The organism is Nocardia sp. NPDC056000, assembly GCF_042269265.1.
Classification (GTDB): Bacteria; Actinomycetota; Actinomycetes; order Mycobacteriales; family Mycobacteriaceae; genus Nocardia.
Genome location: NZ_JBHJXS010000018.1, coordinates 1 through 112,200, shown reverse-complemented (window position 1 = coordinate 112,200; position 112,200 = coordinate 1). Strand labels below are relative to the sequence as shown.

Genomic DNA, 112,200 nt, shown 5'->3' with positions numbered 1-112,200 from the left:
GCCGGGGGCCGGGCCGCCGGAACCGGTCATGCGGGTGATCGTCACGATCGTCGCGGCGGCGATCACAGCCACTGTCGCCGCGATCGCGATGAGCAGGCGCGGGCGGCGGCGCCGGGGCGGTGCGGACGCGTGCCCGTGCAGCGCCGCCACCGCCGCCTCGGCCAATTCACCGCAACTGCGGTAGCGGTCCTCCGGTTCGTACGACATGGCGCGCGCGACAACGGAATCCAGTGCCTTGGGAATACCCGGGACGACGGTGCTCGGCGCGGGACGCGGCGCCGTCAAATGCGCGTGCATGACCGCGGCGGCCGTCTCGCGCGGGAAAGGCACGGTCCCCGTGAGCAATTGGTGCAGCGTCCCGCCCAGCGCGTACACATCGGTGCGCTCGTCGAGTCGCCCGCCGCCGATCTGCTCGGGCGCGGCGAAGGCCAGCGTGGCCAGCACCCGGCCCACCGCCGTGAGCGCCACGGATTCCGTTATCGCGCGGGCGATTCCGAAATCGGTGACCAGCACCCGATCCGCGTCCGTGCCCGGCTCGATGAGGATATTGGCGGGTTTCACGTCCCGATGCAGCAGTCCGGCGCGATGCGCGGCGTCCAGGCCCCGGGCGGCTCCGGTGATGATGGCCACCGCGCGTTCGGCGGGCAGCCCGCCCTGCTGTCTCACCAACTGCGCGGCATCGCATCCGTTGACGAATTGCATGGCGATCCAGAGCATGTCGCCCGCATCGCCGCAATCGTAGATCGACACGATATTCGGATGATCCAGCCGCCCGGCCAGTTCTGCCTCGCGCAGGAATCTGGCCCGGAATTCGGCATCGGCCCCGTCCGACAGGATCTTCAGCGCGTCCTGGCGCGGCAGCCGCGGATGCCGGGCCAGGTACACGCTGCCCATACCGCCCGCGCCGATCCGCCGTTCGATTCGATACCCGGCCACCACCGCACCCGGCTCCAAGGCGCGCACCCGCGACCCCTACCGGTTCCGCACCAGTAGCGCGTACTGCGCGGCGGCCCGCTGGTGCACCGATTTCTCATCGGTCGCGTTCACGATCGCCACGTAGCGGCCGTCCTGGACGACGCAGTAGTAGACCGGCACGATCTGTTCGTGCCGAAGACATTTCGCGTCCGGCACGGGCGGATTCGCCAGGGGGGTCTGCATCTGCCCGTACCCGGACTCCTCTTTCGCCAGGCGGCGGGCGGCGGTCGCGTCGCGCAGCCGGAACAGCCAGCCGCGATCGATCAGGGCGATGCTCTCGATGGCGTCCTCGGCGATACCCGCCGCCGTGCTCGCCGCCGGCAGGGCCAGCCGGGAACCATTGGGGCCGTAAACGACTCCGCTCGGTTCGAGGTAGCTGCCCTTGCCCGCGATATTGGACCCCTGAATCTTGGTGATGTACGGGTATGACCATTCGCCACGCGTGGTCGGCACCATGCGCCGCAGCATGCCGTCCGCATCGAACCGCAGTTTGGGCAGGTCCGGCACCGGGGTGGGCTGGAATCGGTCCAGGCGCGGCAGTTCGACGGCGATCGCCTTGGACGCGAGCCTGGTCAGCTCACCCAGATCGGGGTTCGGATACCGCACGAAAATCGCCACCACGTAGGTCCCGTGCGCGAGCACGAATCCGATCGTCGGCACCGTGGGCCGCCAATGTCCGCGCGCCGCAGGGTATTCCGGCAGGGTGACCGGTGCGTTCTCGGGATTCACCGCGAAATCCGCCGCCTCGATCTCGGCGGCCGCGGACTGCGCCGCCGTGGCGTCGGGCAGCCGCAGCACGGTGATGCCCACCGACCAGGGCGGATCATTCGCCGGGCAATTCTTCGGTGGGCAGCCGTTCACCGAATACCCGGCCAGCATCCCGTATTTGGTCAGGATCGGCACCGCGACATCGGCCAGAATGCCCATCGTGTCGGCCGGGCGCGGCAGCGGCAGCGGGAAGGACGGGCTCAGCGACGGGTCCACCTCGCGCGGATCGGTCACCGCTTCGGCCATGCGCGCCGATTCGATGAGGCGACCGTATTTGTCCTTGGAATTGCTCGGTTCGGAGAGCGTCTCCGCACCGAATTCACCGAAATCCAGTGTGCTCAGGTCGATATCGGCGGTGGTCGCGGATCCGGGCACCGTGCGGGCGCCCCACAGCAGCACCGCGATCAGCATTGCGACCACGATGAAAGCGAGCGCGCCGAGCGCCGCGCGGTTAGAGCGGAGCATCGGGCCACCAGGTGTCGAGCAGAGTCTGACCGGTCACCGTGATGCTCCAGAGGTCGATGACGCAGAAATTGCGGGCCGGATCGTCGAACGCGATGCGCACATTGCCCTGTGGTACGCCGCCGCCATTGCTGTCGCCCCAGGCGATGCGCCCCGCGCCACTGTCGCGGGTCCACAGCTTGCTACCGGCGACGGCGATCGGCGATCCGATATCCGGCATGGACAGGCGGCTCGATAGACAGTGCACCCAGATCATGTCCACCGGATCGCCGTCACCGCTGCACACCAGCCAGATCTGCTGCCGCCGCACATCCAGCGCCGCCGCCGCGCCCTGCTCATCCTTGGTCTCGCACCACAGACCGCCGTAGCCGCTGGTCGTCGGAGTGCGCGGCAGCAGCTTCGGGAAGGCCGCGACGGCGAATCCGGCCACGCCCCACGGGCCGCTGTCATCGGTGATCGGGGCCGCGGAAATGGTTGCGGGGGAGGACTTCTCGGGATGGTTGGTGCCGAGCACGAATGCGGTGGCCGCGATGGCGAGTACCAGGGCGACGGCGGCGACCGCGCCCGACAGCAGGCGTTTGCGGTATCCCGCCGGGTGCGGGACGGGCGCGACCGCCTCACCCCGCAGCGCCGCGCCCGCGGCCTCGGCGAGCGCACCGCAGCTCCGATAGCGCTGATCCTGTTCCTTCGCCATCGCCCGCGCGATCACCCGATCGAACTGTTTGGGCAGACCGGGCACGACTTCGCTGGGGCGCGGCGGCGGCTCCATCAGATGCGCCTGCATCACCGCGACGGCCGTCTCGTGCGGGAAAGGCTTGGCGCCGGTGAGCAATTGATACAGTGTCGCGCCGAGGGCGTAGACATCGACGCGATGGTCGAGGGTTTCGCCGCGCAGCTGTTCGGGGGCCGCGTACGCGACGGTCGCGAGCACTTCACCGGCGGCGGTCAGCTCGGTGGATTCGCCTATGGCGCGGGCGATTCCGAAATCGGTGACCAGCACCCGATCCGGGCCGTCCGGATCGGGGGAGACGAGGATATTGGCGGGCTTGACATCGCGATGCAGCAGTCCCGCCGCATGCGCGGCGTCCAGACCGCTCGCCGCCTCGGTGACCACGTGCACCGCGCGTTCGGGCGGCAGTCCCGCCGGGAACTCGCGCAGCAGGTCGGCGGCGTCCGCGCCCTCGACGAACTGCATTGCGATCCAGAGGGATTCGTCCTCCACACCGCGATCGAGGATCGCCACCACATTCGGATGCGCCAGCCGGGCGGCGAGTTCGGCCTCGCGCAGGAAGCGCGCCCGGAACTCGTCATCCGAACTGCTGGTGTCGGAAAGCACTTTGAGCGCGATCTGGCGGGGTAGTCGCGGATGGCGCGCCAAGTACACCGAACCCATACCGCCCGCGCCGAGCTTGCGTTCGATCCGAAAGCCCGCGAACACTTCTCCCGCCCGCACGGACAGAGTGTCCGTTTACCGACCGGTCTCGTCAATACCCTGCGATAAATATCGGCTAATGCCAGTGGTATTCGGCGCACAGGCGATGCGCGACGCGGTCGAAGATCTTGCGCGGCACGATCGCACCCTCGCGCCGGATACCGTCCTCCGGCACATCGAGCACCCGATCCAAGCGCACCCAGCTGGAGCGTCCCGCGTGGTCCCACGCGCCCGGCCCGATACCGACCCAGTTGGGGTGATGCTCATGATCCTCATTGGAGGACAGCATCAATCCCAGCAGCGTGCCGCGCTCGCGCCCGACCACCAGCACCGGCCGGTCCTTCCCATTATTGGGGTCTTCCTCGTAAGGCACCCAGGTCCACACGATCTCGCCCGGATCGGCCCGCCCGTCCAACTGCGGGCTGTACACGATCTGCCGCGCCCGCTCCCGCGACGGCACACCCGCCGACGACGTCGGCCGCACCTTCACCGGCGCGGGCTTCGGCGAGATCGCACGCGCCGCCCGCCCCCACACCGAAGACCCGGCCACCCGCTCGATCAACTTCGGTCCCTGCTGCTTGACCAGATGAGAACCCTGCTCCTTAGCCACGATCCCCAACTGCTTCCCCAGCGCGTTCCACCTGCCAGCCATGCGGGGAGCATAGTGGCGTCGCGCCCGGTTCTCATCCGGGCCGGATTCGCCTGTGCGTACGGGGATTTCGCGGTACCGTCCGACGATTCGAAAACGACATGTTTCACATAAGGGGAATTGCGTGATGACCAAACGATTCGCGAGCCTGTGTGGGGTGGTGGCCGCAACCGTGTCAGTACTCGCGCTGGCCGCGCCGAACGCCTCGGCGACCGTGAACAACCTCACGATCAATCATGAGAGCTACCAGACTCCGGGCACTTTCGTGCTGGACGCGTTCACCGATGACCTGGGCCCGGTGTGGTTCCTCGACAACGGCACGGTCATCTCGGGGAGTCCGATGACGCCCAAGCGCATCATCGACGAGACCGCGCCGTGCCCTGGCTCGTGCTGGGTCGGAATCACTTGGTATCCGAAAACGCTGGGGACCCACCACATCGTGGCCCAACAGCGCGCCGCCGACGGTTCGGTGCTCACCTCCCGGGCGGCCGACGTCAATGTCACCACGCTGCCGAGCAGCGGCAGCTCCGATCTGCTCACCGGCAGCGCCGGGTAGGCAACGGTCGAGCCGGGGCGCGGTGCACCCCGGCACGCACCGTAGACTTCGGGGTTGACATGCCGCTGGTTTGCCATGCCGAGGAGTGACTCCGATTAGCAGTTTCGCCGATACGACGTTCACTGATCCGTCCAAGATCAGGAACTTTTGCATCATCGCCCACATCGACCACGGGAAATCGACCCTGGCCGATCGCATGCTGCAACTCACCGGTGTGGTCGAGGAGCGGGCCATGCGCGCGCAGTACCTGGACCGGATGGATATCGAGCGGGAACGCGGTATCACCATCAAGGCGCAGAACGTGCGGCTGCCGTGGCAGGTCGACGGTGAGGACTATGTCCTGCACCTGATCGATACGCCGGGGCACGTCGACTTCACCTACGAGGTGTCGCGTGCGCTGGAAGCCTGTGAAGGCGCGATCCTGCTGGTCGATGCCGCACAGGGGATCGAGGCGCAGACGCTCGCCAATCTGTATCTGGCGATGGACAAGGACCTCACGGTCATTCCGGTGCTGAACAAGATCGACCTGCCGGCCGCGGATCCCGATCGGTACGCCGCCGAGATCGCGCACATCGTGGGCTGTGAGCCCGAGGATGTGCTGCGGGTCTCCGGTAAGACCGGCGTCGGCGTGGCCGAACTGCTGAATGAGGCCGTGCGCGTGGTGCCGCCGCCCGTCGGGCAGGCCGACGCTCCGGCGCGCGCCATGATCTTCGACTCGGTGTACGACACCTACCGCGGTGTCGTCACCTATGTGCGTGTGGTGGACGGCAAGCTCACCCCGCGCCAGAAGATCAAGATGATGTCCACCGGGGCCACGCACGAACTGCTCGAAATCGGCATCGTGTCACCCGAACCCAAGCCCACCCAGGGGCTGGGCGTCGGCGAGGTGGGTTACCTCATCACCGGTGTGAAGGACGTCCGCCAGTCCAAGGTCGGTGACACCATCACCAGCGCCCGCGACGGCGCGACCGAGGCGCTGACCGGATACCGCGAACCGCGGCCCATGGTCTACTCCGGGCTCTACCCGGTCGACGGCTCGGACTACCCGAACCTGCGTGACGCGCTCGACAAGCTCCAGCTCAACGACGCCGCGCTCACCTATGTGCCGGAAACCTCGGTGGCCCTGGGCTTCGGCTTCCGCTGCGGCTTCCTCGGACTTTTGCACATGGAGATCACCCGCGAGCGCCTCGAACGCGAATTCGGGCTCGACCTGATCTCCACCGCGCCCAACGTGATCTACCGCGTGGTCATGGAGGACGGCACCGAACATGTCGTCACCAATCCCTCATACTGGCCCGAGGGCAAGGTGAAGGAGATCTACGAACCCATCACCAAATGCACCGTGATCGCGCCGAGCGAATTCATCGGCACCATCATGGAGCTGTGCCAGGCGCGGCGCGGTGAGCTGCTCGGCATGGACTATCTGTCCGAGACCCGCGTCGAGATGCGGTACACGCTGCCCATGGCGGAGATCATCTTCGACTTCTTCGACTCGCTGAAATCCCGCACCCGCGGCTACGCCTCGCTCGATTACGAGGAGGCGGGCGAGCAGGCCGCCGCGCTGGTCAAGGTCGACATCCTGTTGCAGGGTGAGGCCGTGGACGCGTTCTCGGCGATCGTGCACAAGGATGCCGCGCAGGCGTACGGGCACAAGATGACCACCAAACTGCGCGAGCTCATTCCGCGTCAGCAGTTCGAGGTGCCGATTCAGGCCGCCATCGGATCCAAGGTCATCGCGCGCGAGAACATCCGCGCCATCCGCAAGGACGTGCTGGCCAAGTGCTACGGCGGTGACATCAGCCGTAAGCGCAAACTGCTGGAGAAGCAGAAGGAAGGCAAGAAGCGGATGAAGACCATCGGCCGCGTCGAGGTCCCGCAGGAAGCCTTCGTGGCAGCGCTGTCCACCGATTCGGCCTCGGACGGCAAGGCCAAGAAGTAACTCTCGGAGTCGAGAGAAACAATCAGTGCCCCGCTGCCTGACGGCAGCGGGGCACTGTTGTAGATGGAGTGGGGGTGGGCCGCCTGACGGCCGCGAAGCCACCGTGGGGCGGCGGCTCGACTGGCGAAAGCTTCGCGGTGCAAGGCTTGCCATGCGAGGTTTGCGAAGTTCGGGTTGGGCTGTGGGCGTGCGATTTCCGAGGTGATTTGCCGGTCGGGCACACGGTTGGCTTTGCAGCCAGATTCTGGGGCTTCCGTACTGATATGCAGGGTGACAAGCTATGTGTCGCACGGCTGTACACACCGGCTCCTACCTGGTGGATGTGACAGACCGGGTATCCGGAAATAGGGTGTGAAACGAGTTTGAAGACGGCGGTCCGCCAGCGGCGGACCGCCGATCCTTGAGAGCGGGAGCCTGTATGACGCGTGAGCGGCCTATCGACGACGACGCATCCGGGACGGGCGACGATTACGCGGGCGATACCGCGTACCAGATCGCCAACGGTGTGGCGCGCACGGCGAGGGCTGGCGCGTATGTGACGGGTGGAGCGCTCATCGCCTCCGCGGGGACGCGCAGCGGCGACGGTCCGGCTCCGGCCATCGACCATGACAGCCGCAATGTGAGCTGGCAGCAGGCCAACGATCCGCAGCCGGACGTGCCGAGCCCGACCCTCACCTTCCCGGACCTGACCGCCGACCAGCTCCCGCCCGCGCAGCTGCCCACCGGCATGCTGCCGGTCGCCGCGCAGGACAATCAGCACTACGGCACCGATGCCGGACTGCTCCCGGCCGATTACGGCTCACAGCCTTCCGCCGATACGAGCATGTCCGGATTCAACGGCGTCGGCATTCCGGACACCGATCTGCCGCTGTCCTTCCGGCTGCCGGACTATCAGCAGCAGCCCGGATACGAACTGCCCAACGGCGGCGGACCGGTCGACTCGAATCAGCCGTGGGAGCCGCAGCAACCGGGCAACGGCGATTCGGAATGGCAGCTGCCCGATACCGGCGGCTCCGATGGCGGCTGGCATCTTCCCGATACCGATGGCTCCGGTGGTGGTTGGCAGATCCCCGGCGCCGATGGTTCGGGCTGGCAGTTGCCCGGCGCGGATGGTTCGGGCTGGCATATCCCGGGCGCGGACGGCGGCGGCGGTTTCGGCTGGCAGATGCCGGGCGGCGACGGTGGCCACGGCTGGCAGATTCCGGGCGGCTTCAAGCTACCCGGCGCGGACGGACACCTACCCGGGATGGGGAACCTGCCCGGAGCGAGCGATCCCATCGGAAGTGGTTCGCACGGCGGCATTTTCGACGGTATCGGCGACGGCCCCATCGGCATCGCGATCGATACCAACTGGGCCGTGAACATGCATGTCGGCCTGGACGGCGTGCATTTCGAATCGAACCTGCAGGTAAATATCGGCGTCGGCAATGTCGGCCATCAGCTCGATCAGTTCACCCAGGATATGGGTCAGGGCATCGGGCACATCCCGAACGGCATCGACCCGAACGGCAATCCGCTGCCCGCCGGTTCCGCGCCCTGGGGCAGCGATGCGGTGAACCCGAGCACGCAGACCACCGGCGCGAATCCGCCCGGCCAGCAACCCAATTCGCAGACCGCGTCGGCCACCGACCCGCACGGCGCGACCCCCGGACCGCACAGCGGTGTGCCGGGCGCGCAGGTGCCGGGCGTCGACCCGCACGGTCCCGGAGCCGGTGCGCCGGGTGCGGGTATCGGTGCGCCGGGTGCGCACGGTGCCGGAACCGGTTCGCACGGCACGGGTTACGGCTCACACGGCGCGGGAAGCGGTGCGCCGCTGGGTGGTTCGACCGGTGCACCCGGTACGGCTCCCGGCTCCTCCTTCGGCCTGCCCGCCGGCGGGACGGGTGCGCCCGCACCCGCCTATGTGGCCCCGGCCGCACCCGCGCCGATCGCGACCCCGGTCGCTCCGGCCGCGCCCATCGTGGTCGCCCCGGTGGTGCCCGCCGCCGTCGCCCCCGTCGTGGTGGCTCCGGTCGCGGTGGCGCAGCCGGTGGTCGCGACCCCGTTGCAGACCACCATTCAGCCCGATGCCGCACAGCATCCCATCGCGAATCTGCTCACCCCGCCCGGTCAGTCGCCGCTGTACGCCTCGGCGGCCCAGGCGCCCGCGCTCTTCGAACACCACGGCAATCATCCGGTGCTGCTGGCCAATGGCGGCCATCCGGACGTGAGCGCGATCGCCAAGCCCACACCGGTGACCACCGAACCGGGCACCACCGTGCCCAAGATCAGCGTGCCGCCCAAGACCGATCCCGCGCTCACCACGGTGCCCCCGGTACCGGTGACCACCAAGATCCCGGGCATCACCGATCCGACCACGACCAAGCTGCCCGGTATCACCCTGCCGACCACCACCGCGCCGCACACCACGGCACCGCACACCACGGTTCCGCCGGTCACCACGGATCCGGATACCGGCACCACGCGTCCGAACACCGGCGGTGACACCGACGGCCACAGCACCGCGCCGACCATCACCCCGCCGAGCGATACCGTTCCCACGCATCAGCCGCCGGTCACCAACCCGTCCCATCCGAGCTCGGACGGGACGGTGCCGACGGTAGCGCCGACCGTACCCCCGGTGACGCTGGATCCGCCGGCGGCCACCGTGCCCGCGGTGCCGACCGGACAGCCGCAGACCAATCCGCCCAAGCCGCAGGACGCGCCCAAACCGGCGAAACCCATTGCCGAGGTGAATGATTCGGGTCAGCACCTGATGCCGATCGCGGACGATTCCGCACTGCATCCGGTCTACCTGATGCATGACGGCGGCCTCGGCAGCCACCTCATCACGGACGGCAGTCTCACCGACAGCCACTTCCCGGTGCATGCCGCGTTCGACCATACGCTGCTGTGAGCGGTGTCGAACGCCTTGTCGCAGTGAAGAATCCGGACACGATGGGCCCGTTGCTCGGGCTGCTCGACGAGCTGCTGGAGCCGGTGCACGCCGCGGGCCGCGCGGATCTGGCCGGACGGCTGGGCATCGCGCGTGCCCGGCTGTCCGATCCCCGGGTGCGCCTGGTCGTGGTCGGTGAGTCCAAGAGCGGAATGAGCACGCTGGTCAACAGTCTGATCGGCGCGCCGGTGAGCGCGACCGACAGCCCGTCCAGCGTGCCGGTGATCGCCGAGTACGGACCGCATTCCAGCGCCACCCTGGTGCGCGCCGGTAGCAGCGGCGGTGTGGCCGAACGGCAGTCCGTCGATCCGCGGCAGGCGGTCGCCGAATCGGCCGCCGGTGGTGTGCTGCGGGCCGAATTCACCGAGCCCAGTGCGCTTTTGGCGGAGGGCTTCGTGCTGCTGGACGCACCGGGTTCGCCCGCGGACACCCCGGCCACCTGGTCGCTGCTGGCCGTCGCCGACGCCGTGCTCTACGTCGCCGATGCCGTGCGGCCGTTCACCGCCGGGCAGATCGGGCAGCTGCAACGCATTCAGCAGGTGTGCCCGACGGTCGTCTGCGTGCTCAACAAGATCGATCAGTATCCGCAGTGGCCCGAGGTACAGCAGCATGATCGGCGGCTGCTCGACGCCGCCGGACTGGCCTTCGCCGTCGCGCCCGCCTCGGCGCGGCTGCACGAGCACGCCCGCTCCACCGGCGATCAGCAGATGGATCTGGAATCCGGTGTGCCGCAACTGCTCGACCATCTGCGCGACTATGTGCTCGGCAATGCCGACGCCGTCGCCGCCGATGCCGCGGTGCGCGATATCGGGCTCATCAGCGATCATCTCGCGCTCGCGCTGCGCACCGAGGCCGAGACGCTGCGCGATCCGCGCCGCTACGGCGTCATCACCGAACAACTGCGCCGCACCCGCGAGGAGGCCGAACAGCTGCGTCAGCGCACCGCGAACTGGCAGGTCACCCTCGCCGACGGCGCGGGCGAATTGATGGCGGACACCGAACATGATCTGCGCCACCGGCTGCGGAGCCTGATCCGCGATGCCGAGGCCGACATCATGAAGCGCGATCCGGCCCGGCGCTGGGCCGAGTTCGGCGCGGACCTCGATGCCAAGATCTGCGAGGCGGTGGAGGAGAACTTCGTCATCGCGCACTACCGCTCGGTGGAGCTGGCCGAGCAGGTGGCGGCCAAGTTCCCGGACCGCGGTATCCCGACACCCGAACTGCGCCTGGACAATCCGGGCGAGGTCGGCGAGGTGCTGGAACCGGTCACCTCGCTGGATAAACTGGACAGTGCCAAACCCGCTGTGGCGCAACAGTTCCTGAATATGCTGCGCGGCTCCTACGGTGGCGTCCTGATGGTCGGCCTGGCCACCAGCCTGCTCGGCATGTCCCTGGTGAACTGGTACTCCGCCGGTGCGGGCGTACTGCTCGGCGTCAATGCCCTGTGGGACGACCGCAAATCGCGCAAACAGCGCCGCCAGGCCGAGGCCAAGGTCGCCGTCGCCCGCCTCATGGACGATGTGATCTTCCAGGTCAGCAAGGAATCGCGCTACCGCCTGCGCGCGGTGCAGCGCAATCTGCGCGACCACTTCACCGAAATCGCCAATGAGACACTGCGTTCGGTGGACGCCTCACTGCGCGCCGCCGAGGAGGCCGCCGCCGTGCATTCGGGCGCGCGCCGCGAACAGCGCCTCACCGAAATCGAGTCATCGCTGGTGCGCCTGCACGATCTGCGTGAGCGCGCCGACGCCCAGGGCGGCGGAAACCCTTCGTACTGAAGGGTTTCCGCGCCGGTCAGGACCGGCCGGGGTGGGCCGGGTTGAACTGGCCGGAGTGATGCGATTCCTCGGCGCGAATGACGTGCATGACCGCGTTGATCAGCGCCAGGTGCGTGAACGCCTGCGGGAAATTGCCGAGGTGGCGGCCGGTGCGGGTATCGATCTCCTCGGCGTAGAGCTTGAGCGGGCTGGCGTAGCCGAGCAGTCGTTCGCACAGCTGGCGGCCGCGCGCCAACTCGCCGATCTCCACCAGCGCGGACACCAGCCAGAACGAGCAGATGGTGAAAGAGCCCTCCTCGCCGGACAATCCGTCATCGGTGGTGTCGGTGCGGTAGCGCAGCACCAGCCCGTTCTCGGTGAGTTCATCGGCGATGGCGAGCACGGTGGCGCGCACCCGATGATCGGTGGGCGGCAGGAAGCGCAGCAGCCCCACCAGCAGCAGCGAGGCGTCCAGATTGTCGCTGCCGTAGGTCTGGGTGAAGACCCCGGCCTCGTTCACGCCATTGTCGAGCACGTCCTGCCGGATCTCGTCGGCGATGTCATGCCACTTCTTGGCGTAGTCGAATTCCCCGTGCCACTCCGCGAGTTTCGCGCCGCGATCCAGCGCCACCCAGCACATCACCTTGGAACAGGTGAAATGCTGCGGCTCCCCGCGCACCTCCCAGATGCCACGATCGGGATTGCGCCAGTTCTCGATCGCCGCCTGCACCTGCCGTTCCAGCATGGGCCACAACGTCTCCGGGACCTGCTGCCGCGATTTCACGTGCAGGTACACCGAATCCAGGATGGTGCCCCAGATATCGTGCTGTTCCTGGTTGTACGCGCCATTGCCGATGCGCACCGGCCGTGCGCCGTCATATCCGGACAGGTGCGACAGCTCGGATTCGGTGATCTCGCGCTCGCCGCCGATACCGTAAAGCACCTGTAGCGGAAGGGCTTTGCCGTTCCCCTCGGTGGTGACATCGTGCAGGAACGCGAAGAAATCATCCGCCTCGCGATCCAGGCCGAGCGTGTACAGACCCCACAGCGCGAACGTCGAATCGCGCACCCAGGTGTAGCGGTAGTCCCAATTGCGTTCCCCGCCGGGGGTTTCCGGCAGTGAGGTGGTGGCCGCCGCCATCAGCGCGCCCGTCGGCGCGTAGGTGAGCCCCTTGAGGGTCAACGCGCTGCGCTGCAGATACCCGCGCCACGGATGATCCGGGAAGCGCCCCAGCGTGATCCACTGCCGCCACGCCTCGGTGGTGGTCCACATCTTCTCGGCGGCTTCCTCGAAGGTCTTGGGCGGCTCCAGATCCGACCAGGACAGCGCCACGAAGACCTGATCGCCCTCCTTCATGCGGGTCCTGGCACGGGCCTCGCGTCCCTCCAGCCCGAGCCGCAGATCGGTGGTCAGGGTCAGCGACGGGCAGCCCTCGCGCTCGCTCGAGGCGGTGGCCTGCTCGTACACGTCACCGCTGTACTCCCAATTGGCCGCGCCCAGGTGATAGTCGAAGGCGGGTTCACAGCTCATCTCCAGCTCGACCACGCCGTTCACGCATTTCACCGTGCGCAGCAGCATGTGCTCGGCGTCCCAGTCCATCGGGGTGCGCTTATGCGAGCGGCTGCGCGAGCGATTGTTGTGCCACGGCCCGAGCACCAGGGCATCGCGCACGATGAGCCAGCCGGTCTCGGTCTGCCAGGTGGTCTCCACGATCAGCCCGCCGGGCAGATAGCGCCGTGCGGCGGGCACATTGCGCCCGTACGGCCCGATCCGGAAGTGTCCGGCGCTGCGGTCCAGCATGGACCCGAAAATGCTGGGGGAGTCCGGTCGCGGCACGCACATCCACTCCACCGAACCGTTGCGGGCGATGAGGCAGTTGGTCTCGCAATCGGACAGGAACGCGTAATCGTCGATGGGCGGGAACGGCGAATAATGGCCGGTCCCGGTCGCCGAGGGCAGGAATCCGTCATTGAGCGGGGCATCCGGCCTATCGGTCGAATCCCGCGGCGGGTCGAATGAATCGCCGCCGAGCGGGCCGGTCTCGCTGCCCAGTGGCCGGGTGTCGGACTCCGGTTCGTCGTAGGACTCCATGTACATATCTTCTGTCCAATCAGCCCGAATCGTCCACCATCACGTCTTCGGCCTAGGCTGATGTCGTGCATCGGATCGCAGGATGGTGGGACGGCGTCGAACTATGGGTGGCCGGCCTGCCGTTCGTCCCCCAGTTCGCCGTGGTGCTGGCCGCCATGGTGCCGGTTTGTTTCGCCATCGCCTACGTGCTCGATCGCGTGCTGCGGGTTGCGCTGCGCGCGCTGGGCCGGGATCGGGTGGCTGCACAGGAGGCCGCGGCGCCCGCCGCGCAGCCCCGTCGTATGCGTAAGGAAGCCGCCTGATGCCCCGCTCTCGTGTGCAGCTCGCTTTGATCGCGCTGCTCGTACTGGTCGTCGTCGCTTGGCTTTTCGCGCGCTGAGTTGGTCGGTTGTTCATCGGCTGAATCGCCACTAGTGGCCCACATTGTCGGATGCTGCGCGTACGCTCCTGCACCATGTCAACCGATGAAGGCTTGGAACTGGAGACGTTGCTGTCCGAGGAGGATTTCGAGGAGGAGCCGCGTCTGATCGCGACTCACCTCGCGGGCCCGGACGAGGTCATCGAAATGGTGAAGGCGGCGCAGCTGCTCGGCCTGGGCGTCCGCCTCGTCAATCGCATCCGCCCCGATGAGGAGGATGCCGAGAGTGCCACCGAAGAGTGGATTCTCGACATCCTGGAAGCCCCGCCCGTTGTCGAAGGCGACGAGTAACCCCGTCAGTTCCTCGTTTCCCCGTCCCGCCATTCGCTGAAACGCTTCCCGATCTTCGAAACCGTTTCGCCCACTTCCTGACCCACCGTGCCGACCGCGGATCCGACATCGCGTCCGAGGTTGCGCACGGTGCGGATCAGCGGATCCTCGGATTGATCGAAGTTCTGCCGGTACGCCCGCGCCGCCTCCTTGACCTGATCGCTGATCTTCACGTTCCGGTCATGCTCGCGCAGCGGGTACTGCCCGGACAGAATCCGGTCGTAGTCACCGCTGGTGATCCAGCGCCGCAGTTCGGCCGCGCGCAGCACCGAGAACGGGTGCGTCTGCAATTCCAGATTCAGCAGTTTCAGCACGCCGTCGCGCAGATCGCCGGTGCGGTCGTAGTCATCGGCCTGTGCCAGGAACGCCGCATGGCTCATCTGATCCACGCGCGAGCCGCCCGCCAGCTTCATATGCACCCGCACGGACGCGTCGACGTCCTGTCCGCACAGCAGTCCCGCGCGGTCCCCGGACAGTTCGGATTTGCGGCTCCACTCCATCAGCGCGGCCACGATCGCGCGTAAAGCCCAGCCGCCCACCGGAACCCAGCCGATGCCCGCGGCCAGATTCATCAGATGCATGAGCATGGTCCGGTACACCGCGTGTCCGGACAGTGCGTGCCCGAGCTCATGCCCGACCGCGAAGCGCAGCTCCTCGGGATCGAGCAGATCCAGCAGTCCGGTGGTGAGCACGATGAACGGCCGGTCCATACCGATGGTGAAGGCATTGGCCGTGGGGTCCTGGAGCACGAACAGCTCCGGGGTGGTCTTGGCGTCCAGGATGCGCACCGCGTCCGCGCGCAGATGGTGAATGTTCTTGAATTGCCGCTCGTCCACCCGCACCGCGGAGGCCAGGTACAGCAGCCGGTGCTGGCGTTCGGCGAGCAGTCCGGACAGCGTGCGCAGCAGTACATCGAAACCCGAGAGCGAGCGCAGCGTGACCAGCGCGGTGCGGTCGGCCGGATGCTCCCAGGCGCGGGTCGAAATGCCGGGGAACTCCCGGCGAACTCGATCAGGACTTGTCATAGGTAGATCCCCCGTGTGCATACTCACAGTGATTCGCGGCCTTACCGGCCGCTCTGCTACAGTCTGCCGCGTGTCGTCGAGTGTTGTGCCCCAGGTCCGCCATGAATTGGCGTTGATCGCTGTGGGCTGCCTCGTGGTCGCGGACATTCACTGTCGCTGATTGCCGACCGGGCACCGCTGCATGTCTGAAGTAGACTGGCGCGCGCACCTTTCGCAGTAGTTCCCGGATCCCAGACGGTCCCGATTCCTCATCTCGGACCGCAGCGCCACCGTCGCTTCGTAACGACGGGTCTACGGCATCACCTCATTACCCGCCTCCCCGGTATGCACCCGGCGGGTTTCTCGAAAGGTCCACCCCGATGTCTCGCAACTCCCGGCTTTCTCGCCGATCTATCGCCGTCGCCCTGACCGCGGTCGCAGCCACCGTGCTCACCGCGTGCGGTGGCGGCGCGAGCGATACCTCCGACAAGGGCGCAGCCGACGGTAGCGGCGGCACCCTGAACCTCTACGCCTACGCGGTCCCGAAGCCGGGCTTCGACAAGGTGATCCCGGAGTTCAACAAGACCGATGCCGGTAAGGGCGTGCAGTTCCAGGCCTCCTACGGCGCCTCGGGCGATCAGTCCCGCAAGGTGAAGGACGGCGCGGAAGCGGACGTCGTGAACTTCTCCGTCGAACCGGACATCACCCGCCTGGTGGATGCCGGTCTGGTCGACGCGAGCTGGAATGCGGACGCCAACAAGGGAATTCCCTTCGGCTCGGTCGTGGTCATCGCGGTCCGCAAGGGCAACCCCAAGGGCATCAAGGATTGGGACGACCTGCTCAAGCCGGGTGTCGAGGTCGTGACCCCCAACCCGTTCTCCTCGGGTTCGGCCAAGTGGAACCTGCTCGCGCCGTACGCGGCCAAGAGCGAGGGCGGTAAGAACCCGCAGGCCGGTCTGGACTACCTGTCGCAGCTGATCACCCGCGATCACGTGAAGGTGCAGCCGAAGTCGGGTCGTGAGGCCACCGAGACGTTCCTGCAGGGCACCGGTGACGTGCTGCTGAGCTATGAGAACGAGGCCATCTTCTCCGAGCGCAACGGCGATCCCATCGAGCATGTGATCCCGCCGACGACCTTCAAGATCGAGAACCCGGTCGCGGTCCTCAAGAACAGCAAGAACGCCGCCAAGGCCACCGCCTTCCGCGACTTCCTGTACACCCCGGCGGGCCAGAAGGCCTGGGCCTCGGCCGGTTTCCGTCCGGTCGACCCGAAGGTCGCGGCCGACTTCGCCAAGGACTTCCCGACCCCGCAGAAGCTGTGGACCATCGCCGACCTCGGCGGCTGGAAGGCCGTGGACAAGGATCTGTTCACCGCGAACACCGGAACCGTGGCGCAGATCTACGACAAGGCCACCAAGTAGTCGAGTGACCTGGCACACAAGCGATACTCGATACCGTGAGTGACAGCAGCACGAGCGCCGGGACCGATCAGGGTCCCGGCGTTTCGGTAGACAAGAAACCCAAGCCGGGCCGGTCCTGGCTGCGGGTGACCGGGTCGGTCGGCCCGATCGGCATCGCCACGTCGGTGCTGTGGCTCAGCATCATCGTGTTGCTGCCGCTGGCGGCGCTGACCTACACCTCCTTCGATGACGGCTGGTCCGGCTTCTGGGATGCGGTCACCGCGCCGTCGGCGATCGATTCGCTGAAGGTGACGATCTTCGTTTCGGTGATCGTCGCGGTCGTGAACGTCATCATGGGCACCCTGATCGCCTGGGTGCTGGTGCGCGACGAATTCCCGGGCAAGGGGATTGTGAACGCGCTGATCGATCTGCCCTTCGCACTGCCCACCATCGTGGCCAGCATCGTGCTGCTGGCGCTGTACGGGCCGCGCAGCCCGATCAACGTGCATCTCAATGCCACCCAGCCGGGCATCATCGTGGCGCTGGCGTTCGTGACGCTGCCGTTCGTGGTGCGCTCGGTGCAGCCGGTGCTGATCGAGGTCGACAGGGAAGTGGAACAGGCCGCCGCGTCGCTGGGCGCGGACAACTGGACCACCTTCCGGCGCATTCTGCTGCCGACCCTGGCCCCGGCCATCATCAGCGGCGGCGGGCTCGCGTTCGCCCGCGCCATCGGTGAATACGGGTCGGTGGTGCTCATCGGCGGCAATATTCCGCGCGAGACGCAGATGGCCTCGCAGTACATCCAGCAGCAGATCGAGATCGACCGGCCGGTCAACGCCGCCGCGGTATCGGTCGCGCTGCTGGTGATCTCGTTCGTATCCCTGCTGGTGCTGCGCTTGTTCGCCGACCGGACCGCCCGCAAGGAACAGGAATCGCGATGAAACTCGCTCCGTGGACGCGGATTTCGCTGCGCACCATCGCGCTCACCTATCTGGGTGTGCTGCTGATCCTGCCGCTCATCATTATTTTCTGGCGGACGTTCGAGCGCGGTGTGGGTGCGTTCTTCGATTCCATCACCACCCCGGCCGCGCAGTCGGCGCTGCAACTGTCGCTGTTGATCGTGGCGATCGTGGTGCCGATCAATGTGGTCTTCGGTGTGCTCACCGCGCTGGCGCTGGTGCGCGGAAAGTTCCCGGGCCGCAACCTGGTTCAGGGTCTGGTCGATCTGCCGTTCGCGGTTTCCCCTGTCGTGGTGGGTGTTTCGCTCATCCTGCTGTGGGGTGCGCACGGCTGGTTCGGCGGACTGGAGAATCACGGCATCAAGGTGATCTTCAATCTGCCGGGCATGGTGCTGGCCACCATTTTCGTGACGCTGCCGTTCGTGGTGCGCGAGGTGGAGCCGGTGCTGCACGAGATCGGCGACGATCAGGAGCAGGCCGCTGCGACACTGGGCGCCTCGCGCTGGCAGACGTTCTGGCGCATCACGCTGCCCGCCATCCGCTGGGGCCTGACCTACGGCATCGTGCTCACCGTGGCGCGTGCGCTCGGCGAATTCGGTGCGGTGATCATGGTGTCCACGGCGCTGCCGGGTAAATCGCAGACGCTGACGCTGCTGGTGCACGGGCGATACACCAACGATCACAACACTTTCGGCGCGTACTGCGCGGCGACCCTGCTCATGGGAATCGCCCTCATTGTCCTTCTTCTGATGACTCTCCTCGAACGCAAGCGGGGCACTGCCAAATGATCACCGTGACCAATGCCAACAAGCACTACGGGACCTTCGCCGCGCTCGACGATGTCAGCCTGGACATCCCGTCCGGTGAGCTGACCGCGCTGCTCGGGCCGTCCGGATCGGGCAAGTCGACGCTGCTGCGGTCGATCGCGGGACTGGAGACGCTGGATTCGGGCATCGTCACCATCGCCGAACGCGATGTGACCAATGTGTCGCCGCAGAAGCGCGATATCGGATTCGTCTTCCAGCATTACGCGGCGTTCAAGCACATGACCGTGCGCGACAATGTGGCGTTCGGGCTCAAGATCCGCAAGCGGCCCAAGCCGGAGATCAAGAAGAAGGTCGACGATCTGCTGGAGATCGTCGGGCTCGACGGGTTCCAGCATCGGTATCCCGCACAGCTTTCCGGCGGTCAGCGGCAGCGCATGGCGCTGGCTCGCGCGCTCGCGGTGGATCCGCAGGTGCTGCTGCTCGATGAGCCGTTCGGCGCGCTGGACGCGAAAGTCCGTGCGGACCTGCGCACTTGGCTGCGGCGGCTGCACGAAGAGGTGCACGTGACCACCGTGCTGGTCACGCACGATCAGGAGGAAGCCCTCGATGTGGCCGACCGCATCGCGGTCATGAACAAGGGCCGCATCGAACAGGTCGGCACCCCGGAGGACGTGTACGACCGTCCGGCAAACGATTTCGTCATGTCGTTCCTGGGCGCGGTGGCCAAGCTGAACGGGCATCTGGTGCGCCCGCACGATATTCGCGTCGGCCGCGATCCCTCCATGGCCTTGGCCGCGCACGAGGGCACCGCGCAGTCGGCGGGCGTCACCCGTGCCACCGTGGAACGTGTCGTGCACCTGGGCTTCGAGGTGCGCGTGGAACTGCGCAACGCCGCCACCGGCGATATCTTCACCGCGCAGGTCACCCGCGGCGATGCCGAGGCGCTGCACCTGGCCGAAGGTGAGACCGTCTACGCCCGCGCCACCCGCATTCCCGAGCTGCCGGTGGCCGAGCCCGTCAAGGCGCTCTGAGCACACACGCCCACCCGTCATCCCGGCGTGCCGGCACCACCCGTCATCCCGGCGTGTTTTTGGCCGGGATCCACCGGTATCGGTGCGACACGCCGGGCGTGAGGGTGCGAACCTTTCCTGGAGCTTTACCAATCGGTGATCGATGCGAGACGCTGTTGGCAGCAGTGGATACCGACCACTCGTTCCGCGATCGACCGATGGAAGGCCCGCACATGGCCTTGACCGAATCCGAAGCCCGGGTGCTCGCCGCCCTGTCGCGGCCGGAATTCCCGGCCGCGCTCACCGTCCGGCAACTCTGTGCCGCAACGGGTCTCACCGCCGGCGCGACCCGCCGCGCACTGCACGGCCTGTCCCATACCGGCCTGGCCCTGTCCACCCTGCACAGTCCGGCCACCTGGCAGGCGACCCAGCGCGGTCGGCTTACCATCCATACGCCGATCTATCGCGACTACCTCACCCGCAGGAGGCCACCGCCATGCTCGCCGCATTCTCGATCACCCCTATCGGCGCAGGTGAAGACGTAGGCGAACCGGTGGCCGCGGCCATTCGCGTGATTCGCGAAAGCGGGCTGCCCAACCGGACATCGGCCAGTTTCACCGAGATCGAAGGCGAGTGGGACGAGGTCTTCGCCGTCATCAAGAAGGCCACCGACGCCGTGCTGGCGGTATCGAACCGGTGCAGCATCATGGTCAAAGCCGATGTCCGGCCCGGATATGACGACATGCTGACCGCCAAGGTCGCGACCGTCGAGCGCTACTTGAACGACTGAATGAGCCGAGGCCGCGAATTCCGTGGAATTCGCGGCCTCGCTCCCCGATGAGGAGGCGGGGTTCAGGCGGGAATCGGGTCCTGGGGCTCCGGTTCCGCGGATACGGGTTCGGTTGCGCCACGGGCGATGTCACCGAGCTTGGTGTGGTTCAGCAGCAGGTTCAGCGTGAAGGCGGTGGCGGCTGCCAGCGAGATACCGCTGTTCAGCAGGATCTGCGCCGAGGTCGGGAACTTGTCGAACATGCCCTTGGTGAGTACCGGAACCAGGCCGACGCCGATGGACACCGCGACGATGCTGAGGTTCACCCGGTCCGAGAGATCCGCGCGGCGCAGGGTGTCGACGCCGATTACCGCGATGGTCGCGAACAGCACCAGACCCACGCCGCCGACCACCGGCTGCGGGACCGCCGCGACCACCGCGCCGAAACGCGGTACCAGGCCCAGGATTATCAGCAGCGCACCGCTGACCGCCGTCACATAGCGGCTGTACACCCGGGTCGCGGAGACCGCGCCGACATTCTGATTGAAGACCGTATCGATGAATGAGCTGAAGACACCGGCCAGCACCGCCGAGAGCCCGTCGCCGATCAGGCCGCGCGCCACATCCCCGCGCTCCAGCTTCTTGCCGGTGATCTCGCCGATCGCCAGCATGCTGGCGGTGGACTCGGCGAAGACGACGGCCATCACGATGCTCATGGCCACCACCGCGGCGATGGGGAATTGCGGTGCGCCGAAATAGAAGACGTGCGGCGCGCCCAGCCAGGCCGCGTCCGAGACGCCGTCCAATTTGATCAATCCCATCGGGATGGAGATCAGCACACCGACGATCAACGCGATGAGAATGCCCAGCTGCGACCAGATGCCGCGGCCGAACACGGTCCCGATCAAGGCGATGAGCAGCACAGCAGCGGCCAGCACGATATTGGAGATCGCGCCGAAGGACGGCGCTTTCGGATTGCTGCCCACAATGAGCCCGCCCGCCACGCCGATGAGCGATACACCCACCACCGTCAGCACGGTTCCGCTGACCAAGGGTGGGAAGAACCGCACCACCATGGCGAACGGCCACGCCAATGCGATGCCGACCAGACCGCCGATGAGCATGGAACCGTAGACGGCGGGCAGGCCGTACTGCTTGGCGATCAAGATCATCGGGCTCATCGCCACGAAGGTCGCGCCGGTGATGATCGGCAGCCGAGCGCCTGCGATCCGGCCCAGCCCGAGGCTCTGGATGAGCGTGATGATGCCCGCCACCAACAGGTCCGCGCTGATCAGCAATCCGACGGTGGCCTTGTCCAGCCCGGCGGCCGCACCGAACACCAGCGGCACGGTCACACAGCCGGTGTACATGATCAGCACGTGTTGAATACCGAAGGCCAGCAGTCGATGCCAGGGCAATCGGGTGTCGACGGGATGGGGCGTGGTCATGAAGGCTCCTTGCGGCGCGTGCGGTTGATTCAGGCTAGGCAGTCGTCGCGGTGCGGCGGTTTGTTCGAAATGCCAAGCGGAGCGCGGATCGCGTGCGGTGTTTTGTCTTCCGAACCAGCGTGTGCGGCGGCGTCGATCCGCCACAGTGGGGCAAGGTGTTCATCGACCACGGGAGGCGACCATGACCGAGTTGACCGGCAAGATCGTGCTCGGCCCGCATCAGTATGGCAAGGCCGAGAACCGGGTGGTGCGCATCTATCGCGACACCGCGCGGCATGAGATTCGCGATCTGAACGTATCGTCCTGTCTGCGTGGGGCTTTCGACGAGGCGCATACCGCCGGGGATCAGGGCGGGGTGCTGCCCACCGATTCGCAGAAGCAGACCATCTTCACCTACGCCAAGACACACGGCGACGGCAGTATCGAACAGTACGGGCGGGCACTGGCCCGGCATTTCGCCGATGACATCGCGACGGTCGAGTCGGCGCGCATCGAGATCGAGGAATTCGCGTGGCAGCGGGTGCCGGTGGACGGCACCGGCCACGACCACACCTGGACCCGGGTCGGCCCCGAGGTCCGCATCGCCGCCGTCACCGTCACGGGAACCGGTGCCGCACAACGGGAATGGGTGATCGGCGGCGTCAAGGATCTGGTCATCCTCAAATCCACCGGTTCGGAATTCGCGGGCTTCCTCACCGACGAATTCACCGTCCTGGAACCTTCTTACGACCGCATCCTGGCCACCAGCCTCACCGCCCGCTGGCGCTTCGCCACCGATCCGGACGATTGGAACGCCACCTACGACGGCATTCGCGCGGTCATGATCGCGAAATTCGCCACCCTGCACTCGAAGGCGTTGCAGCAGACCCTCTACGAAATGGGCCGGGCCGCCCTCCAGGCCTATCCCTGTCTCGCCGAAATCCGCATGTCCGCCCCCAATAAACACCACTGGTCCTTCGACCTGTCCCGCTTCGACGTCCCCAACAACGGCGAAGTCTTCTACGCCGACGACCGCCCCTACGGCCTCATCCAAGCCGCCGTCCTGCGTGAAGACGCCCCGGACGCGGGCACCGCCTGGGAGCCCTACACCGGCGCGGTCTGATCGCACCGCCACCCCGGCCGACCCCTGCTACGCCGGGGTGGCGTGCGCGGTGAGGGTGCGCATGGCGAGGTAGAGGTCGAGGCGGTCGTCGAGGTGGCCGAGGTCGCGGCCGGTGAGTTCCTCGATGCGGCCGATGCGATAGCGAACCGTGTTGAGGTGCAGGTGCATTCGGTCGGCGGCCTGCCGCCACGAGCCTTCGCAGCCGAGGAAGACTTCCAGGGTTTGCAGTAGGTCCGCGCCGGTTCTGCGGTCGTAGTCCAGGACCGGGCCGAGGACGCGTTCGGCGAAGCGGCGTTGCAGTCCACCCGGGACGGCGGTGAAAAGCCCTACGGCCGTATCGATATCGGCGATGCGGATGCTCACCGGTGCGTCGTCATCCCGTGCGGCGGTGGCGGCCGCCGCGGCGGCGGCGATTGCGCCGGAAAGGGATTCGTCCCGCTGCTGTGCACTGACACCGAAGGCGATGCGGACGCCCCTCGCGCCCGGTTCGGCACCGCCGTCGGAATCGATCGGCCGCAGGTTGCTGAGAGCGGGAGCCAATCGGCCGAGACGGCGGCGCAGTACCTCCGCCGTATCGTCCTGGGTGCCTTCGGCGATCGCGACGAGTCTGCCCTCGCGATCCACCGAGGTGGTGACGCCGGGCAGGGCATCGTGCAGTGCGGCACGCACTTCGGGAAGCCCTATGACGGTACGGGTTTCGGCCGGATGGAGTTCGCACACCACGGCGACCGCGCGCGTATCGGGGCGGTCGGCGGGTGCGGTGGGGAAGCGGTCGATGAGTTCCCAGTCCAGGTGCAGGCGATCCATACTGCGCTGGCGGTAGAGCTCGGCGATGGCGGCGAGGTCGGCGGCGAAGACCTCGGGTTCGGGGGCGGCGGGACGAATCACCAGGTACCAGGCGGTGATTCGATCTCCCGCGCCGACCTGGAGCACGCGCATCGCGCCGGTGGTGACGGCGGGCAGGCGGGGCGCGGTCAGCGCGGTGGCGACGATGCGGTCGAGGTCGTCCTCGGAAATGGGTGCGGTTCCGGCGATTACGCGGCCCGTGGCGGTCACCACCCAGGCGGCGACCTCCTGTTCCAGGGCGATATCGGCGATCAGGTCGCCGATATCGCTGCCGCCTGCGACGGCGGCGAGCAGTCGGCGCTGGCGGTCCACCCGGGATTGCACGCGCCGCCAGCGCAATTCGGCGGCCTGTTCGGCGAGGTATTCGATGATGCGGCTGAAGGGCACGCTCTGCGGTGCGGACAGCAGGGGCAGGCCGTGCCGTTCGCACGCGGCGATCACATCGTCGGGGACGTGACCGTGCAGCGCCTGGCCCGCGATCAGTCCGGCGATTCCGGCTTCGGCGAGCATGCCGATATAGCGGTCCGAATCCGCCGCGGCCTGCCGCCACACCAATCCGGTGCACACCAGCGCGCCCTCGGTCACGAAGGGCCGAGGGTCGGGCATATCGGTCGCGCATACCCGTGCGACCGGTCGGTCCAGTTCTGTCGTATCGCCGTGCAGCAGTCGCATTCGCAATTGCGGCGCAGCGAGTATGTCCCGCACCAGCACGGCGCACCTCCCGTGTTCGGTCCGAATGTCCGCCACGCTAGAACGCGGGTATTTCCGCGCCGTTTCATCCATGCTGCGTCCGCCGCACCGGCCCTCGGTAGGGTGGACCGAATGAGTCGGCGCATCCCCGTTCTGATCGTGGCCGGATTCCTGGGCGCCGGTAAGACGACCCTGCTCAACCGCCTGCTGCGCAATCGTGAGCTGCGGATCGGCGTGGTGGTCAATGACTTCGGCGCGGTGAATATCGACGCCATGCTGGTGGCCGGTCAGGTCGACGCCATGGTGTCGCTCGGCAACGGCTGCGTCTGCTGTGCGGTGGACGTCACCGAACTCGACGACCTCTTCGATCGGCTGGCGCATCCGAAACAGCGCATCGATGTGATCGTGGTCGAGGCCAGCGGTCTGGCCGAACCCCGCAATCTGATTCGCATGGTCACCGGCAGCGATAACCCGCGCATCCGTTACGGCGGCCTCATCGAACTGGTGGATGCCGAGCACTTCGCCGAAAGCCGCGCCCGGCATCCCGAACTCGACACGCATCTGCGCATGGCCGATCTGGTCGTACTCAACAAGGCGGACCGGGTGGCCCCCGAGGCGCTGGCCGCGCTGCGCACCGAGATCACCGACCTCGTCGGGCAGGTGCCGGTCTACGCCACCTCGCACGGCCGGATCGAACCCGCGCTACTGTTCGATATCCCGGAGCGTCCCGCCACCGAACTTCGCGCGGGCCAACAGCTCAGCTTCGACGAATTGCTGCTCGAGCATTCGGACGATGAGCACGACGACCACCAGTGCGACGGCGACCATGACCATGCGGGGCATCGTCACCTGCACGACGCCTACGAGAGCGTCTCCTTCACCAGCACGGCCGATCTGAACCCGCGCGAACTGATCGCCGTACTGGAGGACCCGCCCCCGGGTCTGTTCCGAGCCAAAGGCATCCTCGCCTTCGCGGTGCCCGAGGATTCCCGGAAGTTCCTGCTGCACATGGTCGGCCGCCACATCACCATCGAGCCGACCACCTGGTCCCGCAACGAACCCCGCACCAGCAGTCTGGTTTTGATCGGCCCGGGGTTGGACGCCGACCTGATCACCAAGCGCCTGGAATCCACCGTCCACACGGCCCCGGAGCCGCTGGACGCCCACGCGCTGCTGCCCATCTGGCGTTATGTGGCCGCCACCGAGGATTAACCGCAGGCGTTCACCCATTCGGAGAGGCCGTCGGTGAAGAGCTGGCGCTTCCAAATGGGGACTTCGTGTTTGATGCGATCCACCAGGGTGGCGCAGGTGGCGAAGGCTTCGGCGCGATGCGGAGAGGCCACCGCGACCGCGATGGCCAGATCGCCGATGGCCAGGGGGCCGATGCGGTGGATGGCGGCGACCGGGAGCCCGGAGGATTCGGCGACCTCGGCGCAGACGCGGCGCAGGAATTTCGCGGCGTCGGGGTGGGCGGAGTATTCGAGGGCCGAAACCGCCTGGCCGCCATCGTGATTGCGGACGGTGCCGGTGAAGACCACCACCGCGCCGTGCTCCGGACCGATCACGGCCTTCTCGACCTCGGCCGGATTCAACGGCTGATCGCTGATGTAGGCGAGCAATTCGGTGCCGTCACTCATGGCTGCCTCCTCCGGCCACCTGGGCCAGCAGATGTTCGAGAAGCGGTGTCAGGACCGCGATTCCATCCTTCACGCCGCCGGGGGAGCCGGGCAGGTTCACGATCACGGTGCGGCCCGCGAGGCCCGCGACGCCCCGGCTCAGGGCTGCCAGGGGGAATTTCGCGGTGCCGCGCCGGCGAATCGATTCGGCCACACCGGGGAGTTCGCGATCCAGCACGGCCAGGGTGGCTTCGGGGGTGCCGTCGGTGGGGGAGGCCCCGGTGCCGCCGGTGCTGATCACCAGCGCCGGTTCCGCCGCGAGCGCCTCGGACAGTCCGTACGAGATATCGGCGTCCGCGTACACGAGCGGCCCGCGCACCGAGAAACCCTGTTCTCCAAGCCATTTCGCGAGTACCGGCCCGGTGGTGTCCTCGCGCGATCCGGCCGCCGCGCCGGTGGAGGCCACCAGCACCACGGCGCTCTTCCCGGTGCCGTACGCGGGAGTCGGAGTGAGGTGCGGAGCCCCCGCCGTGCCGGAATCGACGGCGTGCGAATGCTGTCCGTGCGCACCATGATCCGTAGCGTGGCGCACCGCGCTGTCGCGTGAAGTCTCAGCGAGTTCGCGCTCACGCACCCAATGTCCGTGCTTGCCACCGTCTTTGGTGAGCAGGCGGACCGCGTGCAGCGAAGCGGCGGGATCGACGGCCTTGATCATGTCGTGCAGGGTGAGGCCCGCGACGGCGACGGCGGTGAGCGCTTCCATCTCGACGCCGGTGGGGCCCTTGGTCTTGGCGACGGCCTCGATGGTGATGGTCGTTTCGGTGAAATCGAAGCTCACGTTCACCGAGGACAGCGCCAGCTGATGGCACAGCGGAATGAGCTCGGAGGTCTTCTTCGCGCCGTTGATCCCGGCCAGCCGGGCGGTGGTCAGCACATCGGCCTTGGGCATACCGTCGGCGCGCACCAGCCGGACCACCTCGGCGGTGGTGTGCAGCTCACCGGCCGCGACCGCGATCCGGGCGGTGTCGGCTTTGGCGCTCACATCGACCATGCGCGCGCGGCCTTCGTGATCGACATGCGACAGCTCACTCATCCCACCAGCCTTCCACAGCCGTGCGCGCCGTGACATCAGAGGGCAGCACAGATCGCGCCCCGGCAATCAGGGTTCGTTCGGGTGGATCTACAGGGGCCAGGTGCGCACGATCGTCCCGGCGGGGATGTCGGTATCGGCGGCGGGGATATCGATCAGCACATCGGCCCGGGCCATGGTCGCGATCAGATGTGACCCCTGACCGGCCAATGGCTCGACGCCCTCGGGGGTGAGCAGTCCGCGCAGCAGCTGGCGTTTACCGGCGGGGGAGTGCAGCGCCGCCAGCACCGGAAGCTCCGAACTGACGATCGGCGGCAGCCCGCCGAGCTCGCGCAGGATGGGGCGGGCGAACATGTCGAACGACACCACGGTGCTGACCGGGTTGCCCGGGAAATTCAGGATCGGGGTGCCGTCGACCACGGTGATGCCCTGCGGCCCGCCGGGTTGCATTGCGACATGGCCGAATTCGCCGCCGAGCGTGCTCAGCACCTCCTTCACCACCTCGAAATCACCCATCGACACGCCGCCGGAGGTGAAGACCAGATCGGCCGCGGCGACCGCCTCGTCGAGGCGGCGGCGGAATTCGGCGTGATCGTCGGTGGAGTGCGCGATCGACACCACCTCCGCGCCGTTCTCGGTGAGCGCGGCGGCCAGCGCCAGCCCGTTCGAGTTGTAGATCTGTCCCGGCAGCAGCCGCAATCCGGCCTGTACCAGCTCATCGCCGGTGGTGATGACCGCGGCCCGCACCCGCCGGTACACGGGCAGTTCCGGCAGTCCGACTGCCGCCAGCGCGGCGATATGGCGCGGCTTCAACAGCGTCCCCGCCGCCGCAAGCAACTGCCCGGTGCGCACGTCGGTCCCGGCCTCGCGCACGAAATCACCTGCGGCGCGGCTTCTTTCGATGATCACCGCATCGCCCTCGACGCGCGTGTGCTCGACCGGCACCACGCAGTCCGCGCCCGCCGGAATCGGCGCTCCCGTCATGACTTTCAGCGCACCGCCCGCGGGCAGCGTTGCCGCGCCGGTGTTCCCGGCGGCGACCACACCCGCCAGCGGCAGCGTCACCGGGACGATCGCCACCGATTCCGCGCGCACCGCGTAGCCGTCCATGGACGAATTCCGGAACACCGGCAGATCCAGGGGGGAGTACACATCGGCGCTCAGCCGCCGCCCGAGCGCATCGGCCATCGGCACCGCTTCGGTCTCGCGCGCGGCCAGTGGTCGCAGCAGATCCTCGATGCGTTGCCGGTGGTCGTCGACGGAACGAACCGGGGCCAGAGCATGCCGGGAACTCATGTCGGTGAGCCTATACGCGCCCTCGATCCGGACAAGCCGGGTCGTCGATCCGGCGGGGGGCTTGCGCGGGCGGACATAATGGTCGAATGACCGTGGTCGCTATGGGGATGCCCGCCGTACGTACCGGGCAGCCTTCCCTCGATGGCCGCCCGGACACTCCACTGCTGTTGGATCGATACGGTCGCATCGGGCGTGACCTGCGGGTATCCATTACCGAGAAGTGTTCGCTGCGCTGTACGTACTGCATGCCGGAAGAGGGTTTACCGCCCATTCCGGCCGACGAGTTGCTCACCGCCGCCGAGATCGTCCGGCTGGTCACCCTCGCCGTGCGGGAGCTCGGCGTACACGAGGTGCGCTTCACCGGCGGAGAACCGCTCATGCGCCGTGACCTGGAGAAAATCATCGCGGGCTGCCGGGCCGAACTGCCGGGCACACCGCTGGCCATGACCACCAACGGCGTCGGGCTCGAACACCGCGCGAGCAAACTCGCGGCAGCCGGGCTGAATCGCATCAACGTCTCGCTGGACACCGTCGATCGCGAAGGCTTCGCCGCCCTCACCCGCCGGGATCGACTGGACTCGGTCTTCGCGGGCATCCGCGCCGCGCGCCGGGCCGGACTGACCCCGATCAAAGTCAATGCCGTGCTGATGCGGGAAACCCTCGCGGGCGCGGGCGATCTGCTGCGCTGGTGCCTCGACGAAGGGTGCGATCTGCGCTTCATCGAGGAGATGCCGCTCGATGCCGATCACGAGTGGGCGCGCGCGAATATGATCACCGCCGCCGAACTGCTCGAGGTGCTCGGCGCGCGTTTCACCCTGACCGAGACCGATCGCGATGATCCCTCGGCCCCCGCCGAACGCTGGCTGGTGGACGGTGGTCCGGCCACCGTCGGCATCATCGCCTCGGTGACGCGCAGCTTCTGCTCGGACTGCGACCGCACCCGCCTGACCGCGGACGGTCGATTGCGGTCCTGCCTGTTCAGCGATCAGGAATATGACATTCGAGCCGCATTGCGCTCGCACGCCTCGGATGCCGATATCGCCACGCTGTGGCGCGGCGCCATGTGGAACAAATCCGCGGGACACGGTATCGACGCCGTGGGTTTCGTCCCGCCCACTCGAACGATGGGAGCCATCGGTGGTTGAGGTTCGCTATTTCGCCGCGATCGCGGATGCGGTCGGCAAACCGGGCGAACTGCTCGAATTGCCGTCCGGTGCGACCGTCGGCGATCTGCGCAGCACGCTCGCGCACACCTACGGACCGAAACTCGAGCCGATGCTCAAGGTCTGCGCGTACCTCATCGGCGATGAGCTCACCCGGGACGCGACAACCGTGCTGTCTCCCCGGGTGGACGTGCTGCCACCGTTTGCCGGAGGCTGAGCGCCGCACCCGATGACCATGAATGGGTCATCTGACCAGCAAAAAGGTTGGTAACGAATCATTCGCCATCCCGATATCCGGACTGTCCAGTCCCTCTGATCGGGAGGTGTCGCGATGGCGCGACTGTTGCCCGCTCTACTCCTCGGCGCATTCATCATCGCCGCCGTCTCCCTGGCCACCGGCAGTTCGGTCACCTCACTGCATTGCGAACAAGCGAGAGTGGCGGTCGCACCCGCCGCACAGCACTGAAATCCCCGAAAACGAAAGCGCCCGCCGCATTCTCGAATGCGGCGGGCGATGTTCGATAGAGCCTATTTCCACCAGGTGTCGAGCGGAGTCACCGGGACCGCGCGCTTATGGCGGGTGTTCCGGAAGATCGACTCCACCCGCTCGGCGACCTCGGGCTCGACATCCTTGCCCTCGAGGTAGTCGTCGATCTGGGAGTACTTCAGGCCCAGGGCTTCCTCGTCAGGCAGGGCCGGGCGATCGTCCTCCAGATCGGCGGTCGGCACCTTCTGCCAGACGCTCGGCGGTGCGCCGAGTTCCTGCAGCAGGGCCGCGCCCTGGCGTTTGGTGAGTCCGGTCAGCGGGGTGATGTCCACACCGCCGTCACCGTATTTGGTGAAGAACCCGGTGACCGCCTCCGCCGCGTGGTCGGTGCCCGCCACCAGCAGATTCAACTGTCCGGCGATGGCGTACTGCAGCACCATGCGCTCACGCGCCTTGATATTGCCGCGCACGAAATCGCGCAGCCGGGTGGCGCCGCCGAGCAATTCGTCGATGCCGTACGCGGCCTCTTCGGCGGCGGCGTCGGCACTGGGCTTGACGTTCACGGTGACCGAGCGATCCGGCTTGATGAAGCGCAGCGCGATTTGCGCGTCCTGCTCATCGGCCTGCTTGCCGTACGGCAGTCGCACGGCGACGAAGGTGGCGTCACGGCCTTCGGAACGCAGTTCCTCGGCGGCGAGCTGACACAGGCGACCGGTCAGCGTGGAGTCCTGGCCGCCGCTGATACCTAGCACGAAACCCTTTGCGGGCGTAGAGCGCAGATAGTCCTTGAGGAAGTCGATGCGCCGCCGCACTTCGGTTTTCGGTTCGATGGCGGGCAGCACGCCGAGTTCGGCGATGATCGATTCGCGCAGGTCTCCCATACGTTCACTCTACTGCGCGGTGATCTTCCCCGGCGGGCGGAACGACTCGGCGCACCAGGGCTTCCCAATTATCGCCGACCTGGGCGAGGGTGAAACCGAGCTGCCGAGTCTGATGCAGCACCAGGCCCGCGTCCAAGGGTGCGAGCAGGGCGTCGGCCAGTAGCGAGATCTCGCCCGGAATTCCGGCCTGGCGCAACAGGATCGACACGTGCGTCTTGGTCAGGTTGTAGGGCGGTCCGGCGTAGCGGTCCGGACTGCTGATGGTGGCGGCGCGCAGCACATCGCCCTCGATCTCGGTCAGGGTGAGGCGGGCGCGGCCGTAGGCCACCAGTCGTTCCAGCGGCGGTGCGCCCGGTCCCAGCGGTGGCGGTCCGAACATGTACGCGGCCTGCAGATTTCGATCGGATTCGTCGAGCAGCGCGTACATCAGTCCGGCGCGATTGCCGAAGCGGCGGAAGACCGTGCCCTTGCCGACCCCGGCCTGTTTGGCGACCGCGTCCATGGTGAGGGCGTCCGCGCCGTCGCGGCGCACCAGTTCGACGGCCGCGTCCAGCAACAACTTTCGGTTGCGGGCGGCGTCCGCGCGTTCGGCGGGTTCGCTGTCGACGATCGACAGCGCGGGCCCGATGCCGAGCGGTTGGGCCAGGGGTACGGGCGTACCCGCGCCGGGGGGTTTGGCCGAGCTCACAGTGAACCTCAAATCGCCGGGATGAAAGTGGACCGTGGTCCGGTTAGATGCTACCGTAAGCGCCGCCCAGCGCCAGAGAGCATCAGGAGTTAATGCCATGACGATCAAGATTCTCGCCATTTCCGGTGGACTGCGCGCCGCCTCCACCAATACCGCGCTGCTGCGCGCGGCGCAGCAACTCGCCCCGGAGGGCGTCGAGATCGAGATCTACGACGGCATTCGGGACCTGCCCTACTTCGATGAGGATCTCGAGGGCGATGTGCCCGCCGCGGTGGTCGAGCTGCGCGAGCGGATTCGCGACGCGGACGGTGTGCTCATCGCCAGCCCCGAGTACAACTACAGCATTCCGGGTGCGCTGAAGAACCTGCTGGACTGGGCTTCTCGCCCGTACGGCCAGTCCTTCCTGACCGATAAGCCGGTCGCCATCATGGGCGCGTCGGGTTCGCAGTTCGGCACCGTGCGCGCGCAGAACCATCTGCGCGATGTCTTCCACTGGCTGGATTCGCAGGTTGTGACCAAGCCGGAGGTGCACGTGGGTGCGAACTACACCCGCTTCGACGAGCAGGGCAACCTCACCGATGAGACCAGCCGCGGCCTGATCGCCGGACTGATCGCGGCCCTGGTCGTGCAGATCCAGAAGTCCCGGACGGTCGGCGCTGCCGCCTGATCCGCTTTTAATTCCAGTGAGGCCAAGGCTTTTCAGCCTTGGCCTCCGCTCGTTACCGTCCGAATCAAGGTGCGCAGGAGTTTTGCCTCGAAGGGTGTCGCAGGTCATAGCTTTGCCACCGCCACCCCGGAATGAAAACGGACCGCAGTCCGGTTATCTCGGAGTACGAATACCGCCACTGGATACAGACCCGCAGGAGTGATCACCATGTCGCAGACCCGCATCATCGCCCTCGTCGGCAGCCTCCGCGCCGCCTCGATCAACCGCCGCCTCGCCGAGGCCGCCGCGCAGACCGCGGCCGGCGATGTCGAGATCACCATCTACGAGGGTCTGGGCGATATCCCCTTCTACAACGAGGATCTCGATGTGGCGGGCCAGGTTCCGGCCACCGCCGCCGCGCTGCGCGAGGCCGTCGGCGCGGCCGACGCGGTACTGCTCGTGACCCCCGAATACAACGGCACGCTGCCCGCGGTGCTCAAGAACGCCATCGACTGGGCGTCCCGGCCGTACGGCGCGGGTGCGCTCAAGGCCAAGCCGTCGGCCGTGATCAGCGCGTCGATCAGCTCGAACGCGGCCAAGTGGTCGCATGACGACGCGGTCAAGTCGCTCGGCGTCGCGGGTTCGAAGGTGGTCGAGGAGGCGTCGCTGAACTTCGGCACCATCGGCCAGCGCTTCGGCGAGACGCATCCGGCCGACGATGCCGAGGCGCTCACCCAGCTGGCCGCCACCGTGCGCCTGCTCGCGGAGACCGCGCAGGCCACAGTCAACGTCTGAGCAACTATCGGGTGACTCCAGCGGTAACCGCTGAATCCAGTGTGAGGCCACGGCTTTTCAGCCGTGGCCTGCCGCATTTCCGGGTGCTCCACGCTACCTTCAGCTGATGAAGCTACCGAGTGGCAACTCATCGTGGAGTCGCTGCCTGCTGACCGCCGCGCTGGCAGTTTCCGCCACCGCCGCCGTGGTCACCGCGAGCGATGCGACCGCCGAGGCCAATGTCCGCCTGTACCTCGGCAATTGGGCCGGATACGTGGTGAAGGGCGATTTCCGGGAGGTCAGCGCCACCTGGACGCAGCCCGAGATCTCCTGCACCAATGAGGGCACGCTGCAACGGATCGTGCCCTGGGTCGGACTGAACGGCGCGAACGATCTGAACGGTCAGGTGGCATTACCACTCATGCAGACCGGGGTGGAATCGCTGTGCGCCAGCGATGCCGCCTTCTACGCGGCGCTGCCCGGATTGCAGTTCGAGAATCTGGCCGCGGACCTGTCCTATACCGATCCCCGGCTCTCGGGCGCGATCATGCGCGCCGGTGACACGGTCTCCAACGCGCTCAGCGGTGCGATGGACGGGGTGTGCGCGACGGGCATGCTGAGCGGAATGTGCACTCCCGAAAAGGATGTCGACGGGTGGTGGGAGGCGTATCCGGCCGCGCCGGTGAGCTATGACGATGTCGCGGTGCGGCCCGGTGATGTCATGCGCTCGACCGTCGGCTGGGATGGCCACAACTATGTGATGACGCTGGAGAACCGCACCGGCAATTGGACGCGCACCACGACGCGGCCGTCCGACGCGCCCGCGCGCACCGCCGAGATCGTGATCGAGGGGCACCTCGACGCGGCGCTGCCCGGATTCGAGCCGATCACCTTCACCGACATCCAGATCGACGGCAAACCGCTCTCGGCCTATGACGCCCAGACCTACGGCATCGCCGCGACGAATCGTTTGCTCGCGCCCGGTCCGGTGGACGGCTCCAGCTTCACCATCGGCTGACGCGGTGTGCGTCATCCCGGCGTGTTGTGGACCGGGATCCGCGACACGCCGGGGCGGTACCGGATTTCGCTCCCCGGGAGCCGGATCCCGCGCCGCGCGCGAGATCGGATAACCCCACCTCGCGCGTGGCGGGTGGGACACGCGGGAAACGTGTTGATCAGGGTGAATGGTGTGTTTGCCGGAAGTGTGCTGGATGCCGAAATTGTGATCTGCGCCTCAGTCGTGTCGGGTTGCGAATCGAGCGTCCTGGCACTTCGTTCACTCGAATTTCACCTTTGTGGTTCGCAACATGTCGTGTTGGATGAATCTGTCGGCCACTAGGTGTAGTGTCTTGGGAGCTGGAAGGGCACGCGGCGAGACCCTCGAAGGGAGCCGCGCGACCAGGGACTTCGGTCTCGCGTCCAGGGGTTTGCGCACTTACTACATGGTTCTTGTTTTCAGCCGTGCACTGCATCGGATCTAAGGCAAGGAGAAGGGGAGATACCAATGACCATCACCGTTTACACCAAGCCCGCTTGTGTGCAGTGCAACGCAACGTACCGTGCCCTCGACAAGGCCGGTGTCGCGTACGACGTCATCGACATCTCCGAGAATCCCGAAGCCCGCGATTACGTGATGGCGCTCGGGTACCTCCAGGCTCCCGTCGTGGTCGCCGGTGACGCCCACTGGTCCGGCTTCCGCCCGGATCGCATCAAGGCGCTCGCCGAGTCCGTCGCCGTCGCCTAGCGGACCGAAGCGGCCGGTCAACGGTCGGCCGCTATGCGAGTTCGCCCGAGCCGAGAGGAGTCGAGATGGCTGAGTTGTCCACGGGGACAGCGAATCTGGTCTACTTCTCCAGCGCATCGGAGAACACGCACCGCTTCGTGGAACGGCTGGGCATTCCCGCCGTCCGCATACCGCTTCATACCGCCGACTCACTGCGAGTCGACGAACCCTACGTGCTGATCGTCCCCACCTACGGTGGCGGTCGGCACGTTCTGGGTGGTGCGCGGCCCGATAAGGAGTTCGTCCCCCGTCAGGTGGCCAAATTCCTCAACGATCCGCACAATCGCGCACTGCTGCGCGGCGTCATCGCGGCCGGCAATACGAACTTCGGTGATACGTACTGCTTTGCGGGCGAAGTGATTTCGCGCAAAACCGGAGTGCCGTACCTGTATCGCTTCGAACTCATGGGAACTGCCGAGGACGTCGAGCGCGTCCGAGAGGGATTGGAATCGTTTTGGCAACGACAACCGCACCGGTCGGAAAGAATGCCCGCGTAGAACGCCCCGTCAGCGGTGAATCCACCGCGGGGCTGGACTACCACGCGCTCAACGCGATGCTGAACCTGTACGGCCCCAATGGCGAGATCCAGTTCGACAAGGACCGCGAGGCCGCGCACCAGTACTTCCTGCAGCACGTCAATCAGAACACGGTCTTCTTCCACAACCTGCGCGAGAAGCTCGACTACCTGGTCAAAGAGAACTACTACGAGACCGAGGTGCTCGACCAGTACAGCTTCGACTTCACCAAGAAGCTGTTCAAGCAGGCGTACGGCAAGAAGTTCCGCTTCCCGACCTTCCTCGGCGCGTTCAAGTACTACACCAGCTACACGCTCAAGACCTTCGACGGTAAGCGCTACCTGGAGCGTTTCGAGGATCGCGTCTGCCTGGTCGCCATGACCCTGGCCGCCGGTGACGAAACCCTGGCGCAGGAGCTGGTCGAGGAGATCATGGACGGGCGTTTCCAGCCCGCCACCCCGACCTTCCTGAATTCGGGCAAGAAGCAGCGCGGTGAGCCGGTGTCCTGCTTCCTGCTGCGCATCGAGGACAATATGGAGTCCATCGGGCGCTCCATCAACTCCGCGCTGCAGCTGTCCAAGCGCGGCGGCGGTGTCGCCCTGCTGCTGAGCAATATTCGTGAGACCGGCGCGCCGATCAAGAAGATCGAGAACCAGTCCTCGGGCGTCATTCCGATCATGAAGCTGCTGGAGGACTCGTTCTCCTACGCGAATCAGCTGGGTGCGCGCCAGGGCGCGGGCGCGGTGTACCTGCAGGCGCATCACCCCGATATCTACCGCTTCCTGGACACCAAGCGCGAGAACGCGGATGAGAAGATCCGCATCAAGACGCTGTCCCTCGGTGTGGTCATCCCGGACATCACGTTCGAGCTGGCGAAGAAGAACGAGGACATGTACCTGTTCTCGCCGTACGACGTGGAGCGCATCTACGGCGTGCCGTTCGCCGATATCAATATCACCGAGAAGTACTACGAGATGGTCGACGACAAGCGAATTCGCAAGTCCAAGATCAAGGCTCGCGAGTTCTTCCAGACCATCGCCGAGCTGCAGTTCGAGTCGGGCTACCCGTACATCATGTACGAGGACACCGTGAACCGGGCGAACCCCATCAAGGGCAAGATCACCCACTCCAACCTGTGCTCGGAGATCCTGCAGGTCTCCACCCCGTCGCTGTACAACGACGATCTGTCCTACTCCAAAGTGGGCAAGGACATTTCGTGCAACCTGGGTTCGCTGAACATCGCCAAGACGATGGATTCGCCGGATCTGGCCAAGACGGTGGAGACCTCGATCCGCGCGCTCACCGCGGTGTCGGATCAGACGCATATCAACTCGGTGCCCTCGATCGAGCAGGGCAACAACGAATCTCACGCCATCGGCCTCGGGCAGATGAACCTGCACGGCTACCTCGCTCGTGAGCGCGTGCACTACGGCTCCGAAGAGGGCATCGACTTCACGAACATCTACTTCTACACGATCGCCTACCACGCGGTCCGCGCCTCGAACCTGATCGCCAAGGAGCGCGGCCGGGCGTTCGGCGGCTTCCCGGAGTCCAAGTACGCCAGCGGCGAATACTTCGACAAGTACACCGATCAGCTGTGGGAGCCCAAGACCGATCGCGTCCGCGAGATCTTCGCCGAGGCGGGCGTGCACATCCCCACCCAGGAGGATTGGCGCGAGCTCAAGGCCTCGGTCATGGAGTACGGCATCTACAACCAGAACCTGCAGGCCGTCCCGCCGACCGGTTCCATCTCGTACATCAACCACTCCACCAGCTCGATTCACCCGATCGCCTCGAAGATCGAGATCCGCAAGGAAGGCAAGATCGGCCGCGTCTACTACCCGGCCCCTTACCTGACCAACGAGAACCTCGATTACTTCCAGGACGCATACGACATCGGCTACGAAAAGGTCATCGACACCTACGCCGCCGCCACCCAGCACGTGGATCAGGGCCTGTCGCTGACCCTGTTCTTTAAGGACAGCGCCACCACCCGCGATGTGAACCGCGCGCAGATCTACGCCTGGCGCAAGGGCATCAAAACCCTCTACTACATCCGCATCCGCCAAATGGCTTTGGAGGGAACCGAAGTAGAGGGCTGCGTGAGCTGCATGCTCTGAGGTCACAACCGCACTTACGAAACACCGCATAGTCGAAACGAAGAGGACGCCCCCGGTGAAAACCGGGGGCGTCCTTTTTCGTCGTGGATCGTCCCGGCCTTCGAACGAAGTCATTGTGAGGTCTCCAGAACCTGACGCGGGCGCTGTCGGGGGAGTGTGGCGATGATTACGCTCGCCTGTGTCACGGCATCGGAATCAGATGCGCGGCCGATCCCGTGATCGGAAATCGCACCGGGACAAGTGTTTTGGAGGTGAGGACGGGTCCTTCTCCTGCCCCCGTGAAAGAGGGACCGCTGAATAGATCTAAATCGGAAGTCCGGTGCGGCGTAGCCGCGGAGATACCGGGTACCCACCCGCCGAGCAGCACACCTCGCAGCCGCTCGGCGGGTTTCCGCAAATCAACTCCAGATCCGGTTCGGTATGCGAGGGCCGCTGTGAGGAGAGCCCCCGTGGTGCGGGAATCGAACGGAACGACCGAGAAGCGGATGCCGACGGGTGCGCTGCTGCGCCGAGCGGGTGTGGGGGTGGCGGTAGCGCTGGCCTTGGCCGCGGGGCTGCCCGCGGGCGGTGTCGACGGCTCATCGGCGCCGATCGCGCTGCGGTCGAACGTTATTCGGGTGGAGCCCATCGGACCGCATTGGGAGCGGGTGTTCGTCGCTTCCGCGGCCATGGACCGGGCGGTGGCGGTGGATGTGTTGCGCGGCACCGGAACCGGTCCGCGAGCCACCCTCTATCTGCTCGATGGTGTTGACGCCGAACAGGTTTCGGATTGGCTCACCAAGGGCGGCGCGGCCGAGTTCTTCGCCGACAAACCGGTCGATGTGGTGCTGCCGTCCGGCGGCACCGGCAGTATGTACAGCGATTGGCAGCGGCCGGACGCGGTACTGGGCTGGAACCGCTGGGAAACCTTTCTGACCGGGGAATTGCCCGGTGTCATCGAGCCCTATCTGAATTCGAACGGCCGTCGCGCCATCGCGGGCGTATCGATGGGCGCGCAGGGTGCGATGATGCTCGCGCACCGGCATCCCGGTTTCTATCGGGCCGTCGCGGGAATGAGTGGTTGCTATTCCACGATGGACAGCGCGGGTTCGGCGGCCACCACGCTGACGGTGGCCTCGCGCGGTGGGAATGTGGTCAATCTGTGGGGTCCGCCGGGAAGTAAGGAATGGCGTACGCATGACAGCACCCTGGGTGCGGAAGCCTTGCGCGGCATGGTTATTCACCTATCGGCCAATACCGGAATACCGACGGTCCCGGATATGACGGACCTGGTGCGCGCACCGGATCCGGTGAAGGCGCTGCAGGAAGCCGGCGGCGGTGTGGTGCTGGAGGCGGGCGCCCGGTTGTGCACCGAACTGTTCGCGAAACATCTGAGCGATCTGGGAATTCCGGCCACCGTGCATTACGAGGACACCGGAATTCACGGCTGGGCCGATTTCTCGGCCGAACTCGGCCCGGCCTGGCAGACGCTGGCGACCGCGCTAGTGCCGCAGGCCGTTCCGGGGTAGCCGGCGCAGGCCGGGCCGAATGCGGCCGTCGACGGTGACGATGAGTCCGGCCCGCACCGCGGCCGCGGCGAAGGCGGCGGCCTCGGGCCAGGTGGCCGCGTATTCCATGGCCAGCTCCGCACCGTCGTCGGGTCCGCCGAGGTAGACGGTGACCCGGTGGGTGAGGGCTTCGCCGGAGCTGTCGTATACGGGCCTGCCTGCGGTGATGCTCGTGCTCTCGGTGGTGCTGGTCATCTCGGCTCCCCATCGGATTGTTCCTGTAACCGACCGTAACTGGAACCTGTTGCATGGGAGGCGATTCCGCGGGGTGCTTGGAAGGTTCACAAGCCCGTCGCGACTCTTCTTGTCATTTGTCGGAACTGGAATGGCCGGTGCTCACAACAACTTTCGAGAGCCGTTGTGATCTTTCGGAAGGTTTTCCGCAGCTCTCCCGGACCCATGCGTTTTCGCTCTAGGCTGCGCGGGGAGATCCTGCGTTCAGCCGGAGAGAGGAAAAGACCCGGATGAGGATTCGAACTCACCACCGACATCGACTACGACTAGCGGCGCTCATCGCGGTGGGATGTGCTTTCGCCCCGGCGGTGGCGGCCGCCGGACCGGTCTACCCGATCGCGGACCCGGACCCGTTCTACGCCGCGCCCGCCGATATCGGCAACCACCAGCCGGGCGATGTGCTCGCCGTGCGCGCCATGCCCGCACTGCCGCAATTCCCCAATACCGATATCAGCCTGGTGGAGTTCCGATCCACCAGCTCCGAGGGCCAGCCCATCGCGGCCACCACCACCGTGCTGTCCCCGCGAAATCGCGCCGCGGACGCGCCCATGCTGTCCCTGCAGCAGATCATCAACGGCCTGGGTTCGCAGTGCGCGGTCTCGCGCGTGCTCTACACCAGCGATCCGAATCTGATGATGCGCGAGGCTCCCGCCTGGAATGTGGTGCTGCAGCGCGGCTGGAGCATCGCGCTGCCGGACCACCTCGGACCCCACTTCGCCTATGGCGCGGCCAAACTCGGCGGTCAGATCACCCTGGACGGCATCCGCGCGGCGCAGCGCGTCCCGGAGTTGAAGGTGCAGCACAGCCCCGTCGCCATGGCGGGTTATTCGGGCGGCGGGATGGCGACCGCGTGGGCGGCGGCGCTGGCCCAGTCCTACGCCCCCGAATTGCATATCGCCGGTGCGGCCATGGGCGGCGTGCCGATGAATCTGGTGACCATGCTGGAGGCCATGGGCCTGAACCGGCATCCGGTGTTCGGCCTGGCGATGGCGGCGGGTCTGGGCCTGGAGCGCGAGTATCCGGATCGATTCCCGCTCAGCGCCCAGCTCAATGATCGCGGTCTGGCCATTCGGGACAAGCTCGCGAACAGCTGCACCAACGATATTCTCACCGCGGGGGCGGGGGTGGGCGCCATGGATGTCGCCAAGACCACCATCATGACCGAGGACCCGACCGCGCGCGGCGTGGTGGAGGAGAACAGCCTCCAGCTGTACCCGGGTGTGCCGAATATGCCGGTGTTCGAATGGCATTCACCGATCGACGGGTTGATCCCGATCGATGCCGTGGTGGACACCGTGCACCGGTATTGCGCCTCGGGGGTGAAGGTCTGGTCCGAACAGGTGCCGGTGCCCGATCATCTGACCGCGGCCGTGCTCGGCCTGCCCGCCGCGGTGTCCTGGCTCGAGGCCAGGCTCACCGATAAGCCGGTGGTCAGCAATTGCGCGTGACTCACCCCGCCTGATACGTCCGGGCGACCAACGCGGACCGCAGGTACCACAGCCCTGCGGCCTGCGTCGGGTCGAAGCCCGTCAACTGCCCGATCCGTTTGAGCCGGTAATCCACGGTATTGGTGTGCACGTGCAGGATTCGCGCCGTGCGCTGGCGATTGAGGTTGTTGCTGATATGCGTGCGCAGCGTCTCCAGCAGTTCCGGATGCAGATCCAGCGGATCGAGCAGTGAGCCCAGATGATCGCGGCCCGGACCGGGCCGGGTGAGCTGATATTCCAGCGCGAGTTCGTCGAAGCGGAAGAGCCCGCGGGTGAGCCGCAGCCGGTGCACGATGTCGAGCAGTTCGTGCGCCTGATCGGCGGCGTCCGGAATCCCCTGCGGCGTAGCGGAAATCATGGTCGCCGCGATCGGTACCCGGGCCGCCCGCGATAGTCGTTCGATGAGTTCGTCGAGTTGATCGTCGGCGAGCGCGTCACCGGGCACCAGGATGGTGCCGCCGTCCACGCTCAGCAGCGACAGCACCTTGGCGGCGTATCCGTGCGCCAGTTCGGCCTGTAGCCGTCGCAGTTTGCGCCGGGCCACCACCGCGCCCTCCACGGTCGGTGAGTGCTCCTCCGGATGCTCCGGGATCGACACCGCCAGTACGTAATACGATTCCGCGATCTCGATACCGCATTCGCGTGCCATGGTCGAGGTGCTGTGCCCGCCGAGCAGCGCCGAGGTGAGGGTGTGCACCGCGGTGTGGTGTTCGCTGACCACCGAGCGCAGCTCCCGCACGTAGGCGAGGGAGACCGCGCAGGTCATCCGGTCCAGCAGTTCCACCACCATGGCGGCGCCGCCGATGATGCTCTCCATATCCCCGGCCGCGACCACCAGTTCGACATCCCCGTCCGGACTGTCCTGTCGCATATGCCGGGACATGGCATTGGCGATCACCAGATCCGAGCCGATCTTGAAACCCTCGTGGATGGCGTGATGGATGGTGTCGATGGGGATGCCCTCGCGCGCCCACTGCGCGGCGGCCTCCTCGAGCCGCTTGGTCTTCTCCGGCAGGTCTTTCCCGTCCAGCATGCCCACCGCCAGTTCCAGGCACATGCGGGTGATGGCGGTGACGTCACCGTGAATGGCATCGCCGGGCAGGGTGCCGCAGGGTGCGACGGTCTCCACGAAATGCCCGACCATATGCCGTGCCAGCGGACCGACGTCCTGCAGTGGCGAGGACATGGGGGTTCCGGAGATGATCAGCCCGGCGCGGGCCGGAATCTCGACGGCCATAGCGCTCCTTCCACTACCGGGGGCTAACCCTCCGGTAACGAAACGCTAACGTATGACGGCCCGCAGAGGGGGAAGTTGGCCGCGAGCTGTGATCCGCCGCAATGTCGGCCCGGCGATTCGGTGACATCTCACAAAACCCGACCGTCCAGCCGATCCAGATGCGCCGTCGCGTTGTAATCGACGCGGGTGAGCCCCGCGCCGGTGCGCGCCCAGCGGCTGATGGACCCGTTGCGGATCTGATTCCGTTCGATCGCGAGGATGGCCTGCTCATCGAGCCCCTCGATGATGTACCGGGTCATGACCACCACGATGTCATGGGCGAAGATGAGTACGTGCCCATCCAATTCGGGCAGTAGTGTGCGCAGCCGCAATGCCACGTCGGTCCAGGATTCCCCGCCCGGCGGGCGATAGTAGAAGCGCCCCAGTCGTTCCCGCCGCGCCTGTTCGCCGGGATAGCGCCGCCGCCAGCCCAGATCGGTGAGCCCCTGTAGCGTCCCGATATCCCGGTCCCGCAATCGCTCATCGCTTCGCACCGTCGCGGGTCCGATGAATTCCAGTGCGAGGGAGGCGGTTTCGCGCGCCCGCCGATACGGCGAGCACAGCACCGTCCATTCGCGATCGGACTGCCCGGCCAGCCAGGCCCCGACCGCCGTCGCCTGCCGGCGGCCGAGATCGGTCAGCGGCACATCGGGATCCCTTGTGCCGTCCCCGAATTCCTCGGCGTCGGTGCCCGCGAGCAGTGCGGCGGCGGCATTGCTCGCGCTCTCGCCGTGCCGGATCATCGTGAGCGATTGCAGAGTCATGGGAGCCCCAGATTACGCCGCCGGGGCCGCCGCATCGCGGTAAGCGCGCTATCGGGCCGGAACCCCGACGGTGATATCGGCCGGGGGCAGCCACAGTGTGGCGATGGTGCCGCCGCCCACCGCGGGCTCGATGGCGGCATTGCCGCCGTGCGCCTGCGCCACCCACGCGACCAGGGCCAATCCAATGCCATTGCGGCCGGTGCGGCCCGCCGACCCGCGATTGAACGGGCTGGCGGACATGACCGGATCGACGCCGGGGCCGTGATCGCGCACGCTCACCCGGCCCTCGGCGATATGGATCTCCACCGGGGCGGAACGGTTGACCGCGCCGTGGGTGAGCCCGTTCTCCAGCATGTTCCGGATGGCCAGGCTCAGCAGCTGCGGATCGCCGACCACCACCGACGGATGCGCGGTGACCACGATGCGGTCATCGGCCGCCTCCTCGGCGACGGCCTCGGCGAGCTGGTCCAGGCGCAGCATGGTGCGCTCGGGTTCGGCTATGCCGGTTTGCATTCGGGCGCGCGCGAGCAGACCGGTGACCAGGCGGGCCATCCGGTCGGCGAGTTTGCGGGCCTCGGCCAGGGTCTGCTGCACCTCATCGGGTTTCGGGCGGGATTCGGTGAGCAGTTTCAAAGTCGTGAGGGGCGTGCGCAATTCGTGCGCGGCGTCGCCGAGGAACTGTTCGTGCTCATCGAGCATGTGCAGGGCCTGGCGCTGACTGCGGCCCGAGAGCAGATAGGCGACGGCGGTGGCGGCCAGCACCAGCAGGGTGCCGCCGATCAGCAAGGCCCACACCAGCATCAGATGGTCGTCCGGGTTGTCCATGGCATCGTCCGCGGCCAGGATGACGACGATATTGTCCCAATCCGTCCAGTAGACAGGGGTTCCCGAGACGGTGACCGGGCGGCCGGTGATGGCGGTCGAATTCCGCAGCAGCGATCTGTACAGCGTGCCTTCGGAATTGTCCTCGACCTGCGTTGCCAGCGTGGACAGTTCGCTGTCTGCGGGCATCAGCGAGCGCTGATAGGTGTGCGTCTGTTTCCACGGCTGGCCCTGCTCGCGCACCAGTACGACGACCCCGGTGCCGCCCTGCGCCAGTTCGTCGTCGATCACCGTGGACAGATCCAGGGTGTTCTTCTCATCGTGCTGGATGGCGCGGGCCAGACCGCCCGCCACCTTCTCGACCTGCCGATCGGCTTCGATGGTGCGTGCGTGCGAATCGATGGTCGCGGCAACGCATCCGAGCACCAGCACGGTGGTGGCGGTGATGATGGTGACCAGTCCGGTCATCAGCCAGCGCGCCCGCCGCAGTCGCGCCACGGCGGGGGAGCGATGCGAATTCACGCCACCCCGCCCAGCAGAAAGCCGGTGCCGCGCACGGTTTCGATGACGCACGGTTCGCCGAGCTTGCGGCGCAGCTTGGCCACCACCGCGTCCACCACATTCGATGCGGGCTCGGCCATTTCGTCCCAGCAGCATTCGATGAGATCGGTGCGGGTCACCACGCTGCCGAGCCGGGTCGCCATGAGTTCGAGCACGGCGAATTCCTTGGGCGTCAACGCGAGCATGATGCCCGCGCGGGTGACCCGGCGGCGCATGAGGTCGATATCGATGTCCGCCACCGTGATTCGGGCGGCGGTGGGCTGATCGCGGCGGCGGCACAGCGCGCGCACCCGCATCACCAGTTCGGGCAGGGCGAAGGGTTTGGTCAGATAGTCGTCCGCGCCCTGTTCGAATCCGGCGAGCCGGTCGTCCAGCCCGTCCCGGCCGGTGAGCATGAGCGCGGGCATGGTGTGCCCGGCGTGGCGCGCCCCGGCGACCAGATCCAGGCCGTCGCCGTCGGGCAGGCCGCGATCCACGACCAGGCAGTCGTAGGTGTTGATGGTTATCTTGAAATCGGCGTCGGCGATATCGAAGGCGTGGTCCACCGCGAACCCCGCCGACCGCAACCCATCGGTCACCTCACGACCGAGTTGCTGGTCGTCCTCCAATACCAAAACGCGCACAGGGCCAGACATTAAGCCATTTCGGACACCCACCCAACGCATCGGGTGCGGTCGTGACCGCGAAATGATCGGAAAATTATGCGCCGTTCATTCACCGTCATCGAGCCTCTCACGGAACCGCCGGTGCGGACGCGGTTGTGATCCTCGACTCCCGCCGCGCCAGGTGTCGCTACACCGTGCGGCGGGTCGTCGCCACGGGCTGTATCCTGCACAGGGATGCTTATGCACACCCGCGGTTCGGCGGGTGATTCTTATCGGTGCACGACGGCTTCGAGGAGGTGGGTCGCATGCGTAGCGAGCCCCCTAGTCGAAGGCCGCGCGGCGCCGCCTCCTCGTACTGCCGGTAGTTCTCTGCTGCGACGGGTCGGTGCCCCGCGGTGTGACCACTTGTGTCCATCCGTTCACCCTTGACTCGCCTTCCGGCTGAGGTTCCGCCATGACGCAGACCGATCTGCCCGTCGTCTCGACGCTGCCCCCTGTTCTCCCGACGCTGCCCGAAAACAGCCCCGTCGCCGTGGAAACGCTACGCGCACAGGGTGTTTCGCTCCGCGATATCGTCGACTGCCATCATGTGGCGGCGACCATGGAATGGCTGGACAATCATCCGCCGCATGTCATCGCCGATGAACTCGCGCGCATGGACGCGGTATCGGCGGTGATGGCCTTCCGGCTGCTGGACAAGGATCGCGCCCTCGATGTGTTCGAGGAACTGGAACCGATCGATCAGCAGCAGATCCTGCACGGCCTGCGCGATCAGAGCTTCCGCGATCTGGTCGAGGAGATGGATCCCGACGATCGCGCCCGCATGTTGCGCGAGGCTCCGGCCAAGGTCGCCAAAAAGGTGCTGGCGGGCCTGAGTTCGGAAGAGCGCCGCATGACCGCCACCCTGCTCGGCTATCCCGAAGGTTCGGTCGGGCTGTACATGACGCCGGAAGTCGTTGCGCTGCCGCGTAATCTGCCGGTGTCCGCCGCCCTGCAAACCGTGCGCGCCAAGGGCGCCAACGCCGAAACCGTGTACACCCTGCCGGTGGTGGACGCGGGCCGCCGCCTCATCGGCATTGTGGAACTGCGTGAGCTGGTGCTCTCCTCGCCCGATGCCATGATTGCGGATCTCGTTGTCTCCGAACCTGTTTACGCGCGCGCCACCGATTCGGCGGAGAAGGCGGCCCGGCTCATGCAGGGCGCCAACCTGATCAACCTGCCGGTGGTCGACAGTGAGGACCGGCTGGTGGGCCTGCTCACCATCGACGATGCCATCGAGGTCATCGAGGCCGCCGATTCCGAGGATGTGGCGCGGCAGGCGGGCACCACGCCGTGGGCCGGTCATTACATGGCGGCGGGCGTCTTCCAGTTGGCGCGCTACCGGGCGCTGTGGCTGATGCTGCTGCTGGTCGCGGCGACCCTCACGGTCACGGTGACCGATTTCTTCGAGGGCACCCTGGAACAGGCCGCGCATCTGGCCCTGTTCATTCCGCTGCTCATCGGCGCGGGCGGCAATGCGGGGGCGCAGGCCGCCACCACCTGCGTGCGCGCGCTCGCGGTCGGCGAGGTGCGGGTGTCGGACCTGTTCAAGGTGATCTGGCGCGAATGCCGGGTGGGCCTGCTGCTGGGCTGCATGCTGGCCGTGGTCGGCATGCTCATCGCCGGGATGTTCGTGGGCGCGAAAATCGGTGTGGTGGTGGGCATCACGCTCATCGTCATCTGCGGCTGGGCGGCCACCATCGGCGGCACCATGCCGCTGCTGGCCAAGAAACTGCGCATCGATCCGGCTGTGATCTCCGCCCCGATGGTCACCACACTGGTCGACGCGACCGGGCTCGTGATCTATTTCATGACAGCGAAATTGGTTCTCGGCATCTGATCGGCGGACGGTTGAAGACACAAGGGCTTGTGCTGCGCACTGAGGCTCTCCCCCAGTAGTAGTGTTCAAGCCACGAGGATGGGTGAGCTGAGAGGATGACGGTGGACCACACGACCATGCGTGTAACCAAGGTGATTGATCGGGTATCGGCGATCAACTGGAACCGCGTAATCGATGACAAGGACGCGGAGGTCTGGGACCGGCTCACCGGAAACTTCTGGTTGCCGGAGAAAGTGCCGGTCTCCAATGACATTCCGTCATGGGCCACGCTGACCCCCAGCGAGAAGCAGCTCACCATGCGGGTCTTCACCGGCCTCACGCTGCTGGACACCATCCAGGGCACGGTCGGCGCGGTCAGCCTGATCCCGGATGCGCTGACCCCGCACGAAGAAGCCGTCATGACGAACATCGCCTTCATGGAGTCGGTGCACGCCAAGAGCTACAGCCAGATCTTCTCCACGCTGTGCTCCAGCCGCGAGATCGACGAGGCTTTCCGCTGGTCCGAGGAGAACCGGAACCTGCAGCGCAAGGCCGAGATCGTGCTCGAGTACTACAACGGCGAGGATCCGCTCAAGCGCAAGGTGGCCTCCACCCTGCTCGAGTCCTTCCTGTTCTACTCCGGCTTCTACCTGCCCATGCACTGGTCCTCGCGGGCCAAGCTCACCAACACCGCCGATATGATCCGCCTGATCATTCGCGATGAGGCCGTGCACGGCTACTACATCGGCTACAAGTTCCAGAAGGGCCTGGAACTGGTCTCGCAGGCTGAGCGCGACGAACTCAAGGCGTACACCTTCGAGCTGCTGTTCGAGCTGTACGAGAACGAGGTCGAGTACACCCAGGATCTGTACGACGAGGTCGGGCTCACCGAGGACGTCAAGAAGTTCCTGCGCTACAACGCCAACAAGGCGCTGATGAACCTCGGCTACGAGGGCCTGTTCCCCAAGGACGAGTGCGACGTCAATCCGGCCATCCTGTCGGCGCTTTCGCCCAACGCCGACGAGAACCACGACTTCTTCTCCGGCTCGGGTTCGAGCTACGTCATCGGCAAGGCGGTCAACACCGAAGACGAGGACTGGGAGTTCTAGTCCACTGAAAAGCGAAGCCCGGCAATCCGATCAGCGGATGCCGGGCTTTCGTCTGTGTGACGACGCGGTGTGACGAACGCGAAATTCAGTCGCTCACATAGGCGTTGAGCATCTTCAGATCCTCCAGGATGGCGCGGGCCGCGGTAATGCCCGAACCGTGCCAAATGCTGTCCTCGACAACGAATTCCCGGCGATCCGAGACCGCGCTCAGCGATTTCCAGTCATCGCCGTGCATGATCGATTCGGCGTTCTTCTGACCGTCCTTGCCGTCGAACATCAGGAAGATGATGTCGCCCTCGACCTTGTTGCGATCGGTCTCGCTGCCCAGGCTCGCCACATCGTAGGAATTACCGCGCTGGGACTGCGGGCGCTGCACCCCGGCATCGCCCAGCACGAGCCCGGCGAAGCTGTTGCCGCCCTGCACCTGGATGACCTTCGGATCGAAGCGCAGCACCGACGCCTGGGTCAGGCTGGCGGACTGCGCGTTTCCGGCATCGCGCGCGGCGGTGCGGTAATCCTCCAGGGCCTTGGTGGCGGCGGTCTTGCGATCCAGGGCCGCGCCGTAGGTGCTGAACTCGGCCTGCCAGCCGTTCTCCGAACCCGCGAGCACGGTGGGGGCGATGGCCTTCAACGCGTCGTACTGCGCGCTGTCCGCACTCGAGCCGAGGATCAGATCCGGTTTCAGCTCCGCCACTTTCGCCGGGTCCGGCGCGGTGACGGTGCCGACCTGGGGGATCAACAGCACGCCCGTGCCCAGGTAGGAGGGTTGCGGGGTGGGACCGGAAACCGTTGCGGCCCCGACGACTCGCTCCCACAGGCCCAGGGCGCAGACCGCGTCCAGGGCGGCGGTGGACAGCACCACAACGCGTTTGGCGTCGGCGGGCACCTCGGTGATTCCGGCGGTGTGGTTGACCGGGACGGTGCCCGCGGTCGCGTCGGGGGAACTCGGCAGCGCGCACGCGGCCCGGGTATCGCGCTCCAGACCCACCACGCCGGCCCCGGCGATATTGGTCGTGGTGCGCACGATCGAGCTCATGGCATCGTCCGTACCCTTGCCACACCCCGCGAGTAGACCCGCCGGTAGCACCGCGGCAGCGGCCAGAACAGCGCCCCAGGTGCGCAAACGGCGCACGGGGGCGGCAGTGGAGGCGAACGTGATTCGGGTGGAAGCGGACTCGCGCACCGGCATGGCTGGCAGCGTACATCCGGCGACCCCGACACCCAATTACGACACAGAGTAGGACCAGCCCGCGACCGCTGTGGGAGCACGGTTTACGATCCTTGAAGCGCTAGGCCCCCCGTCGTTCGTCATGCAGCGAACTGGACGCCGGAAGACCCGCGTACGAACGACCAGTAGGCACCTGTTCAGGAGGATTTGTGACTGCCGTAGAGCCACAGCCAGTCCGTCAAGTGGAGGCGGCTCGGCCCTACCCACAGCGGGTGGGTCCCAAGGGTTCGTTTATCTACAAGATGGTCACCACGACGGACCCGAAGGTCCTGGGCGTCATGTACCTCGTGACCGCCATGTCCTTCTTCCTCGTCGGCGGACTCATGGCGCTGCTGATGCGCGCCGAGCTGGCTCGCCCGGGCATGCAGTTCCTGTCGCCCGAGCAGTTCAATCAGCTGTTCACCATGCACGGCACGATCATGCTGCTGTTCTACGCGACCGCGATCGTGTTCGGCTTCGCCAACATCATCCTGCCGCTGCAGATCGGCGCGCCCGATGTGGCGTTCCCGCGCCTGAACGCGTTCAGCTACTGGCTGTACCTGTTCGGCGGCACCATGGCCACCGCCGGTTTCATCACCCCCGGTGGTGCGGCCGACTTCGGCTGGACCGCGTACACCCCGCTGTCCGACATCGTGCACTCGCCGGGCGTCGGCGCCGACCTGTGGATCCTGGGCCTGGCCGTCTCCGGTCTGGGCACCATCCTCGGTGGCGTCAACATGCTCACCACCGTGGTCTGCCTGCGCTGCCCGGGTATGACCATGTTCCGGATGCCGATCTTCACCTGGAATATCGCCGTCACCAGTGTGCTTGTGCTGCTTGCCTTCCCGCTGCTGACCGCGGCGCTGTTCGGCCTGGCGTACGACCGCCACCTGGGTGGTCATATCTATGACCCGGCGAACGGCGGTGCGCTGCTCTACCAGCATCTGTTCTGGTACTTCGGTCACCCGGAGGTCTACATCATCGCGCTGCCGTTCTTCGGCATCGTGTCGGAGATCTTCCCGGTCTTCAGCCGTAAGCCGATCTTCGGTTACACCACACTGGTTTACGCGACGCTCGGTATCGCCGCGCTGTCCATCGCGGTGTGGGCGCACCACATGTACGCCACCGGCGCGGTGCTGCTGCCGTACTTCTCGTTCATGACGTTCCTCATCGCGGTTCCGACCGGTGTGAAGTTCTTCAACTGGATCGGCACCATGTGGCGGGGTCAGCTGACCTTCGAAACACCCATGCTGTGGTCCATCGGCTTCCTGGTGACATTCCTCTTCGGTGGTCTGTCGGGTGTCATCCTGGCCGCCCCGCCGATCGACTTCCACGTCTCTGACACGTACTTCGTTGTGGCGCACTTCCATTACGTGCTCTTCGGCACCATCGTGTTCGCCACCTTCGCGGGCATCTACTTCTGGTTCCCGAAGATGACCGGCCGCATGATGGACGAGCGCCTGGGCAAGTGGCACTTCTGGGCCACCTTCGTCGGCTTCCACACCACCTTCCTCGTCCAGCACTGGCTGGGTAACGAAGGTATGCCGCGCCGCTACGCCGACTACCTGCCGACCGACGGCTTCACGACCCTGAACACCATCTCCACCATCGGTGCCTTCATCCTGGGTTCGTCGATGCTGCCGTTCATCTGGAACGTCTTCAAGTCCTACCGCTACGGCGAGGTCGTCACGGTCGACGATCCGTGGGGCTACGGCAACTCCCTGGAGTGGGCGACCTCCTGCCCGCCGCCGCGGCACAACTTCTACGAGCTGCCGCGCATCCGCTCCGAGCGCCCCGCGTTCGAGCTGCACTACCCGCACATGGTCGAGCGCATGCGCGCCGAAGCCCACGTCGGCTGGGGCACCAAGCCCCACACCGTGCACGAGCTGGAGAAGGCTGACAAGTAGCAGCCCGACCCGAATCACCGCGATGGCGGCCGTCTTTCGACGGCCGCCATCGGCGTATCCGGGGTAGGGACGACTGACCGCGGCAGCCGATTCCGGTATAGAAATGTGGAGTGACCGAACGCGATCCGATGCCGGAGCCCGAACTGTCCACCGCCTGGTCGCGGGCGATCGGACTGCGGTTACCCGTGGTGAACGCACCCATGGGCGGGGTCGCGGGCGGGCGATTCGCGGCGGCGGTCACCCGCGCGGGCGGACTCGGCATGATCGGTATGGGCGGTGCGGGATCGCCCGCCGCGCTCGCGGCCGAGCTGACTCATCTCGACGGACTGGCGGGGTCGTTCGGAATCGGCCTGGTGGACTGGGTGATTCGCAAGGAGCCCGAACTGCTTCCCGCCGCCATCGCCGCAGGTCCAACCCTGATCTCGGTGAGCTTCGGTACCGATCTGTCCTGGGTGGGGCGGCTGCACGAGGCCGGAATCCTCGCGGCCACACAGGTTTTCAGCCTCGACGACGCGCACCGAGCTGCTGACGCCGGGGTCGATGTGCTGGTCGCGCGGGGTTTGGAGGGCGGCGGCCACGGCGCGGTGGAAGTCGCGACGCTGCCCCTGCTCGAATCGATCGTGGCCGAGGTGCCGGTGCCGGTGCTCGCCGCGGGCGGTATCGCCACCCCGCGTGATCTCGCGGTCGCCCTGGCCGCCGGGGCGAGCGGGGCGTGGCTGGGCACCTGCCTGGCCGCCTGCACCGAATCCCTGCTCGCCGAGCCGGAGCGCCAGGCCATGGTGGCGGCGCAGGGCCGGGACGCGGTCGTCACCCGGCTGTTCGATGTGGCCAAGGGCTTGCCGTGGCCCGCGCACTTTCCCGCGCGCCTGCTGCGCAACGCCTTCACCGACCGCTGGTCCGAGCGCACCGGTGATCTGCCCGATCAGGCCCGCGCCGAATTGCGCGCCGGGCTCGAATCCGGCGACCACGACATCGTTCCGGTGTACGCGGGCACCGGTGTCGGCGCGATCACCGAGGTCCGTCCGGTGGCGCAGGTCCTCGACGAGCTCTGCTCCGGTGCCGCGAAGCTGTTGTGACATCCGCGGCCGTCCCGCCGATATGCTCGCCGACCCGTGCGCGGGGTCGCTCGTGCCGCTGTGATGTCGGTGACGGTGGGTGGCGCGAGCCGGGGACGACTTACCTGACAGAATGGACGCGCCTCACCGCATGTCATGCGGGGGGAGTCGCGAGAACGGGAGTTTCGATTGAGCACGACGTCTGACACGACGGTTCTGGTCACGGTCACCGGACCCGACAAGCCGGGCGTGACGTCGGTATTGCTCGCGGCGCTGTCCAATAATGCCGTCAGCCTGCTCGATGTCGAGCAGGTCGTGATCCGGGGGCGGCTGACGCTGGGTGTGCTGGTGTCCTGTCCGTGCGATCCGGAGGGTTTGCAGGATCAGCTCGAGGACGCGATGGCCAGCGTCGGCATGAACGTGGATGTGGAGATCGGGGCGGATTCGGTCGCGGGTGCACGACTGTCGACCCACGCCGTGGTGGTGCTGGGCAGCCCGGTCACCGCGCGCGCGTTCAGCGCGATCTCGCGCAAGCTCGCCGAACAGGGCGCGAATATCGATTCCATTCGCGGTATCGCCGACTATCCGGTGACGGGCCTCGAGCTCATGGTCACCGTGCCGCCCGCGGCGGGGGCCGAGACCACGCTGCGCACCATGCTGGCCGTGGTGGCCGCCAAGGAGAGCGTCGATATCGCGGTCGAGCGGGCCGGACTGGCGCGCCGGTCCAAGCGGCTAATCGTGTTCGACGTGGACTCGACGCTGATCCAGGGCGAAGTCATCGAAATGCTGGCCGCGCACGCCGGTGTCGAGGACGAGGTGCGCGCCGTCACCGAGGCCGCCATGCGCGGTGAGATCGATTTCGCGGAATCGCTGCGCCAGCGCGTGGCCACCCTCGCGGGGCTGGACGCGTCGGTCATCGACGAGGTCGCCGATCAGATCGAGCTGACCCCGGGCGCGCGCACCACCATTCGCACGTTGCGCCGCATCGGTTTCCGCTGCGGTGTGGTGTCCGGCGGTTTCCGCCAGGTCATCGAACCGCTCGCACACGAGCTGGAATTGGATTTCGTCCAGGCCAACACCCTGGAGATCGTGGACGGCAAGCTCACCGGACGCGTGGTCGGCGAGATCGTGGACCGGGCCGCGAAGGCGGTCATGCTGCGCCGCTTCGCCGCCGAATCGGGCGTGGCGATGGAGCAGACCGTCGCGGTCGGCGACGGCGCGAACGATATCGACATGCTCAATGCCGCGGGTCTGGGCATCGCCTTCAATGCCAAGCCCGCGCTGCGCGAGGTCGCCGATACCGCGCTCTCGCATCCGTTCCTGGACGCGGTGCTGTTCATCCTCGGCGTCACCCGTGCCGAACTCGAGGCCGCCGACGCGCAGGACGGCGGTATCCGCCGGGTGCCGCTGCCCCGCTAGACACCAAAACGTGTTGGGCCGCCTGCACGATCGGCGGCCCTCCCGTCGGTAGCGTGATCGCAATGCTTCGATCACGACGATGGGAGGCTGTCCGTGCGGATGCGCATACCACTGGCGGTAGTGATGCTCGGGCTGGCTCTGGCCGGATGCGGTGGTAACGACAACCCGAACGAAGTGCGGCCCACCACAACCACTTCCGCCGCCCATCACGTGCCAGATCCGGTCGTCGCCGCCAAGGATCAGGACGGTAAGGACATCCCGCTGACGGTGGGTCAGGGCCTGACCGTGAAGCTGGCCGCCAACCCCACCACCGGATACCTGTGGCAGCTGGCCGAACTGGACCAGAACATCGTCAAGCAGGACGGTGGTATGGAGTACGAACAGGATCCGAGCCCCAACGGCATGGTCGGCGTGGGCGGCACCGCGATCTTCCGGTTCACCGCGCAAGCTCCCGGCGCGACCCGGCTGGTGCTCGAATACCGGCGGCCGTGGGAACAGGGCATCGATCCGGCCGAACGTTTCACCCTGAATCTGAAGGTTACGTAATCGGGGCTGGGTCAGGGCTTTTCGAAAAGTGATTACCCTGGCTCAGAGTTGTCGTGTGATGAGGAGTGTGATGCCGGTGTCCAGTGTCGAATCCACCATCGATGCCGGGTTCGTGGCCCGGCACGCCGAACTGGCACAGGGCTACGGCGGTGGCGGCGATCCCGAGGACCCGGCGCTGGTGCAGGCCATGCAGATGGTGCTGCACATTCCGAAGATCGATCCGCCCCGGCGCAGCGCACTGCTCGCGGCGGCCGCCACGGCGGTGGTGGCGCTGTGCCTGGACGAGCGGGTCGGCGACGGCGGTGAATGGGAGGAGCGCTATCTCACCTGGAAGCGCTCCCGAATTCGCAAGGTGGCCAGGCGGGCTCGCGGCGCGCAGTGGCTGGCCGCGCAGGAGGTGCCGGGGGTGACCGTCGAATTCGAGGGCGCGCAGGCGCGGGCGCTGGTTCCCGGCGCGGTCGGAGAAATCGACCCGCGGATCAAACGCCTTCAGATCGGCGGCACCGAATTGGAAGTGGATGAACCGATCTCGATCGATCCCGGGTATCCCACGCTATGGGTCGACGCGAAATTGGGTATGACAGTGGGTAAGGCCGCCGCGCAGGTAGGGCACGCGAGCATGCTGCTGGCCGGGTTCATGCCGGTAGGGCAGGCGCATGCCTGGGCCACACGCGGTTTCCGATGCACTGTGACCGACGCAGACCCCGAGCACTGGGCACGGTTGCTGCGGCGAGTGGCCGAGGGTACCGCGATCGCGGTGCGCGACGCCGGATTCACCGAGGTGGCCCCCGGCTCGATCACCGTGATCGCGGTACCGCCTAACTGAATAAGGCGAATGCCCGAAAGTGTCCACGCCGCGAACCGTTCGGTCCGCACACTGGCCTATGTGCGCTGGGGTATCGACTTCACCGAGCTGCAGGAGAAGGATCGGTGCACGAGTTTCCGCAGGAGGAAACACGATATGACGACACTGCTGATTGTTCTCATTGTCTGGGTTGTGCTCTCGATCCCGGTGGCACTGCTCCTGGCCCGCATGTTCCGCTCCACGGGCGAGGACGCGCGCGGTCGTGGCCAGACCCATAACCGGCACCGCCAGGGTCATGCGCGCAGCCCCGAGGAACCGGAGCTATCCCGCGGATCGAGCTCCGGATACGGTGCGGGAGAAGGTGACACGCATCGAGTTTTCCCACCACGTTGACGAGCGTCCAGGGCGGTGGGCCAAGATGGACCCCGTGCCGCAACCGGATCCCGATCTGCTCATCGACTTCAACGATGTCACCGTCCGACGTTCGGGCCATACGCTCGTCGGACCGGTCACCTGGCAGGTGGAACTCGACGAACGCTGGGTAGTGCTGGGCCCCAACGGCGCCGGCAAGACATCACTGCTGCGCATGGCCGCCGCCGAGATGTTCCCCACGTCGGGCGCCGCCAATCTGCTGGGGGAGACCCTCGGCAAAGTGGATATGAACGAACTACGACCGCGCATCGGCTTGTCCTCGGCCGCGATCGCCGGGCGCATTCCGGTCGATGAGAAGGTGTCCGATCTGGTGGTGTCCGCCGGATACGCGGTCCTGGGCCGCTGGCGGGAGCGCTATGACGACATCGATACCGATCGCGCCGTCGACATTCTGGAAAGCCTGGGCGCGGAACATCTTTCCGATCGCGCCTACGGGACGCTGTCCGAGGGTGAGCGCAAACGGGTGCTGATCGCCCGCGCGCTCATGACCGATCCGGAACTGCTGCTGCTCGATGAGCCCGCCGCCGGGCTGGATCTGGGCGGGCGTGAGGAATTGGTGGAGCGGCTCGGCGATCTGGCGGCCGATCCGGATGCGCCCGCGACGGTGCTGGTCACCCATCACGTGGAGGAGATTCCGCCCGGGTTCACGCACGGCCTGCTGCTCAATGAGGGCAGTGTGGTGGCGCAGGGTCTGCTCACCGATGTGCTCACCGCCGAGAATCTGAGCGAGGCGTTCCGGCAGTCGATCGCGCTGGACAAGATCGACGGCCGCTATTTCGCGCGCCGCGCACAGCGTTTCGGGCGGCACCGCAACCGCTGAATCCGGTTCGCGCTTGCCCGGCGCGCTGCCATTGCATCGGTTGCCGACAGCGGGCAAACTGTCGGCAATATCTCCAGTTTCAGCGTTGAACTGGTCTGTCGATGCAATCGCCGACGCATCGCCACTCTGTGGCGAATGTTCGGCGCGGGCGGAGGGAGCAGGGGTGGGTCGCACACTCGGGATCGTGGCGCTCATGGCGGTAGCGCTGGCGGCGGCGGCCTGTGCCGCGGATCCCGCACCGCCGCACAAACTCTCACCCTCGGAATCGGCGGAGGGCCTGGCGCCCGCCGCGATTCCCGCCGAATTGGTCGGCAAGACCGTACAACTCACCTATGACAGCGGGTCCGGCGGCACCGCGACCTTCGGCGGCGACGGGCGCACGCTCACCTATGTGGCCGCCGATACCGGGCGCAAAACCACCTCGCCGGTGGCGGTGGCCACCGTGGAACCGGGCATCTTCCTGGTCACCTGGACCGATGACACCAGCGCCGCGGTGATCAGCCAGGTGCAGGACTTCCGCACCGGCAAGGTGCGCGGCACCTGGTCCCGCCAGGACGGCGCGACCGCACCGGTCGCCATCGAAACCCGCAGCGGCTCGGTGCACCTGATCGATTGAATCACTCCCGATCGCAACGGCACAGCGCCCGGATGACGATGCGCGCGGCATTGGACGGGGTGCGATTGGCATCGTGCGCGACCGCGAGATGCCAGGGAATGGGTGTGCCCGCGCGTTCGGACCAGACGATGGAATCGGTGGTCGCGGCGGTCGAGCGCGGTATCAGCAGGACGCCGAAATCCTTGGCGGCCAATTCCATCGCGAATACCTGATCGGCCACTTCGATCACGCTGTCGCGTTCGGGGAACAATGCGTCGGCCACACCGCGAATACCCCAGCCGGGCGCGAAATCGATGAATCGGGTACCCGCCAGATCCGCCGCGTCGAAGGGGCGGCCCGCCAGCGGATGACCGGGCGCGGTGCCCAGCACAATGGTCTCCGAGCTGATCGGATACATCGTCAGCCCCTCGATCTCCTCGGTCATTCCGGCGACCAGCGCGATCTCCAGACTGCCGTCGCGCAATCCGGCGATATTGCCGCGTACTCCCGAAATGTTCTGCCGCATTTGCAAAGTCACCTCCGGATAGCGCACGCGGAGTTCCGAGATGATGTTCGCGTAATCGAGGGTGTGGATATTCATGAAATTGCCGATCACCACCTCGCCCCGCACGTGGCCCCGGGCCCGGTCGATGCCGTCGGCGATATCGTGCCTGGCCCGCAACATGATTCGGGCCGGTGCCACGGCCTCGCGCCCGGCGTCGGTGAGTCGCAACCCGTGCGGGGTGCGATCGAACAGCCGCGCCCCGAGTTCGCGCTCGAGTTTGGCGACGCTGGTCGACACGGCCGACTGCACCAGATTCAGGGTGCGCGCGGCGGCGGTGAACGACCCTTCCTGCTCGCAGGCGAGGAAACATTCGATCTGCCGGATCTCCACCGCGTCAGTCTATCGATTCCGTAGATGGCTCCATCAAAACTCATCGCTTCCATTGATGCACCTCAGGTCGGACCATGAATACGTGACCATTTCGCCCGCTCGTCCTGACGCCCCGGACGCCGTGTCCTCGCCGCTGACTCGCCTGACCGTGCTGGTGTTCGCGGTCACGGCGGGTTCGTCCGCCGCCTGCCTCTACTACCTGCAACCGCTGCTGCATCAGGTGGCGAGCGATCTGCGCGTCTCGTCGGTGGCGGCGGCCCTGCTCGTCAGCGCGGCGCAGGTGGGCTACCTGAGCGGTGTCGCACTGCTGGTGCCGCTCGGGGATTTCCTGGAGCGGCGGCGCATGGTGCCGGGACTGCTGGCTGTTTCGGTTGTGGCGCTGGGTCTTTCCGCCGCCGCGCCGAATCTGCCGTTGCTGCTGCTCGGCGTGTTCGCCACCGGCGTCACGGCGTCGGCGGCGCAGGTGGTGGTGCCGTGGTCCTCGGCGCTGGCCGATCCGCATAAGCGCGGCGAGATCGTCGGCACCGTGATGAGCGGGTTGCTGCTGGGAATCCTGTTGTCGCGGGTCATCTCCGGGGCCATCGCCGAATTCGCGGGCTGGCGCGGGGTGCTGCTGGTGGCCGCCGCGATCCAGTTGATCATGTCGATCAGCGTGTATCTGCTGGTGCCCGCGACCGGGCGGGCGGCGACCGAGGAGAGCTATCCCGAGGTGCTCGCCTCGGTGCTGGGCCTGATTCGCGAACACGCGGTGCTGCGCCAGCGGATGGCGCTGGGATTCCTTGCCATGGCCTGCTTTTCGGGCATGTGGACCGGTTTGGCGTTCCTGCTCGCGGGTTCCGGGTCCAGTTCGTACCACTATTCGGAATTCGTCATCGGCCTGTTCGGGCTGGCCGGTGTCGCCGGTGCGCTGGGCGCGCCGATCGTGGGACGGCTGGCCGATCAGGGCCGGTTGCGCATGGTGACCACGCTGGTGTGGGTGACCGTGCTGATCGGCTGGGGGCTGCTGGCCTGGGGCGGGATCAATGTGTGGGTGCTGATCATCGCGCTGCTGGTGTTCGATTTCGGCGTGCAGGGCATCCAATTGTCCAATCAGAGCGCCATTTACGCGCTCGATCCGGCGGCGCGCAGTCGGCTCACGACCGCGTACATGGTCACCTACTTCCTGGGCGGCGTGGCCGGTTCGGTGACGGCGGGTTCCGCGTACCAGGCCGGGGGATGGGGTCTGATCTGCGGAATCGGCATCGGTGCGACGGTGCTGGCGCTCGCGCTCTGGGGGATGTTCGCCAGGCGCCCTAGCAACCGTTAGGGTGCGAAAGGTGAGTGAGACTGTTCCCGCCGTCGCGCCCGTCAAGGACGCCTCCACGGTGATGCTGGTGCGCGATGGCGCGCGCGGACCCGAGGTTTTCCTGCAGCGGCGCGTCGTCGGCATGGCCTTCGCCGCCGGTATGACGGTGTTCCCGGGTGGCGGCGTGGACCGCTCCGACGCCGCGGTGACCCTGGAATGGGCCGGGCCGGACGCGGATTGGTGGGCCGAGCGCTTCGGCACCGATGCCGGGCGCGCGCAGACCCTGGTGTGCGCGGCGGTGCGCGAGACCTTCGAGGAATGCGGTGTGCTGCTCGCGGGGCCGACCGCCGATACGGTCGTCACCGACACCTCGGTCTACGCCGAGGCGCGCGGGCAGCTGGAGCGCCGCGAACTCTCCTTCGCCGAATTCCTGACCCGCGAGAACCTGGTGCTGCGCGCGGATCTGCTGCGGCCGTGGGACAACTGGATCACCCCCGTGGTGGAACCGCGCCGCTATGACACCCGCTTCTTCGTGGCCGTGCTGCCCGAGGGACAGCTCGCCGACGGTGCCACCACCGAGGCCGATGTGGTCACCTGGTGCACCCCCGACGAGGGCATCGACCGCTGGAAGCAGGGCCTGGACGTGCTGCTGCCGCCGACCTGGACCCAGCTGGTGGCGTTGCGCGAATTCGATTCCACCGCCGCTATTCTGGCGGCGGTCCGGACCATCGATCCGATCATGCCGATCTATGACCCCGAGGCGAAGCTCGCATTGGCGTTCCCGCACGCGGATCGCTACTTCGCCGATCTCCCGGAGAACGCCCGCCTGCGCGGTTCGCAGCGCCCGGAGTGAGAGCGCGTCCGGTTTCACCCGTGGCGCGCGCGGCGACCGGTGTCGGACCGGGCGGTTGGACGGAAGTAGGGTGACCGCTGTGGCCGAATTCGTGACCGTGGACCGGGGTGTGGCGGAGGGCATTGCCGTGCTCCGCATCGCGCGCCCGCCGATGAATCTGATCGATCTGCAAGTGGCCCTCGAGGTCGCGGCCGCCGCCGACGAGATCGCGGCGGACGCGAGCGTCTCCGCGGTCGTCGTGTACGGCGATGAGCGGGTGTTCTCCGCGGGCGATGAGATGGCCGAACTGGCCGGATTCACACCCGAGCAGGCCGAGGCCGTGGTCAAGGATTTCCAGGCGGCGCTGAGCTGCCTGGCCCGGCTGCCGCAGCCGACGGTCGCGGCCATCAGCGGTTATGCGCTCGGCGCTGGACTGGAACTGGCGCTGGGCGCGGATCGCCGCATTATCGGTGACAACGTGAAACTGGGCCTGCCGCAGATCAAGGCGGGCCTGATCCCGGTCGCGGGCATTCGCCGCCTGAGCCTGCTCATCGGCCCGTCGCAGGCCAAGGATCTGGTCTACAGCGGCCGCTTCGTCGACGCGAAGGAAGCCGCGAAGATCGGCCTGGTCGACGAGGTCGTGGCACCCGATGACGTCTTCACCGCGGCCCTGCGCTGGGCACGGCAATTCACCGGCGGTCCGGCCCTCGCCTTGGCTGCCGCGAAGCGGGTCTTCGAGGCGGGTACGCACGGGCACGATCGCGCGCGCACCGAGTGGACCGCGCTGTTCGGCACCGAAGATCAGCAGGTTGGAACGCGTTCTTATTTGGCCGATGGTCCAGGTGCGGCCTCGTTCACAGGCCGTTAGCCGGGCCGATAACCGGCCCCACCGGGGTATTCATTAGGCTGCCCTGTTATGACCGTTCGTCCTGAAGACCCCGCGCCGAACCCGCACGCCACCGAGGCGGAGGTCCAGGCCGCGTATTCCGACAACAAGCTCGCGCAGGTGCTCTACCACGATTGGGAAGCGGAGACCTACGACGACAAATGGTCCATCTCCTATGACGAGCGCTGTATCGAATACGCGCGCGGCCGCTTCGACGCGGTCGTGCCGGATGCCCCGCTGCCGTACGAGCGGGCTCTCGAACTCGGTTGCGGCACCGGCTTCTTCCTGCTGAACCTGATGCAGGGCGGTGTCGCCAAGCGCGGTTCGGTCACCGACCTGTCCCCGGGCATGGTCAAGGTCGCCACCCGCAATGGCCAGAACCTGGGCCTGGACGTGGACGGCCGGGTCGCCGACGCCGAAACCATCCCGTACGAGGACGACACCTTCGATCTGGTGTGCGGACACGCTGTGCTGCACCACATTCCGGATGTGGAGCTGGCGCTCAAGGAGTGCCTGCGCGTACTCAAGCCGGGTGGGCGTTTCGTCTTCGCCGGTGAGCCGACCACAATCGGCAATATCTACGCGCGCCGCCTGGGCCAGGCCACCTGGAAGGTGACCACCGAGATCACCAAGCTGCCGTTCCTCAAGGACTGGCGTCGCCCGCAGGAGGAGCTCGACGAGTCCTCGCGCGCGGCCGCCCTCGAGGCCGTCGTCGATCTGCACACCTTCGATCCGTCGGATCTCGAGGCCATGGCGCGCAGCGCCGGCGCCGTCGAGGTGCAGGCCAAGACCGAAGAGTTCGCCGCCGCCCTGTGGGGCTGGCCGGTGCGCACCTTCGAGGCAGCGGTGCCCGCCGAGAAGCTCACCATCGGCTACCGCATGGCGCAGTACCGCGCCTGGCTCGGCTTCAGCTGGCTGGACGAGAAGGTCATGCGCCATATCGTGCCCCGCCAGTTCTTCTACAACGCCATGATCACCGGCGTGAAGCCCGGCGTCTCGGCCAAGTAGGACCGAAACCCGGTGGGCTACGCCTTCTCTCGTGATGACGTCGCCCACCTGGGCAGCGCGGCCGGTACGGCCGCGCTGGCCGAGGTCGGCGCGTTCGCGCTGACCCCGGCCTCGCTGCTGCGGGATCTGGAACAGATCCGCCGCGCGCACGGTGACCGCGCGGCCGCCCTGGTGGAGACCGTCCGCCTGCGCCGCCGCGCCACCGCCAAACTCTCCGATGCGGGGGAATGGCTGTTCACCGATGACGCTCTCCAGCAGGCCACGCCGACGGCCGTGGCCCGGCATCGCGCCGAACGCCTGAAGGGCCGCAGCGTCCACGACGTAACCTGTTCCATCGGAGCCGAACTCGCCGAATTGGCGCGGGTCTGCCCGGCGGTCATCGGCAGCGATCTCGATGACGTCCGGCTGTCCATTGCCGCGCACAATCTCTCGAATGCCCGGAATGTATTGCTGGCCAAGGCCGATGCGCTGCGGCCGTGCAGTACCGCCGAGGTGGTGATCGCGGATCCGGCCCGCCGCGCGGATGGCCGCCGCACCCACGATCCGGCGAAACTGCAACCGCCGCTGCCGGATCTCCTGGCGGCGTACGCGGGCCGGGATCTGGCCGTGAAGTGCGCTCCCGGACTGGATTTCGACCAACTGGCCTGGGCGGGGGAGATCGAGGTCGCGTCCCTGGACGGTGCGGTGCGCGAAGCCTGCCTGTGGTCACCGGGACTGGCGGAGGCGGGCGTAACCCGCCGCGCCACAGTGCTTACCAGCTCGCGCCCGCCGGAGATCCTGACCGATGCCGAACCGGACGATATCCCCGAGCGCGAGCCCGGCGCATGGATCATCGATCCGGACGGTGCGGTCATCCGGGCCGGACTGGTGCGGCACTACGCCGCCAAACACGGTCTGTGGCAACTCGATCCGCGTATCGCCTACCTCACCGGCGATACCGTTCCCGAAGGGATGCGCGGCTTCCGCATCCTCGACCGCATGGAGTTCCGGGAGAAGCCCTTGCGGGCCGAACTCCACCGGCGGGACTGCGGCCCGCTGGAAATCCTCACCCGCGGTGTCGATCTCGATCCGGACGCGCTGCGAGCCAAGCTCAAACCCCGTGGGAAACAACCGCATTCACTGGTTATTACCCGGATAGGCAAGACCGCCACCGTCTTTCTCTGCGACACTCCGTAGCCGGTACAGCAGGTAGATCACGCCACCGCAGCCGATCGCGATGCCCAGGGCGGCATAGGCGGGCACCGGATCGTGCGGGGCCGGGGCGACCCGATACCACCCGGGGGAGTAGCTGACCCGGCCGAACAGGCGACCGCGCAGGGCCACCGCGGCGGACGGCACGAACAGCGCCCCGATGGCCACCACCATGCTGGTCGCCAGGGCCGGGAGCGCGGCCGCCACGCTGTAACCGCCGACCAGGCCGATACACACCACCCCGAGCACCGAACTCACCTGTCCCGGCGTGGTGACCAGCGCGAGAATCATGGCGACCAGCGCCATCGCGAACGACAGCGAGATCGCCACCGGCGGCATCGGCCAGCGCCGCGCCGCGGCCAGCCCCAGCCCCACCGCCAGGATGACCAGCGCGTCGGCCCACCACGGGCGCGGTACGGTCACCGTCGCACTCGCGGCGGCGGCGAACGCCACCAGCAACAGCACCGGGATACCGTCGCGCCCGGGCAGCATGAACGCCGAGATCGCGCTGCCCGTGATGACCACCAGCACCGCGATGACCACGACCGCCGGATGCGCACCGCTGTGCGAGAGCCATTTCGAGGTCATCGCCACGCTGAAGATCACGATCGCGCCGGAGACCACGGTCGCGAGCGATACCCGCTCATCGGGCGGGGCCACCGGAAATCCGATCGCGCGAATGAGCAGTCCGAGCCCGATCAACACCAGCGCCAGCACGATCAGCCAGACCGGTGGCGCGTCACCGAGTACGCGCTCGATCGGATTGAGGTCGCCGCCCGCCGCGGGCCGCTGCACGATATTGCCGAGCGCGGCCGAGCTGATGACGCCGAAAAGGTAGACGCTCGTGGCCTTTCGGCTTGTCCAAACCACCGGTGCGAGACTGCCGACGATCACTCCCGCCCACAGCGAATCGATGAAATTGAACGTGGTCAGCGAATCGATGTCGACCCACGGCAATCCGGCGTGATTGGCCAGAATGCCGAGCAGACCCAGGGTGGTGGCGAACCAGGCCGCGCGGGCGCTGCCGATGCCGACCACCAGCGCCGCCGCGAGCACCGCGACCATGGCGCCGGATTCCATCGCGCGCGGCACGCTGCGAATCATGAGATCGACCTTGTAGGGCGGTAATCCGTACCAGCCGTAGCTGACCGGCATCATGATCGCCAGACCCGCCGTGGCCGTCGCCGTGTACACCGCCGAGACGCGAACCAGCATGTTCCAGCGGATCTCTATGCCCCAGAGGGTGCTCCGGCGATTCATCCGCATCCCTTCGATCCGCGAGCCATCAGCTGATCCACGCGCCGAGCATCAGGAAGGCCGAGGAGGTACCGGTGACCGCGGAAGCCATAGCGATCACCCTCCCAGTCCCCGTGGTGATCAGAGTGGAGCGACGCGCAGCTATTTTATAGCTGATCTCTATTGGGGAGTGGTTCTGCGGATTTGCCCGGTCAGAAGCCGTCGATGGCCGCGACGGTGAAGGGCGAGGGCGTGCCCGCTCCCATGGGGCCACCGCGATCGAATTGGGAGATCACCACCAGGGCGCGGTCTCCGGCGTGCGCGATCGTGGTTGGAACGGCAAGTGCCGCATCGGTGAATCGCTGCTGCTGAGTGGCGTTTTTGCCGTCGTCGGTCAGGGTCCAGCGACTCACGGTGTTGTCCTTGTTCTGCACGACCCAGAGGGTGCTGTCGCGCAGTTCCAGGCCGTCGCCGTTGATCATTCCGTCGCCGTGCTGGGTCACCTTGACAATGCCGCGCTGGGTGTCCAGGCCGACGCGGTAGAGGTCGCCGGTGCCCATATCAATCACCAGGAGGTAGCGGCCCTCGGGATCGGAGACGATACCGTTGAGGAGTAGGGGCGATTGGGCCGCAGGATCTTTCGCGGAACCGAGGTCGGCGAACGGGCGCAGTTCGCCCGTGCCGCCGTGCGCCATCGCGTCGGTGAGTTCGGCGGCGGTGATGCGGTAGACGACCGGGGCGACGCTGTCGGTGAGGTAGACGCCGCCGTCCGGGGTGATGGTCAGATCGTTCACGAAGGGCTGGCCTTCGGGGAGTGCGAAACTCGCCAGGCGGGCGCGAGTTCCGGTGTCGTACACCGTGACCCCGCGGGTGTGGTCGATGACCCAGAGTCGTCCGGCGGTGTCGACGCGCAGGCCGTTCGCGGTCAGACGGCCGTCCGTGCCCGAGGGCAGGAAGACCTCGGCCTTCGAATTGTCCTTGGCGGCGAGGTAGATCGCGCCATTGGTGAACGATCCCACGTACACATCGCCATTGCGTGCGTCCACCGCGATGCCCTCGGGGTATGCCTTGGCATCGGGCAGATCGAACGCGGTGCGGATCTGCGGGGCGGCCGTGGGTGCTGCCGCCTCCTGACTGCTGGTGCAGGCGGCCAGTGCGAGCAGTAGTGCGGCGGCGGGCACGGCGAAGCGAAGTCGGGTGACGCGGGGCATGGTCGAACCTTCCGATACGGATCGATAGAGATAACACCGTAGTGCGGACACGAACATAGATTAGAGTTCTAATGATAGTCAAGATTCGAACAATGAATAGGGTCGACTACTATACGAGGGTGACGTCGATGTCTGCCTCCGAGCGCCTGGGTTCCTATATCAAGCGCGCCGAACAGGCGCTACAGGGTGCGAAGTTGCCCGCGCTCAAACCGGCGGGCGTCACCGTCCCGCAGTACGCGGCCCTGTTCGTGCTGAGTGAGAACCCGGGCATCTCCGCCGCCGCCCTGGCTCGGCAATGCGGCGTCACGCCACCGACCATGAATACGGTTCTGGCCAATCTCCGCGATCGCGGCCTCATCGAGCGCACCCCGCACGAGTGGCATCGCAATGTGCTCGAAACCCGTCTCACCGAAGCGGGCGCGAAAGTGCTTCGCGATGCGGACAAGCGCGCGGTACACGTCGAGCGCGCCCTGGCGGATGAGTTCACGCCCGCCGAACGCAAGACCCTGTCCGACCTGCTCGAGCGCGCCGCCGTCCGCCTGGATTCCATTCGCCCGTAGGCGCTTTCGATCAGGGCAGCAGTTCCCGGACCAATTCGACGGCCGCGTTCAACTCACGCCGGTTCTGTAGACGGCTGAAGTGGATGCCGTCGGGGGTGATCACCGACTTCGCGCCGAGGTGGGTGGCGAAGAGCCGCACGTGCTCGAGCGGCTCCGGCGTCAGCACCGGATCGTCGATGGCGACCAGAACGCGGAAACCCTTGGCGGCATTACGGATTCGATCCCAGTCGAAACCGCCGTCGAAGAACGGCGCGAGATTGTCGTAGCCGACCTCGTGTGCCATGGCGGCGACCAGGACGACACCCGCGAAGGGTGCGCCCTCGTGCCGCTGGAGCAGTCGGAGCAGGTTGACCCCGCCCAGGCTGTGCCCGACCAGGATGGTGTCGGCCGGATCGGTGATCTCGGCGGCGACGGCCCGCAGCCACGGTTCCGGTTCCGGCGCTTCGGGATTCGGCATCTGCGGCACTCGCACATCGTCTGCGTCCAGGGTGGCGGCGAGGTGGGCGTACCAGGCCTGATCCGGGCTGCTGGCGTATTCGTGCGAGACGACGACGGTGCTCATTGCTGCTCCAAACGATTCGATACGTTGCGTTTCGATTGAAACGTAGGCTACCGTCGTCGGCATGTCAACAGAGCGACGCGGCGGACGCACCCGCAGTCCCGAGGCGCATGACGCGGTGCTCACCGCGGCGGCGGAACTGCTGGAGGAGTACGGCTATCGCGATCTCACCATCGAGAAGATCGCCGCCCGCTCCGGCGTCGCCAAGAGCACCATCTACCGCTGGTGGCGCTCGCGTCCGGAACTGGTCATGGAGGCGTACGCGCGCGCGGTGGCCCAGCGCATGCCCGAACCCGATACCGGCGGCGTCGCAGCCGATCTCACCGAATTCGTGGCCCGGCTCTACGGTGTGACGGCACATCCGGTGCGGGTGCGCTCACTGCGCGGCATGATGGCCGACGCGCAACTCGACGCGGATTTCCGGGCGGCCTTTCAGGGGTGGATCGCGAGCCGTCGCGCGGTGGTCGCCGAGCTGCTCCGACGCGGCATCGCGTGCGGCGAACTCGATCCCGGACTGGATGTGGAGTACGCGACGGACCTGGTCTTCGGTCCGTTCTGGTATCGCCTGCTCACCGAGCACGCGCCCTTGGATCCCGCCGAGGCGCGGGGGCACGTGAACCGGCTGCTGACCGGGTTCCGCGCCCGAGAGTAGTTCGCGCGGTCGGTATCCCGGTCCGAGCCGCCGGGATGCGGTGGCTACTTCCCGGGCTTGAACACGAACAGTTCGCCGATGCGGGTGGCGACCACGATTTCACCGTTGGCCCCGATGGTGGTGCCGACGGTGGTGCCTTCCGCGCCGGGGAGTTCGTGCGAGTCGACCGTCGCGCCCGAATGGGTGTCGAAGGTGACCAGGGTGAGGTTGTCGCCGATCGGGGCGACGGTGTAGCCGGTGCCGCCCGCGGTTTGCACGGGACGGCCGCGCAGGGCGAGATCCTTGCGCTCCCAGACGATTTCGGGGGCGTCACCCTTGTCTCGCAGTGCCATGAGATGGCCGTCGTCCCCGGCGGGGATGAGCAGGCCGTCGGCGACCGAGACCGAGCCGCGGATCGGGAAGCCGAGTTCCTGAACCCATTTGGTCTTGCCGTTGGAGGCGTCCACGGCCATCAGGTGACTGTCGTTGTCACCGACGTAGAGGGTGGAACCGTCACCGGACAGGGTGGGGCTGGTGGCGCTGCCGCCCGCGAGCATGGTGGCGGTCCAATCCTTGCGGATCTCCTTGCCGTCATAGGTCAGCGCCACCAGATCGGCGCTGCCCTGACCCGGCCGCCACACCGTGGCGTAGAACCGGCCCGACTTCTCGTCCACCGCCGACACATTCGCGACCGGGCACTGCGGTCCACCGGTCGAGCAATCGTCCAAACCGGTAAAATCCGGCGGGCGCGGCAGATCCGGGAACTTCAGGTAGTCCGGATCGCCGAGCAGCTGGAAGGTGGAGACCTCGCGATTGCCGGTCTGGCGGCTGAGCACATCCACCTGACCCAGCTGGGTCACGGTCAGCACCTTGCTGTCCCCGGTGAACTGCACCGAGATCGGCACGCCCGCCTGCGGTGTGCGCCAGCGCGGCTGGCCCAGCGCGTTCAGCGAGGTCACCCCGCCGTCATCGCCGACGTAGATATTGGTGGTGCCGTCCACGGCCATACCGCCCGCAATGGCGCTGATGCCCATGGGATTACAGAACCGCTTGCGCCCGGTCGGCATGAGGAACGAGAAGATGGCGCAGGACGGCGTGCGCGTGGTGACCACGATCTGACCCTCCGGCCCGACCAGCGCGGGCGCGGCCAGCGGCCCGCCCACCGGACGTGACCAGCTCAAAGTCAGCGCGCGCGATCCGGTGACCGGACTGGTCGCGCTATTGCGGGCATCGTGGAAGGCCAGCGGCCAGCCCTTACCCGCACCGACCTTGATGTCGTCGACAGTGGTACTGCCGCAGGCGCTCAGCGCCAGCACACCGACGGCCGCCAGCGCGAGCGCCCGCGTGCCGGATCGTAGCCAGGCCGGCGCGAGACGATCCGATGTGCGCGAGCCCTGTTCGTCACGTCCGGTCTGCCGCCTGCCGCTTCGCACCTGCTGGTGTCCCTTCTGCCAGTACGGAGTCACTGAAATGCCGTGGGGGCTGACGCAGCACGGTGGTCGGGCTGATGCAGCCGCAGCACAGCCTACTTCGCCGTTTTCCGCCCGGGCCGATACCCCGTGCGGAGCGTCCGAACGGGCGGCACCCGGCGGGTCCCATACCGCGCTAGCGCGGTTCGGTCCCGGTGATCCGGGAGGCGTACACCGCGAGCCGCACCCGATTGTCGCGACCGGTCTTCTCCATCAGATTGGCGATATGGGTTTTCACGGTGGTGACGCCCAGGTGCAGGCGATCCGCGATCTCCTGATTTCCGAAGCCCTCGCCGACCAGCGCCAGCACCTCGCGTTCGCGCGGTGTCAGATCCGGTGCGGCGGTATCGGATTCGGTGGCCTCATCGCGGGTGGTGACGACGCGATCGACCAGGCGGCGCAGCAGGGGAGGGGAGAACAGCATGTCGCCCTCGGCGGTGCGGCGGATGGCCGCGAGCAGATCCGCGGGCTCGGTGTCCTTGACCAGATAACCCGTCGCGCCCGCCGCGAGCGCGGGGAAGAGATGATCATCGTCATCGAAGGTGGTGAGCACCAGGATCTTCGCGCGCGCACCACCGCGCACGATCGATTCGGTGGCGGCGACACCGTCCAGACCGGGCATGCGCAGATCCATGAGAATCAGATCCGGGGTGAGTTCGGCCGCGAGCCGAATGGCCTCCACACCATTGGCGGCCTCACCGACCACCCGGAGATCCTCGGTGGATTCGATGAGCATGCGCAGCCCGGCCCGAACCAGGCGCTGATCATCCACCAGCAGTACCGAGATCACGCGACACCCTCCCCGGTCATGGTCGGCAACCACGCCTGAACAATCCATTCCGAGCCGCTCGACCCGGCGGTCACCTGCCCGCCCGCGAGTTCGACCCGCTCCCGCATTCCGATAATGCCGTGCGCGCCCGGCGGATTCGCGGCGTCACCGCGCCGGGCCGCGACCGTACCGCTGCGCACCCGCACCGAGATGCCCGCATCCGCCGCGTCGATGGTGAGCCGCACCGGCACCGCCCGGTCGGCGTGCTTCATCACATTGGTGAGCGATTCCTGCACCAGGCGCAGCAGGGTGAGGCGGCCGATGGCGTCCAATCCGTCGGTGCCCGTGCGGATTTCGGCGTCGACGGGGAAACCGGCGGCGCGCACGCGATCGGCGGCCGCCTCGATCTCGGTGCGCAGCGCGGCCGAATCCACCAGTGCCACTTCACCGAGCGCGGGATCGCGCAGCGCCGTGAGCAGGCGGCGGATATCGGTGAGGGCATCGGAGGCGGTGCCGTGCACATCGTCCAGCACCGCGTGCACGCGCGGATCGGCATCGGCGACCACATGCCGGGCGACGCCGATGCGCAGCACGATCGAGGCCATGTGATGGGCGACCAGATCGTGCAGTTCGCGGGCCAGCGCACCGCGTTCCATGAGCCGGGTGCGTTGTTCGGCTTCGGCACGGCGGTTTTCGGCATCGGCGGCGCGCAGGCGCAGGCTCACCGCGAGTTCGCGCTGCCCGCGCAGATACAGCCCGAGCAGCACCGCGAGTCCGACATACGCGCACACCTCGAGTACCGGGGTCGCCCGCGACACCGTCTGATCGTGATAGCCGCTGCGGCCCAGCAGGACCGCGATCGCCCAGGCCGCCGTCGCCAGCACCACGATCGAATTGCGGTGCGAGCGCCGGATCACATCGACCAGGGCGACCGCGCCGAGGAACGGGACCAGCCCGGACAGACCCCACGCCGGAATCCGGAACATCGGAATCGCGAGCGCCGAGATGAGCAGCGACGCCGTCAGCGGCCAGCGCGCACCGAGCACGAACAGCACGCTGGCGGCCATGGCGAGCAGCCAGTAAATACCTGGCACTCGGTACTGGCCGGGGAAGGTGCTCGCCGCCAGCAACAGTGGGACCAGCAGCACCGGCAGGCCGCGCACGATGGCCGCGACGCGCTGCCGATCCGGGGTCTCTATCACGCTCCCACCGTAGGCGACGGGTCCGGCGAACTGTGCGCCGACCAGCCCGGACACTGCGGTATCGATGCTGGTTAGCACGATTCCCGCATCCCCACAAGGTCCGCCGGGAGGAGTGCGGGCGGTCGATCTCGGACCCCGCGCAGGATCGAAGGCAATCGCCTGGCAATCGAAGCTGGAGGAGTCGTCGATATAAGGAGCAGTCGTGGTCTCGAGGCGAGGCTTTCTCACCGGATTCGCCGTGTCATCGCTGGCGCTCACCGCCGGATGCGCGAGCGGCCGATCCGGTGTGCCGTCATCCGGAACCGGGGCCGAGGGAACCCGCCCGCTGCCGATCCCGCCGCTCGCGCCCGCCACCGTCGGCGCGGACGGGGTGCGCCGCTTCACCCTCGAAGCCAAGGCGGGCAGCACCGAGATGCGCGCCGGACAGTCCACCGCCACCTGGGGATACAACGGTGCCATCCTCGGCCCGACACTGCGGGCCAAGCGCGGGGAACAGGTCGCGTTCACCATTCACAACGCGCTGGCCGAACCGACCACCGTGCACTGGCACGGAATGCACGTCCCCGCCGCCTGCGACGGCGGCCCGCATCAGACCATCGAACCCGACGGCGTATGGCAGCCGAGCTGGACCGTGGAACAGCCCGCCGCCACCCTCTGGTACCACCCGCATCCGCACGGCAGTACCGAAAAGCATGTCTACCGTGGGCTTTCCGGCTTCTTCCTGCTCGACGACGCGGACTCCGACCGCCTGGAGCTGCCGAAAGACTATGGCGTGGACGATATTCCGCTGGTCATCCAGGACCGCCGCCTCACCGCCGACGGTGCGCTGGACGAATCCGATCCCAGCGATATCGGCCTGCTCGGTGATCTCATCATCACCAATGGCATTGCGGGAGCACATCTGGACGTCACCACCGAGCGGGTCCGCCTGCGCGTTCTGAACGGGTCGTCCGGTCGCCTCTACAACCTGGCCTTCTCCGATAACCGCGAATTCCAGCTCATCGCCACCGACGGCGGCCTGCTCACCGCGCCGGTTCCGCTGCGGCACATCCAGATCAGCCCCGGCGAACGCGTCGAACTCGTGGTGCAGGTGCGCGCCGGTGAACCGATCACCCTGCGCACCCTGCCGATCGAACAGCGCGCGGGCATCAAGAAACCCGCCGCGTTCGGCTTCGACGACACCTTCGACATCCTGCGCCTGCGGCCCGCCGGGAAGCTGAAAGCATCGGCCCCCGTACCGAATTCACTGGTCGCCATCCCCGCCCTGATCGCCGCGGGCACCCCGGCCACCCGCACCTTCGACCTGCGCTGGCACATGATCAACAACCAGCGCATGGATATGAACCGCATCGATATGACCATCCCGGTCGACACCACCGAAGTCTGGACCGTCCGCAACAGCGACGACTGGCCGCACAACTTCCACGTCCACGATGTCCAATTCCAGATCACCGCCATCGACGGCCAGACCCCGCCCCCGGAACTCGCCGGCTGGAAGGACACCGTCTACACCACCCCCGGCCCCGCCTACACCCTCGCCATGCGCTTCGCCGGTCACACCGACCCCACCTACCCGTACATGTACCACTGCCACCTCCTCATGCACGAGGACGCGGGCATGATGGGCCAATTCCTCATCCTCGCCCCCGGCCAGCAGCCCACCCCGATGAAAATGGATATGCCCGGCATGGCAGGCCACGACATGCCCGGAATGACCATGCCCGGCATGGGAACTCACGGCGGGCACGGCTGACCCACCCCGTTATCCCGGCATGCTTTTGGCCGGGATCCACACCCTCGTGTCACGACAACACTGGTGGATTCCGGCCAAAAACATGCCGGAATTCGGGAGGCGAGATCAGACGCGCGAGGCGAGCATCGCGGTGCCGAGCAGTGAGGCGCTGATCGCGTCACCGGCGTACAGCCGCATCTCCGCCTCGTATTCGGCGATCGCGCGCACCGGATCATCCTGTCCCGCAGCCAGTGCGGTCGCCAGGACCGCGGCGTCGCGCAGCGCGGTATTCGCGCCGAGTCCACCGGCCGGGCTCATGACGTGGATCGCGTCGCCCAACAGGGCCACGCGGCTGCTGGATCGAGCCTCCAGGGGAGCCGCGCTGCGAACGGTCGTGGCCGCGAACGCGTTTCGATCCGCGGCGGCGAAGACCTCGCGCAGCGCGGGATGCCAGTCCGCCGTGGCGTGCTCGATCGCCGCCAGCACCTCGGCGGTATCCGCGACGTCATCGATTCCGAAGCGGTCGCGCGGTCCGAAGATCGCCCAGTACAGATAGTCCGGGACCGGCGTCAGCCCGGGCGTGAAGTTCGACTGCCGGAAGGTCATCGAATCCAGCACCGCGACGAACCCGTCCGCGAACACCACCGAGGTTCCGGTGAGCAGTGCGACGGGCACGGTTTCGCCGAGCGCACCCGTGAGCACCGTCTTGCCGTACCCGCAGAACGCACCGGTATCGGCGGGTTCGGCATGCGGCAGCAGTTGCCGCCTGACCACCGAATGCACCCCGTCGGCCGCGACGACGACATCCGCGTCCACGCTCGTCCCGTCCTCGAAATGCGCGGTCACACCGTCAACGGACTCGGTGACGCGGTGTAGCGCCTTACCGAAGCGCACCCGATCGGCGATGCCGTGCAGCAGCACCTCACGCAGTGTCAGCCGGTGCACGCTCAAATCCCCGGGCGCGTCCTCGGAGTCGATCTCATCGACTTCCGAAGGCCGCCAGGTCTCGACCGCGCGCCCGGCGGTATCGCGCAGCCGGGGATCGAGGAATCGCCCGCCGGTGGTGGTGACCGCGCAGGTCGCCCGGAACAGCTCGTATTGGTCGGCGCTCAGACAGTCGGCCAGTCCGCGCTGTCCGGTCTCGTCGATTCGAATGCGATATCCCTGGGTCCGGCTGTCCACGCCCGGATCCCGTTCGTAGACCTCGCACTCGATCCCTCGCGCGCGCAATCCCTGGGCCAGGCAGAGTCCGCCGAGCCCCGCACCGATGATCGCGATCCGCCCCATACCGATACCTCAATCTCCATTAGCGCTCCGTCACCGCACGAACCGTGCGAATTCACCCTGCGCGCCCCCGCTTGCGCCCGCCTTGCGCCGCGCTGGCATCGAAAAGCGGCCGGAATTGGCGTCCCCGCGTCGTCGCGCGCGAGACACAGGTCATATGGTGTGAGGCGAGATTGCCCGATCGGGCGGCAGTATCGGCCCAGCGGAAAACAGGGAGCAGTTCGTGACGAGCATGTGGGGCGCACCGTTGCGCACGCGGTGGCGTGGGTCGCGTCGAAACGATCCGGAACAGGCGCGTTTCCTGACCGTGGCCTCGGCCAAGTGGATGCTCGCCAATCGCGCCTACACGCCCTGGTACCTGGTGCGGTACTACCGCCTGTGGAAGTTCAAGATGGCCAACCCGCATATCGTGCTGCGCGGCATGGTCTTCCTGGGCAAGAACGTGGAAGTGCACGCCACCCCCGATCTGGCCCGCCTGGAAATCGGCAAATGGGTGCATATCGGTGACGGCAATGCCATTCGCTGTCACGAGGGCTCGCTGCGCATCGGCGACAAGGTGGTGTTCGGCAAGGACAATGTCGTCAACACCTACCTCGATATCGAGATCGGCGAATCCACCCTGGTGGCCGACTGGTGCTACATCTGCGATTTCGACCATGTCACCGATGACATCAACATGCCCATCAAGGATCAGGGCATCGTGAAATCCCCGGTGCGTATCGGCCCGGACACCTGGATCGCCGCCAAGGTCACCGTGCTGCGCAGCACCCGCGTCGGCCGCGGTTGCGTGCTCGGCGCGCATGCCGTGGTCAAGGGCGATGTGCCCGATTACGGTATTGCCGTCGGCGCTCCCGCGCGCGTGGTCAAGAACCGCAAGGACGCCTGGGACGCGGCCGCGGAGGCCCGCGAAGCCCATATGGCCGCCCTCGCCGATATCGAACGCAAGAAGAACGGCGTCGCCGCGTCATGACCAGCTATGCCGCCTTCCTGCGCGGGATCATGCCCGCGAATCCGAATATGAAGAACGAGAAGTTGCGTGCGGTCTTCGAGGGTCTCGGGTTCACGAAGGTGGCATCACTGCTCAGCAGCGGCAATATCGTGTTCGAAAGCCCCGAAACCGATGTGCCGGAACTGGAATCGCGTATTCAGGCGGCATTGCAGGCCGAACTCGGCATCGGCGGCGGCACCATCATCCGCAGCCGGGAACAGTTGCGGGAGTTGGTCGACTCCGACCCGTTCACCGGGCTGACCCATTGCCGCGAAACGTATTTGACGGTCACCTTCGTCAAGGACACCGCCGCGGGCCCGCCCGGGGCACTCGATGACACCACCGCGAAGGCGGTGCGCGTGCTCGCCTTCGACAAGCCCGCCGCCGCGGTGCTGTCGGTCATCGACAACACCGATCCCAGCACCACCAATTTCATGGCCTGGATCGAGAAGAGCTACGGCAAGGAAATCACCACCCGCACCTTCCTCACCGTGCAGAAGACGCTGAAGAAGCTGGGCTGATCAGTCCCGGACGATCAGATCGGCGGTGAAAACCGCTGAGGGCTGGTTGATTCCGGTTCGAATTCGATCGATGAGCAGGCGGGTCGCGGCGACCGCCTGCTCTTCGCGTTTGGTGTCTATCGCGGTCAGCGGCGGCTGGCTCAGGCGTGCGATCATGCCGTCGGCGGTGACCAGGGCGATATCGGAACGCCCGGCCTCGGCCAGGGCCGAGGCCACCCCGCGCGCGATGGAATCCAGCGGGGCGTAGACGCAGTCGGTGTCCGGGAACCGTTGCAGCAGTTCGGCGGTCGCGATACGCCCCGCCGCCACCCGCGCCTCGCCCGCATCGGTGATCTGCACCCGGGGCGTAATGCCTTCGCGCGCACACCAATCCAGGAAGGCGTGGTGGGTTCCGGCGGCGGTCTGACGTTTGCTCGCATCGACGATGAGGGCGGGGCGGGTGTGCCCGCGCGTCCGGAAATGCGTCATGGCGCAGGCGACGGCGCTGGCGCGGTCCAGGGAAACCGTTGCGACACCGTCATTCTCGGTGTCACCGCTGATGACCACCACCGGCATACCGCGTTCGGTGAGCGCGGCGACCAGGCCCTCGGCCGGATCGGGATCCACCAGCAGCACCCCGTCCACCGCGAGCTGCTGTACCCAATTCCGTTGATCGGCGGGCGGAACCAGCGTGAGGGCGTATCCCTGGGCGAGGCTTTCGGTGGCCGCCGCGGCCGCGGTGCGCATGTACCAGTCCAGGCGGCTGTCCCGATCCGCGCTCTCATCGGTCATGAGCGAGGCGACGATGGCGAGGGTATTGCCCGCCCCGGTGCGCAGCGCGCGGGCGCGCGGATCGGCCTGATAGCCGAGGGCCGCGGCGACCTCCCGAATGCGCTCGCGGGTGCGGGCGTCGATACGGCCCTTGCCGTTGAGCGCGTGTGACACGGTGGCGACCGAGACTCCGGCGGCGCTCGCGACATCGCGGATGGTGGGTCGCGATCGGGCCACCGGTATTCCTCCTGGTCGAGCGTGAACGGTACGGCGTCCGATGCTACACGCTGTGCTTAAACGTTTTGGCAACAGACTTGTAAAACGGATTCACGCCACCGAAACGTGTGGCGCGCAAGCTGATCCGCAACGGTGCGAAAACGTTTTGGCACCGGGATCGGAGACAGCTGATGGCACCCCGCACCGTCTTCACCGACGCCGTGCTGTTCCCCGTGAACGATGACCGCCGCCAGCCGTATCGCGGCTGGTTCGCCGTCGACGGCGCGGGTCTGATCACCGATATCGGCGCGGGGGAGTATGTGCCGGGCGCGCAGGCCGACAGCGTGGTGGAACTGCGCGGTGCGCTGGTGCTGCCGGGTTTCGTGTCCGCACACAGTCACCTGTGGCAGAGCGTATTTCGCGGTGTCGCCGACGGGTGCACCACCATGGGCTGGATCGACAAGTTGCACAGGCGATTCGGCGCGGCCCTGGAACCCGGCGATATGTACGTCTTCACCGTGCACGGTCAGCGGGATCTGCTGCGTCAGGGCATCACCACCGTCTGCAATCACACGCACGAATTCGGCGACGGCCCGGCCGAACAGTGGCAGGCCGCGCTCGACGGCGCACAGCGCACCGTCTACTCGTTCTCGCCGCCGCTGTGGCGCACGGCCGACGAAAGACTCAGCGAGCTGGACAAATTCCTGCACCTGAGCGCCGACGACCGGCACCGGGTGCTCGCGCTGTCGATGAACACCACCGCGCTGCACAGCGTCGAGCACATGCGGCGGGAGAGTGAAATACTGCGCGAACTCGGTGTCGGCCAGCACGCGCACTATCTGGAGGATCCGACAGTCGCTGTCGCGCAGCAGGATTCGTTCGACGATCTGCTGGCGGGCGGCAGGGTGGGCGCGGACACCGTATTCGCGCACTTCATCCACACCACCCCGCGCATTCGCGATACCGCCGCCCGCGCCGGTGCCGCCATGGTCTGGAATCCGCTGTCCAATGGCCGCCTGGGCTCCGGAATCGCCGATATCCCGGGCTATCTCGCCGCCGGACTGCGGGTCGGCATGGGTGTGGACGGTCAGGCCAGCGCCGATGTCGGCGACCCCTTCCAGAACATGCGCACCGGCCTGTACCTGCTGCGCGCCGCCGCCCGCGATCCGAAAGCCCTTGACGCACGCCGCATTCTGCGGATGCACACCCTGGACAGCGCCGAGGTCCTCGGCGTCGGCGATCGCGTCGGCAGTCTCGAAATCGGCAAGGCCGCCGATTTCGTGGTCTGCGATCCACCCGCCCCCTACGCCCACCTGCCCGCCGATCAGCTGTGGTCGTTCGCGGTCCTGGCGCTGTCCGCCGCCGATATCACCGAGGTCCGCATCGGCGGGGTGCGCGTCAGCACCGGACCCGCCGATCGCGACCGCGCCCTGGAAAGCGACTGCGCCCGGCGCATTTCCCGTCTCTATCAATCGGTCTGAACCGTTCACCGAAGGAGCCATCCCCATGTCCGCACCCGTGGATTCCCTGCCCATCGAACGATTGGCCGCCGATCTCGGCGATATCGAATATTCGGTGGATGAGCGCGTACTGCGCGCCAAGAGCCGTGACCGCTTCGCACAGAGCCCGCTGCTGCGCGAGGTCATGCGCGGTCTGACCGCCGATATCTATATCGCCCCCGTCTCGAAGGAGGAGTTGCGCATCGCGGTGGGTTCCTGTGCGCGCCATCGCATTCCGATCACCGTGCGCGGCGGCGGCACCGGCCAATTCGGCCAGGGCGTCCCGCTGACCGGCGGCGCGGTCATCGATGTCACCGGCATCGTCGGCGTCCTCGGGCAGCGACTCGGTACCGTGCGCGCATTGTGCGGCACGCTGATCGCCGATATCGACGCCGAAATCCGGCCCACCGGATGGGAATTGCGCATGCATCCCTCCACCACCCGCAAGGCCACCATCGGCGGCTATGTGGCGGGCGGGCATGCCGGAATCGGCAGCTGCCAGTGGGGGATTCTGCGCGATCGCGGCAATATCACCGCCATCGAGGTGATGACCGTGGAGGAGGAGCCGCGCCTGATCGAGCTCACCGGCGACGCGGTGAATATCGCGCATCACGCGTACGGGGCGACCGGCATCATCACCGAGATCGAACTGCCCACCGCGCCCGCCTGGAACTGGCAGGAGCTGGTCATCGCCTTCCCGGAGTTCGCGCAGGCCGTCCGCTTCGCCATCGATGTCTGCGAGAGCGAGGGCGTTCTCAAGAAAGTCGTGTCACCGCAACAGCATCCGCTGCCGACGCTGTATCCCGATCTGTCGCGGCTGATTCCCGAGGGCCACTCCATGGTGCTCATGATGGCGGCGGAACAGAGCATGCCCAATGTGGCCGATCTGGTCGCCGATAATTCCGGCGCGATCGTGAGTCGCTGCGATGAGGGCGCGGGCTCGTATCGCCTGCCGCTGTACGAATACACCTGGGGGCATTCGATGATGCACTTCCAGCGCAAGAACCGCGGCCTCATCGGCCTGCTCGCGCTGTATCCGCAGGACGGGCTGTACGAATCGCTCCTGCGGGTGTGCGAGGAGTTCGCGGATCTCGGACCCACCCACGTGGAGATGAAACGCTTCGACGGCGGTCTGTCCGCACAGGGATCGCCGGTGTGGGAGTTCGAATCCCAGGAACATCTGGCCGAGGTCACCCGGCGGCTACAGGCGGCCGGGCTCTCCATCGCCAATACCCACACCCCCACCCTGCTCGCCAGCGGTATGAAACCGTGGGCCGCCGCCGAGGCCGAGTTCAAACGCCGCGTCGACCCGTATCGCCTGCTGGCACAGGGCAAGTCGGACGATGAGGTGGAGGACGACCTCACCCGCTCCACCCAGCTCCCCAACAGCGGCTGGTCCTACCGCCTCACCGATTCCATCGGCGAATCCGGCACCGCCGCACTCGATCCGGCTCCCACCGCCGCGAACGGCGTGACTCCGGAGTCGGTCCGATGAGGGCGCGTCGAACCCCGGGCACATCTGCCCGGCTGACCGGAATCGTCGCGGCACTGGGTATCGCGGTGGCCGCCTCGCTCACCGCCTGCTCGTCCGACACTCCCGCCCCCACGGCCTTCGACGGTCCCATCGGCGCGGTGAACCTGCGCGAGGTCTGCCCCGCCACCGTCGTGGTGCAGAGCGGCTGGAATCCCGAGGCCGAGTTCGGTTTCCTCTACAACCTGATCAGCGCGCACCCGAGTATCGACGCCGGGCGCAAGGCCACCACCGGACCGCTGTTCGCGCACGGTGAATACACCGGGGTGAACCTGGAGATCCGCGCGGGCGGTCCGGCCATCGGATTCCAGCCTGTCATGTCCCGCATGTACCAGGATCACGACATCACCCTCGGTTTCGTCGATACCGAACAGGCCGTGTTCGCCTCCGCGACCGCACCGGTCACCAGTGTTTTCGCGCCGATGACCAAGAGTCCGCAGATGATCATGTGGGATCCGCAGACCTATCCGGGGGTCAAGACCATCGCCGATCTCAAGGCCGCCAAGGCCAAAGTGCTCTACTTCCAGGGCGAGGCGTATATGAACTATCTCGTCGGCGCGGGCGTCCTGGACAAGAGCCAGACCGATTCCAGCTACGACGGCACCCCGTCGTATTTCGTTGCGGCGAACGGTAAATCGGCCCAGCAGGGCTTCGCCAGCACCGAACCGTACGTGTACGAACATCAGGTGCAGGCGTGGAACAAGCCGGTGGCCTATCAGCTCATCGCGGATGCGGGCTTCCCCACCTACAAGTCCACCATGGCCGTGCGCAGCGGTGAGCTCGCCCAGAGTTCGGCCTGCCTGAAGAAACTCGTTCCGGTGCTGCAGCGCAGCGTGATCGACTATCTCGCCGCCCCGGACGCGGCGAACAAGGTGATCGTCGATTCGGTCGCGGCCTACAACACCGGCTGGACCTACGATGCGGACAATGCCCGCTACGCGGTGCGCACCATGCTCGCCGACGGCATCGTCGGCAATGGAACCACCGGCGCGCTGGGCGGTTTCGACCTCGCGCGGGTCGGCAGGATCCTCGAGGTCACCAAGCCGATCTTCACCGCCGACGGCGTGGCCCTGGCTCCGGACCTCACCCCCGATCGGCTCGCCACCAATGAATTCATCGATCCCGCAATCGGATTGAGCGGCTCATGACGCGCCCCTCCCGGATACTGGCCCCGATCGCGGTGCTCGCCGCCCTGATCGGGGTCTGGTACCTCATCACCTACGTCGTACTGTCCCCGTCCCGCCGCTTCCTGATGCCGCCCCCGCAGCAGGTGATCACCCAGGGCATGTTCGGCCCGCATTCGGACCAGATGTGGAATGCGCTGGGCCGCACCGGCATTGTCGCGCTCACCGGATTGAGCATCGCCGCCGTGTTCGGCATCGCCTGGGCGGTGCTGATGGCGCAGTTCCGCTGGGCCGAGACCGCGCTGTTCCCCTATGCGGTGATGCTGCAATGCATTCCGATCCTGGCGCTGGTTCCGCTCATCGGCTTCTGGTTCGGTTTCGGCTTCCAGGCCCGGGTGCTGGTCTGCGTGCTGATCGCGCTGTTCCCGATCGTCTCCAATACCGTCTTCGGACTGAAATCCGTCGATGCCGCGCATCGGGACCTGTTCGCGCTGCATCACGTCGGCAGGCTCACCAGGCTGCGGAAACTGGATTTCCCGGCCGCCCTGCCCGCACTGTTCGCGGGGCTGCGGATCTCGGCGGGTCTGGCGGTGGTCGGCGCGATCGTCGGCGATATCTTCTTCAAACAGGGCGATCCGGGCATCGGAATTCTCATCGACACCTACCGCGCCCGCCTGCAATCACCGCAATTGTTCGCCGCGATTATCGTCGCGTCCCTGCTCGGGGTCGGCGTCTTCACCGCTTTCGGCAGCCTCACCAGGCTCGCGGTCGGCAGTTGGTATCAGCCTGCTCGCGAATGACCCGCGCCATGATCGCTCCCGCTACGCTGATGCGGTGACTTCCGGTCTCCGCACAGTGCTGGCCGCCGCGGCCGCGCTGACCCTCACCGGCGCGCTCGCCGGAACCGCGCACGCGACGCCGCCGGACGGTGTCAGCGCGGTGATCCTGTCCCGCACCACCATCGGCGATATGGATTACGTCCTGCGCGAAATCACCATCGCGCCAGGGGGTTCCACCGGCTGGCACTACCACGACGGCACGCTCTACGCGATTTTCCGGCAGGGGCAGCTGTTCCACTACGACGCGAACTGTGAACAGGACGGCGCGGGCGGTCCGGGCACCCCGATCGTCGAGCGCGCCGGTAGCGGCAATGTGCACGTCGAACGCAATCTGGGCACCGAACCGCAGATCCTGGATGTGCTCTATGTGCTGCCCGCCGGGAGTCCGCTGTCCGAGGACGCGCCGAACCCCGGCTGCCCCTTCGAATAACGCCTACAGCGCGGCGTACACGGCCTCGATCAGCTGATACGCGCGCCGATCCCCGGCCAGCCAATCCCGGCGCAGATTCGGGATGAAGGCCATGGCGATACCGTTGTCGATATCGCCGATGCCGATCGCGCCACCCGCGCCCGGATGGCCGAATACGGTGCGGCGCGCGGATTCCGGGACGATGAAGTTCTCACACGGGCGCATGAAGCCGAGGCCGAACGCGCTCTCCAGCCCGAGCGCGGCGTCGATGCCGCGCACCTGTTCGCGCACCGCCACCTGAAGCAGTTCGGGACGAAGCAGGCTGCCGCGCACCAGATCTCGATAGAACTCGGCCAGTGCCCGGGCCGTGGTGAACATGCCGACCGCGGGCCAGCCGCCCGCCTGCACCTCCGGACCGTTGTAGGAGCCCCTCGGTGCGGTGGTGCCGCGCAGCAGCATCGACTCCGGATCGCGGAAGATCTCGGCCAGCCTGGCCACCGTCGCGGCGTCCAGGGGGGCGGTATCGGACCAAACCTGTTGTGCGGCAGGGGGGAATTCGCTGCGCGCGGTGCGTTCGCGCACCGCGGCATCCGCGCCGATATGCAGTTCCGCGCCCAGGCGTGCGCGGGTGTACGCGCCCACGGTCGAATCGGTATGGCGGCGCACGAGTTCGCCGACCAGCCAGCCGAATGTCAGTGCGTGATAACCGTGCCGGGTGCCCGGCTCCCATTCGGGTGTCTGCGCCGCGAGCCGCGCGGCCATCGCCCCGGCATCGGCGGCCTCGGCCACCGATACCGGTCCGTCGAAGGCGGGCAGTCCGGCCTGATGGCTGAACAGTTCGACCGTGGTTGTCGATTCCTTTCCGGCGCAGGCGAATTCGGGCCACCAGCGGGCGACCGGTTCATCCAGGCGCACGCCGTGTTCATCGGCGACCTGGAGCGCGGCGGTCGCGGTGACCGCTTTCGTGCAGGAGAACGCCACGCACGGCGTATCGCGCTCCCAGGCCCGCCCGGTCCTGGAGTCGGCGAGCCCGCCCCAGAGATCGACCAGCAGCCGATCGCCGGCGTAGACCGCGACGCCCGCACCCAGGTTCGATCCGTCCGCGAAGCTCGCCTCGAAGACCTCGCGCACGCCCCGGAACGCCGGATCGGCATAGCCGTCGACTCGCACATCCATGCGGAGAATTAGAACACGTTACAGTTCTGCGCCGCCAGTGATCCCATGGGAAAGTCCGGCGCGCGGCGCGCCGGACTCAGTACGGCTGGTTCGGATCCCGTTCCGGCAGTGGGCGTTCCACGATAACCGGGCGGCCGATCGGATTGCGCACCCCGCGCTTGGCGGACTGGTAGACCAGCGCGGTCTCCTGCGCCACCACATCCCAGGCGAAATCGGCGGTCAGGCGTTCGCGCGCGGCCCAGGCCCGATCCTGCGCGGCGGCCGGATCGTCGAGCACGGTGCAGACCGCCTCGACAATGCCGTTCACATCGGCGGGCTCGAAGGACGCGCCGGTGACGCCGTCGGTCACCAGATCACCGAGACCGCCGGCGGTCGAGGTGACCAGCGGAGTGCCCGCGGCGGCGGCCTCGAGGGCCACGATGCCGAACGGCTCGTACCGGCTGGGCAGCACGATCGCGTCGGCGCTGTGCAGCCAGCCGAGCAGATCGGTGTGATCCAGGCGGCCCACGAAATTCACCGCGCGTGCCACCCGATGGGCACGAGCGCGCTCGCGCAGCCAATCGATCTGGGTGCCGATACCGGCGACGGTCAGCGTCGCGCCCGGATGCGCCTTGCGAATGCGCGGCAGCGCGGCGATCGCGTCCTGCACGCCCTTCTCGTATTCGAGCCGCCCGACGTACAGCAGCCGCGGCGGACCGGACAGCGGTGCGCGCTCGCGGAAGGTCCACGAACTCACGTCGATACCGTTGCGGATCACCGTGACCGGTGTGCGCTCCGGGTTGTAGAGCCGCTCGACCTCGTCCTTCATCGACTCCGAACAGGTGATGAGCGCATCGGAATCGTGCGCCAGCCACCATTCGACCGAATGCACCTGCTTGTTGACCCGGCCCGACACCCAGCCGCTGTGCCGTCCGGCCTCGGTGGCGTGAATGGTCGACACCAGCGGCACGTCGTAGTGCTCGGCCAGCGTGATCGCCGGATGCGCGACCAGCCAGTCGTGCGCGTGCACCACATCGGGGGTCCAGCCCTCGCCGATGCCGGGCTTGTTCAGGGCGATGCCCGCGCGCACCATGGCGTGGCCCATGGCCAGGGTCCAGGCGAGCATGTCGGTGCCGAAATCGAAGACCGGCGGGTCCTCGGCCACCGCGACCACCAGCACGCCGTCCTCGATGAACGAGTGCGTGGGGTGCGTGGTGGCGTCACTGCCCATGGGGCGGCGCGCCAGCACGACGACCTCGTGCCCGGCGGCGGCCAGCTCGGTGGCCAGGTGATGGACGTGGCGGCCCAGCCCACCGACTACGACGGGTGGGTACTCCCACGACACCATCAAAATCTTCATTGGGGTCCTTCTGAAGCGGGGCCGAGCCTGCGCGCGTCGAGCGCCGGGAAGAATCCGTCGGCCGCGTACCATCCTGCCGCCAACTGCTCCGCTTTGGCGAGTTGTCCGGCCGCCACCGCGGCCGCGATCTCGCGCACGGCGTGCGCGTGTTCATGGGCTCGGTCACGCGCGTAACCCGCCGCGGAATCCTTGGAGACCATGAACGCCCAGTCGCTGGAGACGGTCAGAATCGCCTCGCGCAACAGCTGATCCGCGACCCGGTCGCGCAGCCCGCCGAAGCTGGATTGCCCATCGCCGGAAGGGATTTCGACGCGCATCTTGTCCAGGGTGTCGAGCGCGAGCCGCACGATTTCGGCATTCAGATCGACCAGATCCTGGACCTGATCCCCGGCCCACACCCGCCAATCCTTGCCCGAACCCCATGACGAGTCGCTGAGCTGCACCGATTCCCCGACATAGCCGTTGGCGCGGGCATCGGCGAGGGTGCCTACATTGATGCCCGCCTCGGGCAGCGCACGCAGCACCTGCTCCAGCCACTGCGGACCCTCATGCCACCAGTGGCCGAAGAGTTCGGTATCGAATGCGGCCACGACCAGGGCCGGACGGCCGATGCGCGCGGATTCGGAAATCAGGCGCTCGCGCACGGTCGCCACGAAATCGGCGACATCGTGCTCGATGGCCGCCGCGGCGAGCGCGGGATCGTAAGGGGCCTTATCCGGACCGGACACCGTCTTGCCCGTCACCCGGGACGGTTTGAGACCGGTGGCGTGATCATAGTGATGGAAATCACGGTACGCGGCATGCCCCGGATACCCGGATTTCGGCGACCAGACGCGATAGCTGACGTGCAGATCGCGTCCGAACGCCACCACATCCGAATCCCACACCGGGCGGCCCAGGGTGGTGTCACCGCGCAGCGCGGGACCGTCGACCATGAAGTGCGTCACACCGGCGGCGTCGTATCCGCGTTCCATTCCGGGCGTGAATCCGCATTCGGGGGCCCAGATTCCGGTGGGGGTGTGACCCCAGCGCTGCCTTGCGTCGGCCAGGCCCTCGCTCAGCTGATAGGCGCGCAGGCGCTCATCGAGCAGCGGCTGGAACGGATGCGCCAGCGGACCGCCGAGCAGTTCGATCGCCTCGGCATCGATGAGTTCGCGCCACACCGGCGACGCGCCGTGCCGCCACCGGGTTTCGAAGTCCTCGAGGGATTCGCTCGCGAGCCGATGCTCATGACTGCCCAGTGCGACATTCCCGGACATGGACGCCTCATCGGCGCGCAGTCGCCAATTGCCGAGCCAGTGATGCATACCGGACAGGCTGTGCGGGTCATCCAGCTGCGCCGCCAGCACCGGCGTGATGCCCAGGCTCAGCAGATGCGAACGCCCTTCCGCCGCAAGGGTTCTCAGCACCTTCGCGACGGGAAGATAGGACGCCGCCCAGGATTGGTACAGCCATTCCTCGCCGACCGGCCAGCGCCCGTGATGCGCCAGCCACGGCAGATGCGAGTGCAGGACCAGCGTGAACTGGCCCGGCACGGGAGTCGCCTTACCGCTCACGGTTTCACCGCGATGGCCACCAGATCGAGGCTGGCGTCGATATCGGAGTCGGAATCGGCGAGCAGTTCGAAGTCCTCGGTCCGCACCGCGGCGACGTCGGCGGCCAGTTCGGCGGGCCAGGGCTCGCCCGCGATGGCGCGCTCGATCTGCGCGTCGATGATCGACCCGCCCCACTTCTCATCGAGCGCGGTGATGGCCGCGCCGTGGAATACCCCCGCCATCAGCTCGACCTGGAAACCGGCCTCGACGCAGAGTTCGGTCAGTTCGGCGGCATTGAGTTCGCGGGTGTGGAACGGATTCAGCGGGGTGTCGCGGCCGGGCGAGAAGGTGATCCGGTTCGGCGTGCTGATCAGCAATTTTCCACCGGGCTTGAGGACCCGCAGGCATTCGCGAATGAACTGCGACTGATCCCAAAGGTGTTCGATGACTTGGAAATTCACCACGACATCGACCGATTCGTCGGCCAGCGGCAGATCGGCGAGATTGCCCTGCACCATTTCCACGGCCGGGTACTTGGCGCGCACATGCGCGACGGCGCTGTCGTCGTAATCGAGTCCGGTCACCTTTTCGGCAACCCCGGCGATCATATTGGCGCCGTAGCCTTCTCCCGATCCGGCCTCGAGCACGGTCTTACCGGCGCAGTGCTCCAGCAAACGCGCATAAGCGATTTCGTGCCGGCGGAACCAGTAGTTCTCCTCGGCAATACCGGGCACCGTCCGTTCACCGGTCAAAGGCAGCGGATCGGTGTGGTTTTCGGTGGGTATCACGGCCTCGCTCATTGGATCGACGTTAGCGGTTGCCCATATCACAGCGACGACCGGATCGGCCGATGGAGAACATCACAGCCTAAGTTACCCACGAGTAACTTAACGTAGGGTAATCTCCAGCGCGAGCTACTTGTGGACGTACGGCCAGCAGATCGTGCGACCGCCACACCCGTGCCATCAGAACAGGAGGTCGACGAAGACCCATGCCGAACATCGTCGTACTGATCAAGCAGGTTCCTGACACCTGGTCCGAGCGCAAGCTGACCGATGGTGACTACACCCTCGACCGCGAGGCCGCCGACGCCATCCTCGATGAGATCAACGAGCGCGCCGTCGAAGAAGCGCTGCTGATCAAGGAGGCCCAGGGCGGCGAGGTGACCGTGCTGGCCATGGGCCCGGCCCGTGCCACCGAGGCCATTCGCAAGGCGCTGTCGATGGGTGCCGACAAGGCCATCCACATCAATGACGACGCGATCCACGGCTCGGACGCCGTGCAGACCGCCTACGTGCTGGCCGCCGCTCTCGGCCAGATCGAGGGCATCGAGCTCGTCATCGCCGGTAACGAGGCCACCGACGGTCGCGCGGGCGCGGTTCCGGCGATCATCGCCGAGTACCTGGGCCTGCCGCAGCTGACGCACCTGCGCAAGCTGACCGTCGACGGCGACCGCATCTCCGGTGAGCGTGAGACCGATGAGGGCGTCTTCAAGCTCGAGGCCTCCCTCCCGGCCATCGTCTCGGTCACCGAGAAGATCAACGAGCCGCGCTTCCCGTCCTTCAAGGGCATCATGGCCGCGAAGAAGAAGGAAGTTCAGACCTTCACGCTGGCCGATCTGGGCGTCGACCCGGAGACCGTCGGCGTTGCGAACGCCGGCACCCAGGTGACCGGTGTGACCCCGAAGCCGGCGCGCACGGCGGGCGAGAAGATCGTCGACGAGGGTGAGGGCGGCCAGCAGATCGCCACCTACCTGGTCGGTCAGAAGATCATCTAAAGCCCCCGAGCCCAACGAACTTCAGGAGAGAAAGACAATGGCAGAAGTACTTGTGCTCGTGGAGCACGCCGATGGTGCGCCCAAGAAGGTGACCACCGAACTCATCACCGCCGCCCGTGCGCTGGGTACCCCGGCCGCCGTCGTGGTCGCCGCCCCCGGCACCGCCGACAAGCTGGCCGACGCGCTGGCCGCCGCCGGCGCCGAGAAGATCTACGTCGCGGAATCCGATGAGGCCGAAGGCTTCCTGGTGACCCCGAAGGTCGACGTGCTCGCCGGTCTGTCCGAGTCCGCCGCCCCGGCCGCGATCCTGGTCGCCGCCACCGCCGACGGCAAGGAGGTGTCGGGCCGCCTCGCCGCGCGCATCGGCTCCGGCCTGCTCGTCGACGTCATCGCGGTCGACGCCGACGGCACCGCGCAGCACTCCATCTTCGGTGGCGCGTTCACCGTGGCCGCCAAGGCCACCGGCGATGTGCCGGTCATCTCGGTGCGCCCCGGCGCCGTCGAGGCGGCCCCGCAGGCCGGCGCCGGCGAGAAGGTCGTCGTCGAGGTTCCGGCTCAGGAAGAGGGCGTCACCAAGGTCGTCTCGAAGGAGCCGGTCGCCGGTGGCGATCGTCCCGAGCTGACCGAGGCCGCGATCGTGGTCTCCGGTGGCCGTGGCGTCGGTTCGGCCGATAACTTCGGCAAGGTCGTCGAGCCGCTGGCCGACGCCCTGGGTGCCGCCGTCGGCGCTTCCCGCGCCGCCGTCGACTCGGGTTACTACCCGGGCCAGTTCCAGGTCGGTCAGACCGGTAAGACGGTCTCCCCGCAGCTGTACATCGCCCTGGGCATCTCCGGCGCGATCCAGCACCGCGCGGGCATGCAGACCTCGAAGACCATCGTCGCTGTCAACAAGGACGAGGAAGCCCCCATCTTCGAGATCAGCGACTACGGCATCGTCGGCGACCTGTTCAACGTCGCCCCGCAGCTGACCGAGGCAGTCAAGGCCCACAAGGGCTGAAACGCTTCGCGCTGAGCGCACTTCGATCGGCCCCCGGCTTTCGAGCCGGGGGCCGATTGGCATTTCCGGCCTACCCGCCGGGACCGGGCCGAGCCGGACATGTGAAGATCGTCAGGCTTGTCGAGGTTCGCGAGGTGTTGCGCCGTGGGGCGACGTGGAAGAGAAGAACCGTCGGACGGGCGTGCCGATGCCGGGACGGCCGATGCCCCCGGACTGCCCGGATTGCCGGATATCGTCGCCGCGTTCCATTGGGACCTGGCCGAATGGCTCGGCACCGATGCGCTCCCCAAGGTGTTCGACCGCATTTCCGGTGCACTGGACGAGGCGTTCACCTCGGTGGTGACCACCGGGCACGCGGTGGATCGCGAGACCCTGCTGGGCGGGCTGTGGTCGGCGCGAAACCTGCAGCCCGGGTTGGCGATCGAGATCTCCGAGGTCCAGGAGATCGCCCGTAGCGGCAATCTCATCGTGCTGCGCTTCGTGGCCGAGAACATCGTCGGCGAGGCGAAGACGCGCCGGACGGTGACCGCGGTCCTGGTCACCGACGGCCGCACCTATCTCTGGCGGACCGTGCACGAGACCGCGGTTCCGGACTGATTCCGACGATGTCCGCGCCCGCGCTGCCACAGCTTTTGGGGGCAGTGCGGTTTCGTCGAGTCCCATCCTGTGAAATGACAATGCTTTAGATTCTGGGCACCGCGAGATTCGCGGACCTGTATCGAAAGTTGTTGTGCTATGCGCTCTCTCGTTATTTCCGGATTCGCCGCCGCGACGCTCCTGATCGGCGCCGGGGCCGCCACCGCCGCCCCTGTCCCGCTCCAGCCCGCAGACGCCCCCGCCGCCCAGGTCGCCGATCTGACCACCGGGAGCACCGGCATCGACTTCCTCACCGGCTCGGCTCGTTCCAGCCTCATGAACGGCGACTGGTTGTCGGGTTCGGCCGCGCCCATGGTGCTCGGCTCGCTCGCGCTGGGCTGCATTCTGCGCAATGTCTGCATGGGAAACGGCTAGGCCCATGACCGCCGGAGCGCGGTGCTCCGGAAATCTGGCAGGCTGGATTGATGTCGATCATGCTGCCGCCCGAGGTCGCGGAGAATATCGCCGAGGTGTTCGAGGAACGCGGGCACCAATGGCTGGCGGATTTGCCGAAGGTGATCGCCGAGCGGTGTGCCGCTTGGGAATTGGAGATCATCGGGGAGGCGTTCGGGGGTGGAACGCATTCCTATGTCGCGCCGGTGCGGCGGGCGGACGGATCGGTCGCGGTGCTGAAGATTCCGGTGATCGATCCGGAGAACCTGGGCGAGGCGGCGGGGCTGTACTGCTATCGCGGGGATGGCGCGGTGCGACTCCTCGAATTCGACCCCGGCACGAATTCGCTGCTGCTGGAATGGGCGAAGCCCGGTAGTCCGCTGCTCGTGCAGCCGGGCTTTCCCAGTTTGGAAGGGCGGCCGGAGAATATCGGCCTGATCGAGCAGGCGTGCGCGCTGTATCGCCGATTGCGGCGCGAGCCCGCGGATGTGCCCGCCGAATTCCCGTCGCTGCCCGAGGCGGCGGGAATGGTGGCCGAATGGGTGGGGATGTTCACCGCGCCGGAAGCCGATATCGCACAGGTGATTCCGGATCGGCTGCTGGTTCGCGCGCGGGAATGGTGTGAGCGGCTGGCGGTGCCGGACGGTCCGCTGCTGGTGGTCAATCGCGATACCCATCTGGGCAATATCGTTGCCGCCGAACGGGAGCCGTGGCTGCTCATCGATCCCAAGGCGTATCTGGGCGAGGCGGCGTTCGACGCCGGATTCCTGATCATGATCCAGGTGCAGAGCGATCCGGTGCCCGAACATGCTGCGGCGGTGGTGGATCGGACCGCGGCTGCGCTCGGGGTGTCCGCCGAACGCGCACGGGGGTGGGCATTCATGCGGTCCATGGAGGAGATCGTCTGGGCCGTCGAGGACGACGAACCCGACGATCTGCGACTGCATCTGGCGGTCGCCCACGCGCTGGTGTGACCGTCAGCCGTTCTTCTGGTCCTTGTTGACCAGATAGCCGATGGTGGTGGGGATGAAATACGCCAGCCCCCACGGCACGATCACCCAGAACGGCCAGAAATAGCCCATACCGGTGGCCAGCCAGATCAGTGTGACCAGGATGCTCACGAAGACCCAGGGCGTCCACATGATCTTGACCCAGGTGGGGAACGCGCCGGTCTGCTTGGGTATCGCCGGACCGGAACGGGAATTGCGCTGTGCGGGAAGGTCGGACAGCACCGGCGTCAGTTCGCCGTAGGTCTTGGCCGCGTAGACCTGCTGCACACGCTCGTCGAATTCGTGCAGATTGATCCGGCCGTCATCCATGGCCGACCGCAGTTTGGTGACGATCTGTTCGCGGTCGGCATCGGAGGCCCGCATGTTCTCCTGGCTCACGATCCTCAGCGTAGGGCGGCGCGCGGCCGTTCGCTGCCCCGATTGTGCAGGGGAGTAGGAAAATTCACGCGCAGTGCAGAGCGGCCAGCAGCGTGGTCAGGATGGGGGAGGGGCGAATATCGCTGCGCACCACCGCCGATACCGGAATTCGCAGTGGATGTCCGGTGAGCCGCAGCGTCGCGATGCCCTCGGTGTGCGAGTCCGCGTACAGGATGGTCCAGGCGTCCGGGCGGTTGATGAGTTCCATGGTGGCGGTGTGGTCCGGCGGAATGGGCGGGCCGTACGCGGGACCGGTGGGTAGATCGGCGAAGGCCGAGCGCACCACATTGTGCAGCAGCACCTGATCGTGTTCCCCGGGTAGTAATAGCGGATAGGCACCGAGCATGGCGAGCGTCACATCCGTGCGCCCGGCCAGGGGGTGCGCGGTGGAGGTGGCGATGACGAGGTCTTCCACCCAGAGCTTCTCGACGGTCAGTCCGGGCTGATCCACGCTGCCGCGGATGAGAGCAAGATCACAGTCGCCGTCCGCGACCGCCTGAATGCGCTGGCGGAACGGTTTGATGACGAATTCGATTTCCGCACCCGGATGCGCTTCCCGCGCTCCGGCGATGGCGGAGAGCGATCTTGTTGCGAAGCTCATATTGGCGGCGAGGCGAATTCGTGGGCCGGAGGCCCGTACAGCTGCGCGAATGGCGGATTCCAGGCTCAACATTTGCTTCGCAAGGGGAAGTAGCCGAGTGGTCGCGTCGGTGGGGACGACCGATCTTGTCGACCTTTCGAAGAGGGGTACGCCAAGATCGCGTTCCAGTCGCGCGATCTGATGGCTGATCGCTGATTGCGAAATGAAACAGCGGGTGGCCGCGCGGCTGAAGCTGAGCTCCTCGCAAACGGCCACGAAGTAGGCCAGCTGTCGCAGCTCCACGGCACTTCTCCAATTCATGATCAATCTAGATAAGAGTCATATTGATTATGCGCCCTGACCCCTGGAACATTCACGTTCCGAATCGCGGTTAGTCATGAGAGAAGGAGGCTGTCATGTCGTTCGCGGGTGCGGGTGTAGAGACCGTAGAGGTCGTCATTGTTGGTTCGGGCTTCGGTGGGCTTGCCGCCGCCAAACAGCTCAATAAGTCGAAGGTTCCCTACGTCCTTATTTCGAGTACCCCCGAACACCTCTTCCAGCCGCTGCTCTACCAGGTCGCTACGGGTGTGCTGGGCTCCGATGAGATCGCCCCGCCCATCAAGAACATCCTCGATCATCACCGCAACGGTCAGACCCGCGTCGGCAAGGTGACCGCCATCGACGCCGAGAACGCGATCCTGACCTACGAGACCGCCGAGGGCCCCAAGCAGATCCGCTACGGTTCGCTCATCGCGGCCACCGGCGCCAGCCAGTCCTATTTCGGCCGTGACGATTTCGCGGACAAGACCTATTCGCTCAAGACCATCGATGATGCGAAGGCGCTGCGCGCGCAGATCGATCGCGTCTTCACCGAGGCCAAGACCGCTGATCCCGAGACGCGCCGTCGCCTGCTCAGCTTCGTGGTGGTGGGCGCGGGCGCGACCGGTGTCGAGGTCGCGGGCCAGCTCAAGGAACTCGCGAAGCGGTACTACGACACCGATGATTCGGTGGTCCTGGTCGAAGGCGCGGGCGTGGTGCTGCCCCCGTTCGGCGGCGGACTCTCGGAGTACGCGAAGGGCTCGCTCACCAAGAGCGGTGTCGAGGTGCTGACCGATACCTTCGTCACCGATATCGACGAGGGCAAGGTGACCGTCAAGAGCAAGGACGGGGTGGAGCGCGGTATCGCCGCGGAGACCGTGGTGTGGTCGGCGGGCGTGCAGGTCGGCGGTTTCGCCGAACTGCTGGCCGAGGCCACCGGCTGCGAAACCGACCGTGCCGGAAGGCTGCTCATCAATCCGGACTGCACCGTCGGCGGTCACGCCGATATCTACGCCATCGGCGATATGACCTCGCTCAAGGGCTATCCGGGCCAGTCGCCGGTGGCGATGCAGGAGGGCCGCCACGTCGCGGACATCATTCGCGGCAAGAAGCAGGCGGCCACCGAATTCAACTACTGGGACAAGGGCAGCATGGCGGTCATCAGCCGCTTCAGCGCCGTCACCAAACTGAACGACAAGATCAAGTTCACCGGCACCCTGGCCTGGTTCACCTGGCTCGCCGTCCACCTGTTCTACCTGGTCGGCTTCCGCAACCGCTTCGCCGCGGTGTTCTCCTGGCTGGTCGCCTTCATCGGCACCGGCCGCCCCGGTTTCGCCGAGGTCGAAAAGACCACGGAGGCAAAGGCTCTGGAACCGCCTCGCGCGGCCTGACCCAGCCCCCGTCCCGAGCCGCCCGGTAGTCCCCACCGGGCGGCTCCTTCGTGCCCGAAACCTGTCGGTGGCCCTCGGTAAGCTGCGGTTATTCGACGGGGAGGGAGAATTCGATGGGGAGCGGAATCTTCGAGGATCGTGCCCGCGCCGAGCAGGCGGCGGCCGAATCGCTGGTGTGGGAATGGTTTTCGGCCGCCGTGGCGTGGACGCTGTTCACCCTGCCCGCGGAGAGCTTTCTGGTGCTGTCGGCCCGCGATGAAGTGTCGGCCGGATTCTTCCGGGGCAGCGGTCATCTCCACGGTGAACTGGCCGACGGGCAGGAGGCGGTACTGCCCTGGCCCGCAAGGTTTTCCGATTACGAGCGGATCGCCGCGCAAGCGGTGGCCGCCATGCGCGATGTCCACGAGCTATGGCTGCCGATGGAATTGACGGCGCGGGCCTGGACCGACGGACTCGGAGCGGATCCGGACCTGAATTTGCTGGGACTGGGCAGGCATTCGGTGGAGAATCTGCGCGCATTGGCCACGGTATCCCTCGCCGATTTCGCCGCGCGCAACCGGCGAACGCTGGAATCCGCCATGCGAGTGGTCCAGCGCGATCACCGAATTCGAGTCCAGCTCGCCCGGGACTTCGTAGCGAGCCGAAATATCGAGATCATCGGCGGCGGAGACGCGGCGCTACCGGGCCGCGACCGCACGGCGGATTGCATCGGACTGGTCGGCCCCGATCATCTGCTGATGGTGGATGTGCTGCTCGGCGTGCGGAATACCGATGATCTCCGGCTCGATTCCCGCGTGATCGGCGAATCCAGGGCCGAGCGCGGCACCGATTCCTTCGCCCGCGCCATGGTGCGCGCGGACCCGAATCTGCGTGCCACGCTGGAGACCCGGCCGGACCTGGCGGCTGTCCTGGAGCGGGATGAGGTGTGGATCGAATACCAGTTCATCGTGCCGGACGCCGCGCAACGCCATACCCGGATCGGATGCAAGACCGTGGACCGGCGGCGACCCGGGGCCGTGCCCGGATTGTTTTCGCGGCATCATCGGGCGCGCTAACCTGCGGATATGGCTGTTCCTACAACGCGTTTGCTGGTGTTGGCGGTGGTTCGACTCCTGGGACCGGTGCACGGGTATGACGTGCGCCGGGAATTGTTGTCCTGGCATGCGGATGACTGGGCGAATGTGAAGCCCGGGTCGGTGTACGGGGCGTTGAATACGCTGGCTCGGGATGGGCTCATCTCGGTGGGGGAGGTGGGCCAGGAGGGGGCGCGGCCGGAGCGGACCACCTATCGGCTGACGCCGGAGGGGGAGAAGCAGTTCGCGGAGATGCTGCGCGATGCGCTGTTCGAGGCCGATCAGGTCAAGCATCCGTATTTCGCGACGGTGGCGCTGTTCCCGCACGCGCCGAAGGATGACGTCATCGCGGCGCTGCGCAGCCGGATCCTGAAATTCGAAGCGGCACTGGTGTTCCTGGAGCGGGAGGAGGAGCGGATTCTGGCGGGCAGCGGTAAGCCCGAGGAGGCCGAGCCGTATCACGTGGCCGATGCCATCCGGCTGTCCGCCGATCACACCCGGGCGGATCTGGAGTGGTCGCGGCGCACGCTGGGGCGTATCGAGCGCGGTGAGCTGGATGTGTGGACCGACGGCAAGGGCGGTTCCTGGTCGGTGCCGACGATCAGTTAGTCAAGATTTAATAGTCAAGCTTGACTATTCAAAATATCGTTTCTACCGTTGGGGTGTGGAAACGACACTCGAGCGACGCCGCGGCACCGAACCGGCCATCCGGGTTCGCGGTCTGGCTCGCACCTTCAAAACCAAAACCGGTGCCGTGCAAGCGGTTTCCGGTATCGACTTCGATGTGTACGACGGCGAGATCATCGGGCTGCTCGGGCCCAATGGCGCGGGCAAGACCACCACGCTGCGCATGATCTCGACCCTGCTGGCGGCCACGGCGGGGGAGGCGACCGTCGCCGGGGCGGATCTGCGAACCGCCGCGCGCACTGTGCGCTCCCGCATCGGCTACGTCCCGCAGGGCGGTTCGACCTCGGATTACGAACTGGTCGACGATGAATTGATCCTTCAGGCAAGGCTTTTCGGACTATCCAGGGCCGAGGCGATGACCAATACGGCGGAATTGGCCAAAGCCCTGGAGTTCGACGGGCTCGGCCGCCGCAAATGCGGTCAGCTCTCCGGCGGTCAGCGGCGGCGGGTGGATATCGCCCTGGGCATGGTGCACCGCCCGTTCCTGATCTACCTGGACGAGCCGACCACCGGCCTGGATCCGCAATCGCGCGCGAATCTGTGGGACCACATTCGGCGACTGCGCGATGAGGGCACCACCGTCGTGCTGACCACGCACTACCTCGAGGAGGCCGACGCCCTGTGCGATCGGGTGCTGGTCATGGATCACGGTGAGATCGTCGCGCAGGGCACGCCCGAGGAGCTCAAGCGGCGCATCTCCGGCGATGTGATCAGCCTCGAAATCGACAGTGACAGTGCCGATCTCGCCATGGAGATCGCCGAAGCCGCGGTTGCCGTGCGCAGCCGGTTGCGCACCGACGGGCATGAGAACGGCCACGCCGGAACGGTGCTGGTGCATCTCACGGTGGATCAGGGCGATGCCGCGGTGGTGCCGCTGCTGCGCGCGCTGGGCGATCGGGGCATCACGCCCGGTGCGCTCACCGTCAAACGCCCCAGCCTCGACGACGTCTTCCTCACCCTCACCGGCCGTTCGCTCCGGGAAGGAAACCACTCATGACATTTCTGCGCGATACCGGTCTGGTGTTCTGGTCCCAGCTCCGGTCGAATCTGCGAAATCCGGTGTGGGTCATCATCGGATTGACCCAGCCGATCCTGTACCTGGTGCTGTTCGGCCCGCTGTTGAAGGGTGTGGCCGGATCGTTCGGCGCGGACCCCTGGAAACTGCTCACGCCCGCCCTGGTCATTCAGATTGGCCTGTTCGGGGCCATGTTCGCCGGTTTCGGCATCGTCGGTGAATTGCGCGCCGGTGTGGTCGAACGCCAGCGGGTCACCCCCGCCCCGCGCGGTGCGCTGCTGGTGGGCCGGGTGCTCAAGGATATGGCGGTGCTCATCGTGCAGGCGCTGGTGCTGGTCGGTGTGGCAATGACAGCCTTCGGTCTGCGCCCGGATCCGCTCGGCCTGGTGCTGTCGGTGCTGCTGATCTCGGTCATGGCGGCCGGGCTCGCATCAGCGTCGTACGCCCTCGGCCTGTGGGCCAGGGAGGAATCGACCCTGGCCTCGGTGCTGAATTCGGTCTCGGTGCCGATCATGCTGCTGTCCGGGATTCTGCTGCCGATGAATGTCGGCCCGACCTGGTTGCAGAACATCGCGAAGGCGAACCCGTTCTCGCACACCGTCGATGCCGCCCGCGCCCTGTTCCGCGGCGACTTCGGTTCCACCGACGTCTACGTCGGCACCATTGTCACGGTGGCCGTTGCCCTGCTGCTTATGGTGATCGGAGCGCGCAGCTTCGCCCGCGAGAACGCGTGAAAGACCTTGACCTGAACTTAGGTTCAGGTTTCACGATGGGATCATGAGCAAGCAGAGAAGAGCCCTGATCACCGGGGCGTCGGCGGGATTCGGGCGCGCGGTCGCGCTCGCACTCGCCGAACAAGGGTGGCAATTGATCATTACCGCGCGCGGGGCGGCGGAGCTGGAGAAGGTGGCCGCCGCGACCGGAGCGCGGGCGGTGGCCGGGGATATCGCGGATCCCGGTCACCGCGAACAGCTGGCCGCGGCTTTGGGGTCCGATCCCTTGGATCTGGTGCTCAATAACGCGAGCGCTCTCGGCCCGAGCCCGCTGCCGACCCTGGACCGGATCGAGCTCACCGAGCTGAGTGCGATCCTGGAGACCAATGTCGTTGCGCCCCTGGCGGTGCTGCAACTGACCCTGCCGCTACTGCGCGCCGCCGACGGCGTTGCGGTGAACATCAGTTCGGACGCCGCCGTCGGCGCGTATCCGGGCTGGGGTGGTTACGGGTCGTCCAAGGCGGCGTTGGATCAGCTCACGGCGGTGCTGGGCGCGGAGCAGCCCGAACTGCGGATCTACAGCTTCGATCCGGGCGATATGCGCACGGCCATGCATCAGGCGGCCTTCCCCGGCGAGGACATCTCCGATCGCCCGGAGCCGGAAACCGTGGTGCCCGCCCTGCTGCACCTGCTGGATATCCGCCCGGCGAGCGGCCGCTATGTGGCCTCCGAACTCCCGGTGTCGTCATGACGGTCGAGCTGGAAGCGGTGGAATTCACCCTCCCGGACGAGCTGTCCGCGACCAGTCCGCCCGAGGCGCGCGGTCTCGCGCGCGATGAGGTGCGCCTGCTGGTCAGCGATGGCGGCGCGGTGACGCACGCCCGCTTCCGGGAGCTGCCGGATTTCCTGCGCCCGGGAGATCTTGTGGTGGTGAACAATTCGGCCATGGTCAACGCCGCCGTCGCGGCTCGATACGGCGAAGACGCGGTCGTGCTGCACTTCTCGACCCGGCTGGACGACGGCGGCTGGGTGGTGGAACTGCGTGACCCGCGCGGTACGCCGTGGGCCGGAGCATCGCCGGAAGCCGGTGCGCGCGTGGGTATTCCGGGTGGTCACCGGGCGGTGCTGCGCCGCCCGTGGTTCCCGGGCGCGGACCGCCTGTGGATCGCCGATATCGACACTGATGTGCCCGCCCTGCTGATCCGGTACGGCAGGCCGATCACGTATTCCTATGTCACCGAACGCTGGTCGGCCGACTACTACCGCACCGTCTTCGGCCGTGAACCCGGCAGCGCCGAAATGCCGAGTGCGGGCAGGCCGTTCACCGATGCGCTGATCACCGAATTGGTGGCGCGCGGAATCGGGCTGGCGGCGATCACCCTGCACACCGGTGTCTCCTCGCCCGAGACCGGTGAACCGCCGAATCCGGAGCGTTTCGCGGTACCCGAGCTGACCGCCGAATTGGTGAACCTCACGCACGTCATGGGCGGTCGGGTGGTTGCGGTAGGCACCACGGTCACCCGCGCCCTCGAATCCGCCGTCGGGGCAGACGGTCTGGTGCACGCGGCATCGGGCTGGACCGAGCTGGTGCTGGGCTGTCACCATCCCGCGCGCGTCGTGGACGGCCTGATCACCGGCTGGCACGCACCCGGGGCGTCACATCTGCATCTGCTGGACGCCGTCGCCGGACCGGAGGTGGTGCGGCACGCCTATCGCATCGCGCTGGACACCGGATATCTGTGGCACGAATTCGGCGATACCGCGCTGCTGTTCGCGGACCGACCCGGCGCGGACGGCCCCGCGGACGAGGCGTAGAGTCGCCATCTCCGGCGCTTGCGGGGCACTCGATTCGAGGGCTCGGACGGGGGTCGTACCCACTCGGGATACGAGCATTAGTCCTGGTAGGGAACGTTTCGTGGCGGTCGGATGAACGCGCGGTGTGGTCTGCGTCGCGTTCACCGGACTGGCATCGAGACGCCATCCGGCGGTCGCTCCGGCGCAGTCTGGGACTGGCTTGATCAACCGTATGACCACCAAGGCAGCGTCGACTTCCAGCCTGCTCCCACGCGAGTCATATGTTGCTCCGGAGCCGCCCCGCACCACCGGCCGCTCCCAGTACTCCCTGGTTGTCGCCTCCGATGCCGAGCATCGGGAAGCGGCGCAGCGCCTGCGGTATCAGGTGTTCGCCGCCGAACCGGGCTTCAGCATTCCCGACAATGGCACCGGCATGGACGCCGACCGTTTCGATGAGCATTGCGATCACCTGCTGGTGCGCGATGAGCTCACCGAACAGTTCGTCGGCTGCTACCGCATGCTGCCCCCGGACAAGGTGACCGCCGCCGGCGGCTACTACACCGCGACCGAATTCGATTTGGCCGCACTGGATCCCACCGGTAACCGGATCGTGGAGATGGGCCGCGCCTGCGTGGTGCCCGATCACCGCAACGGTTCGGTACTGACCCTGATGTGGGCGGGCATCCTGCACTACATCCAGCTCACCGGTTACGACTGGATCATGGGCTGTGTTTCGGTGCCGATGCAGGCCACCCCGGCCGACGCGCCCGGTGTGAATGTGCGCGGCGTGCGTGATCTGCTGCTGAAAAAGCATGCGCTGCAAGCGGATCGGCATGTGCGCCCGTACAACCCGGTCGTGGTGGACGGTCGCACCCTGGACGAGCTGGAAGCCCCGGCCCGCCCGAAGATGCCGCCGCTGCTGAGCGGTTACCTGCGCCTGGGCGCGGAGATCTGCGGTGAGCCCGCACATGATCCCGAGTTCGCCGTCGCCGATTTCGTCGCCCTGTTGGGCCTGGACACCATCAACACCCGCTACCTCGAGCGCCTGCAGGGCGCGGTGGCCACTCTCGAGCGGTGATGACCCATGATGCCCGAATGCCCGCCCGCCGCCCCGACCGCGCACGCCTGGATGCCGTCCAGCCCGTGCGGACCCGAATGCGTCGAAACCGCCCCTGAGGCAGGCCGATTCCGTTTCGCGGCCCGTATCGCGGGCATCGGCGCGGTCGCCGTCTCCTTCCCGATCGCCTATCTGGCGACGCCGCGCCGCTACCGGGCCCGGCTGCAAACGCGCTACGCCCGGACCCTGTTGTCCTGCTGCGGGATTCAGGTCCGCGTCGTGGACAAGCGCGGCGGTGTGCCCGCACCGCGGGGCACGCTGGTGGTGGCCGGTCATATCGGCTGGACCGATATCATCGCGCTGTCGGCGGTGCAGCCCACCGCCTTCGTTGCCCGCGCCGACATGATCGAATGGCCGGTGCTGGGCGATATCGCCCGCAAGGTGCGCGTCATCCCCATCGAGCGCGAACGCCTGCGCGAACTGCCCGGGGTGGTGCGGCGCATCGGCGATCGGCTCGCCGCGGGTGAGCGCATCGGCATCTTCCCCGAGGGCACCACCTGGTGCGGTCGCGCGCACGGCCGCCTGCGGCCCGCGCTCTTCCAGGCCGCCATCGACACCGATACCCCGGTGCAGCCGATTCGACTGCGCTATCTGGATCGGCACGGCGAGGTCTGCACCGTCCCGGGTTTCGTGGGCGTCGACACCATGGCCGATTCGTTCCGCCGCGTACTGCGCTCGCGCGGTGTGGTGGCTGAGTTGGTGCTGCAACCCCTGGAACAGCCCGGAACCGATCGCCGTGAACTGGCGAATCGGTGCGAGCAGGCCATTCGCGGTGACGCGGTGGATCGTGCCTTCGCCGATATCGTCGGCCGCGACGAACCCGGTTCGGACCGTACCGAATTGACCGTGCAGGCCCCCGAACACCGGCATCCGAAACTCCCGGTCCGGGTCTGACGGGCGGTTCGGACAGACCGCACGGCACGCGAACTCTGTCACCGCGTGCCGTGCGCGCAGATTTCGGGTAGCTGCGAGCCGGATGTTTGCGAAGATGGCGACATGTCTGAAGCGCCCGGGCGTCTTCGCGCCATCCACAATGCCGCTCTGCTGGTCGAATTCGCTGCCCAGCGCGGGCTGGCGCTGCGGAATGTGCTGTCCGGAACGGGTATTACGCCGGATGATATCGCCGATCCGGACGTCATGATCACCTGTGAGCAGGAGTTCGCGCTCATGCGAAATATCGTGGCGGGCACCGACGACGAACCCGGTCTGGGTTTGCTGGCGGGCATGCTGTGTCATCCGACCAGTTTGGGGATCTGGGGTTTCGCACTCAGCACCAGTGCGACGCTGCGGCAGGCGCTCGAACTCGGCCTGCGCTATCTGGACCTGTCCTTCGCGGCGGGTGAGATCCGGCTGGAAGCCAAAGGCGCACAGGTGGAGATCATTCGCGACGACAGTGCGGTGCCGTCCGAATTGCGGCGCTTCACCCTGGAGCGGGATATGGTCGCCATCGGCATCACCCAGCAGGATCTGCTGCCGCTGCGGCTGCCCGCCGTGCGCCTGGAACTGGCCCTGCCCATGCATCCGATGTACGAGGCGGTCTCCACCCTGCTCGGCGTCTCGGAGATGGTGTTCGACGCCGCCCGCTCGGCGCTCACGGTGCCCGCCGCGGCGCTGGAACTGCCGCTGCCGCAGGCGAATCCGGCCAGTATGAAACTCTACGAGGAGCAGTGCGCCGAGATCGTGCAGCGCCGCCGCAATCGTTTCGGGGTCAGCGAACAGGTCCGGGAGTTGCTCATCCACCGGCACGGCCTGGCCGAACAATCCGATATCGCGGCCGATCTCAATATCAGCGTGCGCACGCTGCGCCGCCGACTCGCCGCCGAGGGCACCACTTTTCGTGAACTCAGCTCCGAGACCATCGGCCTGCTCGCCGAGGAATTGCTCAGCACCGGCCTCACCGTGGAGAGCGTCGCCGACCGCCTCGGCTACGCCAGCGTCTCCGCCTTCGGCACCGCCTTCCGCAGCTGGCGCGGTCAAACCCCGGGCCAGTACGCCCGCGAGAATCGCCTGCTGACACCGCTGCGCATGCACCGCTGACCGCGCCGCCGCGGGTGCCCGAGTCGTTTCGTCCGGGTCGGACCGGGAATAGCCGGGTGGACGAAAGGTGATACCCGGTGGCAATTCTTCTTCAGCACCCGGACGGTTCCGCGCTCGAATGCGTTGCGGTGGCGTTGGGTTGGGACGCCGAGCGCACCGTCGCGAACAGGATCGACCTGAATATCGCGGCGCTGCTGTTCGGTGGTGACGCGTTATTGGATGTGGTTTATCACGAGCAATTGCTCTCACGCGATGGTTCGGTCCGGCATACCGGGGACAACCAGACCGGCGAAGGCCGGGGCGACAACGAGATCATCTCGTTCAATCTGGCTCAGCTCGCACCGGAGGTGACGTCCATCATCGTGGTCGTGACCTCCTACACCGGTCAGAGTTTCGAGGATATCGACAACGCGTACTGCCGCCTGCTCGACGCCGACAATTCGAACGAGATCACCCGGTGCGTACTCACCGGCGGCTCCTATACCGCCCTGGTGATGGGCAATCTCTTTCGCACACCGGAATTCTGGGCCTTCGACGCCATCGGGGCCGGAATTCCCGCGGTCCATGTGGCCGAAGCCGTTCCGCACGCGGCCGCGTATCTCGCGCCCATGCCGTGAATGCGACGACACCAGTCACCGAGCGACGCGCGAACACCGTGCACCAACTTCCGGCGCGGCCCCGGGTGTGACATGGTGAGCGTCCGAAGGAGGATGCGATCGATGTCCAGCGGGCACACGCGGCACCGGGAACTCACGGTGCTGCTGGTCGAAGACGATAAAGCCGACGCGATGCTGGTCGAGGAACTGGTCGCCGAGGTCGCGCTGGAGGTGCGACTGGACTGGGTACGCAGCCTCGCCGTCGCCTGTGAGCGATTGGCCGTGGCGGCGCCGGACTGCGTCCTGCTCGACCTGCACCTGCCCGATTCCGATGGGCTCGAATCGCTCGCGCGCATCAGGGCGGTCAACGACGACGTTCCGGTGGTGGTGCTGACCGGGCTCGACCAGGAGAGCAACGGTTCGGCCGCGGTGGCCGCCGGTGCGCAGGACTATCTGGTCAAGGGCCGGGTCGAGGCCGAATTGTTCGGTCGCGCAGTGCGATACGCGATTCAGCGTAAACAGGCCGAGCGTTCGGCGGTGGCGCTGCGGGCCGGGCAGATGCGGGCGCTGGAGAACGCCCGCCTGGAACGCGGCCTGCTGCCCACCCCGCTGTTCCGCGGCGATCCGATCGTCGATGTGGTGTCCAGGTATCGGCCCGGCCGCGCGCATTCGCTGCTCGGCGGTGACTTCTATGACGTGGTGCAGCAGTCCGACGGCGCGGTGCACGTGCTCATCGGTGATGTCTCCGGGCACGGGCCCGATGAGGCCGCCACCGGGGTGGCGCTGCGATTGGCCTGGCGCACATTGGTTTTCAGCGGTATCACCGGGGCCAGGCAGTTCCAGCTGCTCGATGAGCTGTTACGCGCCGAACGCACCGGACCGCATACCTTCGCCACCCTGACCACCCTGACCCTGCTGCCCGGCAGCCATACCATCCGGGTGATGCGGGCCGGTCATCCCGGCATGCTGGTGCGCACCGGCGCGAGCGTGTCCTGGCTGGAGGTGCCGGGCGGACCGGCGCTCGGATTCTTTCCGGGACAAGCGGATTGGCCGATCCACGAGCATTCGGTGCCGCCCGGCGCCGGCCTGGTGCTGTTCACCGACGGACTGTTCGAAGGGCATACCGGCCCGGGGGACGAGCGCCTGGGCGAACAGGGGCTGCTCGCGCTGGCGCGCACGGTGACCGCCGAACGCCCGGACGATTTCCTGGACGAGCTCATCGCTCGCGCCGAGGCGCTGGCCGAACAGCGCGGCGGTCTGGCCGACGATGTGGCGGCGATGTACCTGCGCTGGACCGCGGACAGCCGATGAACAAAACCGATCGGGTGCTGAACCGCACCGCGCATATGACCGTGCAGTCCTGGTTCCAGCTGGTGCTGGCGCTGATGGTGATCGTCGCGGTGGCCGGTTCCGGGGTGGCCGGGATCGCCATCGGACGCACCACGGCCGTCTCGGACCGCCTGCTCACCCAGATCCAGCCCGCCGCCACCGAGGCGTACCGCCTGCAGGCCGCACTCGCCAACCAGGAGACCGGGATTCGCGGCTACACCATCGCCGCCGATCCGCAATTCCTGGCGCCCTACACCGATGGCAGGCAGGACGAGGCGCGGTCGGTGGCACGGCTGCGCGAACTCCTGTACGACCGGCCCGAGCAGCTGGACGATCTCGACGCGGTGGAACGAGCCGCGGACATCTGGCGCCGGGATTTCGCCGAGCCGACGCGCGCGGCCGTGGTCCCGGGCCTGCCGCGCCCGCTGGACAGCGTCGCCGCCGCACGCGGCAAAACCGCGTTCGATGACGTGCGAGCGCGTTTCGCGACCCAGAGCACGCACCTGGCCGCGGCCGCCACACAGGGCAACCAGGATCTGATGCGGCAGCGCACGGTGCGCAATGCCGCGCTGGTCGGTATGGTCACGGCCTTCCTGCTGACCGGCCTCGCGCTCATGATGCTGGTGCGCCGTCTGATCGCCCGTCCGCTGCACGCCCTGCGAGTGGCGACCGAACGAGTCGCGGACGGCGATTTCGGCCACCGCATAGCCATTTCCGGTCCCGCCGATCTCGCGGCGGTGGGCGAGGCGGTCGAGGGTATGCGCCGCCGGATCGTCGCCGAACTCGAATCCAGCCGGGTCCAGGAGGCCACACTGGCCGAACTGGCCGCCGATCTGGACGCGCAGGCAATGGAATTGCGCCGCTCCAATGCCGAACTGGAGCAGTTCGCCTACGTCGCCTCGCACGATCTGCAGGAGCCGCTGCGCAAGGTGGCCTCGTTCTGTCAGCTGCTGGAGAAGCGGTACGGCGATCAACTCGACGATCGTGCGAAGCAGTACATCGAGTTCGCGGTGGACGGCGCCAAGCGCATGCAGGTGCTGATCCAGGATCTGCTGACCTTCTCCCGGGTGGGCCGGGTGGACGGCGATTCGGTTAGAACCGGACTGGATCGGGCACTCGATCGAGCAGTGGCCAACCTGGCCTCGGCAGAGGACACCGGCATGCACCTGGATCGCCCGGATAAGCTGCCCGAGATCACGGGCGATCCGACGCTGCTGATCATGCTGTGGCAGAACCTGATCGGGAACGCGATCAAGTTCCAGCGCCCCGGTGTGCCGCCGATCGTGCGGGTCGGCTGCGAACCCGAGCGGGGTGAGCAGCCGGGATGGCGATTCTCGGTGGCGGACAACGGTATCGGCATCGCACCCGAATTCGCCGATAAGGTTTTCGTGATCTTCCAACGGTTACACAGCAGGGACGAATACAGCGGAACCGGAATAGGATTGGCGCTGTGTAAGAAGATCGTGGAGTTCCATGGCGGCCGGATCTGGATCGATCCGGACTACACCGGCGGAACGCGTTTCTACTTCACGCTCTTCGACGCTTCGCCGCGATCCGAGGAATCCGCAGCCCCCGAGAAGGAGTTTCGCGCGTGACGCAGCTGGCCCGGCCCATCGACATCCTGCTCGTCGAGGATGATCCGGGTGATGAACTCATCACCCGGGAAGCGTTCGAGCACAATAAGATCGGCAATACCCTGCACGTGGCGCGGGACGGCGCGGAGGCGCTGGACTTCCTCTATCAGCGCGGCGCGTTCGAGGGCGCCCCGCGCCCCGATCTGATTCTGCTCGATCTCAACCTGCCGAAATACGACGGCCGCGAGGTGCTCGGGCGGATCAAGGAGGATCCCGAGCTTTCGCACATCCCGGTTGTCGTGCTCACCACCTCCGCCGCCGAAGAGGACATTCTGGGCAGCTATCAGCTGCACGCCAACGCGTATGTCACCAAACCGGTGGATCTGGATCAATTCGTGCTGGCTATCAAACAAATCGACGACTTCTTCGTCCAGGTTGTTCGATTGCCCGGACGGTCGTGAATTCCGATCCAGGCGATCGCGTAGCATTCCAGAACGGAGGGTGACATGAATAGTGGTTCCCCGCAATCGTGTTCGGCCCCGACTACGGTCGGACTCCGGGTGTCCGCCACACCGGATCAGCTGGTCATGCTGCGCGCGCTCGCCGAAACCGTCACCTATATCGCCGATTTCGGCATCGACGAGGTCAGTGATATCCGGCTCGCCCTGGACGAGATCGCGACCGTGGTGATCGGCGCCGCGGTGCCCGGTTCCGCCCTCGACTGCGACCTGACCTATGACGAGCACGGACTGTCCGCCCGGATCGCGGCGGTCACCGCCGCGATGATCGACGCGGACGGCCGCGGGCTCGGCTGGCATATCGTGCGCACCCTGACCGATTCGCTCGATATCGATCAGGGGCCGTATGCCATCCCGCAGCGCGGGTACCCCCTCGTCATCGAATTCCGGCGACTTCGCCAGCACGCGCGAGGGCCCGGCCGACCGCACACCTAGGCGGATTCATGAGTAGTGACACCGGCGACGCCCCGTCGGACCCCTTCCTACATCCCGCGTTCTTCTATCGCGACAGCCATGAGTACCTGTCGGGCACAATGGAATTCATCCGTGCCGGGCTGGCGAACGCCGAACCCGTCGCGGTCGCGGTGCCCGCGGAGAATCTGGACCTGCTGCGCGATGCGCTCGGCGCGGACGCCGGGGCGGTGCGACTGCTCGATATGTCGGTGGCGGGCCGCAATCCCGGCCGCATCATTCCCGGGGTATTGCGCGCCTTCACCGATCGCCATCCGGACTCGCGGGTGCGGATCATCGGCGAACCGATCTGGGCGGGGCGCTCGGCCCTGGAATATCCGGCCTGCGCCCAGCACGAGGCCCTGATCAATACCGCGTTCGCCGGGCGCGCGGCGACGATGCTGTGCCCGTACGATATCGCGCGACTCGATCCGGGGGTGCTGGACGACGCGCTCATGAGCCATCCCACCAGCATCGACACCGGCGTCGAGAGCATCAGCCCGAGTTACGATCCCGATCGCGTCGTGGCGGTCTACAACCAGGCGCTGCCCGAACCGCCCGCCGCCGCCGGCGTACTCGACTTCGACGAGGCGTCCCTGGCGGATATTCGATACGCCGCCACCGAATTCGCCCGCGACGCCGGAATGAGCAGTGAGCGCGGCACCGATCTGGAACTGGCCGTGGCGGAGGCGACGACGAACTCGGTGGTGCACGGCGGCGGGCGCGGCATCTTCGCGCTGTGGTCGGCGGGGCGGCAGATCATCTGCCAGGTCCGCGATCGGGGATATATCGCCGATCCGCTGGCCGGGCGACTACCCGTTCCCGGTTTTCACCGCGGCGGCCGTGGCCTGCTCCTGGTGAATCAGCTGTGCGATCTGGTCCGCATGCATACGACCCCGCTCGGCACCACGCTGCAAATGCATTTCGCCCAGTGAGGGATGCGGGGCCGCGTTCTCGGCTATTCGCGCGATGAATCCTCGACCGCCAGAGCCGCTTCCAACGTCTCGTAGACATCGAGCAACTCGTCCATCCCGGTCAGTTCGATGGGGCGTCGCACCGGGAACGAACCGACCACGCGCACGGTGCGATCACCGGCGGATTCCAGCGCCTGCACCAGCACACTGAGCCCGGCCGAACCGAAGAAACCGACCTCGGACAGATCCAGCACGATCAACTCGGCACCGGTGGCCAGCGCCTCGCTCACCCCGGCCGACAACTTCGGCGCCGACACCATATCGACCTCACCGGCGGCGGCCAGTACCACGGCTGCTCCGGCGGATCTGGTCTGCACCGTCAGTTCACGGGTTTCACTGCTCACCGATCGTTCCCCTGTCGCACCGTCACGTCGCCACCTCCGAAACACATTGGGCGTCGCACGACCGGGCTGGTCCCGCCGACGCGGTAACAGTACCCGTGCGACGGGATCTCCAGCAAAGGTACGCAACCGATTTCGCGCACACCATGATATCGGGGCGAACGGTCACCCGGACGCGGGCCGCGCGGGGGCGTGGGAACGCGGTATCCGGGCTGATCAGAAGTAGTGACTGCGCCCGCCGATCGGCCGTCCGACGGCACCGAGCAGCATCAGCACCGCGCCGACGACGAGCAGCACCACGCCGATGGTGGTCAGAATCGGAATGCCGAGCAGAATTCCGGCGAGCAGGACGATGATTCCCAGCACTATCATGAGAAAACCTTTGAACGGGTGAATATGACACCCACGCTTTTCCCGGCCCACCGCGCGTCAAACACGTGATCATCGCCCGGGACAAGCCATTCGGCGGTCCGCCCTCATCGCACCAGCCGTCCCAGCAGCGCCGCGGCGGTCGCGACACTGAGCGCGGCGGCGCCGATCAATACGCCGAAGTCCAGCCACAGATTCGCCGGGGTGCCGATGAGCAGACCGCGCAGCGCCTCCACCTCATAGCTGAGCGGATTCACCTTGCTCACCGCCTGCAGCCAGCCCGGCATCAGATCGGTCGGATACAGCGCGTTGGAGGCGAAGAACAGCGGCATGGTGATCGCCTGGCCGATACCCATCAGCCGATCCCGCGCCTGCACCAGCCCGGCGATGGTCATGGACAGGCAGGCGAAGAACGCGGTGCCCAGGAATACCGCGGGCACCGTCGCCAGAATGCGCAGCGGATTATCGGTCAGCCCGACGCCCATGAGCAGTGCGACGATGACGATCACCACGATCTGCGCGACCGCGCGAATGCCCGCGGCGAAACACTTTCCGGTGATCAGCGCCGCGCGCGGGGTGGGGGTCACCAGCAGTTTGGTGAGAATGCCCGCATCGCGATCCCAGATGATCTGGATGCCGTAGAAGATCGCGATGAACAGCGCCGACTGCGCGATGATGCCGGGCGCCAGGAAATCCAGATAGGGCACCGAACCGGTGGGCAGGGTGTGCAGCCGCGCGAAGGTGGTGCCGAAGATGACCATCCACAGCACGGGCTGGATTGCGCGGGTGAGGATTTCGGTCTGGTCATGGCGCAGCTTGCGCACCTCCACCAGGGCGAAGGTGCCGATCCGGGACGCCAGCCGGGGGACGCGCCGCCAGCCGCGCGGCGCCAGGATCGGGGTGAACGGGGGCTGATCAGCCCATACGGGCGGCCGAGCGGCGAGTGCTTCGGACATTGCGCATGGCTCCTTCGGTGGTGTCTTCGAGCTGTTCGCCCGCGTAATGCCGGAACACGTCTTCCAGGGTGGCCTCGGGTGCGACGGCCGCCTTCAGCTCCGCCGGTGATCCGGTGGCGCGCAGAATTCCCTTGTGCAGCAGGGCGACTCGATCGCACAGTGCGTCGGCCTCGGCCATGTAGTGGGTGGTGAGCAGCACGGTGGTGCCGTATTCGGCGCGCAGTTCGGCGACGCGTTCCCAGACACTGTCGCGCGCAATGGGATCCAGGCCGACGGTGGGTTCGTCCAGCACCAGCAGCGCGGGCCGGTTCACCAGTGCCTGCGCCAATTCCAGGCGGCGGATCATGCCGCCGGAGTAACCGCCCGCCAGCCGATCGGCCACCTCGGTCAGATCCATCGCCTCGAGCGCTTCGCCCACCCGGCGGGCGCGATCCTTGCGCGGCAGATCGTAGAGGCGGGCGAACCAGTCCACGTTCTGCCGTCCGGTCAGCCCGGCTTCGATCGAAAGCTGCTGCGGCACATAGCCGAGGTTGTAGCGGACGTCGGCGGCCCGGGTGCGCACATCTAGTCCGAAGATCCGCACCGTGCCGGATTGGATGGGGGTCAGCGTGGTGAGCAGTTTGATGGTGGTCGATTTGCCCGCCCCATTGGGGCCGAGCAGGCCGAACACCTCACCGCGCGTGATGCTGATGGTCAGGTCGTCGACGACGGTATGGCTGCCGTAGCGGTGGGTCAGGCCCGCGCATTCGACGGCGGGCGGGGAGTCTGTCATCTGCTTTCGCCTCGGTTCTGCTCGTAGTCGTGCAGCACATCGGTCAGCCGGGTCATGGCCCGGAGTCCGGCGTGCAATTCATCCCGCTCCGTCGCGGTGAGTTGTTCGAAGGCGCGCGCCACCACCGTGATTCGCTGCTGCCGCGTCGCATCGGCGATGCGCTGGGATTCGGGGGTGAGCGACAGGCGCATGGTGCGCCGGTCCTGCGGATCGGGTTCGCGCACCAGCAGACCGGTTTTCACCAATTCGGTGACCAGGGTGGAGACGCTGTTGGCGGCCGAACCGAGTTCGGCCGCAGCCTCTTTCACCGAGATGCCGGGTCTGCGGCCGACCAGGCGCAGGAACTCCGATTGGGTACCGGAGAGCGCGGGCTCGTCGAAGGTGCGCCCGGCCAGGCGGCCGACCTGACGGCGCAACCGCCCCATGGAGCTGAACAGCAGGGTGAACAGCTCGGCATCGGCGTCATCGGGGAGTGTCGCCTCGGGGCGCGGGTCGGCCATGCCCGCAATAATACCTCTGTTTCAGAGGTATTTCAGTTCGTACGTGAGTCGTACCCCAGCGGGAGCTTGTTCGGCGGCCGGTCGATAACGGTGTCGTCATCGGGCGCGCGCCGCTCCAGGAAGGTGACCTGCCCGGTGGAGGACACCAGGGTCAGGGGGTAGGTGGGTCCGCGCTCGCGATCGGCGACGATCGCGTCCGCGTTGTCCTGGTAGAGCCCGAGCGTGCTCTCGGGGTAGTCGAGCATCCACTGCGGATAGGTGATCGTGGTGTGCACGCGCCGCTCGTCGAGCCACAGGATGACGATGGTGGTGGTGCCGGTCGGCTCCACCCAGGCGAGTTTGTACAGATCCGCGCCCAGCCGCACCATCTTGGCCGGTTGGTCCTTCGACCAGCGGCCGAACATGGGCCCGATCAGGCAGCGGAATTCCACCGTCTCCGCATTGCGCACGTACAGCTCGTATTTCCAGCCGTTGTCGTAGGCGTAGATGAGATGACTGCCGATGAGACCGGAGAGATCCCCGGTGGCGGGCGAGCTCGACGGGATGGACGTACCTGCGCTCATCGGTAGCTCCTTGCTCGGAAGGCTTCCCTGCGAGTATCGAGTTCCGCTGGCCAGCGTAACCGCGAAAGTCCCGCGGCCTGGGGTTTTCCCGGTCTAGCCCGGGTCGGCGCACCGCCCGGCGATTAGAACGTGTTCCTGTTATCGTCGAGCGGGCGTCGCACGCGTGTGCTCGACGCGCCCGAAAGTCCTTGGGAGGGAAGCGCTATGCCGTTCGTGACCACCGGTGACGGAGCCGATGTGCACTACCTGGACACCGGCGGCGATGGTCCGGCGGTCATCCTGGTGCACGACATCCTGCTCGACGCCACCCAGTGGCGACCGCAAATGGCATCCCTCGCACCCGATTACCGGGTGATAGCCATCGACACCCGCGGGCACGGCGAAACCCGCGATCCGGGAACACCCTTCGACTACACGCGGCTGGCGCAGGACTGCTGGGCCGTCGCCGACGCACTCGGACTCGATGCGGTCGTGCTCGGCGGCCTGTTCCACGGCGGCATCGTCGCGCTCCAGGCTGCCCGGCTCGCACCCGCCCGCGTGCGCGGCCTGCTGCTGATCGGCACCCGCGCCGACGCCTACAACCCCGAGGAATACGCCGGATACAAATCGATCCTGCTCAAGCAGTGGGTGCTTGGCACCGAACCGCTGGAGCCGATCGCCCGCCTCATCGCGGCGCAGATGATCGGCGGCGACGCCGAACAGCAGCGTTACTGGCTGGATATATGGGAGCGCTCGGACCGTAAACGGCTCGAACAGGCCATCATCGCGCTGCTCGAACGCGAGGGCATCGAGAACGATATCGCCGACATCACCGCCCCGGCTCTGCTCCTGCACGGAGCGGGCGATGTCGTCCCCACCGAGGCTCGGATGCGGAAACTGGCCGGGCAGTTGGGCGGATCGACCCGCGTCGAAACCATCGACGCCGAGCACATCACGCACACCATCACCTGGACCCATCCGCACCTCACCGACCCGCTGATTCGCGAATTCCTCGACGCGCTCTAACTCGCCTGCTTCTTCATCCCGCTTGACCTCGCGTGTCGTTCGCCGTGCGCTGGCATATTCGCAGCAATCCTTAATGGTCGTCAGCTCCGACTACTGCGCGAGCGAAACTTCGAGCGAAGGAGAAGGGTTACGTGGAGGTCGTCGCAGTCCCGGATGAGGAAATTCTCATCACCGCGGTTCCGGATCCGGTTGCCCACGCGCTGTCGGTCGTCGGCCGCCGCTATCGCGTCGCCGACCATTACGAGGTGGGGCGCGAGAAGGTGCGCGAATACGCGCGCGCCGTACAGGATGCGCATCCGGTGCACCGCGTGGACAGCGTGGCGGCCGAGTTCGGCCACCCCGGACTGGTGGCCTCGCCGACCTTCGGCGCGCTGCTGGTCGGCGCGGTGCAGGACGCGCTCGGCGAGATTCTCACCGGTTACGACCTCAGTTCGACGATGCAGACCGATCAGACCTTCGAGTATCTGCGGCCGATCGTCGTCGGGGACCGTCTCACCAGCAATGTCTCCCTGCACTCGTTCCGTCAGGCGTTCGGCGGTGATCTGCTCGTGGTCGAGAACATCGTCACGAACCAGCACGAACAGATCGTGCTCAACGCGCGCACCGGTCTGGTCGCCCGCTCCGCGCCGTCGGAGGCGAATGCCGGAATCGTGGAATCGCTGTCGAAGATCATGCGCCAGCCGACCACTCGAATCCGGGCCGTGACCCCGGCCCCCGACCTCCCCGACGCATCGAGTGCCCCCGCATCGCCGAGCATCCGCACTCGCGCCGCGCATACGGTCTCGGAGGGCGATCGACTACCGGACCGCATCGTCGACCTCACCCTCGGCGACCTGGTCAACTACGCCGGTGTCGCCGGTGACACCAACCCGATCCACTGGCACGGCGACGCCGCCCGCCTGGTCGGCCTGGACGGCACCGTGGCCCACGGCATGCTGACCATGGCCCTGGCAGCGGGATTCGTCACCGAATGGCTGGGCGACCCCACCGCGCTGCGCCACTACAGCGTCCGCATGACCAGCCCCGTCCCGGTCACCGCCCAGGGGCCCAGCACCATCGAATTCCAAGGCCGCGTAAAACAATTCGACCCCGGCACCAATCAGGCCGTCATCGCCCTCACCGCCACCCACGCCGGACGCAAGATCTTCGGTCGCGCCACCGCGACTGTGCAACTCGCCGATCATCCGGCGTGAGCGGAATCGCGC

General features: G+C 66.8%; 114 protein-coding genes (1 of these 114 only partly in view). 74 read left to right on the top strand and 40 right to left on the bottom strand.

Features of this window, described 5'->3' with window-relative positions:
- The 4 genes in view from ACFC4D_RS41130 to ACFC4D_RS41115 are tightly spaced (at most 55 nt apart) and all read right to left on the bottom strand, a layout consistent with a single transcriptional unit that may run on beyond the window.
- Window positions 1-963 carry the 5' portion of a serine/threonine-protein kinase gene (locus tag ACFC4D_RS41130; RefSeq protein ID WP_376071672.1) on the bottom strand. Its footprint begins 459 nt before the window's first position, so only the first 963 of its 1,422 coding nucleotides appear in the window; its start codon is at window positions 961-963; the stop codon falls past the left edge of the window.
- 9 nt (window positions 964-972) lie between these two features.
- The gene (locus ACFC4D_RS41125; RefSeq protein WP_376071670.1) at window positions 973-2,208 is read right to left on the bottom strand and encodes a hypothetical protein; all 1,236 of its coding nucleotides are present in this window, start codon (window positions 2,206-2,208) and stop codon (window positions 973-975) included.
- Entirely contained in the window at window positions 2,195-3,658 is a 1,464-nt protein-coding gene (locus ACFC4D_RS41120; RefSeq protein WP_376071668.1) for a serine/threonine-protein kinase, read from the bottom strand. The genes ACFC4D_RS41125 and ACFC4D_RS41120 overlap by 14 nt, the downstream gene beginning before the upstream one ends.
- A gap of 55 nt (window positions 3,659-3,713) precedes the next feature.
- Window positions 3,714-4,289, bottom strand: coding sequence for a type II toxin-antitoxin system PemK/MazF family toxin (locus ACFC4D_RS41115; RefSeq protein ID WP_375955094.1), 576 nt, complete (start codon window positions 4,287-4,289; stop codon window positions 3,714-3,716).
- A 124-nt stretch (window positions 4,290-4,413) separates the two neighbouring features.
- Here ACFC4D_RS41115 and ACFC4D_RS41110 point away from each other — a divergent pair, with 124 nt between their 5' ends.
- From ACFC4D_RS41110 to ACFC4D_RS41095, 4 genes are all read left to right on the top strand, one after another.
- A complete protein-coding gene (locus ACFC4D_RS41110) occupies window positions 4,414-4,842 on the top strand; it encodes a hypothetical protein (protein ID WP_375955092.1) in 429 nt (142 codons plus the stop codon).
- Between the two features lie 85 nt (window positions 4,843-4,927).
- Window positions 4,928-6,781, top strand: coding sequence for a translation elongation factor 4 (lepA, locus tag ACFC4D_RS41105; RefSeq protein ID WP_375955090.1), 1,854 nt, complete (start codon window positions 4,928-4,930; stop codon window positions 6,779-6,781).
- A 418-nt stretch (window positions 6,782-7,199) separates the two neighbouring features.
- Window positions 7,200-9,677: a hypothetical protein gene (locus tag ACFC4D_RS41100; protein WP_376071667.1), complete on the top strand. Its 2,478-nt coding sequence runs from the start codon at window positions 7,200-7,202 to the stop codon at window positions 9,675-9,677.
- Window positions 9,674-11,494, top strand: a complete 1,821-nt coding sequence (locus ACFC4D_RS41095) for a hypothetical protein (RefSeq protein WP_376071664.1) — start codon at window positions 9,674-9,676, stop codon at window positions 11,492-11,494. Before ACFC4D_RS41100 ends, ACFC4D_RS41095 begins: the two co-directional genes overlap by 4 nt.
- A 16-nt stretch (window positions 11,495-11,510) precedes the next feature.
- On the opposite strand, the gene ACFC4D_RS41090 is transcribed toward ACFC4D_RS41095, so the two are convergent.
- Window positions 11,511-13,565 carry a glycoside hydrolase family 15 protein gene (locus ACFC4D_RS41090; protein WP_376071662.1) on the bottom strand — a complete coding sequence of 685 codons (2,055 nt, stop codon included), beginning with the start codon at window positions 13,563-13,565 and terminating at the stop codon, window positions 11,511-11,513.
- A gap of 65 nt (window positions 13,566-13,630) precedes the next feature.
- On the opposite strand from ACFC4D_RS41090, the gene ACFC4D_RS41085 reads away from it, so the two are divergent.
- Both ACFC4D_RS41085 and ACFC4D_RS41080 read left to right on the top strand, forming a co-directional pair.
- Window positions 13,631-13,867, top strand: a complete 237-nt coding sequence (locus tag ACFC4D_RS41085; protein WP_364629863.1) for a hypothetical protein — start codon at window positions 13,631-13,633, stop codon at window positions 13,865-13,867.
- 152 nt (window positions 13,868-14,019) lie between these two features.
- The gene (locus ACFC4D_RS41080) at window positions 14,020-14,274 is read left to right on the top strand and encodes a hypothetical protein (protein WP_364629866.1); all 255 of its coding nucleotides are present in this window, start codon (window positions 14,020-14,022) and stop codon (window positions 14,272-14,274) included.
- 5 nt (window positions 14,275-14,279) lie between these two features.
- Here the strand turns inward: ACFC4D_RS41080 and ACFC4D_RS41075 are convergent, their stop codons facing one another.
- A complete protein-coding gene (locus ACFC4D_RS41075; protein ID WP_375955083.1) occupies window positions 14,280-15,338 on the bottom strand; it encodes a M48 family metallopeptidase in 1,059 nt (352 codons plus the stop codon).
- A 70-nt stretch (window positions 15,339-15,408) separates the two neighbouring features.
- On the opposite strand from ACFC4D_RS41075, the gene ACFC4D_RS41070 reads away from it, so the two are divergent.
- The 7 genes from ACFC4D_RS41070 to ACFC4D_RS41040 all read left to right on the top strand — a co-directional run bounded on the left by ACFC4D_RS41070 (window position 15,409) and on the right by ACFC4D_RS41040 (window position 20,243).
- Window positions 15,409-15,498, top strand: a complete 90-nt coding sequence (locus ACFC4D_RS41070; RefSeq protein WP_324192512.1) for an Ms4533A family Cys-rich leader peptide — start codon at window positions 15,409-15,411, stop codon at window positions 15,496-15,498.
- A 199-nt stretch (window positions 15,499-15,697) separates the two neighbouring features.
- Window positions 15,698-16,738: a sulfate ABC transporter substrate-binding protein gene (locus ACFC4D_RS41065; RefSeq protein WP_376071659.1), complete on the top strand. Its 1,041-nt coding sequence runs from the start codon at window positions 15,698-15,700 to the stop codon at window positions 16,736-16,738.
- Window positions 16,739-16,773: 35 nt separating this feature from the next.
- On the top strand, window positions 16,774-17,658 hold the full coding sequence (gene cysT, locus ACFC4D_RS41060; RefSeq protein ID WP_375955079.1) for a sulfate ABC transporter permease subunit CysT: 885 nt from the start codon (window positions 16,774-16,776) through the stop codon (window positions 17,656-17,658).
- Complete coding sequence (cysW, locus tag ACFC4D_RS41055) at window positions 17,655-18,464, top strand: sulfate ABC transporter permease subunit CysW (RefSeq protein ID WP_375955078.1); 810 nt, start codon at window positions 17,655-17,657, stop codon at window positions 18,462-18,464. The genes cysT and cysW overlap by 4 nt, the downstream gene beginning before the upstream one ends.
- Window positions 18,461-19,474 carry a sulfate ABC transporter ATP-binding protein gene (locus ACFC4D_RS41050; RefSeq protein WP_364629880.1) on the top strand — a complete coding sequence of 338 codons (1,014 nt, stop codon included), beginning with the start codon at window positions 18,461-18,463 and terminating at the stop codon, window positions 19,472-19,474. The genes cysW and ACFC4D_RS41050 overlap by 4 nt, the downstream gene beginning before the upstream one ends.
- A 212-nt stretch (window positions 19,475-19,686) precedes the next feature.
- Window positions 19,687-19,998, top strand: coding sequence for a hypothetical protein (locus ACFC4D_RS41045; protein ID WP_364629883.1), 312 nt, complete (start codon window positions 19,687-19,689; stop codon window positions 19,996-19,998).
- Entirely contained in the window at window positions 19,950-20,243 is a 294-nt protein-coding gene (locus ACFC4D_RS41040) for an MTH1187 family thiamine-binding protein (RefSeq protein ID WP_375955075.1), read from the top strand. Before ACFC4D_RS41045 ends, ACFC4D_RS41040 begins: the two co-directional genes overlap by 49 nt.
- Window positions 20,244-20,305: 62 nt before the next feature.
- Here the strand turns inward: ACFC4D_RS41040 and ACFC4D_RS41035 are convergent, their stop codons facing one another.
- On the bottom strand, window positions 20,306-21,670 hold the full coding sequence (locus ACFC4D_RS41035; RefSeq protein WP_376071656.1) for a uracil-xanthine permease family protein: 1,365 nt from the start codon (window positions 21,668-21,670) through the stop codon (window positions 20,306-20,308).
- A 181-nt stretch (window positions 21,671-21,851) separates the two neighbouring features.
- Here ACFC4D_RS41035 and pucL point away from each other — a divergent pair, with 181 nt between their 5' ends.
- On the top strand, window positions 21,852-22,772 hold the full coding sequence (gene pucL, locus ACFC4D_RS41030) for a factor-independent urate hydroxylase (protein WP_376071653.1): 921 nt from the start codon (window positions 21,852-21,854) through the stop codon (window positions 22,770-22,772).
- 27 nt (window positions 22,773-22,799) lie between these two features.
- Here the strand turns inward: pucL and ACFC4D_RS41025 are convergent, their stop codons facing one another.
- On the bottom strand, window positions 22,800-24,329 hold the full coding sequence (locus tag ACFC4D_RS41025) for a PucR family transcriptional regulator (protein WP_376071650.1): 1,530 nt from the start codon (window positions 24,327-24,329) through the stop codon (window positions 22,800-22,802).
- Window positions 24,330-24,440: 111 nt separating this feature from the next.
- Between ACFC4D_RS41025 and ACFC4D_RS41020 the strand changes: the two genes are divergently transcribed.
- The gene (locus ACFC4D_RS41020; RefSeq protein WP_375955067.1) at window positions 24,441-25,520 is read left to right on the top strand and encodes a CobW family GTP-binding protein; all 1,080 of its coding nucleotides are present in this window, start codon (window positions 24,441-24,443) and stop codon (window positions 25,518-25,520) included.
- Here ACFC4D_RS41020 and ACFC4D_RS41015 read toward each other — a convergent pair.
- The 3 genes from ACFC4D_RS41015 to glp form a co-directional block, all read right to left on the bottom strand.
- The gene (locus ACFC4D_RS41015) at window positions 25,517-25,945 is read right to left on the bottom strand and encodes a molybdenum cofactor biosynthesis protein MoaE (RefSeq protein ID WP_375955065.1); all 429 of its coding nucleotides are present in this window, start codon (window positions 25,943-25,945) and stop codon (window positions 25,517-25,519) included. The two genes, ACFC4D_RS41020 and ACFC4D_RS41015, sit on opposite strands and share 4 nt — an antisense overlap.
- Complete coding sequence (gene moaCB, locus ACFC4D_RS41010; protein ID WP_376071647.1) at window positions 25,938-27,017, bottom strand: bifunctional molybdenum cofactor biosynthesis protein MoaC/MoaB; 1,080 nt, start codon at window positions 27,015-27,017, stop codon at window positions 25,938-25,940. Before moaCB ends, ACFC4D_RS41015 begins: the two co-directional genes overlap by 8 nt.
- An 87-nt stretch (window positions 27,018-27,104) precedes the next feature.
- Window positions 27,105-28,310: a gephyrin-like molybdotransferase Glp gene (gene glp, locus ACFC4D_RS41005; protein WP_376071644.1), complete on the bottom strand. Its 1,206-nt coding sequence runs from the start codon at window positions 28,308-28,310 to the stop codon at window positions 27,105-27,107.
- Between the two features lie 86 nt (window positions 28,311-28,396).
- Here glp and moaA point away from each other — a divergent pair, with 86 nt between their 5' ends.
- The 3 genes from moaA (at window position 28,397) to ACFC4D_RS40990 (ending at window position 29,939) form a co-directional block, all read left to right on the top strand.
- Window positions 28,397-29,455 (top strand): GTP 3',8-cyclase MoaA, encoded by a 1,059-nt coding sequence (gene moaA / locus ACFC4D_RS41000; protein WP_375955059.1) that lies wholly within the window; start codon window positions 28,397-28,399, stop codon window positions 29,453-29,455.
- Window positions 29,448-29,690: a MoaD/ThiS family protein gene (locus ACFC4D_RS40995; protein ID WP_364629912.1), complete on the top strand. Its 243-nt coding sequence runs from the start codon at window positions 29,448-29,450 to the stop codon at window positions 29,688-29,690. Before moaA ends, ACFC4D_RS40995 begins: the two co-directional genes overlap by 8 nt.
- A 114-nt stretch (window positions 29,691-29,804) precedes the next feature.
- A complete protein-coding gene (locus tag ACFC4D_RS40990; RefSeq protein ID WP_375955057.1) occupies window positions 29,805-29,939 on the top strand; it encodes a hypothetical protein in 135 nt (44 codons plus the stop codon).
- Window positions 29,940-30,001: 62 nt separating this feature from the next.
- Here the strand turns inward: ACFC4D_RS40990 and nadE are convergent, their stop codons facing one another.
- A complete protein-coding gene (gene nadE, locus ACFC4D_RS40985) occupies window positions 30,002-30,841 on the bottom strand; it encodes an ammonia-dependent NAD(+) synthetase (protein ID WP_376071641.1) in 840 nt (279 codons plus the stop codon).
- 4 nt (window positions 30,842-30,845) lie between these two features.
- Window positions 30,846-31,487, bottom strand: coding sequence for a TetR/AcrR family transcriptional regulator (locus ACFC4D_RS40980; RefSeq protein ID WP_375956055.1), 642 nt, complete (start codon window positions 31,485-31,487; stop codon window positions 30,846-30,848).
- 139 nt (window positions 31,488-31,626) lie between these two features.
- On the opposite strand from ACFC4D_RS40980, the gene ACFC4D_RS40975 reads away from it, so the two are divergent.
- From ACFC4D_RS40975 to ACFC4D_RS40945, 7 genes are all read left to right on the top strand, one after another.
- Entirely contained in the window at window positions 31,627-32,196 is a 570-nt protein-coding gene (locus ACFC4D_RS40975; RefSeq protein WP_364629921.1) for an NADPH-dependent FMN reductase, read from the top strand.
- Window positions 32,197-32,403: 207 nt separating this feature from the next.
- Window positions 32,404-32,970 carry an NAD(P)H-dependent oxidoreductase gene (locus tag ACFC4D_RS40970; RefSeq protein ID WP_376071639.1) on the top strand — a complete coding sequence of 189 codons (567 nt, stop codon included), beginning with the start codon at window positions 32,404-32,406 and terminating at the stop codon, window positions 32,968-32,970.
- Between the two features lie 106 nt (window positions 32,971-33,076).
- Window positions 33,077-33,967 (top strand): G1 family glutamic endopeptidase, encoded by an 891-nt coding sequence (locus ACFC4D_RS40965; protein WP_376071636.1) that lies wholly within the window; start codon window positions 33,077-33,079, stop codon window positions 33,965-33,967.
- Between the two features lie 486 nt (window positions 33,968-34,453).
- Complete coding sequence (locus tag ACFC4D_RS40960; RefSeq protein ID WP_364629929.1) at window positions 34,454-34,693, top strand: redoxin NrdH; 240 nt, start codon at window positions 34,454-34,456, stop codon at window positions 34,691-34,693.
- Window positions 34,694-34,758: 65 nt separating this feature from the next.
- Window positions 34,759-35,229, top strand: coding sequence for a class Ib ribonucleoside-diphosphate reductase assembly flavoprotein NrdI (nrdI, locus tag ACFC4D_RS40955; protein WP_364629932.1), 471 nt, complete (start codon window positions 34,759-34,761; stop codon window positions 35,227-35,229).
- A gap of 56 nt (window positions 35,230-35,285) precedes the next feature.
- On the top strand, window positions 35,286-37,367 hold the full coding sequence (gene nrdE / locus ACFC4D_RS40950) for a class 1b ribonucleoside-diphosphate reductase subunit alpha (protein ID WP_364632733.1): 2,082 nt from the start codon (window positions 35,286-35,288) through the stop codon (window positions 37,365-37,367).
- Window positions 37,368-37,816: 449 nt separating this feature from the next.
- Window positions 37,817-38,875 (top strand): alpha/beta hydrolase, encoded by a 1,059-nt coding sequence (locus ACFC4D_RS40945; RefSeq protein WP_376071633.1) that lies wholly within the window; start codon window positions 37,817-37,819, stop codon window positions 38,873-38,875.
- On the opposite strand, the gene ACFC4D_RS40940 is transcribed toward ACFC4D_RS40945, so the two are convergent.
- Window positions 38,849-39,109, bottom strand: a complete 261-nt coding sequence (locus ACFC4D_RS40940) for a hypothetical protein (RefSeq protein ID WP_375955049.1) — start codon at window positions 39,107-39,109, stop codon at window positions 38,849-38,851. The two genes, ACFC4D_RS40945 and ACFC4D_RS40940, sit on opposite strands and share 27 nt — an antisense overlap.
- 269 nt (window positions 39,110-39,378) lie before the next feature.
- On the opposite strand from ACFC4D_RS40940, the gene ACFC4D_RS40935 reads away from it, so the two are divergent.
- The gene (locus ACFC4D_RS40935; RefSeq protein WP_375955048.1) at window positions 39,379-40,596 is read left to right on the top strand and encodes a lipase family protein; all 1,218 of its coding nucleotides are present in this window, start codon (window positions 39,379-39,381) and stop codon (window positions 40,594-40,596) included.
- A gap of 1 nt (window position 40,597) precedes the next feature.
- Here the strand turns inward: ACFC4D_RS40935 and ACFC4D_RS40930 are convergent, their stop codons facing one another.
- The 4 genes from ACFC4D_RS40930 to ACFC4D_RS40915 all read right to left on the bottom strand — a co-directional run bounded on the left by ACFC4D_RS40930 (window position 40,598) and on the right by ACFC4D_RS40915 (window position 44,681).
- Complete coding sequence (locus ACFC4D_RS40930; protein WP_375955046.1) at window positions 40,598-41,872, bottom strand: PucR family transcriptional regulator; 1,275 nt, start codon at window positions 41,870-41,872, stop codon at window positions 40,598-40,600.
- Window positions 41,873-42,000: 128 nt separating this feature from the next.
- On the bottom strand, window positions 42,001-42,675 hold the full coding sequence (locus tag ACFC4D_RS40925) for a histidine phosphatase family protein (RefSeq protein ID WP_376071630.1): 675 nt from the start codon (window positions 42,673-42,675) through the stop codon (window positions 42,001-42,003).
- Window positions 42,676-42,723: 48 nt separating this feature from the next.
- Complete coding sequence (locus ACFC4D_RS40920) at window positions 42,724-44,019, bottom strand: sensor histidine kinase (RefSeq protein WP_375955043.1); 1,296 nt, start codon at window positions 44,017-44,019, stop codon at window positions 42,724-42,726.
- Window positions 44,016-44,681, bottom strand: a complete 666-nt coding sequence (locus tag ACFC4D_RS40915; protein ID WP_364629953.1) for a response regulator transcription factor — start codon at window positions 44,679-44,681, stop codon at window positions 44,016-44,018. Before ACFC4D_RS40915 ends, ACFC4D_RS40920 begins: the two co-directional genes overlap by 4 nt.
- Before the next feature lie 436 nt (window positions 44,682-45,117).
- On the opposite strand from ACFC4D_RS40915, the gene mgtE reads away from it, so the two are divergent.
- Both mgtE and nrdF read left to right on the top strand, forming a co-directional pair.
- Window positions 45,118-46,542 carry a magnesium transporter gene (mgtE, locus tag ACFC4D_RS40910; protein ID WP_375955041.1) on the top strand — a complete coding sequence of 475 codons (1,425 nt, stop codon included), beginning with the start codon at window positions 45,118-45,120 and terminating at the stop codon, window positions 46,540-46,542.
- Between the two features lie 116 nt (window positions 46,543-46,658).
- On the top strand, window positions 46,659-47,630 hold the full coding sequence (nrdF, locus tag ACFC4D_RS40905) for a class 1b ribonucleoside-diphosphate reductase subunit beta (protein ID WP_364629959.1): 972 nt from the start codon (window positions 46,659-46,661) through the stop codon (window positions 47,628-47,630).
- Window positions 47,631-47,715: 85 nt separating this feature from the next.
- Here nrdF and ACFC4D_RS40900 read toward each other — a convergent pair whose 3' ends face one another.
- Window positions 47,716-48,819, bottom strand: a complete 1,104-nt coding sequence (locus ACFC4D_RS40900; RefSeq protein WP_376071627.1) for an ABC transporter substrate-binding protein — start codon at window positions 48,817-48,819, stop codon at window positions 47,716-47,718.
- A 188-nt stretch (window positions 48,820-49,007) separates the two neighbouring features.
- On the opposite strand from ACFC4D_RS40900, the gene ctaD reads away from it, so the two are divergent.
- The 8 genes from ctaD to ACFC4D_RS40860 all read left to right on the top strand — a co-directional run bounded on the left by ctaD (window position 49,008) and on the right by ACFC4D_RS40860 (window position 56,437).
- A complete protein-coding gene (gene ctaD / locus ACFC4D_RS40895; protein WP_375955037.1) occupies window positions 49,008-50,744 on the top strand; it encodes a cytochrome c oxidase subunit I in 1,737 nt (578 codons plus the stop codon).
- Between the two features lie 128 nt (window positions 50,745-50,872).
- Entirely contained in the window at window positions 50,873-51,820 is a 948-nt protein-coding gene (locus ACFC4D_RS40890; protein WP_376071885.1) for an NAD(P)H-dependent flavin oxidoreductase, read from the top strand.
- A gap of 135 nt (window positions 51,821-51,955) precedes the next feature.
- Window positions 51,956-53,218, top strand: coding sequence for a phosphoserine phosphatase SerB (gene serB, locus ACFC4D_RS40885; protein WP_375955035.1), 1,263 nt, complete (start codon window positions 51,956-51,958; stop codon window positions 53,216-53,218).
- A gap of 99 nt (window positions 53,219-53,317) precedes the next feature.
- Window positions 53,318-53,764, top strand: coding sequence for a protease inhibitor I42 family protein (locus ACFC4D_RS40880; RefSeq protein WP_376071625.1), 447 nt, complete (start codon window positions 53,318-53,320; stop codon window positions 53,762-53,764).
- 70 nt (window positions 53,765-53,834) lie between these two features.
- Window positions 53,835-54,590 carry a peptidyl-tRNA hydrolase gene (locus ACFC4D_RS40875; protein WP_364629974.1) on the top strand — a complete coding sequence of 252 codons (756 nt, stop codon included), beginning with the start codon at window positions 53,835-53,837 and terminating at the stop codon, window positions 54,588-54,590.
- A gap of 9 nt (window positions 54,591-54,599) precedes the next feature.
- Window positions 54,600-54,962: a hypothetical protein gene (locus tag ACFC4D_RS40870; protein ID WP_375955033.1), complete on the top strand. Its 363-nt coding sequence runs from the start codon at window positions 54,600-54,602 to the stop codon at window positions 54,960-54,962.
- A 25-nt stretch (window positions 54,963-54,987) separates the two neighbouring features.
- Window positions 54,988-55,821 (top strand): ABC transporter ATP-binding protein, encoded by an 834-nt coding sequence (locus ACFC4D_RS40865; RefSeq protein ID WP_364629979.1) that lies wholly within the window; start codon window positions 54,988-54,990, stop codon window positions 55,819-55,821.
- 163 nt (window positions 55,822-55,984) lie between these two features.
- Window positions 55,985-56,437, top strand: coding sequence for a MoaF N-terminal domain-containing protein (locus ACFC4D_RS40860; protein ID WP_376071622.1), 453 nt, complete (start codon window positions 55,985-55,987; stop codon window positions 56,435-56,437).
- Window position 56,438: 1 nt separating this feature from the next.
- Here the strand turns inward: ACFC4D_RS40860 and ACFC4D_RS40855 are convergent, their stop codons facing one another.
- Complete coding sequence (locus ACFC4D_RS40855; RefSeq protein ID WP_376071619.1) at window positions 56,439-57,311, bottom strand: LysR family transcriptional regulator; 873 nt, start codon at window positions 57,309-57,311, stop codon at window positions 56,439-56,441.
- 82 nt (window positions 57,312-57,393) lie between these two features.
- Between ACFC4D_RS40855 and ACFC4D_RS40850 the strand changes: the two genes are divergently transcribed.
- From ACFC4D_RS40850 to ACFC4D_RS40830, 5 genes are all read left to right on the top strand, one after another.
- Complete coding sequence (locus tag ACFC4D_RS40850; RefSeq protein WP_375955027.1) at window positions 57,394-58,617, top strand: MFS transporter; 1,224 nt, start codon at window positions 57,394-57,396, stop codon at window positions 58,615-58,617.
- A gap of 10 nt (window positions 58,618-58,627) precedes the next feature.
- On the top strand, window positions 58,628-59,449 hold the full coding sequence (locus ACFC4D_RS40845; RefSeq protein WP_375955025.1) for an NUDIX hydrolase: 822 nt from the start codon (window positions 58,628-58,630) through the stop codon (window positions 59,447-59,449).
- Window positions 59,450-59,528: 79 nt separating this feature from the next.
- A complete protein-coding gene (locus tag ACFC4D_RS40840; protein ID WP_375955023.1) occupies window positions 59,529-60,296 on the top strand; it encodes an enoyl-CoA hydratase-related protein in 768 nt (255 codons plus the stop codon).
- 48 nt (window positions 60,297-60,344) lie between these two features.
- Window positions 60,345-61,322, top strand: coding sequence for a class I SAM-dependent methyltransferase (locus ACFC4D_RS40835; protein ID WP_364629992.1), 978 nt, complete (start codon window positions 60,345-60,347; stop codon window positions 61,320-61,322).
- A gap of 12 nt (window positions 61,323-61,334) precedes the next feature.
- Entirely contained in the window at window positions 61,335-62,498 is a 1,164-nt protein-coding gene (locus tag ACFC4D_RS40830; protein ID WP_376071617.1) for a class I SAM-dependent methyltransferase, read from the top strand.
- On the opposite strand, the gene ACFC4D_RS40825 is transcribed toward ACFC4D_RS40830, so the two are convergent.
- Together ACFC4D_RS40825 and ACFC4D_RS40820 are read right to left on the bottom strand one after the other, a co-directional pair.
- A complete protein-coding gene (locus ACFC4D_RS40825) occupies window positions 62,439-63,773 on the bottom strand; it encodes a hypothetical protein (RefSeq protein ID WP_376071614.1) in 1,335 nt (444 codons plus the stop codon). The genes ACFC4D_RS40830 and ACFC4D_RS40825 overlap by 60 nt on opposite strands.
- A 188-nt stretch (window positions 63,774-63,961) precedes the next feature.
- Window positions 63,962-64,960 carry an SMP-30/gluconolactonase/LRE family protein gene (locus ACFC4D_RS40820; protein ID WP_376071611.1) on the bottom strand — a complete coding sequence of 333 codons (999 nt, stop codon included), beginning with the start codon at window positions 64,958-64,960 and terminating at the stop codon, window positions 63,962-63,964.
- A gap of 128 nt (window positions 64,961-65,088) precedes the next feature.
- Between ACFC4D_RS40820 and ACFC4D_RS40815 the strand changes: the two genes are divergently transcribed.
- Window positions 65,089-65,520 carry a MarR family winged helix-turn-helix transcriptional regulator gene (locus ACFC4D_RS40815; RefSeq protein WP_376071882.1) on the top strand — a complete coding sequence of 144 codons (432 nt, stop codon included), beginning with the start codon at window positions 65,089-65,091 and terminating at the stop codon, window positions 65,518-65,520.
- Between the two features lie 10 nt (window positions 65,521-65,530).
- On the opposite strand, the gene ACFC4D_RS40810 is transcribed toward ACFC4D_RS40815, so the two are convergent.
- On the bottom strand, window positions 65,531-66,082 hold the full coding sequence (locus ACFC4D_RS40810; protein ID WP_376071609.1) for an alpha/beta fold hydrolase: 552 nt from the start codon (window positions 66,080-66,082) through the stop codon (window positions 65,531-65,533).
- A gap of 61 nt (window positions 66,083-66,143) precedes the next feature.
- Between ACFC4D_RS40810 and ACFC4D_RS40805 the strand changes: the two genes are divergently transcribed.
- Window positions 66,144-66,731, top strand: a complete 588-nt coding sequence (locus ACFC4D_RS40805) for a TetR/AcrR family transcriptional regulator (RefSeq protein WP_376071606.1) — start codon at window positions 66,144-66,146, stop codon at window positions 66,729-66,731.
- Between the two features lie 44 nt (window positions 66,732-66,775).
- Here the strand turns inward: ACFC4D_RS40805 and ACFC4D_RS40800 are convergent, their stop codons facing one another.
- The 3 genes from ACFC4D_RS40800 to ACFC4D_RS40790 all read right to left on the bottom strand — a co-directional run bounded on the left by ACFC4D_RS40800 (window position 66,776) and on the right by ACFC4D_RS40790 (window position 70,228).
- The gene (locus ACFC4D_RS40800) at window positions 66,776-68,143 is read right to left on the bottom strand and encodes a PQQ-binding-like beta-propeller repeat protein (protein WP_376071603.1); all 1,368 of its coding nucleotides are present in this window, start codon (window positions 68,141-68,143) and stop codon (window positions 66,776-66,778) included.
- A gap of 172 nt (window positions 68,144-68,315) precedes the next feature.
- Window positions 68,316-68,969 (bottom strand): response regulator, encoded by a 654-nt coding sequence (locus tag ACFC4D_RS40795; RefSeq protein ID WP_375955008.1) that lies wholly within the window; start codon window positions 68,967-68,969, stop codon window positions 68,316-68,318.
- Window positions 68,966-70,228: a sensor histidine kinase gene (locus ACFC4D_RS40790; RefSeq protein ID WP_376071600.1), complete on the bottom strand. Its 1,263-nt coding sequence runs from the start codon at window positions 70,226-70,228 to the stop codon at window positions 68,966-68,968. Before ACFC4D_RS40790 ends, ACFC4D_RS40795 begins: the two co-directional genes overlap by 4 nt.
- Window positions 70,229-70,352: 124 nt before the next feature.
- On the opposite strand from ACFC4D_RS40790, the gene ACFC4D_RS40785 reads away from it, so the two are divergent.
- A complete protein-coding gene (locus ACFC4D_RS40785) occupies window positions 70,353-71,903 on the top strand; it encodes a multicopper oxidase family protein (protein WP_376071597.1) in 1,551 nt (516 codons plus the stop codon).
- A gap of 105 nt (window positions 71,904-72,008) precedes the next feature.
- Here ACFC4D_RS40785 and ACFC4D_RS40780 read toward each other — a convergent pair whose 3' ends face one another.
- Window positions 72,009-73,169: an FAD-dependent oxidoreductase gene (locus ACFC4D_RS40780; protein ID WP_376071594.1), complete on the bottom strand. Its 1,161-nt coding sequence runs from the start codon at window positions 73,167-73,169 to the stop codon at window positions 72,009-72,011.
- Window positions 73,170-73,389: 220 nt separating this feature from the next.
- Here ACFC4D_RS40780 and ACFC4D_RS40775 point away from each other — a divergent pair, with 220 nt between their 5' ends.
- Together ACFC4D_RS40775 and ACFC4D_RS40770 are read left to right on the top strand one after the other, a co-directional pair.
- A complete protein-coding gene (locus tag ACFC4D_RS40775; protein ID WP_364630022.1) occupies window positions 73,390-74,136 on the top strand; it encodes an acyltransferase in 747 nt (248 codons plus the stop codon).
- Window positions 74,133-74,675: a DUF1697 domain-containing protein gene (locus ACFC4D_RS40770; RefSeq protein ID WP_364630025.1), complete on the top strand. Its 543-nt coding sequence runs from the start codon at window positions 74,133-74,135 to the stop codon at window positions 74,673-74,675. Before ACFC4D_RS40775 ends, ACFC4D_RS40770 begins: the two co-directional genes overlap by 4 nt.
- Here ACFC4D_RS40770 and ACFC4D_RS40765 read toward each other — a convergent pair whose 3' ends face one another.
- Window positions 74,676-75,662 (bottom strand): LacI family DNA-binding transcriptional regulator, encoded by a 987-nt coding sequence (locus ACFC4D_RS40765; protein WP_376071591.1) that lies wholly within the window; start codon window positions 75,660-75,662, stop codon window positions 74,676-74,678.
- Between the two features lie 170 nt (window positions 75,663-75,832).
- On the opposite strand from ACFC4D_RS40765, the gene ACFC4D_RS40760 reads away from it, so the two are divergent.
- Genes ACFC4D_RS40760 through ACFC4D_RS40740 form a run of 5 tightly spaced genes read left to right on the top strand, consistent with a single transcriptional unit; the run spans window position 75,833 to window position 81,064 of the window.
- A complete protein-coding gene (locus ACFC4D_RS40760; protein ID WP_376071588.1) occupies window positions 75,833-77,122 on the top strand; it encodes an amidohydrolase family protein in 1,290 nt (429 codons plus the stop codon).
- A 25-nt stretch (window positions 77,123-77,147) separates the two neighbouring features.
- Window positions 77,148-78,635, top strand: a complete 1,488-nt coding sequence (locus tag ACFC4D_RS40755; protein ID WP_376071585.1) for an FAD-binding oxidoreductase — start codon at window positions 77,148-77,150, stop codon at window positions 78,633-78,635.
- Window positions 78,632-79,819 (top strand): ABC transporter substrate-binding protein, encoded by a 1,188-nt coding sequence (locus ACFC4D_RS40750; protein WP_376071582.1) that lies wholly within the window; start codon window positions 78,632-78,634, stop codon window positions 79,817-79,819. Before ACFC4D_RS40755 ends, ACFC4D_RS40750 begins: the two co-directional genes overlap by 4 nt.
- A complete protein-coding gene (locus tag ACFC4D_RS40745; RefSeq protein ID WP_376071579.1) occupies window positions 79,816-80,595 on the top strand; it encodes an ABC transporter permease in 780 nt (259 codons plus the stop codon). Before ACFC4D_RS40750 ends, ACFC4D_RS40745 begins: the two co-directional genes overlap by 4 nt.
- A 34-nt stretch (window positions 80,596-80,629) precedes the next feature.
- Entirely contained in the window at window positions 80,630-81,064 is a 435-nt protein-coding gene (locus ACFC4D_RS40740) for a cupin domain-containing protein (RefSeq protein WP_376071576.1), read from the top strand.
- A 3-nt stretch (window positions 81,065-81,067) separates the two neighbouring features.
- On the opposite strand, the gene ACFC4D_RS40735 is transcribed toward ACFC4D_RS40740, so the two are convergent.
- The 4 genes from ACFC4D_RS40735 to ACFC4D_RS40720 form a co-directional block, all read right to left on the bottom strand.
- Window positions 81,068-82,219, bottom strand: coding sequence for a serine hydrolase domain-containing protein (locus ACFC4D_RS40735; protein ID WP_376071573.1), 1,152 nt, complete (start codon window positions 82,217-82,219; stop codon window positions 81,068-81,070).
- A 76-nt stretch (window positions 82,220-82,295) separates the two neighbouring features.
- Complete coding sequence (locus tag ACFC4D_RS40730; protein ID WP_375954989.1) at window positions 82,296-83,558, bottom strand: glycosyltransferase family 4 protein; 1,263 nt, start codon at window positions 83,556-83,558, stop codon at window positions 82,296-82,298.
- The gene (locus tag ACFC4D_RS40725) at window positions 83,555-85,114 is read right to left on the bottom strand and encodes a 1,4-alpha-glucan branching protein domain-containing protein (RefSeq protein WP_376071570.1); all 1,560 of its coding nucleotides are present in this window, start codon (window positions 85,112-85,114) and stop codon (window positions 83,555-83,557) included. Before ACFC4D_RS40725 ends, ACFC4D_RS40730 begins: the two co-directional genes overlap by 4 nt.
- Window positions 85,111-85,893 carry a class I SAM-dependent methyltransferase gene (locus tag ACFC4D_RS40720; protein WP_375954986.1) on the bottom strand — a complete coding sequence of 261 codons (783 nt, stop codon included), beginning with the start codon at window positions 85,891-85,893 and terminating at the stop codon, window positions 85,111-85,113. The genes ACFC4D_RS40725 and ACFC4D_RS40720 overlap by 4 nt, the downstream gene beginning before the upstream one ends.
- A 191-nt stretch (window positions 85,894-86,084) precedes the next feature.
- Here ACFC4D_RS40720 and ACFC4D_RS40715 point away from each other — a divergent pair, with 191 nt between their 5' ends.
- The 5 genes from ACFC4D_RS40715 (at window position 86,085) to ACFC4D_RS40695 (ending at window position 89,870) form a co-directional block, all read left to right on the top strand.
- Window positions 86,085-86,870: an electron transfer flavoprotein subunit beta/FixA family protein gene (locus tag ACFC4D_RS40715; protein WP_364630058.1), complete on the top strand. Its 786-nt coding sequence runs from the start codon at window positions 86,085-86,087 to the stop codon at window positions 86,868-86,870.
- A gap of 37 nt (window positions 86,871-86,907) precedes the next feature.
- Window positions 86,908-87,867, top strand: coding sequence for an electron transfer flavoprotein subunit alpha/FixB family protein (locus ACFC4D_RS40710; RefSeq protein WP_364630061.1), 960 nt, complete (start codon window positions 86,908-86,910; stop codon window positions 87,865-87,867).
- A 144-nt stretch (window positions 87,868-88,011) separates the two neighbouring features.
- Entirely contained in the window at window positions 88,012-88,464 is a 453-nt protein-coding gene (locus tag ACFC4D_RS40705) for a hypothetical protein (RefSeq protein ID WP_375954984.1), read from the top strand.
- A gap of 138 nt (window positions 88,465-88,602) precedes the next feature.
- On the top strand, window positions 88,603-88,878 hold the full coding sequence (locus ACFC4D_RS40700) for a hypothetical protein (RefSeq protein WP_376071567.1): 276 nt from the start codon (window positions 88,603-88,605) through the stop codon (window positions 88,876-88,878).
- A 50-nt stretch (window positions 88,879-88,928) separates the two neighbouring features.
- Entirely contained in the window at window positions 88,929-89,870 is a 942-nt protein-coding gene (locus ACFC4D_RS40695; protein ID WP_376071564.1) for an aminoglycoside phosphotransferase family protein, read from the top strand.
- A 3-nt stretch (window positions 89,871-89,873) separates the two neighbouring features.
- Here the strand turns inward: ACFC4D_RS40695 and ACFC4D_RS40690 are convergent, their stop codons facing one another.
- Complete coding sequence (locus ACFC4D_RS40690) at window positions 89,874-90,284, bottom strand: DUF1707 domain-containing protein (protein ID WP_376071561.1); 411 nt, start codon at window positions 90,282-90,284, stop codon at window positions 89,874-89,876.
- Between the two features lie 64 nt (window positions 90,285-90,348).
- Window positions 90,349-91,206: a LysR family transcriptional regulator gene (locus tag ACFC4D_RS40685; protein WP_364630076.1), complete on the bottom strand. Its 858-nt coding sequence runs from the start codon at window positions 91,204-91,206 to the stop codon at window positions 90,349-90,351.
- A gap of 113 nt (window positions 91,207-91,319) precedes the next feature.
- On the opposite strand from ACFC4D_RS40685, the gene ACFC4D_RS40680 reads away from it, so the two are divergent.
- The 16 genes from ACFC4D_RS40680 (at window position 91,320) to ACFC4D_RS40605 (ending at window position 106,450) form a co-directional block, all read left to right on the top strand.
- A complete protein-coding gene (locus tag ACFC4D_RS40680) occupies window positions 91,320-92,612 on the top strand; it encodes an NAD(P)/FAD-dependent oxidoreductase (RefSeq protein ID WP_364630079.1) in 1,293 nt (430 codons plus the stop codon).
- 113 nt (window positions 92,613-92,725) lie between these two features.
- Window positions 92,726-93,667 carry a hypothetical protein gene (locus ACFC4D_RS40675; RefSeq protein ID WP_376071558.1) on the top strand — a complete coding sequence of 314 codons (942 nt, stop codon included), beginning with the start codon at window positions 92,726-92,728 and terminating at the stop codon, window positions 93,665-93,667.
- A gap of 9 nt (window positions 93,668-93,676) precedes the next feature.
- Complete coding sequence (locus ACFC4D_RS40670) at window positions 93,677-94,294, top strand: PadR family transcriptional regulator (protein WP_375954976.1); 618 nt, start codon at window positions 93,677-93,679, stop codon at window positions 94,292-94,294.
- 55 nt (window positions 94,295-94,349) lie between these two features.
- On the top strand, window positions 94,350-95,369 hold the full coding sequence (locus ACFC4D_RS40665; protein WP_376071556.1) for an ATP-binding cassette domain-containing protein: 1,020 nt from the start codon (window positions 94,350-94,352) through the stop codon (window positions 95,367-95,369).
- On the top strand, window positions 95,366-96,121 hold the full coding sequence (locus ACFC4D_RS40660; RefSeq protein ID WP_376071553.1) for an ABC transporter permease: 756 nt from the start codon (window positions 95,366-95,368) through the stop codon (window positions 96,119-96,121). Before ACFC4D_RS40665 ends, ACFC4D_RS40660 begins: the two co-directional genes overlap by 4 nt.
- Window positions 96,122-96,164: 43 nt before the next feature.
- Window positions 96,165-96,851, top strand: coding sequence for an SDR family NAD(P)-dependent oxidoreductase (locus ACFC4D_RS40655; RefSeq protein ID WP_376071550.1), 687 nt, complete (start codon window positions 96,165-96,167; stop codon window positions 96,849-96,851).
- Complete coding sequence (locus ACFC4D_RS40650) at window positions 96,848-97,915, top strand: S-adenosylmethionine:tRNA ribosyltransferase-isomerase (RefSeq protein WP_376071548.1); 1,068 nt, start codon at window positions 96,848-96,850, stop codon at window positions 97,913-97,915. Before ACFC4D_RS40655 ends, ACFC4D_RS40650 begins: the two co-directional genes overlap by 4 nt.
- Before the next feature lie 211 nt (window positions 97,916-98,126).
- Complete coding sequence (locus ACFC4D_RS40645) at window positions 98,127-98,972, top strand: GNAT family N-acetyltransferase (RefSeq protein WP_376071545.1); 846 nt, start codon at window positions 98,127-98,129, stop codon at window positions 98,970-98,972.
- 6 nt (window positions 98,973-98,978) lie between these two features.
- Window positions 98,979-99,905 carry a lysophospholipid acyltransferase family protein gene (locus tag ACFC4D_RS40640; protein WP_375954965.1) on the top strand — a complete coding sequence of 309 codons (927 nt, stop codon included), beginning with the start codon at window positions 98,979-98,981 and terminating at the stop codon, window positions 99,903-99,905.
- A gap of 102 nt (window positions 99,906-100,007) precedes the next feature.
- Complete coding sequence (locus tag ACFC4D_RS40635) at window positions 100,008-101,048, top strand: AraC family transcriptional regulator (protein WP_375954963.1); 1,041 nt, start codon at window positions 100,008-100,010, stop codon at window positions 101,046-101,048.
- Window positions 101,049-101,125: 77 nt separating this feature from the next.
- The gene (locus tag ACFC4D_RS40630; protein WP_376071543.1) at window positions 101,126-101,665 is read left to right on the top strand and encodes a TerD family protein; all 540 of its coding nucleotides are present in this window, start codon (window positions 101,126-101,128) and stop codon (window positions 101,663-101,665) included.
- Window positions 101,666-101,767: 102 nt separating this feature from the next.
- Entirely contained in the window at window positions 101,768-102,955 is a 1,188-nt protein-coding gene (locus ACFC4D_RS40625; RefSeq protein ID WP_375954959.1) for a PP2C family protein-serine/threonine phosphatase, read from the top strand.
- Window positions 102,952-104,568, top strand: a complete 1,617-nt coding sequence (locus tag ACFC4D_RS40620; protein WP_376071540.1) for a CHASE3 domain-containing protein — start codon at window positions 102,952-102,954, stop codon at window positions 104,566-104,568. Before ACFC4D_RS40625 ends, ACFC4D_RS40620 begins: the two co-directional genes overlap by 4 nt.
- Window positions 104,565-105,008: a response regulator gene (locus ACFC4D_RS40615; RefSeq protein WP_364630122.1), complete on the top strand. Its 444-nt coding sequence runs from the start codon at window positions 104,565-104,567 to the stop codon at window positions 105,006-105,008. Before ACFC4D_RS40620 ends, ACFC4D_RS40615 begins: the two co-directional genes overlap by 4 nt.
- 45 nt (window positions 105,009-105,053) lie before the next feature.
- The gene (locus ACFC4D_RS40610) at window positions 105,054-105,500 is read left to right on the top strand and encodes an anti-sigma factor (RefSeq protein WP_364630125.1); all 447 of its coding nucleotides are present in this window, start codon (window positions 105,054-105,056) and stop codon (window positions 105,498-105,500) included.
- An 8-nt stretch (window positions 105,501-105,508) separates the two neighbouring features.
- Window positions 105,509-106,450: an anti-sigma factor RsbA family regulatory protein gene (locus ACFC4D_RS40605; protein ID WP_376071537.1), complete on the top strand. Its 942-nt coding sequence runs from the start codon at window positions 105,509-105,511 to the stop codon at window positions 106,448-106,450.
- A 23-nt stretch (window positions 106,451-106,473) separates the two neighbouring features.
- Here the strand turns inward: ACFC4D_RS40605 and ACFC4D_RS40600 are convergent, their stop codons facing one another.
- The 6 genes from ACFC4D_RS40600 to ACFC4D_RS40575 all read right to left on the bottom strand — a co-directional run bounded on the left by ACFC4D_RS40600 (window position 106,474) and on the right by ACFC4D_RS40575 (window position 109,990).
- Window positions 106,474-106,833 (bottom strand): STAS domain-containing protein, encoded by a 360-nt coding sequence (locus ACFC4D_RS40600; RefSeq protein WP_364630131.1) that lies wholly within the window; start codon window positions 106,831-106,833, stop codon window positions 106,474-106,476.
- Window positions 106,834-107,046: 213 nt separating this feature from the next.
- On the bottom strand, window positions 107,047-107,202 hold the full coding sequence (locus ACFC4D_RS40595) for a DUF6131 family protein (protein WP_364630134.1): 156 nt from the start codon (window positions 107,200-107,202) through the stop codon (window positions 107,047-107,049).
- Window positions 107,203-107,306: 104 nt separating this feature from the next.
- Window positions 107,307-108,155: an ABC transporter permease gene (locus ACFC4D_RS40590; protein ID WP_376071535.1), complete on the bottom strand. Its 849-nt coding sequence runs from the start codon at window positions 108,153-108,155 to the stop codon at window positions 107,307-107,309.
- Entirely contained in the window at window positions 108,115-108,927 is an 813-nt protein-coding gene (locus ACFC4D_RS40585) for an ABC transporter ATP-binding protein (protein ID WP_376071532.1), read from the bottom strand. Before ACFC4D_RS40585 ends, ACFC4D_RS40590 begins: the two co-directional genes overlap by 41 nt.
- The gene (locus tag ACFC4D_RS40580) at window positions 108,924-109,427 is read right to left on the bottom strand and encodes a MarR family winged helix-turn-helix transcriptional regulator (protein WP_375954945.1); all 504 of its coding nucleotides are present in this window, start codon (window positions 109,425-109,427) and stop codon (window positions 108,924-108,926) included. The genes ACFC4D_RS40585 and ACFC4D_RS40580 overlap by 4 nt, the downstream gene beginning before the upstream one ends.
- A gap of 32 nt (window positions 109,428-109,459) precedes the next feature.
- A complete protein-coding gene (locus ACFC4D_RS40575; RefSeq protein WP_376071530.1) occupies window positions 109,460-109,990 on the bottom strand; it encodes a phenolic acid decarboxylase in 531 nt (176 codons plus the stop codon).
- A gap of 204 nt (window positions 109,991-110,194) precedes the next feature.
- On the opposite strand from ACFC4D_RS40575, the gene ACFC4D_RS40570 reads away from it, so the two are divergent.
- Both ACFC4D_RS40570 and ACFC4D_RS40565 read left to right on the top strand, forming a co-directional pair.
- Window positions 110,195-110,995 (top strand): alpha/beta fold hydrolase, encoded by an 801-nt coding sequence (locus tag ACFC4D_RS40570; protein WP_376071527.1) that lies wholly within the window; start codon window positions 110,195-110,197, stop codon window positions 110,993-110,995.
- A 131-nt stretch (window positions 110,996-111,126) separates the two neighbouring features.
- Window positions 111,127-112,188, top strand: coding sequence for a fused (3R)-hydroxyacyl-ACP dehydratase subunits HadA/HadB (locus ACFC4D_RS40565; protein WP_376071524.1), 1,062 nt, complete (start codon window positions 111,127-111,129; stop codon window positions 112,186-112,188).
- Window positions 112,189-112,200: the final 12 nt, after the last annotated feature.

Bases quoted from the DNA above. Each gene is read 5' to 3' on its own strand.
- ACFC4D_RS40760 (WP_376071588.1), top strand. From the start codon at position 75,833: ATGGCACCCCGCACCGTCTTCACCGACGCCGTGCTGTTCCCCGTGAAC.
- ACFC4D_RS40585 (WP_376071532.1), bottom strand. From the start codon at position 108,927: ATGACAGACTCCCCGCCCGCCGTCGAATGCGCGGGCCTGACCCACCGC.
- ACFC4D_RS40880 (WP_376071625.1), top strand. From the start codon at position 53,318: ATGCGCATACCACTGGCGGTAGTGATGCTCGGGCTGGCTCTGGCCGGA.
- moaA (WP_375955059.1), top strand. From the start codon at position 28,397: ATGACCGTGGTCGCTATGGGGATGCCCGCCGTACGTACCGGGCAGCCT.
- ACFC4D_RS40645 (WP_376071545.1), top strand. From the start codon at position 98,127: ATGACCACCAAGGCAGCGTCGACTTCCAGCCTGCTCCCACGCGAGTCA.
- ACFC4D_RS40670 (WP_375954976.1), top strand. From the start codon at position 93,677: ATGGCTGTTCCTACAACGCGTTTGCTGGTGTTGGCGGTGGTTCGACTC.
- ACFC4D_RS41090 (WP_376071662.1), bottom strand. From the start codon at position 13,565: ATGGAGTCCTACGACGAACCGGAGTCCGACACCCGGCCACTGGGCAGC.
- ACFC4D_RS40680 (WP_364630079.1), top strand. From the start codon at position 91,320: ATGTCGTTCGCGGGTGCGGGTGTAGAGACCGTAGAGGTCGTCATTGTT.
- ACFC4D_RS40640 (WP_375954965.1), top strand. From the start codon at position 98,979: ATGATGCCCGAATGCCCGCCCGCCGCCCCGACCGCGCACGCCTGGATG.
- serB (WP_375955035.1), top strand. From the start codon at position 51,956: ATGCGGGGGGAGTCGCGAGAACGGGAGTTTCGATTGAGCACGACGTCT.
- ACFC4D_RS41125 (WP_376071670.1), bottom strand. From the start codon at position 2,208: ATGCTCCGCTCTAACCGCGCGGCGCTCGGCGCGCTCGCTTTCATCGTG.
- ACFC4D_RS40655 (WP_376071550.1), top strand. From the start codon at position 96,165: ATGAGCAAGCAGAGAAGAGCCCTGATCACCGGGGCGTCGGCGGGATTC.
- ACFC4D_RS40605 (WP_376071537.1), top strand. From the start codon at position 105,509: ATGAGTAGTGACACCGGCGACGCCCCGTCGGACCCCTTCCTACATCCC.
- ACFC4D_RS40820 (WP_376071611.1), bottom strand. From the start codon at position 64,960: ATGCCCCGCGTCACCCGACTTCGCTTCGCCGTGCCCGCCGCCGCACTA.
- ACFC4D_RS41115 (WP_375955094.1), bottom strand. From the start codon at position 4,289: ATGGCTGGCAGGTGGAACGCGCTGGGGAAGCAGTTGGGGATCGTGGCT.
- ACFC4D_RS40635 (WP_375954963.1), top strand. From the start codon at position 100,008: ATGTCTGAAGCGCCCGGGCGTCTTCGCGCCATCCACAATGCCGCTCTG.
- ACFC4D_RS40890 (WP_376071885.1), top strand. From the start codon at position 50,873: ATGCCGGAGCCCGAACTGTCCACCGCCTGGTCGCGGGCGATCGGACTG.
- ACFC4D_RS41050 (WP_364629880.1), top strand. From the start codon at position 18,461: ATGATCACCGTGACCAATGCCAACAAGCACTACGGGACCTTCGCCGCG.
- glp (WP_376071644.1), bottom strand. From the start codon at position 28,310: ATGAGTTCCCGGCATGCTCTGGCCCCGGTTCGTTCCGTCGACGACCAC.
- pucL (WP_376071653.1), top strand. From the start codon at position 21,852: ATGACCGAGTTGACCGGCAAGATCGTGCTCGGCCCGCATCAGTATGGC.
- ACFC4D_RS40835 (WP_364629992.1), top strand. From the start codon at position 60,345: ATGACCGTTCGTCCTGAAGACCCCGCGCCGAACCCGCACGCCACCGAG.
- ACFC4D_RS41075 (WP_375955083.1), bottom strand. From the start codon at position 15,338: ATGACAAGTCCTGATCGAGTTCGCCGGGAGTTCCCCGGCATTTCGACC.
- ACFC4D_RS40770 (WP_364630025.1), top strand. From the start codon at position 74,133: ATGACCAGCTATGCCGCCTTCCTGCGCGGGATCATGCCCGCGAATCCG.
- ACFC4D_RS41065 (WP_376071659.1), top strand. From the start codon at position 15,698: ATGTCTCGCAACTCCCGGCTTTCTCGCCGATCTATCGCCGTCGCCCTG.
- ACFC4D_RS40715 (WP_364630058.1), top strand. From the start codon at position 86,085: ATGCCGAACATCGTCGTACTGATCAAGCAGGTTCCTGACACCTGGTCC.
- ACFC4D_RS40870 (WP_375955033.1), top strand. From the start codon at position 54,600: ATGCCCGAAAGTGTCCACGCCGCGAACCGTTCGGTCCGCACACTGGCC.
- ACFC4D_RS41110 (WP_375955092.1), top strand. From the start codon at position 4,414: ATGACCAAACGATTCGCGAGCCTGTGTGGGGTGGTGGCCGCAACCGTG.
- ACFC4D_RS40575 (WP_376071530.1), bottom strand. From the start codon at position 109,990: ATGAGCGCAGGTACGTCCATCCCGTCGAGCTCGCCCGCCACCGGGGAT.
- ACFC4D_RS41020 (WP_375955067.1), top strand. From the start codon at position 24,441: ATGAGTCGGCGCATCCCCGTTCTGATCGTGGCCGGATTCCTGGGCGCC.
- mgtE (WP_375955041.1), top strand. From the start codon at position 45,118: ATGACGCAGACCGATCTGCCCGTCGTCTCGACGCTGCCCCCTGTTCTC.
- ACFC4D_RS40620 (WP_376071540.1), top strand. From the start codon at position 102,952: ATGAACAAAACCGATCGGGTGCTGAACCGCACCGCGCATATGACCGTG.
- ACFC4D_RS40875 (WP_364629974.1), top strand. From the start codon at position 53,835: ATGCCGGTGTCCAGTGTCGAATCCACCATCGATGCCGGGTTCGTGGCC.
- ACFC4D_RS40975 (WP_364629921.1), top strand. From the start codon at position 31,627: ATGACGATCAAGATTCTCGCCATTTCCGGTGGACTGCGCGCCGCCTCC.
- ACFC4D_RS40940 (WP_375955049.1), bottom strand. From the start codon at position 39,109: ATGACCAGCACCACCGAGAGCACGAGCATCACCGCAGGCAGGCCCGTA.
- ACFC4D_RS40700 (WP_376071567.1), top strand. From the start codon at position 88,603: ATGCGCTCTCTCGTTATTTCCGGATTCGCCGCCGCGACGCTCCTGATC.
- ACFC4D_RS40990 (WP_375955057.1), top strand. From the start codon at position 29,805: ATGGCGCGACTGTTGCCCGCTCTACTCCTCGGCGCATTCATCATCGCC.
- ACFC4D_RS40755 (WP_376071585.1), top strand. From the start codon at position 77,148: ATGTCCGCACCCGTGGATTCCCTGCCCATCGAACGATTGGCCGCCGAT.
- ACFC4D_RS40710 (WP_364630061.1), top strand. From the start codon at position 86,908: ATGGCAGAAGTACTTGTGCTCGTGGAGCACGCCGATGGTGCGCCCAAG.
- ACFC4D_RS40660 (WP_376071553.1), top strand. From the start codon at position 95,366: ATGACATTTCTGCGCGATACCGGTCTGGTGTTCTGGTCCCAGCTCCGG.
- cysW (WP_375955078.1), top strand. From the start codon at position 17,655: ATGAAACTCGCTCCGTGGACGCGGATTTCGCTGCGCACCATCGCGCTC.
- ACFC4D_RS40935 (WP_375955048.1), top strand. From the start codon at position 39,379: ATGAGGATTCGAACTCACCACCGACATCGACTACGACTAGCGGCGCTC.
- ACFC4D_RS41045 (WP_364629883.1), top strand. From the start codon at position 19,687: ATGGCCTTGACCGAATCCGAAGCCCGGGTGCTCGCCGCCCTGTCGCGG.
- ACFC4D_RS40780 (WP_376071594.1), bottom strand. From the start codon at position 73,169: ATGGGGCGGATCGCGATCATCGGTGCGGGGCTCGGCGGACTCTGCCTG.
- ACFC4D_RS40930 (WP_375955046.1), bottom strand. From the start codon at position 41,872: ATGGCCGTCGAGATTCCGGCCCGCGCCGGGCTGATCATCTCCGGAACC.
- ACFC4D_RS41100 (WP_376071667.1), top strand. From the start codon at position 7,200: ATGACGCGTGAGCGGCCTATCGACGACGACGCATCCGGGACGGGCGAC.
- moaCB (WP_376071647.1), bottom strand. From the start codon at position 27,017: ATGAGTGAGCTGTCGCATGTCGATCACGAAGGCCGCGCGCGCATGGTC.
- ACFC4D_RS40570 (WP_376071527.1), top strand. From the start codon at position 110,195: ATGCCGTTCGTGACCACCGGTGACGGAGCCGATGTGCACTACCTGGAC.
- ACFC4D_RS40695 (WP_376071564.1), top strand. From the start codon at position 88,929: ATGTCGATCATGCTGCCGCCCGAGGTCGCGGAGAATATCGCCGAGGTG.
- ACFC4D_RS40925 (WP_376071630.1), bottom strand. From the start codon at position 42,675: ATGACTCTGCAATCGCTCACGATGATCCGGCACGGCGAGAGCGCGAGC.
- ACFC4D_RS40675 (WP_376071558.1), top strand. From the start codon at position 92,726: ATGGGGAGCGGAATCTTCGAGGATCGTGCCCGCGCCGAGCAGGCGGCG.
- nrdI (WP_364629932.1), top strand. From the start codon at position 34,759: ATGGCTGAGTTGTCCACGGGGACAGCGAATCTGGTCTACTTCTCCAGC.
- ACFC4D_RS40590 (WP_376071535.1), bottom strand. From the start codon at position 108,155: ATGTCCGAAGCACTCGCCGCTCGGCCGCCCGTATGGGCTGATCAGCCC.
- ACFC4D_RS40610 (WP_364630125.1), top strand. From the start codon at position 105,054: ATGAATAGTGGTTCCCCGCAATCGTGTTCGGCCCCGACTACGGTCGGA.
- ACFC4D_RS41040 (WP_375955075.1), top strand. From the start codon at position 19,950: ATGCTCGCCGCATTCTCGATCACCCCTATCGGCGCAGGTGAAGACGTA.
- ACFC4D_RS40730 (WP_375954989.1), bottom strand. From the start codon at position 83,558: ATGAAGATTTTGATGGTGTCGTGGGAGTACCCACCCGTCGTAGTCGGT.
- ACFC4D_RS40805 (WP_376071606.1), top strand. From the start codon at position 66,144: ATGTCAACAGAGCGACGCGGCGGACGCACCCGCAGTCCCGAGGCGCAT.
- ACFC4D_RS40720 (WP_375954986.1), bottom strand. From the start codon at position 85,893: ATGAGCGAGGCCGTGATACCCACCGAAAACCACACCGATCCGCTGCCT.
- ACFC4D_RS40650 (WP_376071548.1), top strand. From the start codon at position 96,848: ATGACGGTCGAGCTGGAAGCGGTGGAATTCACCCTCCCGGACGAGCTG.
- ACFC4D_RS40865 (WP_364629979.1), top strand. From the start codon at position 54,988: ATGGACCCCGTGCCGCAACCGGATCCCGATCTGCTCATCGACTTCAAC.
- ACFC4D_RS40960 (WP_364629929.1), top strand. From the start codon at position 34,454: ATGACCATCACCGTTTACACCAAGCCCGCTTGTGTGCAGTGCAACGCA.
- nrdE (WP_364632733.1), top strand. From the start codon at position 35,286: ATGCTGAACCTGTACGGCCCCAATGGCGAGATCCAGTTCGACAAGGAC.
- ACFC4D_RS40965 (WP_376071636.1), top strand. From the start codon at position 33,077: ATGAAGCTACCGAGTGGCAACTCATCGTGGAGTCGCTGCCTGCTGACC.
- ACFC4D_RS40580 (WP_375954945.1), bottom strand. From the start codon at position 109,427: ATGGCCGACCCGCGCCCCGAGGCGACACTCCCCGATGACGCCGATGCC.
- ACFC4D_RS40815 (WP_376071882.1), top strand. From the start codon at position 65,089: ATGTCTGCCTCCGAGCGCCTGGGTTCCTATATCAAGCGCGCCGAACAG.
- ACFC4D_RS40900 (WP_376071627.1), bottom strand. From the start codon at position 48,819: ATGCCGGTGCGCGAGTCCGCTTCCACCCGAATCACGTTCGCCTCCACT.
- ACFC4D_RS41015 (WP_375955065.1), bottom strand. From the start codon at position 25,945: ATGAGTGACGGCACCGAATTGCTCGCCTACATCAGCGATCAGCCGTTG.
- ACFC4D_RS40810 (WP_376071609.1), bottom strand. From the start codon at position 66,082: ATGAGCACCGTCGTCGTCTCGCACGAATACGCCAGCAGCCCGGATCAG.
- ACFC4D_RS40970 (WP_376071639.1), top strand. From the start codon at position 32,404: ATGTCGCAGACCCGCATCATCGCCCTCGTCGGCAGCCTCCGCGCCGCC.
- ACFC4D_RS41080 (WP_364629866.1), top strand. From the start codon at position 14,020: ATGTCAACCGATGAAGGCTTGGAACTGGAGACGTTGCTGTCCGAGGAG.
- ACFC4D_RS40625 (WP_375954959.1), top strand. From the start codon at position 101,768: ATGTCCAGCGGGCACACGCGGCACCGGGAACTCACGGTGCTGCTGGTC.
- ACFC4D_RS41035 (WP_376071656.1), bottom strand. From the start codon at position 21,670: ATGACCACGCCCCATCCCGTCGACACCCGATTGCCCTGGCATCGACTG.
- ACFC4D_RS40750 (WP_376071582.1), top strand. From the start codon at position 78,632: ATGAGGGCGCGTCGAACCCCGGGCACATCTGCCCGGCTGACCGGAATC.
- nadE (WP_376071641.1), bottom strand. From the start codon at position 30,841: ATGGGAGACCTGCGCGAATCGATCATCGCCGAACTCGGCGTGCTGCCC.
- ACFC4D_RS40825 (WP_376071614.1), bottom strand. From the start codon at position 63,773: ATGAATCGCCGGAGCACCCTCTGGGGCATAGAGATCCGCTGGAACATG.
- nrdF (WP_364629959.1), top strand. From the start codon at position 46,659: ATGCGTGTAACCAAGGTGATTGATCGGGTATCGGCGATCAACTGGAAC.
- ACFC4D_RS40595 (WP_364630134.1), bottom strand. From the start codon at position 107,202: ATGATAGTGCTGGGAATCATCGTCCTGCTCGCCGGAATTCTGCTCGGC.
- ACFC4D_RS40745 (WP_376071579.1), top strand. From the start codon at position 79,816: ATGACGCGCCCCTCCCGGATACTGGCCCCGATCGCGGTGCTCGCCGCC.
- ACFC4D_RS40735 (WP_376071573.1), bottom strand. From the start codon at position 82,219: ATGGATGTGCGAGTCGACGGCTATGCCGATCCGGCGTTCCGGGGCGTG.